General features: G+C 64.3%; 107 protein-coding genes and 2 tRNA genes (1 of these 109 running past the window's edge). 52 read left to right on the forward strand and 57 right to left on the reverse strand.

The genetic code is table 11. The annotated features are described in order from the left end of the window. Positions 1-747 precede the first annotated feature (747 nt). From rpsM to C0V72_RS03575, 7 genes are all read left to right on the forward strand, one after another. On the forward strand, positions 748-1116 hold the full coding sequence (rpsM, locus tag C0V72_RS03545) for a 30S ribosomal protein S13 (RefSeq protein ID WP_101791852.1): 369 nt from the start codon (positions 748-750) through the stop codon (positions 1114-1116). Between the two features lie 60 nt (positions 1117-1176). Continuing rightward, entirely contained in the window at positions 1177-1566 is a 390-nt protein-coding gene (gene rpsK / locus C0V72_RS03550) for a 30S ribosomal protein S11 (RefSeq protein WP_101791853.1), read from the forward strand. Between the two features lie 122 nt (positions 1567-1688). Continuing rightward, positions 1689-2744, forward strand: coding sequence for a DNA-directed RNA polymerase subunit alpha (locus tag C0V72_RS03555; RefSeq protein ID WP_101791854.1), 1056 nt, complete (start codon positions 1689-1691; stop codon positions 2742-2744). Between the two features lie 120 nt (positions 2745-2864). Next, positions 2865-3284 carry a 50S ribosomal protein L17 gene (gene rplQ, locus C0V72_RS03560; RefSeq protein ID WP_101791855.1) on the forward strand — a complete coding sequence of 140 codons (420 nt, stop codon included), beginning with the start codon at positions 2865-2867 and terminating at the stop codon, positions 3282-3284. A gap of 89 nt (positions 3285-3373) precedes the next feature. Further along, positions 3374-4732 (forward strand): serine hydrolase domain-containing protein, encoded by a 1359-nt coding sequence (locus tag C0V72_RS03565; RefSeq protein ID WP_101791856.1) that lies wholly within the window; start codon positions 3374-3376, stop codon positions 4730-4732. 171 nt (positions 4733-4903) lie between these two features. Continuing rightward, the gene (locus C0V72_RS03570) at positions 4904-5422 is read left to right on the forward strand and encodes a hypothetical protein (protein WP_101791967.1); all 519 of its coding nucleotides are present in this window, start codon (positions 4904-4906) and stop codon (positions 5420-5422) included. A 192-nt stretch (positions 5423-5614) separates the two neighbouring features. Further along, positions 5615-6469, forward strand: a complete 855-nt coding sequence (locus C0V72_RS03575; protein WP_143704518.1) for a hypothetical protein — start codon at positions 5615-5617, stop codon at positions 6467-6469. A gap of 45 nt (positions 6470-6514) precedes the next feature. Here the strand turns inward: C0V72_RS03575 and C0V72_RS03580 are convergent, their stop codons facing one another. From C0V72_RS03580 to C0V72_RS03630, 11 genes are all read right to left on the reverse strand, one after another. Further along, the gene (locus C0V72_RS03580) at positions 6515-7162 is read right to left on the reverse strand and encodes a trimeric intracellular cation channel family protein (RefSeq protein ID WP_101791858.1); all 648 of its coding nucleotides are present in this window, start codon (positions 7160-7162) and stop codon (positions 6515-6517) included. 14 nt (positions 7163-7176) lie between these two features. Then, positions 7177-8535 carry an amidase family protein gene (locus tag C0V72_RS03585; protein WP_101791859.1) on the reverse strand — a complete coding sequence of 453 codons (1359 nt, stop codon included), beginning with the start codon at positions 8533-8535 and terminating at the stop codon, positions 7177-7179. A gap of 81 nt (positions 8536-8616) precedes the next feature. Beyond that, positions 8617-10170, reverse strand: coding sequence for a DUF4403 family protein (locus tag C0V72_RS03590; protein WP_101791860.1), 1554 nt, complete (start codon positions 10168-10170; stop codon positions 8617-8619). A gap of 41 nt (positions 10171-10211) precedes the next feature. Continuing rightward, entirely contained in the window at positions 10212-11612 is a 1401-nt protein-coding gene (gene lpdA, locus C0V72_RS03595) for a dihydrolipoyl dehydrogenase (protein WP_101791861.1), read from the reverse strand. Positions 11613-11746: 134 nt separating this feature from the next. Next, the gene (gene odhB, locus C0V72_RS03600; RefSeq protein WP_101791862.1) at positions 11747-12979 is read right to left on the reverse strand and encodes a 2-oxoglutarate dehydrogenase complex dihydrolipoyllysine-residue succinyltransferase; all 1233 of its coding nucleotides are present in this window, start codon (positions 12977-12979) and stop codon (positions 11747-11749) included. A gap of 52 nt (positions 12980-13031) precedes the next feature. Continuing rightward, positions 13032-15827, reverse strand: coding sequence for a 2-oxoglutarate dehydrogenase E1 component (locus tag C0V72_RS03605; protein WP_101791863.1), 2796 nt, complete (start codon positions 15825-15827; stop codon positions 13032-13034). Between the two features lie 67 nt (positions 15828-15894). Beyond that, complete coding sequence (gene sucD / locus C0V72_RS03610) at positions 15895-16785, reverse strand: succinate--CoA ligase subunit alpha (RefSeq protein ID WP_101791864.1); 891 nt, start codon at positions 16783-16785, stop codon at positions 15895-15897. Then, the gene (locus C0V72_RS03615; RefSeq protein ID WP_143704519.1) at positions 16782-17411 is read right to left on the reverse strand and encodes a hypothetical protein; all 630 of its coding nucleotides are present in this window, start codon (positions 17409-17411) and stop codon (positions 16782-16784) included. Before C0V72_RS03615 ends, sucD begins: the two co-directional genes overlap by 4 nt. Before the next feature lie 10 nt (positions 17412-17421). Next, positions 17422-18384, reverse strand: coding sequence for a malate dehydrogenase (gene mdh, locus C0V72_RS03620; RefSeq protein WP_101791866.1), 963 nt, complete (start codon positions 18382-18384; stop codon positions 17422-17424). A gap of 259 nt (positions 18385-18643) precedes the next feature. Continuing rightward, positions 18644-18973 carry a hypothetical protein gene (locus C0V72_RS03625; protein WP_101791867.1) on the reverse strand — a complete coding sequence of 110 codons (330 nt, stop codon included), beginning with the start codon at positions 18971-18973 and terminating at the stop codon, positions 18644-18646. Positions 18974-19103: 130 nt separating this feature from the next. Beyond that, complete coding sequence (locus C0V72_RS03630) at positions 19104-20216, reverse strand: cell wall hydrolase (RefSeq protein ID WP_233999762.1); 1113 nt, start codon at positions 20214-20216, stop codon at positions 19104-19106. A 200-nt stretch (positions 20217-20416) separates the two neighbouring features. On the opposite strand from C0V72_RS03630, the gene C0V72_RS03635 reads away from it, so the two are divergent. The 5 genes from C0V72_RS03635 to C0V72_RS03655 all read left to right on the forward strand — a co-directional run bounded on the left by C0V72_RS03635 (position 20417) and on the right by C0V72_RS03655 (position 28210). Further along, on the forward strand, positions 20417-21280 hold the full coding sequence (locus C0V72_RS03635) for an ABC transporter substrate-binding protein (RefSeq protein WP_233999763.1): 864 nt from the start codon (positions 20417-20419) through the stop codon (positions 21278-21280). Further along, positions 21277-22275 carry a FecCD family ABC transporter permease gene (locus C0V72_RS03640; RefSeq protein WP_101791869.1) on the forward strand — a complete coding sequence of 333 codons (999 nt, stop codon included), beginning with the start codon at positions 21277-21279 and terminating at the stop codon, positions 22273-22275. Before C0V72_RS03635 ends, C0V72_RS03640 begins: the two co-directional genes overlap by 4 nt. Then, a complete protein-coding gene (locus C0V72_RS03645) occupies positions 22272-23015 on the forward strand; it encodes an ABC transporter ATP-binding protein (RefSeq protein ID WP_101791870.1) in 744 nt (247 codons plus the stop codon). Before C0V72_RS03640 ends, C0V72_RS03645 begins: the two co-directional genes overlap by 4 nt. 409 nt (positions 23016-23424) lie before the next feature. Further along, entirely contained in the window at positions 23425-26322 is a 2898-nt protein-coding gene (uvrA, locus tag C0V72_RS03650) for an excinuclease ABC subunit UvrA (protein WP_101791871.1), read from the forward strand. A gap of 391 nt (positions 26323-26713) precedes the next feature. After that, positions 26714-28210: a hypothetical protein gene (locus tag C0V72_RS03655; protein WP_143704520.1), complete on the forward strand. Its 1497-nt coding sequence runs from the start codon at positions 26714-26716 to the stop codon at positions 28208-28210. Here the strand turns inward: C0V72_RS03655 and C0V72_RS03660 are convergent. Next, positions 28207-29583 carry a sodium:solute symporter family transporter gene (locus C0V72_RS03660; protein ID WP_101791873.1) on the reverse strand — a complete coding sequence of 459 codons (1377 nt, stop codon included), beginning with the start codon at positions 29581-29583 and terminating at the stop codon, positions 28207-28209. The two genes, C0V72_RS03655 and C0V72_RS03660, sit on opposite strands and share 4 nt — an antisense overlap. 180 nt (positions 29584-29763) lie before the next feature. Between C0V72_RS03660 and C0V72_RS03665 the strand changes: the two genes are divergently transcribed. Continuing rightward, entirely contained in the window at positions 29764-30153 is a 390-nt protein-coding gene (locus C0V72_RS03665) for a hypothetical protein (RefSeq protein ID WP_143704521.1), read from the forward strand. A 5-nt stretch (positions 30154-30158) separates the two neighbouring features. Here C0V72_RS03665 and C0V72_RS16760 read toward each other — a convergent pair whose 3' ends face one another. The 3 genes from C0V72_RS16760 to C0V72_RS03680 all read right to left on the reverse strand — a co-directional run bounded on the left by C0V72_RS16760 (position 30159) and on the right by C0V72_RS03680 (position 34212). Next, on the reverse strand, positions 30159-30713 hold the full coding sequence (locus tag C0V72_RS16760; RefSeq protein ID WP_324761511.1) for a septal ring lytic transglycosylase RlpA family protein: 555 nt from the start codon (positions 30711-30713) through the stop codon (positions 30159-30161). A 981-nt stretch (positions 30714-31694) separates the two neighbouring features. Beyond that, positions 31695-32915 carry an argininosuccinate synthase gene (locus tag C0V72_RS03675; RefSeq protein WP_101791875.1) on the reverse strand — a complete coding sequence of 407 codons (1221 nt, stop codon included), beginning with the start codon at positions 32913-32915 and terminating at the stop codon, positions 31695-31697. Between the two features lie 73 nt (positions 32916-32988). Next, entirely contained in the window at positions 32989-34212 is a 1224-nt protein-coding gene (locus tag C0V72_RS03680; protein WP_101791970.1) for an SAM-dependent methyltransferase, read from the reverse strand. Between the two features lie 114 nt (positions 34213-34326). Here C0V72_RS03680 and C0V72_RS03685 point away from each other — a divergent pair, with 114 nt between their 5' ends. After that, the gene (locus tag C0V72_RS03685; protein WP_101791876.1) at positions 34327-34746 is read left to right on the forward strand and encodes a DUF1801 domain-containing protein; all 420 of its coding nucleotides are present in this window, start codon (positions 34327-34329) and stop codon (positions 34744-34746) included. On the opposite strand, the gene C0V72_RS03690 is transcribed toward C0V72_RS03685, so the two are convergent. The 11 genes from C0V72_RS03690 to C0V72_RS03740 all read right to left on the reverse strand — a co-directional run bounded on the left by C0V72_RS03690 (position 34743) and on the right by C0V72_RS03740 (position 43753). Further along, a complete protein-coding gene (locus C0V72_RS03690) occupies positions 34743-35492 on the reverse strand; it encodes a molybdopterin-dependent oxidoreductase (protein WP_101791877.1) in 750 nt (249 codons plus the stop codon). The genes C0V72_RS03685 and C0V72_RS03690 overlap by 4 nt on opposite strands. Beyond that, complete coding sequence (locus tag C0V72_RS03695) at positions 35485-36195, reverse strand: cytochrome b/b6 domain-containing protein (protein ID WP_101791878.1); 711 nt, start codon at positions 36193-36195, stop codon at positions 35485-35487. The genes C0V72_RS03690 and C0V72_RS03695 overlap by 8 nt, the downstream gene beginning before the upstream one ends. Next, on the reverse strand, positions 36192-36983 hold the full coding sequence (locus C0V72_RS03700) for an SDR family oxidoreductase (RefSeq protein ID WP_101791879.1): 792 nt from the start codon (positions 36981-36983) through the stop codon (positions 36192-36194). Before C0V72_RS03700 ends, C0V72_RS03695 begins: the two co-directional genes overlap by 4 nt. A 160-nt stretch (positions 36984-37143) precedes the next feature. After that, positions 37144-37581, reverse strand: a complete 438-nt coding sequence (locus C0V72_RS03705) for a glycine zipper 2TM domain-containing protein (protein ID WP_101791880.1) — start codon at positions 37579-37581, stop codon at positions 37144-37146. A 99-nt stretch (positions 37582-37680) separates the two neighbouring features. Further along, entirely contained in the window at positions 37681-38148 is a 468-nt protein-coding gene (locus tag C0V72_RS03710) for a glycine zipper 2TM domain-containing protein (RefSeq protein ID WP_101791881.1), read from the reverse strand. 134 nt (positions 38149-38282) lie between these two features. Continuing rightward, on the reverse strand, positions 38283-38924 hold the full coding sequence (locus C0V72_RS03715; protein WP_101791882.1) for an MOSC domain-containing protein: 642 nt from the start codon (positions 38922-38924) through the stop codon (positions 38283-38285). Next, on the reverse strand, positions 38921-39517 hold the full coding sequence (locus C0V72_RS03720) for a class I SAM-dependent methyltransferase (protein WP_199797766.1): 597 nt from the start codon (positions 39515-39517) through the stop codon (positions 38921-38923). Before C0V72_RS03720 ends, C0V72_RS03715 begins: the two co-directional genes overlap by 4 nt. Next, complete coding sequence (rlmN, locus tag C0V72_RS03725; RefSeq protein ID WP_101791884.1) at positions 39514-40770, reverse strand: 23S rRNA (adenine(2503)-C(2))-methyltransferase RlmN; 1257 nt, start codon at positions 40768-40770, stop codon at positions 39514-39516. Before rlmN ends, C0V72_RS03720 begins: the two co-directional genes overlap by 4 nt. 74 nt (positions 40771-40844) lie before the next feature. Further along, the gene (locus C0V72_RS03730; protein ID WP_101791885.1) at positions 40845-41324 is read right to left on the reverse strand and encodes a hypothetical protein; all 480 of its coding nucleotides are present in this window, start codon (positions 41322-41324) and stop codon (positions 40845-40847) included. After that, on the reverse strand, positions 41317-41796 hold the full coding sequence (gene greB / locus C0V72_RS03735; protein WP_101791886.1) for a transcription elongation factor GreB: 480 nt from the start codon (positions 41794-41796) through the stop codon (positions 41317-41319). The genes C0V72_RS03730 and greB overlap by 8 nt, the downstream gene beginning before the upstream one ends. Positions 41797-41803: 7 nt before the next feature. Beyond that, the gene (locus C0V72_RS03740) at positions 41804-43753 is read right to left on the reverse strand and encodes a lytic transglycosylase domain-containing protein (protein ID WP_233999764.1); all 1950 of its coding nucleotides are present in this window, start codon (positions 43751-43753) and stop codon (positions 41804-41806) included. A 103-nt stretch (positions 43754-43856) separates the two neighbouring features. On the opposite strand from C0V72_RS03740, the gene dapA reads away from it, so the two are divergent. Continuing rightward, positions 43857-44744, forward strand: a complete 888-nt coding sequence (gene dapA, locus C0V72_RS03745; protein ID WP_101791887.1) for a 4-hydroxy-tetrahydrodipicolinate synthase — start codon at positions 43857-43859, stop codon at positions 44742-44744. Here dapA and C0V72_RS03750 read toward each other — a convergent pair. After that, complete coding sequence (locus C0V72_RS03750) at positions 44741-45805, reverse strand: succinylglutamate desuccinylase/aspartoacylase family protein (RefSeq protein WP_101791888.1); 1065 nt, start codon at positions 45803-45805, stop codon at positions 44741-44743. The two genes, dapA and C0V72_RS03750, sit on opposite strands and share 4 nt — an antisense overlap. Before the next feature lie 103 nt (positions 45806-45908). On the opposite strand from C0V72_RS03750, the gene smpB reads away from it, so the two are divergent. From smpB to alaS, 7 genes are all read left to right on the forward strand, one after another. Then, positions 45909-46391 carry an SsrA-binding protein SmpB gene (gene smpB / locus C0V72_RS03755; RefSeq protein WP_101791889.1) on the forward strand — a complete coding sequence of 161 codons (483 nt, stop codon included), beginning with the start codon at positions 45909-45911 and terminating at the stop codon, positions 46389-46391. A gap of 160 nt (positions 46392-46551) precedes the next feature. Then, positions 46552-47160: a DUF2062 domain-containing protein gene (locus C0V72_RS03760; RefSeq protein WP_324761512.1), complete on the forward strand. Its 609-nt coding sequence runs from the start codon at positions 46552-46554 to the stop codon at positions 47158-47160. A gap of 147 nt (positions 47161-47307) precedes the next feature. Beyond that, positions 47308-49725 (forward strand): response regulator, encoded by a 2418-nt coding sequence (locus C0V72_RS03765; protein WP_101791972.1) that lies wholly within the window; start codon positions 47308-47310, stop codon positions 49723-49725. A 91-nt stretch (positions 49726-49816) separates the two neighbouring features. After that, positions 49817-51340 carry a DUF4139 domain-containing protein gene (locus C0V72_RS03770; RefSeq protein ID WP_172438898.1) on the forward strand — a complete coding sequence of 508 codons (1524 nt, stop codon included), beginning with the start codon at positions 49817-49819 and terminating at the stop codon, positions 51338-51340. 11 nt (positions 51341-51351) lie between these two features. Next, on the forward strand, positions 51352-52986 hold the full coding sequence (locus tag C0V72_RS03775; RefSeq protein WP_101791891.1) for a DUF4139 domain-containing protein: 1635 nt from the start codon (positions 51352-51354) through the stop codon (positions 52984-52986). A gap of 131 nt (positions 52987-53117) precedes the next feature. After that, on the forward strand, positions 53118-54185 hold the full coding sequence (gene recA / locus C0V72_RS03780) for a recombinase RecA (RefSeq protein ID WP_101791892.1): 1068 nt from the start codon (positions 53118-53120) through the stop codon (positions 54183-54185). Between the two features lie 251 nt (positions 54186-54436). Further along, positions 54437-57106, forward strand: a complete 2670-nt coding sequence (gene alaS, locus C0V72_RS03785) for an alanine--tRNA ligase (RefSeq protein ID WP_101791893.1) — start codon at positions 54437-54439, stop codon at positions 57104-57106. Positions 57107-57202: 96 nt separating this feature from the next. On the opposite strand, the gene C0V72_RS03790 is transcribed toward alaS, so the two are convergent. From C0V72_RS03790 to cpdR, 5 genes are all read right to left on the reverse strand, one after another. Next, positions 57203-58984, reverse strand: coding sequence for a cation:proton antiporter domain-containing protein (locus tag C0V72_RS03790; RefSeq protein ID WP_101791894.1), 1782 nt, complete (start codon positions 58982-58984; stop codon positions 57203-57205). Between the two features lie 31 nt (positions 58985-59015). Next, on the reverse strand, positions 59016-60656 hold the full coding sequence (locus C0V72_RS03795) for a bifunctional GNAT family N-acetyltransferase/carbon-nitrogen hydrolase family protein (protein WP_101791895.1): 1641 nt from the start codon (positions 60654-60656) through the stop codon (positions 59016-59018). An 18-nt stretch (positions 60657-60674) separates the two neighbouring features. After that, positions 60675-61898, reverse strand: a complete 1224-nt coding sequence (locus C0V72_RS03800) for an NADP-dependent isocitrate dehydrogenase (RefSeq protein WP_101791896.1) — start codon at positions 61896-61898, stop codon at positions 60675-60677. Between the two features lie 221 nt (positions 61899-62119). Next, positions 62120-62194 (reverse strand) — tRNA-Val (locus tag C0V72_RS03805). Between the two features lie 80 nt (positions 62195-62274). Beyond that, on the reverse strand, positions 62275-62664 hold the full coding sequence (gene cpdR, locus C0V72_RS03810) for a cell cycle two-component system response regulator CpdR (RefSeq protein WP_101791897.1): 390 nt from the start codon (positions 62662-62664) through the stop codon (positions 62275-62277). A gap of 239 nt (positions 62665-62903) precedes the next feature. Between cpdR and C0V72_RS03815 the strand changes: the two genes are divergently transcribed. After that, complete coding sequence (locus tag C0V72_RS03815; RefSeq protein ID WP_233999765.1) at positions 62904-63779, forward strand: N-formylglutamate amidohydrolase; 876 nt, start codon at positions 62904-62906, stop codon at positions 63777-63779. A 95-nt stretch (positions 63780-63874) separates the two neighbouring features. On the opposite strand, the gene C0V72_RS03820 is transcribed toward C0V72_RS03815, so the two are convergent. Continuing rightward, a complete protein-coding gene (locus C0V72_RS03820) occupies positions 63875-64669 on the reverse strand; it encodes a SapC family protein (protein ID WP_101791899.1) in 795 nt (264 codons plus the stop codon). A 112-nt stretch (positions 64670-64781) separates the two neighbouring features. Continuing rightward, positions 64782-66251 carry an FAD-binding oxidoreductase gene (locus C0V72_RS03825; RefSeq protein WP_101791900.1) on the reverse strand — a complete coding sequence of 490 codons (1470 nt, stop codon included), beginning with the start codon at positions 66249-66251 and terminating at the stop codon, positions 64782-64784. Positions 66252-66426: 175 nt separating this feature from the next. Here C0V72_RS03825 and C0V72_RS03830 point away from each other — a divergent pair, with 175 nt between their 5' ends. From C0V72_RS03830 to C0V72_RS03840, 3 genes are all read left to right on the forward strand, one after another. Beyond that, positions 66427-66993, forward strand: coding sequence for a hypothetical protein (locus C0V72_RS03830; protein ID WP_101791901.1), 567 nt, complete (start codon positions 66427-66429; stop codon positions 66991-66993). 143 nt (positions 66994-67136) lie between these two features. Continuing rightward, positions 67137-68573, forward strand: a complete 1437-nt coding sequence (locus C0V72_RS03835; RefSeq protein WP_101791902.1) for a DEAD/DEAH box helicase — start codon at positions 67137-67139, stop codon at positions 68571-68573. A gap of 67 nt (positions 68574-68640) precedes the next feature. Further along, entirely contained in the window at positions 68641-69465 is an 825-nt protein-coding gene (locus C0V72_RS03840) for a sterol desaturase family protein (protein WP_101791974.1), read from the forward strand. Positions 69466-69489: 24 nt separating this feature from the next. Here the strand turns inward: C0V72_RS03840 and C0V72_RS03845 are convergent, their stop codons facing one another. Beyond that, complete coding sequence (locus C0V72_RS03845) at positions 69490-71796, reverse strand: ATP-dependent helicase (RefSeq protein WP_101791903.1); 2307 nt, start codon at positions 71794-71796, stop codon at positions 69490-69492. A gap of 269 nt (positions 71797-72065) precedes the next feature. Here C0V72_RS03845 and C0V72_RS03850 point away from each other — a divergent pair, with 269 nt between their 5' ends. After that, a complete protein-coding gene (locus tag C0V72_RS03850) occupies positions 72066-72428 on the forward strand; it encodes a hypothetical protein (RefSeq protein ID WP_101791904.1) in 363 nt (120 codons plus the stop codon). Here the strand turns inward: C0V72_RS03850 and rsmD are convergent. Genes rsmD through C0V72_RS03865 form a run of 3 tightly spaced genes read right to left on the reverse strand, consistent with a single transcriptional unit; the run spans position 72425 to position 75341 of the window. Beyond that, a complete protein-coding gene (gene rsmD / locus C0V72_RS03855) occupies positions 72425-73006 on the reverse strand; it encodes a 16S rRNA (guanine(966)-N(2))-methyltransferase RsmD (protein WP_101791905.1) in 582 nt (193 codons plus the stop codon). The two genes, C0V72_RS03850 and rsmD, sit on opposite strands and share 4 nt — an antisense overlap. Then, positions 73003-74127 carry a pseudouridine synthase gene (locus tag C0V72_RS03860; RefSeq protein WP_101791906.1) on the reverse strand — a complete coding sequence of 375 codons (1125 nt, stop codon included), beginning with the start codon at positions 74125-74127 and terminating at the stop codon, positions 73003-73005. Before C0V72_RS03860 ends, rsmD begins: the two co-directional genes overlap by 4 nt. A 53-nt stretch (positions 74128-74180) precedes the next feature. After that, complete coding sequence (locus tag C0V72_RS03865) at positions 74181-75341, reverse strand: aromatic ring-hydroxylating oxygenase subunit alpha (RefSeq protein WP_101791907.1); 1161 nt, start codon at positions 75339-75341, stop codon at positions 74181-74183. A 70-nt stretch (positions 75342-75411) separates the two neighbouring features. Here C0V72_RS03865 and C0V72_RS03870 point away from each other — a divergent pair, with 70 nt between their 5' ends. Then, on the forward strand, positions 75412-76740 hold the full coding sequence (locus C0V72_RS03870) for an AmpG family muropeptide MFS transporter (RefSeq protein ID WP_101791908.1): 1329 nt from the start codon (positions 75412-75414) through the stop codon (positions 76738-76740). Here the strand turns inward: C0V72_RS03870 and C0V72_RS03875 are convergent. The 12 genes from C0V72_RS03875 to radC all read right to left on the reverse strand — a co-directional run bounded on the left by C0V72_RS03875 (position 76737) and on the right by radC (position 86131). Further along, a complete protein-coding gene (locus C0V72_RS03875; protein WP_101791909.1) occupies positions 76737-78029 on the reverse strand; it encodes a bifunctional folylpolyglutamate synthase/dihydrofolate synthase in 1293 nt (430 codons plus the stop codon). The genes C0V72_RS03870 and C0V72_RS03875 overlap by 4 nt on opposite strands. A gap of 6 nt (positions 78030-78035) precedes the next feature. Beyond that, positions 78036-78890 (reverse strand): acetyl-CoA carboxylase, carboxyltransferase subunit beta, encoded by an 855-nt coding sequence (accD, locus tag C0V72_RS03880; RefSeq protein ID WP_101791910.1) that lies wholly within the window; start codon positions 78888-78890, stop codon positions 78036-78038. Continuing rightward, positions 78887-79684: a tryptophan synthase subunit alpha gene (gene trpA, locus C0V72_RS03885; RefSeq protein WP_233999766.1), complete on the reverse strand. Its 798-nt coding sequence runs from the start codon at positions 79682-79684 to the stop codon at positions 78887-78889. The genes accD and trpA overlap by 4 nt, the downstream gene beginning before the upstream one ends. Continuing rightward, on the reverse strand, positions 79677-80021 hold the full coding sequence (locus C0V72_RS03890; protein WP_143704522.1) for a hypothetical protein: 345 nt from the start codon (positions 80019-80021) through the stop codon (positions 79677-79679). Before C0V72_RS03890 ends, trpA begins: the two co-directional genes overlap by 8 nt. Further along, a complete protein-coding gene (gene trpB / locus C0V72_RS03895; RefSeq protein WP_101791913.1) occupies positions 80008-81222 on the reverse strand; it encodes a tryptophan synthase subunit beta in 1215 nt (404 codons plus the stop codon). The genes C0V72_RS03890 and trpB overlap by 14 nt, the downstream gene beginning before the upstream one ends. Continuing rightward, positions 81219-81851 (reverse strand): phosphoribosylanthranilate isomerase, encoded by a 633-nt coding sequence (locus C0V72_RS03900; RefSeq protein WP_101791914.1) that lies wholly within the window; start codon positions 81849-81851, stop codon positions 81219-81221. The genes trpB and C0V72_RS03900 overlap by 4 nt, the downstream gene beginning before the upstream one ends. Before the next feature lie 9 nt (positions 81852-81860). Next, complete coding sequence (locus tag C0V72_RS03905) at positions 81861-82370, reverse strand: GNAT family N-acetyltransferase (protein ID WP_233999767.1); 510 nt, start codon at positions 82368-82370, stop codon at positions 81861-81863. Positions 82371-82484: 114 nt separating this feature from the next. Next, positions 82485-82847, reverse strand: coding sequence for a bleomycin resistance protein (locus C0V72_RS03910; protein WP_101791916.1), 363 nt, complete (start codon positions 82845-82847; stop codon positions 82485-82487). A gap of 8 nt (positions 82848-82855) precedes the next feature. Next, positions 82856-83530, reverse strand: coding sequence for an orotidine-5'-phosphate decarboxylase (gene pyrF / locus C0V72_RS03915; RefSeq protein ID WP_101791917.1), 675 nt, complete (start codon positions 83528-83530; stop codon positions 82856-82858). Then, positions 83527-83925 carry a DUF1049 domain-containing protein gene (locus C0V72_RS03920; protein WP_101791918.1) on the reverse strand — a complete coding sequence of 133 codons (399 nt, stop codon included), beginning with the start codon at positions 83923-83925 and terminating at the stop codon, positions 83527-83529. The genes pyrF and C0V72_RS03920 overlap by 4 nt, the downstream gene beginning before the upstream one ends. Positions 83926-84001: 76 nt before the next feature. Then, positions 84002-85312, reverse strand: a complete 1311-nt coding sequence (gene purB, locus C0V72_RS03925) for an adenylosuccinate lyase (RefSeq protein ID WP_101791919.1) — start codon at positions 85310-85312, stop codon at positions 84002-84004. Positions 85313-85396: 84 nt separating this feature from the next. Further along, positions 85397-86131: a RadC family protein gene (gene radC, locus C0V72_RS03930; RefSeq protein ID WP_101791920.1), complete on the reverse strand. Its 735-nt coding sequence runs from the start codon at positions 86129-86131 to the stop codon at positions 85397-85399. Positions 86132-86206: 75 nt separating this feature from the next. Between radC and C0V72_RS03935 the strand changes: the two genes are divergently transcribed. From C0V72_RS03935 to C0V72_RS03970, 8 genes are all read left to right on the forward strand, one after another. After that, entirely contained in the window at positions 86207-89386 is a 3180-nt protein-coding gene (locus C0V72_RS03935) for an intermembrane phospholipid transport protein YdbH family protein (protein ID WP_101791921.1), read from the forward strand. Continuing rightward, positions 89383-89661 (forward strand): YnbE family lipoprotein, encoded by a 279-nt coding sequence (locus C0V72_RS16560; protein ID WP_233999768.1) that lies wholly within the window; start codon positions 89383-89385, stop codon positions 89659-89661. The genes C0V72_RS03935 and C0V72_RS16560 overlap by 4 nt, the downstream gene beginning before the upstream one ends. Positions 89662-89687: 26 nt before the next feature. Further along, positions 89688-90074: a YdbL family protein gene (locus tag C0V72_RS03945; protein ID WP_101791976.1), complete on the forward strand. Its 387-nt coding sequence runs from the start codon at positions 89688-89690 to the stop codon at positions 90072-90074. Between the two features lie 126 nt (positions 90075-90200). Further along, complete coding sequence (locus C0V72_RS03950) at positions 90201-90548, forward strand: AtpZ/AtpI family protein (protein WP_101791922.1); 348 nt, start codon at positions 90201-90203, stop codon at positions 90546-90548. A gap of 92 nt (positions 90549-90640) precedes the next feature. Next, entirely contained in the window at positions 90641-91474 is an 834-nt protein-coding gene (locus tag C0V72_RS03955) for a F0F1 ATP synthase subunit A (RefSeq protein ID WP_101791977.1), read from the forward strand. A 64-nt stretch (positions 91475-91538) separates the two neighbouring features. Next, entirely contained in the window at positions 91539-91763 is a 225-nt protein-coding gene (locus tag C0V72_RS03960) for a F0F1 ATP synthase subunit C (protein WP_054118254.1), read from the forward strand. 81 nt (positions 91764-91844) lie between these two features. Next, positions 91845-92339 (forward strand): F0F1 ATP synthase subunit B family protein, encoded by a 495-nt coding sequence (locus C0V72_RS03965; RefSeq protein ID WP_101791923.1) that lies wholly within the window; start codon positions 91845-91847, stop codon positions 92337-92339. Next, positions 92332-92862 (forward strand): F0F1 ATP synthase subunit B family protein, encoded by a 531-nt coding sequence (locus tag C0V72_RS03970; RefSeq protein WP_101791924.1) that lies wholly within the window; start codon positions 92332-92334, stop codon positions 92860-92862. The genes C0V72_RS03965 and C0V72_RS03970 overlap by 8 nt, the downstream gene beginning before the upstream one ends. A gap of 65 nt (positions 92863-92927) precedes the next feature. On the opposite strand, the gene C0V72_RS03975 is transcribed toward C0V72_RS03970, so the two are convergent. From C0V72_RS03975 to aroA, 7 genes are all read right to left on the reverse strand, one after another. Further along, positions 92928-93908 (reverse strand): NADPH:quinone oxidoreductase family protein, encoded by a 981-nt coding sequence (locus tag C0V72_RS03975; protein WP_101791925.1) that lies wholly within the window; start codon positions 93906-93908, stop codon positions 92928-92930. Positions 93909-93912: 4 nt separating this feature from the next. After that, positions 93913-94668 (reverse strand): hydroxyacylglutathione hydrolase, encoded by a 756-nt coding sequence (gloB, locus tag C0V72_RS03980; protein WP_101791926.1) that lies wholly within the window; start codon positions 94666-94668, stop codon positions 93913-93915. Between the two features lie 118 nt (positions 94669-94786). After that, entirely contained in the window at positions 94787-96493 is a 1707-nt protein-coding gene (rpsA, locus tag C0V72_RS03985; protein ID WP_101791927.1) for a 30S ribosomal protein S1, read from the reverse strand. A 226-nt stretch (positions 96494-96719) separates the two neighbouring features. Beyond that, positions 96720-97856, reverse strand: coding sequence for a GNAT family N-acetyltransferase (locus tag C0V72_RS16765; protein WP_324761513.1), 1137 nt, complete (start codon positions 97854-97856; stop codon positions 96720-96722). Beyond that, positions 97853-98869, reverse strand: coding sequence for a proline iminopeptidase-family hydrolase (locus C0V72_RS04000; RefSeq protein ID WP_101791928.1), 1017 nt, complete (start codon positions 98867-98869; stop codon positions 97853-97855). Before C0V72_RS04000 ends, C0V72_RS16765 begins: the two co-directional genes overlap by 4 nt. Next, a complete protein-coding gene (locus C0V72_RS04005) occupies positions 98866-99135 on the reverse strand; it encodes a CBU_0592 family membrane protein (protein WP_442792550.1) in 270 nt (89 codons plus the stop codon). Before C0V72_RS04005 ends, C0V72_RS04000 begins: the two co-directional genes overlap by 4 nt. Beyond that, complete coding sequence (aroA, locus tag C0V72_RS04010; RefSeq protein ID WP_101791979.1) at positions 99132-100451, reverse strand: 3-phosphoshikimate 1-carboxyvinyltransferase; 1320 nt, start codon at positions 100449-100451, stop codon at positions 99132-99134. Before aroA ends, C0V72_RS04005 begins: the two co-directional genes overlap by 4 nt. A 173-nt stretch (positions 100452-100624) precedes the next feature. On the opposite strand from aroA, the gene C0V72_RS04015 reads away from it, so the two are divergent. The 16 genes from C0V72_RS04015 to C0V72_RS04090 all read left to right on the forward strand — a co-directional run. After that, positions 100625-100966: a TIGR02300 family protein gene (locus tag C0V72_RS04015; RefSeq protein ID WP_101791930.1), complete on the forward strand. Its 342-nt coding sequence runs from the start codon at positions 100625-100627 to the stop codon at positions 100964-100966. Positions 100967-101055: 89 nt separating this feature from the next. Continuing rightward, positions 101056-101131: transfer RNA gene (locus C0V72_RS04020), tRNA-Ala, on the forward strand. A gap of 132 nt (positions 101132-101263) precedes the next feature. Further along, positions 101264-102739, forward strand: coding sequence for a signal recognition particle protein (ffh, locus tag C0V72_RS04025; RefSeq protein WP_101791980.1), 1476 nt, complete (start codon positions 101264-101266; stop codon positions 102737-102739). Positions 102740-102795: 56 nt separating this feature from the next. After that, positions 102796-103284: a 30S ribosomal protein S16 gene (gene rpsP, locus C0V72_RS04030; protein ID WP_101791931.1), complete on the forward strand. Its 489-nt coding sequence runs from the start codon at positions 102796-102798 to the stop codon at positions 103282-103284. 6 nt (positions 103285-103290) lie between these two features. Next, a complete protein-coding gene (rimM, locus tag C0V72_RS04035) occupies positions 103291-103791 on the forward strand; it encodes a ribosome maturation factor RimM (protein WP_101791932.1) in 501 nt (166 codons plus the stop codon). A 3-nt stretch (positions 103792-103794) separates the two neighbouring features. Continuing rightward, the gene (locus C0V72_RS04040; RefSeq protein WP_101791933.1) at positions 103795-104340 is read left to right on the forward strand and encodes a glycine-rich domain-containing protein; all 546 of its coding nucleotides are present in this window, start codon (positions 103795-103797) and stop codon (positions 104338-104340) included. Next, entirely contained in the window at positions 104340-105161 is an 822-nt protein-coding gene (locus C0V72_RS04045) for a TIGR04222 domain-containing membrane protein (RefSeq protein ID WP_101791934.1), read from the forward strand. Before C0V72_RS04040 ends, C0V72_RS04045 begins: the two co-directional genes overlap by 1 nt. A gap of 22 nt (positions 105162-105183) precedes the next feature. Next, a complete protein-coding gene (locus tag C0V72_RS04050; protein WP_101791935.1) occupies positions 105184-106170 on the forward strand; it encodes a carbon-nitrogen hydrolase family protein in 987 nt (328 codons plus the stop codon). After that, positions 106161-106661 carry a hypothetical protein gene (locus C0V72_RS04055; protein WP_101791936.1) on the forward strand — a complete coding sequence of 167 codons (501 nt, stop codon included), beginning with the start codon at positions 106161-106163 and terminating at the stop codon, positions 106659-106661. Before C0V72_RS04050 ends, C0V72_RS04055 begins: the two co-directional genes overlap by 10 nt. Then, positions 106658-107545: a tRNA (guanosine(37)-N1)-methyltransferase TrmD gene (trmD, locus tag C0V72_RS04060; protein WP_101791937.1), complete on the forward strand. Its 888-nt coding sequence runs from the start codon at positions 106658-106660 to the stop codon at positions 107543-107545. Before C0V72_RS04055 ends, trmD begins: the two co-directional genes overlap by 4 nt. Continuing rightward, a complete protein-coding gene (gene rplS, locus C0V72_RS04065; RefSeq protein WP_101791938.1) occupies positions 107542-107910 on the forward strand; it encodes a 50S ribosomal protein L19 in 369 nt (122 codons plus the stop codon). The genes trmD and rplS overlap by 4 nt, the downstream gene beginning before the upstream one ends. Before the next feature lie 201 nt (positions 107911-108111). Next, positions 108112-110352 (forward strand): S9 family peptidase, encoded by a 2241-nt coding sequence (locus C0V72_RS04070; RefSeq protein WP_101791939.1) that lies wholly within the window; start codon positions 108112-108114, stop codon positions 110350-110352. 144 nt (positions 110353-110496) lie between these two features. Beyond that, on the forward strand, positions 110497-111522 hold the full coding sequence (locus C0V72_RS04075; RefSeq protein WP_101791940.1) for an aspartate-semialdehyde dehydrogenase: 1026 nt from the start codon (positions 110497-110499) through the stop codon (positions 111520-111522). Between the two features lie 11 nt (positions 111523-111533). Next, a complete protein-coding gene (locus tag C0V72_RS04080) occupies positions 111534-112094 on the forward strand; it encodes an aspartate-semialdehyde dehydrogenase (protein ID WP_233999769.1) in 561 nt (186 codons plus the stop codon). Between the two features lie 7 nt (positions 112095-112101). Then, positions 112102-112863, forward strand: a complete 762-nt coding sequence (locus C0V72_RS04085) for an alpha/beta fold hydrolase (RefSeq protein WP_101791942.1) — start codon at positions 112102-112104, stop codon at positions 112861-112863. A 63-nt stretch (positions 112864-112926) separates the two neighbouring features. After that, on the forward strand, positions 112927-114233 hold the 5' portion of the coding sequence (locus tag C0V72_RS04090; RefSeq protein WP_101791943.1) for a M2 family metallopeptidase. The gene runs 556 nt beyond the window's last position; the window shows 1307 of its 1863 coding nt (coding positions 1-1307); the start codon lies at positions 112927-112929; its stop codon lies off the right edge, out of view.

Genomic DNA, 114233 nt, shown 5'->3' on the forward strand with positions numbered 1-114233 from the left:
CATGCTCCCCGCCCCTGAAATCATCGCACGGTCACAACGAGACACCTCGTAACACTGGGTGTCGCCTTAGCTCGTAACACTGGGTGTCCATTGACAATACAATGTCGGCGGGCCGATGCGTTACGAAGTGCCGGTGATTTCCAAGGCCGTTGATGGGGTCATGGCAGCGCAGATTGCTGCACTGGCAAAGCCGCTGAAGGTTGTGACGGTGCCGGTGCCGGTGCCGCCTGCTGTCCCAGCTGCGCCTCGACAGCCGGCGCCGGCCGCATCTTCGGCAGTCGCTGCGCCGGTGAAATCAACGCCGCCGCCCGCCGCTCGGGGTGCGGCTGCGCAACCCAAGGCCAAGCTGCCACCGCAACCCGCCCCTGAAGCAGGGCCGCCGCCAAAGCCAACCACAGTCAAAGATGCCTTCGGCGATCTGGATGGACCTGCGCCGCGCTGAATGTGCAAAGCACAGGCGACATCCCCATATGGCCGGGCCTTGACCGATGAAGGCCTGACCGGGCACGCAGGGGTCCATCTTCTAGCGGTTGACGCGCAACCCGAATCAGCTTAAGCGCCCCGCTCATTCGACACGTTCGAAGGCAGTTCGGCAGGCATCGCGCATGCGTATGTCGGTCGGGCCTTTTGTTGTTTGCACCTAGGTCATTCGGATTGGGTGTTGCGCGTGAGCGGTCGGATGTTGTGAGCGTTGAGATAGGGGTGGTCCACCGATGGCCGATACTCCTGTGGAGCATGGAGAAATAAGTGGCTCGTATTGCCGGGGTCAATATCCCCACCAACAAGCGCGTAATCATCGCGTTGACCTACATTCATGGTATTGGTCGCACCACCGCCGTCCAGATTGCTGACAAGCTGGGTATCGCGCACAGCGCCCGCGTGCAGGACCTCTCGGACGAGGAAATCCTCCGCGTTCGTGAAACCATCGATGCCGATTTCACCGTGGAAGGCGACCTTCGTCGCAACACCGCGATGAACATCAAGCGCCTGATGGACCTTCGCGCCTATCGCGGCCTGCGTCATCGTAGCGGTCTGCCCGTTCGCGGCCAGCGCACTCACACCAACGCCCGCACCCGCAAGGGTAAGGCCAAGCCCATCGCGGGCAAGAAGAAGTAAGCGAGCGGGGTCACCCCATTGCACGCTTTTTCCTTCTGACGAGTTAGAGGACACAAAACGATGGCACGCGAACCAGGCCGTATTCGGCGTCGTGACAAGAAGAACATCACCAGCGGCGTTGCGCATATCAACGCTAGCTTCAACAATACCATGATCACCATCACCGATGCACAGGGGAATGCGATCAGCTGGTCCAGCGCCGGTGCGATGGGCTTCAAGGGCAGCCGCAAGTCGACGCCGTATGCCGCTCAGGTGGCGGCTGATGATGCGGGCAAGAAGGCCGCCGAACACGGCGTGCGCACGCTCGAAGTCGAGGTCAAGGGTCCGGGTTCGGGCCGTGAAAGCGCGCTGCGGGGTCTTGCAGCTGTTGGTTTCAACATTACCTCGATCCGCGACGTGACCCCGATCCCGCACAACGGGGTCCGTCCTTCCAAGCGTCGCCGCGTCTGATCCGCCGGGTTGGCGGGGGTGCGATGCATCCTCGCCGCCCGATCGGGTCTGATGCCGCGTCGCTTTTGCGCATCCGGCCCGCCCAAGTTTGAACCGCCCACAAGGCGAATTAGGGGAAATCCATGTCCGTCAACACCAAGAACTGGCAGGAACTCAAGAAACCCAACACCCTCGAGATCAAGGACGGCGGCGATCGTCAGCGCAAGGTCACGTTTGTGGCTGAGCCGCTGGAGCGTGGCTTTGGTCTTACGCTCGGCAATGCGCTGCGGCGGGTGCTGCTGTCGAGCCTTCAGGGCGCGGCCATCACCTCGATCAAGATCGAAAACGTGCTGCACGAATTCTCGTCGCTCGCTGGCGTGCGCGAAGATGTCACCGACATCGTCCTGAACGTCAAGCAGATCGCGCTCAAGATGGAAGGCGAAGGCCCCAAGCGCTTGCAGCTTTCGGCCACTGGCCCCGGCGCGGTCAAGGCTGGCGACATTGCTGTCACCGGCGATATCGAGATCATGAACAAGGATCTGGTGATCTGCCAGCTCGATGAAGGCGCGACGCTCAATATGGAGCTGACTGCTGATACGGGCAAGGGCTACTCGCCCGCTGTGCAGAACCGTCCGGCCGATGCGCCGATCGGGCTGATCCCGGTTGACTCGCTCTACTCGCCGGTCCGTCAGGTGAGCTACAAGGTCGAGAACGCCCGCGTCGGTCAGGAGCTTGACTATGACAAGCTCTCGCTGACCGTCGAGACCGATGGCACCGTCACCCCGGAAGACGCCGTGGCCTATGCCGCGCGCATCCTTCAGGACCAGCTGACCCTGTTCGTCCACTTCGAAGATGGCATCCCGCAGCCGGTCGGCCAGATGATCGGTCACGCGGTGCAGCCGGAAGAAAGCGACGCCAACCAGCTCAACCGCTACCTCCTCAAGAAGGTGGACGAGCTGGAACTGTCGGTGCGTTCGGCCAACTGCCTCAAGAACGACAACATCATCTACATCGGCGACTTGGTCCAGAAGACCGAAGCGGAGATGCTGCGGACGCCGAACTTCGGCCGCAAGTCGCTCAACGAGATCAAGGAAGTGCTTTCCAGCATGGGTCTGCGTCTCGGGATGGATATCCCGGGCTGGCCGCCGGAGAACATCGAAGAGATGGCGAAGAAACTCGAACAAGAGCTGCTCGGCTGATGAATTGGCAAGCCCCCGCGGAAAGCGGGGGCTTGCACCCAGGGCGAAGGTGGCGGCCCGCAATGGCCACCGGGATGGAGCTACCTTGCACGGGCTCCCTACGAACGAAGGAAGTATATAATGCGTCATGGTATGTCGGGCCGTAAGCTTGGCCGTAAGACCGGTCACCGCAACGCCCTGTTCCGCAACATGGCTGCCGCGCTGATCAAGCACGAGCAGATCAAGACCACGCTGCCCAAGGCCAAGGAACTGCGCCCCTACCTCGAAAAGCTGATCACGCTGGCCAAGCGCGGCGGCCTGTCGAACCGTCGCCTCGCGATGGCTCGTCTGGGTGACGAAGCGCAGCTCAAGAAGCTTTTCGAAGTGCTGGCTGAGCGTTATTCGGACCGCGAAGGCGGCTACACCCGCGTGCTGCGCGCTGGCGTGCGCGCCGGTGACGCCGTACAGATGGCGATCATCGAGCTGGTTGACCGCGACGAAAGCGCTCGCGGTCAGGATTCTGGCCCGGTGCAGTCGGACGAAGAATTCGAAGAGGCATAAGCCGCCTTTTTATTGAACACGGGCATGGGGCCGGGGCGAGTTCGCTTCCGTCCCTTTCCTTTTGAGCGGGCAGGGCTAGGCTGCGTGTCATGACCCGCACTGTCTTTGTTGCAGCAACTGCGCTGCTTTTCGCCCTTCCTGCCACAGCCCAAAGCCAGCAAGAGCGCCTCGATGCGCGCTACGACCGGGCGCTAGCCGCCGGTTACAAGGCGCTTATGCTGTGTGGCGCCATCGGCAATGCGATGGAAAATGGCACTGAGCGGTCGGCTGAAAGTGTCGAAGGGTTGGAACTCAAGGGTATTGATCCGGTGCTGGCTGCGATCATTCCCGAGCTGGAATACCAGATTGTTCAAGGCAAATACGGAGTGATCGAAGAAGTTCAGGTGTCGGTGACGGACGCTATGGCACCACGCAGGGCGATCTTTCGTCAAGGCAAGGGATGCACCGTGCTGCCGATCGGCACGCCGGTTTCGCCCGAGCGGCTGGACTACCTTCCGCGTCCCAGTGGCATGGCCAATCTGCGCCCGCCGCAGGGCGCCGCGCTTGCACAGGCCATGGCGAGGGGAATGAACGATGGTTATGGATCGGGCACGCGGACGACGGCCATCGTGGTCAGCCGCGCAGGTCAGATTCGGGGCGAGCTGTATCATCCGGGTCTTGGGCAATATACCCCGCAGCGCACCTGGTCGGTGGCGAAAAGCATCGCTGCCACGCTGGTGGGCGCAGCGGTGCAGCGCAACGAGGCCATCGTCACCGCCTCAGCCGGGCTTGGCGAAGACGATAGCGATCCCCGCCGCGCGATCACCATCGACCATCTGCTCCGCATGGCCTCGGGACGCTATTCCGACACGCCCGGTAACCGCACCGATCCGCTCTATTGGGGCGGGGCGACGGTGGAGGAGGTCGCGCTCGATTGGCCGTTGATCGCCGCACCGGGGAGCAGCTATCGTTACGCCAACAACGACACACTTGCCGCCGTTAACGTGCTCAAATCGACCTTTGACGCGCATCCTCCGGCCGCGTTCTTCAAGATGCTCGGAATGCGACACACTGTTGCCGAAACGGATTGGCAAGGAAACTACATCCTGTCCTCACAAGTCTGGAGCACCGCGCGCGACCTGGCAAAGTTCGGCCAGCTCTACCTCAACGATGGCAAGCTAGCCGACGGCACCCGCGTCCTGCCTGAAGGCTGGGTGCAATATGTATCCAGTCCCAGCGGCCCGCAGCCTGAGGGTGCGTTTGGCTATGGCGCAGGGTTCTGGCTGATGAACCGGTCCGAGGGCGTACCGGCCGATACGTTCGCGGCATTTGGCAACCGGGGGCAATATGTGGTGATCGTGCCGTCCCGGCAGGTGGTGATTGTGCGGAGAGGCGAGGATCCGGCGGGGGCCAGTTTCGACATCGCTGCCTTCACCCGCGATGTACTGGCAGCCCTGCCGGCCGAGTAAGTCGATGACATAGGTGGTGAGCGCTTGATTGAATCCACCCGTTCACAAAAAAGCCCCTTCGAATTAACAAAACCTGTCGCCCCAATTCAGCTTCCCCACAGCCCGAATCGTGCAAATCATCCCTGACACCGCAAGCAATCCCGCCCGCGGTGGCACACGAGGATGAATTCGATGAGCACCTTCACCAACCGGCTGGCCTCCGGCAAATCGGCCCGGGTTGTGCTTGGCGCGGTCGCTGCCACTGCGCTGACGCTGGCTTCGGCCACCCCTGCGATGGCGGATGACCGCTATGACCGCGGCGGCATTGGTGCGGGCGAGATTATCGCCGGCGCTGTCGTGATCGGCGGCATTGCGGCGTTGGCTGGCGCCTTTGATGGTGACCGCAATTGGGATCGCGGCAACCGCTGGGATCGCGGCGGCTATGGCTTTGCTGGGGGCCCACGAGCTGCGGTGGATCGCTGTGTGCGCGCTGCTGAAAATCAGGCGCGCCGCTTTGGCGGCTACCGCTATGCCGACGTGATCGATGTGCGCGACATTGATCGCACCCGTGACGGGTTCCGCGTGCGGGGCCGGATCGATGTGGGTGGCGGCTTCAACCGGCGCGGCAATGATCGCGGCAACTTCACCTGCCGCGTCGATGGTCGCGGTGCGCCCTTCGTCGACTTCAGCGGCGTGCGCGGCCTGCGCTGATCGGCTGACTGTTTCGCGCGCCGGTTATGCCTTTTTCCGGAGCGCGTCCTTGCCGCCCCGCTGTCCTTAACCGGATGGCGGGGCGGTTTTGTAAGTGATGGCTCGGTTCAGCCCAGCGCAAGCCTTGCACGGCTAATCGTCGCCTTATCGGAGCGTTGGTGGGCGCTCGCACAAGCAACAGGAGAGAGCGCAATGGCTCTGATGTTTCGCGCCACTATCATGGCAGGCGCGCTTGCTGGCACCACCTTTATCGCTGCGCCCGCGTCGGCGGCTACGCTGCCAGCTGGTCTGGCCCTGGGCGCACCATCAGCAGCGTTTGATGCCAGCCGTTATGATCCGGCAAGCAGCACCGCTGACTGGCGCTGCCGATGGGGCTGCGGCTGGGGACGCGGAGGCTGGGGCCATCGCCGCGGCTGGCGGCGCGGCCGCGTGGATGTTGGCGATGTCCTGATCGGCGCTGCCGTCATCGGCGGCGTTGCAGCCATTCTCAATTCCAACAACCGCCGCCAGCGCGACCGTGATGTGGTGGTGATCGAGCGGGACCGCGACACCCGTTACCGCGATGATCGCCGCGCCGCGCCGCGGGGCACGGGTTCTGCGGGCCTCGACAGCGCAGTGAACCAGTGCCTCGACCGGATTGAGCGCGATGTCCGGGTCGATACGGTTGATAATGTCGATCGGACCGGAGCGGGCTGGCAGGTCAGCGGGGTGTTGTTCAACGGGGCACCGTTCCAGTGCCGGATCGGCAATAACGGCCAGATCGACGGGATTGATTATGGCGGCGGCCTGTCCACCATCGGCTTTGATGGCAGCGCTGCCAGCGCCGATCCTCGGGAGGATGGCCAATGGGACGACCAGCGTTATACCAGCGCGCGCGCAGCGGTGGGCAGCGGACTGCGCCCGGATTTCGCCGCACAAGACGCGTCGGGACCGGTAGGGCAGGCAGCGGCTCCGGTGGCGACCGCAGCGACCGACCGGATGCCGGCCTATCCTGGCGGGCCGATCCCGGGCGAGGACATTCCTGAAACCATTGACGGCGATCTGTAAGGCAGCGGGCCTTTATGGATCATGGCGCAGTGAAGCGGGGCGGCGCTAGTTTTCGCTCCGCTCACGGTCGCCATAGCTTGGCAGGCCCCATTCCCAGCGGATGGCGGCTGCGCGCAAGGCAAAGCCGCAGACAAAAGCAAGGCTCCAAGCCGCAGCCTCCGGCACGCCCAGCCACGGTGCGGCAAGCATCCCCGCGACCGTCAGTGCCGACGTCAGCGCTGCCGGGGTGACGTAGAGTTCCGGGCTCATGATGATCGACGGACGGCCTGCCACCACATCGCGGATGATCCCGCCGACACTGCCGGTAATCACGCCCATCAGCGCGGCCGGAACTGGCGGAATGCCATAGGCAAGCGCCTTGGCACTGCCGAGCAAGGCATAGGCGGCCAGGCCCGCGCCATCGGCATAGGCAAAGCCCTTGCCCTCCCACCAGCGCACCGGCGTAAACCACGCAATCAGCGCCGTGCCAAGGCACACCGGGGCCACCCACGGGTCGTCGATCCAGAACACCGGCGCGCGTATCAGCAGATCGCGCACTGTCCCGCCGCCAACGCCGGTGACCAGTGCGAAGAACGCCATGGTGACGAAGGTCTGCCGCAGCCGCGCCGCCAGCACCGCGCCCGACAGCGCGAACAGCGCAATGCCCGCCAGATCAAGCAGGTCGAGGATCGGGGTGAGAACGGTGGGGTTCATGGCACGGGCAGCAATCAGCCGTGCAGGATTTGGCTGATCGCCTCGGCTGCCGCGATGCAATCGAGGTCGCTCCAGCGGGGGCCGATTACCTGCATACCGCAGGGCAAAGTGCTGCCCAGATAGGTGCCGCTGCCGATCGGTAGTACGGTTGCGGGCAGACCGGGGAAGGTTGCCATCCCGGCCCACACGAGGCCGCTGCCGCCGGGTTCCTCGCGGCCATTGATTGTCAGCGTGCCTCTGAACACGGCTGTGTCATCATGCGGCACGGCCAGCATCGGGGCGGGTGGGGCAAGGATGAAGTCGTAGGTTTGAAACAAGGCACCCCATTGCGCGGCATTGGCAGCCTGCGCGTCAAGCAGATCAAACCAGTCGGTCGCGGTCGCCCGCTTGCCATCGGGTGCCGGCGCACCGCGCGCCATGGCGATGTTCATCATCTTGAGATAGGCCCGGTTCTGCTGCGCTTGATCAGGGATGAGTTCGCTCACACGGTCAATGGTCACGCCTGCGCAGGCGAGGGTTTCCAGCGCCGCTTCGGTCGGTTCCAGCACGCTGGCATCCACGGCCACGCCGGGCAGGGCGGTGATCGCCAGCAGGCGGCATTCCTTCAGCGGCTTGGTGCGGCGGCGTAGCGGGACTTCGGCCCCGACCTCAACCAACGCAGCCAGATCGGGCGCGTTACGGGCCAGCGGCCCGGCGATGGACAGCTCCCCGTCATGTGCGGCGATGAAGCCTTCGGCCCGCGCCATGGCCGGGTGGTCATGGCCGTGTTTGGGCACCAGCCCCCATGTCGTTTTGTGACCCCACACCCCGCAAAAATGCGCGGGCACCCGCACCGACCCGCCAATGTCGGTGCCGTAGTCGCAGGCCACCATACCGCTCGCCACAGCTGCCGCGCTGCCGCCTGACGATCCGCCGGGCGATCGGGCCGGATTATGCGGGTTCACGGTGCGGCCATAGACCGGGTTGAAGCTCTGCCAATCGGTCAGATCGACCGGCACGTTGGTCTTGCCGATGATAATCGCACCGGCGGCCTTCAATCGCTGCACCAGCAGCGCATCGCGCGGCGCGGGCTGATCGCGGAACTGGGGATGGCCCCAGGTGGTGGGCAGACCCGCGACATCGAAGCTTTCCTTGATCGTCATCGGCACGCCGAACAAGGGCTGGCCTGCACCCGGCCCGCGGCTTTGCATCGCGCGGGCTTCGGCATAGGCGGCCTCGAAATTGGGTACGGCCAGCGCGTCGATATCACCATCAAGCTGTTCGATCCGCACAATCGCCGCGTCCACGGCCTCGGCCACGCTGAGCCTGCCGGTGCGGATGGCCTGCGCCGTGGCCAGCGCGCCCGGTTCTTCGGTCAGTTGCGGATAGGCCATGCGTTGCGTCCCCTCGTCTCTCCGAGCGCAGGTGTAACGGGGCGCAGCGCGCGGCAAAAGCCTGCGCGCCAAGTTAACTGTTCAATTCACCCGCCGCAGTTTTGCCGCGATCCGTGCGGTCAGATCGACCGGCAGATAAAGCCCTTCGCCGTGCGCTGTAATGACGCCTGTTTCGACCTTATCGATGGTGATCGCATAATCAGTGAGGCGCCCTTTGCGCGCTGCCAGTGCCTTATCAATTTTGCTGCGCAGATCGTTGAAATCGTTTTCGAAGTTCTGAGCCAGCGCATCGGTGATCGCGGCCTGGAATTCGGGTGCATTCGCGAGCGCGAAGAGGAATTCCTCGCCTGCAATATCAGTGTCCCCGGTGATGGTAACCTCGGCAAAGCGCACGGCGCGTGATCCGGGCTGATTAACCGGGCGGGCGGTCAGCCAGATGGTGCCGGTGGCGGTCTCGATCATCGGGAGGTCGGATTTCGCGCTGAAGGTACCGCCCACCGCGATGCGTCCTTCGCCTGTGCCATAGACCGCAATGTCATCAAACCGCGCAGTGACCGAGCCATAATCCTTCACCACAAACGGCCGCTGCGCGCGTTTGGTCAGGGCCTTGGCGATGACCGGCTGGAGCACAGCATAATCGGCTACCACGGGCACATGCAGCTGCGATGCCACGGCGGTCTTGGCGCGCCGCGCAAGCGGTGGAAGCGCGCCGATTGCCGAGGTTTCAGGCTTCATGCCGACAAAGGTATCAAGCAACGCGTCCAGCCCCAGCCGCAAGGTCAGTTCGCGCCCGGTCACGCCGTAGCCGCCAAAGCGAAAGCGTTGCGGGGTCAGCCGGCCCCACACCGCCGGGTCGCGTTCGTTAAGCGCGAAGACCGCATGGGCCTGACGCCAGCCTTGCGCGGCCGTGGCCTTGACCGGCAGGCGTGCCAGCTCGCGGGCGATGATCCGCTGCACCTCGCGCTTGACGGGCGCCAGCTCGCGGTCAGCCTCGGTGGTGAAGGTGATGCGCTGCCCCATAAACTCGATCCCCGGCGCGCGGGTCCAGCGGTAATCCAGCCGGGTCGTGCCGGTCACCTGCCACTGCGGCGTGAGATCCAGCCGCAGCCCCAGTGTCACTTCGGCCGCGCCGGTGGCGGTTTCGCCCTTGAAGATCCCGGCCACATCGCGCGCGGCGAGGGTTCCGGTGACCGGCAGCGTGACGCGCAACGCCTCACCCTTGCCGCTGAGCCGCAGCTTGCCACGCGTGACCTTCCCCGTGATCCGGCATTCGATCTTGGGTGATTTCACCTTGAAAAGCGCAAGATCGACCTTTTGCGGGGCGATGCACTCGCTGCCGGGCCGGTCAATCTGCCACAATTCGCGCGGCACCTCGCGCTCCAGCGCGCGTTCCAGTTCGGCCAGATCGACGGTCAGATCGACCGCGATGTAGGATGGATCTTTGGGCAGTGTAATGCGGTCGGTCGCACGGGGCGGGGCAATTGTAGCAGGATCAGCCGCAGATCCGCATGCGGCCACAAGCATAAATGCGACCGCTGCCCCTGCAATCGTCAATCGGCGCAGCGTTTCCACCCGCATCTCCCCTTCAGCCTCCACATCAAGGGTTAGCGGATCAATCGGTTGCAAGAAAGGCATTGTCGGCGCAGGCCCCTAATGAGAGCCTGCGCCCCAATGGCTTACATGTGGATAGGCTTGCCCTGCACCGCCATCGCCGCTTCCTTGAAGGCTTCGGCATGGGTGGGGTGGGCATGGCAGGTGTAGGCGATGTCTTCCGACGTGGCGCCGAATTCCATCGCCTGTGCGGCCTGGGCGATCATCGTTCCGGCGAGGGAGTTGATCATCCACACGCCGACCACCCGGTCGGTCGCGGCATCCGCGATCACCTTGACGAAGCCGTCGGTGTCGCGGTTGGCCTTGGCGCGGCTGTTGGCCATCATCGGGAACTTGCCGACCTTGACGGCGAGGCCGCGGTCCTTTGCCTGTTCCTCGGTGATGCCCACGCCCGCGATTTCGGGCGCGGTATAGACGACGCTGGGGATCACGTCGTGGTTCACGATGCCGGTAAGGCCAGCGATGTTCTCGGCGACCGCAATGCCCTCGTCCTCAGCCTTGTGCGCGAGCATCGGGCCGGGAACGACATCGCCGATCGCCCAGATGCCGTCCACGCCGGTGCGGAAATCGTGGTCGATTTCGATCTGGCCGCGGTTGTTGACGCTAAGGCCTGCCTTGTCGAGCGCGAGGCCATCAGTGTTGGCGCGCCGCCCGATGGCAACCAGCACATGGCTGGCGGTCAGGGTTTGCGCCTCGCCGCCCGCTGCCGGTTCGAGCGTCAGGGTAACGGTCTTGCCATCCACCGCGGCGCCCGTCACCTTCTGGCCGAGCATCATGTCCATGCCCTGCTTTTTGAAGATCTTCTGTGCTTCCTTGCGGACTTCGCCGTCCATGCCGGGCAGCAGCTGGTCGAGATATTCGACCACGGTGACCTTCGCGCCCAGACGGCGCCACACCGAGCCCAGTTCGAGGCCGATGACGCCGCCGCCGATCACCACGAGGTGCTCAGGCACTTCCTCAAGGTCGAGCGCGCCGGTGCTGTCGACGATGCGCTTTGCGGCGTTGTCGACGGGGACGCCGGGGAGCGGCATGACCGAGGAGCCGGTGGCGATCACGATATCCTTGGCGGTGTAGGTCGCATCGCCGACCTTCACGGTGTGCGCGTCCTCGAACGCCGCATGGCCCTTGAGCCACGTGACCTTGTTCTTCTTGAACAGGAACTCGATCCCGCCGGTCAACTCGCCCACGGCCTTGGTCTTTTCGGCCATCATCCGGCCGAGATCCAGCGTCGGGGTGGCGGTGATGCCCCAGGTCGCGAAGTGGCCGTTGCGGGCCTCATCAAACAGCTCCGAGCCGTGGAGAAGCGCCTTCGATGGGATGCACCCGACGTTGAGGCAGGTGCCACCGAGCGTCGCGCGCGATTCCACGCAGGCGGTCTTCAACCCGAGCTGCGCCGCACGGATTGCCGCGACATAGCCGCCGGGACCGGCACCGATGATGAGGACGTCGTAATCGTATTCGGCCATTTCCAACTCCGTTCGCCCTGAGCTTGTCGGAACCGGAGGTGGGCGAACGCCCTACGGCTGCACTTCATTTGGGGTCCGTCGCTCCAAAAGAAAGAGCAGGGCTTCGACAGGCTCAGCCCGAACGGAACGAAGCTTTAAAGGTCGATCAGCATCCGGGTCGGATCCTCGATCGCATCCTTGATGATTTTCAATGCTGTCACCGCCTCACGCCCATCGATCAGGCGGTGGTCATAGGACAGGGCGAGATACATCATCGGGCGGATCACGATCTGGCCGTTACGCACAACCGGACGATCCTCGATGCGGTGGAGACCCAGCACCGCCGACTGCGGCGGGTTGATGATCGGGGTGCTCATGAGGCTGCCGAACACGCCGCCGTTCGAGATGGTGAAGGTGCCGCCCTGCATGTCTTCCATCTTGAGCGTGCCGTCCTTGGCGCGCTTTCCGAAATCAGCGATGTCCTGTTCGATCCGGGCAAAACCCTTCTTGTCGGCATCGCGGATGACGGGGACGACGAGACCATTGGGGGCTGAAACCGCCACCGAGATGTCGACGTAGTCGTGATAGATGATCTCATCGCCATCGATATAGGCGTTGGCGGCAGGCACATCCTTCAGTGCAAGGCAGGCGGCCTTGGCGAAGAAGCCCATGAAGCCCAAGCGAATATCGTGCTTCTTGGCGAACAGGTCCTTGTACTTGTCGCGCGCTTCCATGACGGCGGTCATGTCGACATCGTTGAAAGTGGTGAGCAGGGCAGCATTGTCCTGCGCAGCCTTCAGACGCTTGGCGATGGTCTGGCGCATCCGGGTCATCTTGACGCGCTCTTCGCCTCGGACGCCGCCGGATTGGGCGGGGACGGGGGCGGGAGCCGGGGCCGCAGCGGCCGGAGCGGGCGCCGGTGCAGCGCCGCCCTTGGACTTGGCCTCAGCGGCGGCCAGCACATCTTCCTTGGTCAGGCGGCCATCCTTGCCGGTGCCCTTGATCGTGGAAGGGTCGACGCCGTGTTCCAGCACCGCGCGGCGCACGGCTGGCGACATGGTCATGGCAGCGCCAGAGACCTCTTCGGTCGCTGCCGGAGCGGGGATGTCAGCCTTGGCCGCGACTGCGGGAGCGGCGGTGGCAGCAGACGCCCCCGCTTCGATGATCGCAATTACCGCACCGACTTCGACCGTGTCGCCAACCGCCGCGCGGTGTTCGGACATGATGCCTGCAACCGGCGAGGGCACGTCGACTGCAACCTTATCGGTTTCGAGGCTGCAAATCGCCTCGTCAGCGGCAACCGCTTCGCCGGGCTGCTTGAACCATTCGGCAATGGTGCCTTCGGTGACGGATTCGCCAAGGACGGGGACTGTGATTTCGGTGGCCATTGGAATGGGTTCCTGAAACTTGATGCTATGTCGTGTGAAGTATGGCGGGCCGTTAAAGCCCCAGCGCGGCGGCGATCAGCGCTTCCTGCTGGGCCTTGTGACGGCTTGCGAGACCGGTTGCAGGTGATGCCGATGCATCACGCCCGGCATAGACCGGACGCTTGCCCGTGTGTCCGGCGGCGGTGAGCGAATCCTCGATCCGCTCATTCACGAAGAACCAGGCGCCGTTGTTGCGCGGTTCTTCCTGACACCAGACGACGTCCTGCAGGTTGGTCATGCGGCCAAGACGCAGCGCCAGCGGATCGCCGGGGAAGGGGAACAACTGCTCAATCCGCACGATCGAGACGTCCTCCAGCCCGGCCGCATCGCGGGCTTCCATCAGGTCATAGGCGACCTTGCCCGAACACAGCACCAGACGCCGGACCTTTTCATCTGCGATGTCCTTGGTGTCGGACATGATCCGCTTGAACTGCCGGTCACCCAGAAACTCCGCCTTGCTGCTCTTTGCCAGCGGATGGCGCAACAGGGACTTGGGGCTCATGATAATCAGCGGCTTGCGGAACGACCGCAGCATCTGGCGGCGCAGCAGATGGAAATAGTTCGCCGGATTGGTGACATTGCAAACGCACATATTGTCGTCGGCACACAGCTGGAGGAAACGCTCCAGACGCGCCGAGGAGTGTTCCGGACCCTGTCCTTCATAGCCGTGCGGCAGCAGCATCACGAGCCCGTTGGCGCGCAGCCACTTGCTTTCGCCGCTGGCCACGAACTGGTCGATCATGATCTGCGCGCCGTTGGCGAAGTCGCCGAACTGGCCTTCCCACAACACGAGACTGCGCGGATCGGCCATCGCAAAGCCATACTCGAAGCCGAGCACGCCGTATTCCGACAGCGTGGAATCGTGCACTTCAAACTTTCCGTGGGGCAGGGTGCTGAGCGGTATGTATTTTCGTTCCGACTTCTGATCGACCCACACCGCGTGACGTTGCGAGAAGGTGCCGCGGCCGCTGTCCTGCCCGGACAGGCGGACGGAGTAGCCTTCCATGACAAGGCTGCCGAATGCGAGCGCCTCGGCAGTGGCCCAGTCATACCCTTCGCCCGAACTGAACATCTCGCGCTTGGCGGCCAGCACGCGGTCCAGCGTCTTGTGGACTTCAAGATCCGCGGGGACTTCGGTCAGCACGCGGCCCAGCGAATCCAGCATCTTGGGCTCAATCGCGGTCTCAACGCTGCGGCGCGCTGTTTCCGGGTCGGCGGGTTTGTTGAGCCCTGCCCAGCGTCCACCGAACCAGTCCGCCTCGTTGGCCTTGTAGCTCTTGCCCGCTTCGAACTCTTCTTCGAGCAGGGCGACGAATTCGCCCGCCATCCGCTCGCGGGTGCCCGGATCGACCACACCTTCGCGCACCAACCGCGTTTCATAAGCGACGCTGACCTTGGGGTGAGCGCGGATCTTGTCATACATCAGCGGCTGGGTGAACTTGGGCTCGTCGCCTTCGTTGTGGCCGAAGCGGCGATAGCACCACATGTCGATCACGACATCGCGGTGGAAGGTCTGGCGATATTCGACTGCCAGCTTGCAGGCGAAGGTCACGGCTTCGGGATCGTCGCCGTTGACGTGCAGGATCGGCGCCATCACGCCCTTGGCCACATCGCTGGGATAAGGCGAGGACCGCGCGAATTTCGGCGAGGTGGTGAAGCCGATCTGATTGTTGATGATGAAGTGGATGCAGCCGCCGGTGTCGTATCCGGGGACGCCGGACAGCGAGAGGCTTTCCCACACCACGCCTTGCCCTGCGAAAGCCGCATCGCCGTGGATCAGCACCGGAAGCACCTGGCTCTTGGTCTTCAGGTCATCGCGGATCGCCTGCTGCGCGCGCACCTTGCCGAGCACCACGGGGTTGACCGCTTCAAGGTGGCTGGGGTTGGGCACAAGGCTCATGTGCACCGAAATCCCGTCGAACTCGCGGTCGGTCGAGGTGCCGAGGTGATACTTCACATCGCCCGATCCGCCGACGTCATCGGGATTGGCCGAGCCGCCCGAGAATTCGTGGAAGATCACGCGGTAGGGCTTCGCCATCACATTGGCGAGCACGTTGAGCCGCCCGCGGTGGGCCATGCCGTAGATGATCTCGCGCACGCCCGCGCTGCCGCCATGCTTGATCACCGCTTCGAGCGCGGGGATCATGGATTCGCCGCCATCCAGCCCGAACCGCTTGGTGCCGACATATTTCTTGGCGAGGAATTCCTCGTATTGCTCGCCCCTCAGCACGGCGGCGAGGATCGCCTTCTTGCCTTCCGGTGTGAACTGGATCGTCTCGCCCGGCTTCTCGAACTTGTCCTGGAGGAAGCGGCGTTCCTCGGTATCGGCGATGTGCATGTATTCGAGGCCGACCTTGCCGCAATACACTTCGCGCAGGCGTTGGTGGAGCTTGCCCACCGTGGTCCATTCCATGCCGAGCACGCCGCCGACATAGACGTCCTCGTTCTCCTTGCCCGCAAGGCCGTGCCATTCAAGCGTCAGGTCAGCCGGGCCTTCGCGATTATTGAGGCCGAGGGGATCAAGGTCCGCCGCCATGTGCCCACGCACACGGTAGAGCCGCACCAGCGTCATCGCTGCAATCGAGAGGGCAGCAGCCTTTTCAACCGCCTTGGGATCGAGCGCCTTACCTGCATCCTTCGCCGCCGCCTTGACCGCGAGCGTCATCTCGGTCGGGTCCATCGCAGCGGTCAGATCGGAGGCGCTATCGGCCAGCGTATCGAGCCAGCCGCGCTTGGCCCAGGACGGGCCGGGCTGGGGGCCTTCCTGATCGGTGAAGGCGGGAAGGAAGTTTTGCGGTTCGTTGCCCATCGGGGGAACTCCTGGGGAGGAGGAAGGATGGCCCCCCGCTCAGCGCGAGCGAGGGGCCGGTATTCGGTTAGGCGTTTTCTTTCAGCATCGCTGCCAGCGTTTCGCCGAGCAGGCTGGGCGAGGGGCTGACGCGGATGCCCGCATCTTCCATCGCCGCGATCTTGTCTTCCGCGCCGCCCTGACCGCCGCTGACGATCGCGCCAGCGTGGCCCATGCGGCGGCCCGGAGGGGCGGTGCGGCCGGCGATGAAGCCGACCATCGGCTTGGAACGGCCCTTGGCAGCTTCGGCCTTGATGAAGGCGGCGGCTTCCTCTTCGGCAGACCCGCCGATTTCGCCGATCATGATGATGCTCTCGGTTTCCGGATCGTCGAGGAACAGATCGAGCACGTCGATGAAGTTGGTGCCATTGACCGGATCGCCGCCGATGCCGACAGCCGTGGTCTGGCCGAGGCCTGCCATGGTCGTCTGGTGGACGGCTTCATAGGTGAGCGTGCCCGAGCGGCTGACGATGCCAACGCTGCCCTTCTTGAAGATGTTGGCCGGCATGATACCGATCTTGCATTCGTTGGGGGTCAGCACGCCGGGGCAGTTGGGGCCGATCAGGCGCGACTTGGAGCCCGCCAGCGCGCGCTTGGCGCGGACCATGTCGAGCACCGGAATGCCTTCGGTGATGCAGATGATCAGCTCGATCTCGGCATCGATGGCTTCGCAGATCGCGTCGGCAGCGAACGGCGGCGGGACGTAGATGCAGCTCGCGGTCGCGCCGGTCGCGGCCTTGGCTTCGCGCACGGTGTCGAACTGCGGCAGGCCGATATGGGTGGTGCCGCCCTTGCCGGGGGTCACGCCGCCGACCATTTGCGTCCCGTAATCGAGCGCAGCCTGGGTGTGGAAGGTGCCGGTGTTGCCGGTCATCCCCTGGGTGATGACCTTGGTGTCTTTGTTTACGAGGATGCTCATTTGGCTTTGTCCTTTTGTGCAAGGAAACTGAACTGGATACCCGTGTAGCCTGACGCAACCGGGCTGAACGTGGCCACAAAAGCCGGGGTCGAATTGTCCGAAGCGGCCGGAAATTGCCATTCGGGACTGAAGTACTTGTTCGGCTTGCCGTTCTTTTTCAGCCTTTGTCCGTCGTTGTCGGCGGGCCTGGCAAGAAGGGCCGTGAGGGCCTGCTCCACCGCTACAACGTCTGGCTGCTGCGGAAGATAGAAGGTCACGTTACATTGGCGCAGAGGGTTGCTCAAAAACTTGTCGGCCTGCGCTAACACCGCGCCCTGACCTTGGGCGATGATCAGCGGCCAAGCCGGCTGGTTGGAACCGACCGGCATGTCATAGGACTTGTCCGTCAATCCCGCAGCTATCGCCTCAGATTTGGCGACTTCGGCAGCCCCGTTTCCTGCAACACACAGGCGGTTGAACAGATCGGCCATATCCGGTGCTGTCCAAATCTTCGGCGCTGGAGGCGGCGATCCCCCTCCGGCAAAGCCCACGACCATTTGCCGCCCCTTGTCGTCGCGCCAGATAGCACCGTCCTGCGCTGCCGCCGGTGCAGCCGCAAGCGAGGCCACTAATGTGGCCGCGATCAAAGCGACGCCTTTACGCAAGGCTGCTATCCAGCGCCTTGCACGCTTCAAGCAGTTCCTTGACCGCATCGACGCTGACGCCGAGGTTCGCCTTTTCCTCGTCGGTCAGACTGATCTCGATCACCTCTTCCGCGCCGCCTGCACCGATCACCACCGGCACGCCGACATAGAGGCCGTCAACGCCGTACTTGCCGTCAACCTGCACTGCGCAGGGCAGGATGCGCTTCTGGTCGTAGAGGTAGGCTTCGGCCATCGCGATCCCGCTGGTGGCAGGCGCATAGAAGGCCGAGCCGGTCTTGAGAAGCGCAACGATCTCGCCGCCGCCCGAACGGGTGCGCTGGACGATTTCGTCGAGGCGCGCTTCGGAAATGCCCTTGATCTTCGCCATGTCCTTCACGGGGATGCCGTTGATCGTCGAGTAGCTGAGCACCGGCACCATGGTGTCGCCGTGGCCGCCGAGCACGAAGGCGTTCACGTCCTTCACCGAAACGCCGAACTCCCACGCGAGGAAGGTGGCGAAACGCGCCGAGTCCAAGACGCCCGCCATGCCGACGACCTTGTTCGCGGGGAGGCCCGAGAATTCACGCAGCGCCCAGACCATCGCGTCGAGCGGGTTGGTGATGCAGATCACGAAGGCATCGGGGCAGTTGTCGCGGATGCCTTCGCCGACGGCCTTCATCACCTTGAGGTTGATGCCGAGCAGGTCGTCGCGGCTCATGCCGGGCTTGCGCGCGACGCCCGCGGTGACGATCACCACGTCCGCGCCCGCGATATCGGCATAGTCGTTCGAGCCGATAATCGAGGCGTCGTAGCCTTCGACCGGGCCGCACTGCGACAGGTCAAGCGCCTTGCCTTGCGGTACGCCGTCAACGACGTCGAACAGCACAATGTCGCCAAGGCCCTTCAACGCAGCAAGGTGGGCAAGCGTGCCGCCGATATTACCGGCGCCGATGAGGGCGATTTTGTTGCGGGCCATTGTTTGGACGTCCTTCCCTGATCCATCGGGACGACAAAACGCGCATAAACGGCCGTAGCCCATGCTGGCGCCAGCCCCCGTCCCAAGCGGCCTGGCACCCGTTACAAAACGGGCGGTAGGCCGCTGGAAAAGCGATTGCAACCGTCAAAAGGCCGCAAGGGGCAACTATCTTTGCAAACAGTTCGCAATTGCATTAACGAGGCAGGTCGGCGTATCCGGGCAACCCCTTAGCCCGTTCGCCGTAAGGGCAAGGCGTTGTTCAGAACGGAGCAAGCTCGCGGTGCACCGTGACGGCCCGCCGCCGGTCGAACATCCGGGTGATTGCCAGCCAGTGATCGCGGGCATTGGCATCGCCGCGCGCTGTCGCTTCGGCCGCCAGATCTACCGCTGCGTCTGCTGCGGCAAGGCCATGCACCGCGAAATGCCGCAACGCGTGCTGCAACAGCGGGTCGAACCCGGCGTCTTCGCGCGCAGCGTCGCCATTGTCATTGGCGGCCCGCGCCAGGGCAGGCGCGATCAGCCCTCGCCCCGCTGCGCGCCAGCCGAGACGGCGGACGGGGTGATTGGCAGAGGCAAAGCGGACAGACATGAGGTGTGGCAATTCCCGGCTGATGGATCGCGCAAATTCAGGCGATTGATAAGCCGGAAGGAGTAACGCTGCGCCGCTAAGGCTTGGTGTGACAACAGGGTTTCTGCAAGCTTAACCCTGTTATCGCAGCCTAGTTCGTTGCCGCCGAGGCCGCCCCGGGCGGGGCCTTCCACTGGCCGGAGCGGGCATATTCCGGCTTCACGGCGCCGGTATCCGCATAGGGCTGCGCCGGGGCTGACGTGGCCAGCGCTGCCGGCGCTTTCGTCTCGCTCGCCCGTGCGCCTTGCTTGCGCACCGACACCGGACCCAGGTCATAGGCGATCGCCGGATGGCCGGATGGCACAACCTGCGGCACAGCAGCAGGCGGGGGCAGGTCGGCAAGGATGGGCAGCGGGCTGGTCCGCCCGCTTACGACCGGCTCAAGCCCGGCATAGGCGTTACGGAACGCTGCTGCTTGGCCGGCCGCGCCGCGGTTGCGGTAGAAGCGGTGCGCGCCGATCGACCCGATATGGTCGAGGCTGCTCGCCCAATACGGATTGACCCAGAGCGTGTGGTAATGGGTTGCAAGGCCGACAGGGGCATAGACGCTGCCGCTCAAGGCCTCGTCCGCAATCCGCTGCGCGCGCGCCCAGCTTGCGCCCGACGGGCGGCGAGCAAGGCTACCGTCGCAGGTGAAGGTGAACTGGCACCCGGTCGCGCGGTCCGAACCTTGATAGACCACCCCGCACACGCTGGAAGGCCACGCCGGGTGAGCAACGCGGTTGAGCACAACTTGCGCCACCGCACGCTGGCCGGCTTCGCTCTCGCTCGCGGCTTCGTACCACACGGCCTGCGCCAGGCATTCGGCTGCGCGCATGTGGGCGATACCGGCGCCCGGCGAAAAGAACGGCCGTGCCGCCGCGCCCACATCGATCAGCGTGCCCAGTTCGCGCCCGCTCTCCCCTGCGCCCTGGCCCAGCGGATTGTCGGTGGGCAGCGCCACCAGCGCCGATCCGGCAGGGTCAGCCATGTAATAGAAGGCTGAGCCGGGAAAGCTCATCCCCGGGCGTTCAAAGGGCAGAGCGGCTGCCGCGGCTTGACGGGTGGCGAGCGCTGCAGTGCTTTCCACAGCAGGGCCCGGCAAGTCTCCGACACCGCCCGATGCCGCCATCGCCGGGACAGCGATGGCAGTGACCAGCACGGCAAGCCGCTTGCGCCCCGCCCCGCTCAGCCCCATCCACGCCGCGGCAACCGATTTGGGCAAGCCCCACCGCCTTCGGGCGGCAGTGGCTTTGAAAGGAAAGGCGGGGCGGGGCTGGACCATAATCTGGCCCTCGCCTTACGCGCGAGGCTTACGCGGCGCGAGGGCGGCGCTCGCCTGCGTCCCGTTTAAGGACAGCTGCCCGCGTGACCTTAATGCGTTGCGCGGGGCCATGCACCGCCCTATCGCCGTGTCTCAAGGATATGAGCCGTGATCTTACCAGCTTGCACAGCGCGTGGGCGCAGATTCTGGCTCTGATGGCAGGCGCGCTGGTGCTTGCCAGCTGCGCGCCCGGAGCGCCTGCTGCCGCGCCCCGAAGTGGCGGCCGCGGGCCGCTTCCGACCATCGTCAGCCTCAATCCGTGTCTCGACGCAATTCTGGTCGAGCTGGCCGGGCCGGATCAGGTGCTGGCGCTGTCGCATTACAGCCGCGACCCCGGCGGCAGTTCGATCCCCGCCGCCGTCGCCTACCGCTACGGTGTGACCGGCGGCACTGCCGAGGAGGTGATCGCGCTTCAGCCCGATCTCGTGCTGGCTTCGATTTTCCTACCGCAGCCGACCCGCAGCGCGCTGGAACGCGCAGGCCTGAAGGTAGCGACCTTCGGCAGCCCCGCCACCATCGCCGCGAGCGCCGCGCAGATACGCGCGGTCGCCGCGCTGGCGGGACACGAGGCGCAAGGCGAGGCGCTGGCCGCACGCATCGCAGCGCCCGCACGTCAACCCGGTCCGGCGATCAGCGCGCTGTTGTGGCAACCGGGCGAAATCGTCGCGGGCGAGCAGACCCTGATCGCCGAGCTGCTGCGCGAGGCCGGTTTTGCCAGCCACGCCGCCGCGCGCGGGCTGCGACAGGCTGATGCGGTGACGCTGGAACAGGTGCTTGCCGATCCGCCGCAAGTGCTGCTGGTGGCAGGTGATGCACCCGGGCAGCGCCACCCGCTGCTGGCACAAGCATCGCGGAGCATGCACGTTGCTACCTTCGATCCGGCACTGATCTATTGCGGCGGGCCGACCATTACCAAGGCACGGGCACGTTTGCAGGCGATCCGCGCGCAGGTCGAACGCCCGTGAACCGCGCCAGCCTGATCTTTGCCGTGCTGCTGGCGTTGCTGGTGCCTGTGTCGCTGCTGGCGGGACGGGTGTGGATTGCGCCGACTGATTTCGGCCCGGGCAACACGCTGCTGATCCTTGCCGAACTGCGCCTGCCGCGAGCGGTGCTGGCGGTGGTGATTGGCGCTGGGCTGGGCGCGGCGGGGGCAGCGATGCAAGGCTACCTGCGCAATCCGCTGGCTGATCCTGGCCTGTTCGGCATTGCCCCGATGGCGGCGCTGGGCGCTGTCGCCAGCTTCTGGCTTGGCCCGGCCATCCCGCCTGCATGGGCCGGGTGGAGCCTGCCGCTGATGGCGCTGGCAGGCGCCGGGCTGGGCATGGCGTGCCTCGCGTTGATCGCCGGGCGCACATCGAGCGATGCGGCTGGCGGCGCGGGCGGCGGTATGGCGCTGTTCACCCTGGCCGGGCTGATGCTTGCGAGCCTTGCCGGGGCGCTGACAGCCCTGGCGATTACGCTGGCGCCCAATCCCTTTGCGCTGTCGGAAATTGTGCTGTGGCTCAACGGGGCACTGACCGACCGGTCGTGGCGCGAGGTGGCGATTGCCGCCCCGCTGACGCTGGCGGGGATCGCGGTGCTGATGCTCGCCGCCCGCAGTCTCGACGCGCTGACGCTGGGGGAGGAGGCCGCGCGTTCGATGGGGCTGGAGCCGCGGCGGCTGCTGGCGCTGCTGGTGGTGGGTGTGGGACTGACCGTGGGCGCAGGCGTGGCGGTGGCGGGGATCATCGGCTTTGTCGGCCTGATTGTCCCGCATCTGGTGCGCCCCCTGACCAACCGGCTGCCGTCCAGCCTGATCGTGCCCAGCGCGCTGGCGGGCGCCTGTCTGGTGCTGGCAGCCGACAGCATTGTACGGGTGCTGCCGCTGGTGACCGAACTCAGGCTCGGCATTGCGCTCTCGCTGATCGGCGCGCCGTTTTTCGGCTGGCTGCTGCTGCAAATGCGGCGAGGACGGCTATGAGCCTTGTGGCTGACAATCTGACGCTGCGGCGCGGGGGCAGGCCGGTTGTCGCCGGCCTTTCGGCTGCGCTCAATCCGGGTGAGATCACCGCGATCGTCGGCCCCAATGGCGCAGGAAAATCATCGCTATTGCTGGGGCTGGCAGGGCTGCTGGCGCCCACTTCTGGCAGCGTCACTTGGGACGGGCACGACCTTGCCAGCCTCCACCCCCGGGCCCGCGCGCAAGCGATCGGTTACCTGCCGCAAGCTCCCGATGTCGCCTGGGATGTTGCGACAGAGACGCTGGTGGCGCTCGGGCGGTTGCCTTGGCGAGACCGAGGAACAGCCGCCATCGAGTCAGCCGTGACAGCGCTTGATCTGGCAGCGCTGCGCCACCGCCCGGTCAGCCAGCTTTCGGGCGGCGAGCGTGCGCGCGTGCTGCTCGCAAGGGTGTTGGCGGGCGAACCGCGCTGGATTCTCGCGGACGAACCGCTCGCCGCGCTCGATCTTGGACAGCAGCTGAGCCTCGCGGCGCATCTGAAAGCCTGCGCTGCGGCTGGCCAGGGGGTGGTCGTGGTGCTGCATGATCTCGCGCTGGCCATGAACCACGCGGATCGGGTGCTGGTGCTGAAAGATGGCGTCTTGATAGCCGCAGGGCCGCCCGTAGCAGCGCTCGCGCCGCCGGTCATCGCCCAAGGTTGGGGTGTGCAGGCGCGGTGGCTTGGCGAAGCCGGAGCACGGGCACTGGTCACTGGTGGCTGACCGCGAAGGACGGCGGGAGAGCCTACCGATAAAGCTCACCCGCCACAGGTCCGCAATCGTGCAGCGACGAGGCCATTCGGCCAGGTTGCGACCCTGGAAGGACCCGGCCAGTCGCTGCAGAGAGGCCTTTTCAATGGCCGTCCGCGGCAAGCTTGGCGACTTCAGATTTTCTGTAGGGCGCGGTTAGGGCAATGTTAAACCCTGAAATACCAGAGTAAAATTCTTGTGCCTTGGGCGTCAGGGTGGTTTCAGTCCAGGCGCAGGGCATAAGATTGCATCGCTTTTCGGGCACCAACCTGCCTGATGCCCGTTGCATGGCGGGGCAGTCGTCGCCATCTGTGGATGGTCGGTGTGCGCCCCGATGCGCCGCCCTTGACCCATGCGAACATTTCCGGAACACGTCACGCCCATGAGCCTTACAACAATCAGCGTGCGCGGTGCGCGCGAACATAACCTCAAGGGTATCGACATTGATCTGCCGCGCGACGCGCTGATCGTGGTCACGGGCCTGTCGGGCAGCGGCAAGTCGAGCCTCGCCTTCGACACCATCTATGCCGAGGGCCAGCGGCGCTATGTTGAGAGTTTGAGCGCCTATGCGCGCCAGTTCCTTGAAATGATGCAGAAGCCCGATGTGGAGCATATCGACGGGCTGTCGCCCGCGATCAGCATCGAGCAGAAGACGACCAGCCGCAACCCGCGTTCGACCGTGGCGACGGTGACGGAAATCTATGACTACATGCGGCTGCTGTGGGCGCGTGTGGGCACGCCCTATTCGCCCGCAACCGGCCTGCCGATTAGCGCGCAGACCGTCAGCCAGATGGTCGACCGGGTGATGGAGCTGCCGGAAGGCACACGCCTGTTTCTGCTCGCCCCGGTGGTGCGCGGGCGCAAGGGCGAATACCGCAAGGAAATCGCCGAATGGCAACGGCAGGGCTTTACCCGCGTGCGGATTGACGGCGAAATCTACCCGATCGAAGAGGCCCCTGCGCTCGACAAGAAGTTCAAGCACGACATCGAAGTGGTGGTTGACCGGATCGCGGTGAAGGACGGGATCGAGACCCGCCTTGCCGAAAGCTTCGAACAGGCGCTGAAGCTGGCTGAGGGGCTGGCCTATGTCGATCTGGCCGATGGCGTGGTGCCGGGCCGCGAGGACGAAGCGCAAGCGGGCAAGGCGATGAAGGGCGCAGGCCTGCCGCCGAACCGCATCGTGTTCTCGGAAAAGTTCGCCTGTCCGGTCAGCGGCTTCACCATCGAGGAAATCGAACCGCGCCTGTTCTCCTTCAACGCTCCGCAAGGCGCCTGCGCCGCGTGTGACGGGATTGGCGAGAAGATGCTGTTCGACCCGCAGTTGGTGGTCCCCAACGAAGCCTTGACGCTGAAGCAGGGCGCGGTGGTGCCGTGGGCCAAGTCCAATCCGCCGTCGCCCTATTACATGCAGGTGCTCGCCAGCCTCGCCAAAGCTTACGGCTTCACCCTCACCACACCCTGGGCCGAGCTGGAGCCAGACCAGAAGCTCATCATCCTGCACGGCACGGGCGGGATGCCGGTGCCGCTGACCTTTAAGGATGGCCGCCGCGAATACACCGTCAACAAGGCGTTCGAGGGCGTCATCGGCAACCTCAACCGCCGCCTCATGCAGACCGAAAGCGCGTGGATGCAGGAGGAACTGTCCAAGTACCAAACGGCGCAGCCCTGCGAGACCTGCGGCGGCAAGCGGCTCAACGAAAAGGCACTGAGCGTCAAGATTGCCGGGACCGACATCGCCACGCCCGTCGCCATGAGCGTCGCGGATGCCAAGGCGTGGTTCCTTGCTCTTGATGCGCAGCTGACCTCGCAGCAAAGCCAGATTGCCAAGGCGATCCTGAAAGAGATCAACGAGCGGCTGGGCTTCCTCGACAACGTCGGCCTCGACTACCTCAACCTCGACCGCACCTCCGGCACGCTGTCGGGCGGAGAGAGCCAGCGCATCCGGCTGGCGAGCCAGATCGGCTCGGGCCTGTCGGGCGTGCTCTACGTGCTCGACGAACCCAGCATCGGGCTCCACCAGCGCGACAACGACCGCCTTCTCGAAACGCTCAAACGCCTGCGCGATCTCGGGAACACCGTCATCGTCGTCGAGCATGACGAGGACGCGATCCGCACCGCCGACTACATCGTCGACCTCGGCCCTGGGGCCGGCGTCCACGGCGGCGAGATCGTCGCGCAAGGAACCCTGAAGCAGATCCTCAAGGCCAAGGGGTCGCTCACCGCCGATTACCTCACCGGCAAGCGCAAGATCGACGTGCCGGCCAAGCGCCGCAAGGGCAATGGCAAGCACATCGTGGTCAAGAACGCGCGCGCCAACAACCTCAAGGGCGTCACCGCCAAGATCCCGCTGGGCACCTTCACCTGCATCACCGGCGTCTCGGGCTCGGGCAAATCGTCGCTCACCATCGACACGCTGCAGGCCGGCGCCGCGCGCACGCTCAACGGCGCGCGGGTAATCGCCGGCGCGCATGACGCCATCACCGGGCTCGAGCATTGCGACAAGGTGATCGAGATCGACCAGTCCCCCATCGGCCGCACCCCGCGCTCCAACCCCGCCACCTACACCGGCGCCTTCACCCAGATCCGCGACTGGTTCGCGGGCCTCCCCGAAAGCCTCGCGCGCGGGTACAAGCCCGGACGCTTCAGCTTCAACGTCAAGGGCGGCCGCTGCGAGAAGTGCCAAGGCGACGGCCTCATCAAGATCGAGATGCACTTCCTCCCCGACGTCTACGTCACCTGCGAGGAATGCGGCGGCAAACGCTACAACCGCGAAACGCTCGAAGTGAAGTTCAAGGGCCACTCGATCGCCGACGTGCTCGATATGACGATCGAGGACGCCGAGGAATTCTTCAAGGCCGTCCCCCCGATCCGCGAGAAGATGCGGATGCTGAACGAGGTCGGCCTCGGCTACGTCAAGGTCGGCCAGCAGGCGACGACCTTATCGGGCGGCGAGGCGCAGCGGGTGAAGCTCGCCAAGGAACTCGCCCGCCGCTCGACCGGGCAGACGCTCTACATCCTCGACGAGCCGACCACGGGCCTGCACTTCGAGGACGTGCGCAAGCTGCTCGAAGTGCTGCATCGGCTGGTGGAGGGCGGCAACTCGGTCGTGGTGATCGAGCACAACCTTGACGTTATCAAGACTGCCGACTGGATCATCGACCTCGGCCCGGAAGGTGGGGTGAGGGGCGGGGAGATTGTGGCCGAGGGCACGCCGGAGAAGGTGGTGAAGGAGCCGCGCAGCTTTACCGGGCAGTATCTGGCGCCGTTGCTGGTGCGGTGATCCTCCCGTTGTCCCTGCGGGACAGCTGCGCTTCCGGGGGAGGGGGACCACCGAAGGTGATGGAGGGGCGAGCGCTGCCGATCCGAAACGTCACGATGTGCGGATTACGCGAAGACACGAACAGGACAGCGCAATCCCGGACTGCTTCTTCCCCCCTTCCTTGACCCCGCCCTTTGCCGGGGCAGGTACCGAGGCCGGGAGTTGGTGTGCGGCGCCTGAAAAGATCGCAAAGCGTTCGAGGGCACTGAAAGCCGAAAAGACTCTCGTAAAACGGACGGGTCCAGCCTGTTCAAGCTTGGCCCTTGCGCGGGTTGACGCCTGCCGGAGTGAGCGGCACAGCTTGCCCAGCGACGGCAAGGCGGATGGCGGTCGCACAAAGGGGGCAAGCGGCGTGAAAAACTATCCCGGTTTCGTACTGGTCGCCGCAGCGGTGCTCACTTGGGCGTTTATCCACGGCATGGTGCAGCCTGATGATGTGGGCTGGCAGTTCTGGATCGCGCGCCAAATACTCGGCGGATCAAAGCTGTATACCGAGATATGGGATCTCAATCCGCCGCTGTGGTTCTGGTCGGCGATGCCGCTCGAATGGCTGTCGCAGCGCACCGGGATCGCGTGGGGGACGTTGCTGACGGGGGTGGTTGTGTTGCTGGGCACAGTGTGTGCCTGGCTGACGGCGCACCTGCTCAACCCGCGGACCGAGCCCGAGCGTCTAGCGATCATGCTGCTGGTGTTCGCCATGACGGTGATCATGCCCGCCGCTCTGACCGGGCAGCGCGATCAACTGGTTCTTATTGTCAGCCTGCCTTACGCCAGCTTGATTGCGCGGCGCCGGGCGGGGGTGGCGACTGCGCCGATGCTGGCTGTGGGTGTAGCTGTTCTGGCCGCCTATGGCTTTGCTTTGAAACCGCATTTTCTGGCTGCTCCGCTGCTGCTGGAAGGCTGGGTGATGGTCCATCAGCGCGGTCGTTGGCGCCCGTGGCGGCCCGAACTGATCGTGCTGGCGGTGCTGGCACTGGCCTATGCGGTCGCCGTGGCGATGCTTGCGCGCGGGCTGTTCACGGTCATCCTGCCGATGGCTGATGCCGGTTATTTCGCAGTGCAGGCGAGCCTCGTGTTCACCCTGATCAAGCCTTACGTCGTGTTCTGGGCCATCGCCGGCCTGTTTCTGTGGGTTACGCGCAGGGAAGCGCTGCGCGCGGTAAGCCCGGCAACCGAGGCGGCTTTGCCCGCCATGTTGCTGGTGTGGCTTGGCTTTGCCATCAGCTACGTGGTGCAAAAGCAGGGGTGGGATTACCATGCGATCCCGGCCACCGGCGCGATGGCGGTGGCGCTCGGGCTTCGGGTCATGCGGCGGCGTGCGCCGCGCGATCTGGCGCTGGGCGGCGCGTTGCTGGCAGCAGTGGTCGCCCTGATGTTCCCGTACCGCCCGGCGCGCGCGCCCGAAGATCCCTTGCTTGATAAGGTCGCTCCGGGTGAGGGGGTCTTCATCGCCAATTTCGATGCCAGTGCGGTCTTCCGGCGGGGCCGGGAAAACATCGCGTGGGTGTCGCGCAATTATTCGCTGCGGATCGTTTATGCGATTGCCGTGGCCGAAGCGCAGGGGCGCACCAGCCCGGCGCTCAAGCGGCTTGAGGGGCAGTTGCTCGCAGCAATGTCAGAGGATATCCGCTGCAATCCTCCGCAACTGATCGTCATGCAGGCGAGCCCCGGCATTCCGGGACGCGGCGGGGCTTTCAGCTTTGATGAATTCATGCTGCGCGATCCGGTGCTGCGGGCCTTTATTGCCGCGCATTACGCGCCGCCAAGCCGCGAACCGATCGGCACGGTATATTGGCGACGCGGCCCGGTTGCGCGGGTGGAAGGGCTGGCCTGCCGCGAAATCTTCTAGCGAGCGGCGCTGCTGTTGCCCGGTGCGCGCGCTCGGTCCAGCACGGCAAGGCCGATATAGGTCGCTGTCCCGGCCGCGATCATCCACAAAAATGCGCCGGTCATGCCCATGACCCAATCCAGCACGGCGAGCACCAGCATCTGCACCAGCACCGTAGCCACGGCCGCGCGCGGCGATCGCGGTGCGCTGATCAGACCAGCGATGATCGGCACGGCAAGCACGGCCGCAATGGCACCGGCATCCAGCACAAGGTTGCGCAAGGATTCCCCCTGTAACGCCAGCCCTGCTGCCACAGCCGCCGCGGCCACTGTGGATACGCGTGCGGCGCGCAGCATCGCCAACGGCGTTGCATCGGGACGCCATCGGCGAAAGCCGCTTTCCGTCACCACCGCCGAGACCGCAAGCAGAGCGGAATCGACCGAGGAGAGGATGGCGGACACCAGCGCTCCGGTGAAGATGATCAGCAGCCACGGCGGGAACAGGGCTTGGGCAAGGCTGGGCAGATAGGCCTCGTCCGCGCCCAGTTCCACGCCCAGAAGGGGTGCCAGTTGCGGGCCGAACAGACCGAAGCTGACCGGGATCAGGCCTGCGCAAAGGTAGATCGCCGCGGCCAGAAAAGCGCCGCGCCGCGCCACTTCGGGCGTGCGGGCGGCCAGTGTCCGGGACAGCGCTTCCTGGCTTACCATCGTGCCTGCAATCGGGATCAGCCACAGCTCGGCGCGGTCCACCCAGCTTTCTCCCGGTGCGGTAAAGCTCCAGACTGTAGGCGGGGCAGCGGCCCACATGGCGGCCACACCGCCTGAGGCCTGCACCATCAGCACAAACAGGATCACCATGGCCGCAATGATGACGGCGCCCTGCAGGATATCGGTCACCACATCGCCGGCAAGGCCGCCGAACAGCGTGTAGCCCATCACCAGCAGCGTTGCTCCGATCAGGGCGCCGGTGAAGTCGAGGCCGGACGCGCTCGATATGATCGTGGCGAATGCAAAAAGCTGGGCGGCTGACCATGTCGCCGCGCTAAGCGCGATGACTATCGCTGCCAGACTTTCGGTTCCCGCGCCAAACCGGTCACGCAAAAAATCGGCGATGGTAATATAGCCGCCGCGCCGCAGCCGGTGCGCGAAGAACAGCGCGATGGCGAGAATGCCGATAGCATAGGCAAACGGTTCGGCCCTGGCGCCTGCCAGCCCCTGACGCGCGACTTCGCCCGATGTGGCGATCAGGGTTTCGGACGCGAACCAGGTTGCAAACAGGCTCATGCCCACTGCGAACGGGCCAAGGGAGCGGCCGGCCACCAGATAATCGGCATCCGACCTCGCCCCGCGCCCGGCCCACACTGCGAGCGCAATCTGGACAACAACATACAGCACGATCAGCGTGAGTGTGATAGCGCCATTCCCCTGACATCCCTGCGTGACGACCTTAGGGGATAACCGCGTGCAACCAGTGCGCAAGGGGCAGTTGCGCCGCTTTCGTCAGGCCTGTGGATCTCGTTTGCTTTTTGCCGCGTTATATGAAGCCACACGGCAGATAAGCAGGAGTATCCCGCTTTGCGTTTGCAGATCCATCGTTCGGTTTCGGCCATCGCGGCTGCCGTTTTGCTCGTTGGGGCAGGAGCGGCGGTGCGGGCCGGTTCGTTGTCGTCCGATCTGCAAATCGAGGCTGGCCAAACCTTTGAATTGGGCGGCGGGCAAGATGGCGGCTTTGCTGTCACGGGGAGGAACACTGGTAGCGTGGCCGTGCTCGTGCTGAGGAAGGCTGAAGGCGCAGCTGCGGTGGCGAAAGGGGTGATCGCTCCGGGCGACGCGGTCGATGCGCGGTTTGGGCCGGGCGAGATGGCGCTGCTGCGCAATACTTCCAGTACGCAGATGGCCCGGCTGAAACTGGCAATCACCGGCGATACGGCGAGCCTTGGAATGACCTATTCGGACAATCGCTGACGCGGTCAGTCGGCAAGAAGCGCAATGTCGACCGTCGCATGGCCGCGGGCAACCATGCCAAGCTCTTCGGCTGCGGCGCGGCTGACATCGATCATCCGTCCGCGCGTGAAGGGGCCGCGGTCGTTCACCCGTACCACCACACTGCGGCCATTGGCCGGATTGGTAACCCGCAGGCGGCTGCCGAAGGGCAGGGTACGGTGCGCTGCGGTCATCGCGTCATTATCGAACCGTTCGCCGCTTGCCGTACGGCGTCCGTCAAACTTGGCGGCATAATAGGATGCGCTGCCGCTGCCGATGATCGTCTCTTGCGGTGCAGACGGGGCGGGGTCTTGCAGAAAGGCTGGGATCTCCCCGCCTTCAATGGCAGGCTGCACCGGCATCAGTTCGATCATGGCGGCGCTGGTGGCAGGCTCAATCCCGGCGGCGGGAGCACTGGGCGCTGCAGCGGTTGATGCAGCCATCGGTGCAAGGCCGAACATGCTGAACAGCGCCAGCGCCTGCAAGCTCCGCTTGGCGAGGCGGCGGGCATCAAGGCCGGAGATGGAGACTGATGAAAGCATCGCCAGCGCCGATACAGGGCAGCAGTCGCAAAAGGCAAACCAGGTTGGGATTTCGTCGACGCGGTGGTTCCGGTGGGGAACGAACTGCCCCAGAAATGCGACGAAGCGATGAGGAACAATTGGCCGCGAACCCGGTTTTGGGCGCTCGGCAGGGGAGCGAATCGATATGGAAGCTGCCAACCGGATCGGTCGTTTTGGCCGGGCCGCAATGCAAATGGGGCCGGCATCGCTGCCGACCCCACTCTCACCGGCGTGTGGATGACCCTCGCATTGGCGGCGTCCGGCGAACCTTCTGCCTCAATCGCGGCGGGCCATGCTTGGCGCCCGATGTCTAATCCCTGACCGTCCAGTCTTGCGACCGGCTGTACCAGAGCCTCGTCACCGGCGCTCGCGCCGGCATCCGGCTTTTGCGCCTGCGGGCCGTGCGGTCTCCTTTTGACCGAAGTCATCCGGTTCGCGCCGCCTCGCGCATTCGCTTGGCCGAGGCCTCGTTCCTTTATCGGACGGATGTGCTGCGGCTTGGGGCTTGCGCCGTTTCCGCTGTTCGTCAGTCCGACCAGTTGCTTGGCCTGTCCGGTGTCATGCCCTAGCACTCATCATCAGCGAGGCTGCTTGCATTCAGCCGAAGCCTCTTGCATGCCGTCTCTCGATGAGCGCGCTGACGAATGTCACCGCCATCCTTGGGTGTAAAACTACCATAACTTCAAGTCCTTGCGGCTTTATGTTCCGGTTGTTTATTGTCCCGAAGACAAGCTGAAGGTGCGCCTGAATCGGCGGTCCGACAACATTTCGCAGGACTAGTTTTCCACCAGTGGCGATTTGCCCTGTGGACACGAGTGGATAACTCAACAGCTCGGCGTAAATAGCGCGGGAGTGCTTGGGGACCGGGCGCGAAGGCGCGGCAAAGCGCCTTCCGACTTGGGCTATCGGACTTGCCGGACCGCTACAAAAAGCAGTCCGACTCGGTTTTCGAGGGTCCGGTCAGGCGTCGCGGTCGCGGCGCGAGAGCAACCGCAAGCGCAGGCCATTGAGCTTGATGAAGCCTTCCGCGTCTTTCTGGTCATAGGCCCCGGCGTCGTCCTCAAACGTCACATGCGCTTCGGAATAGAGCGAGTAAGGCGATTTGCGGCCCACCACGCTCGCCAGACCCTTGTAGAGCTTCAGCCGCACGGTCCCGGTGACCTTGTCCTGCGAATGGTCGATCGCCGCTTGCAGCATCTCGCGCTCGGGGCTGAACCAGAAGCCGTTGTAGATGAGCTCGGCATATTTCGGCATCAGCTCGTCCTTGAGATGCGCCGCGCCCCGGTCCAGCGTGATCTGCTCGATCCCGCGATGCGCGCGGGCGTAGATCTCGCCGCCCGGCGTCTCGTACATTCCGCGAGACTTCATGCCGACGAAGCGGTTTTCGACCAGATCGAGCCGCCCGATGCCGTGCTTGCGGCCCAGTTCGTTAAGCGCCGTCAGCAGCGTGGCAGGCGACATCGCCTCGCCATTGAGCGCCACGCCGTCACCGCGTTCGAAATCGACCGTGATGTATTCCGGCACGTCGGGCGCGTCTTCCGGATTGACCGTGCGCGAATAGACGTAGTCGGGGGTTTCCTCCCACGGATCTTCCAGCACCTTGCCCTCGGACGAGGTGTGGAGCAGGTTCGCATCGGTCGAGAACGGGCTGTCGCCGCGCTTGTCCTTGGGCACCTGAATCTGGTGCTTTTCCGCCCATGCGATCAGCGAAGTGCGGCTGGTCAGATCCCATTCGCGCCACGGAGCAATGACCTTGATGTCCGGGTCGAGTGCATAGGCGCTAAGTTCAAACCGCACCTGGTCATTGCCCTTGCCGGTCGCGCCGTGGGCGATGAAATCCGCGCCGGTCTGGTGCGCGATTTCGACCAGTCGCTTGGAAATCAGCGGCCGCGCAATCGAGGTGCCGAGGAGGTAGTCGCCTTCATACCGGGCATTGGCGCGCATCATCGGGAAGACGAAATCGCGCACGAATTCCTCGCGCACGTCCTCGATGAAGATGTGATCATCGGGGATGCCCATGGCCCGGGCTTTCGCACGAGCAGGCTCGATTTCTTCGCCTTGGCCGAGATCGGCGGTGAAGGTTACGACCTCCAGCCCGCGCTCCACGCTCAGCCACTTGGCGATCACGCTGGTATCGAGACCGCCGGAATAGGCGAGGACGACTTTCTGGGGCTGGGCCATGAGAGGTTTCCTGATGAGAAGAGGCGGGCCGCGCGGTTGCAGCCAGTCTTGCGCTTGTCAAGCAGACGCGCGTTTAGCCCAGCAGGTAATCGCGCGTGATCGGCAGGGCATGGCGGCTGCGGACGTATTGGATCTGGTAATTGCCCATCCCCCCGTTCTCGAACACCGTCGCCGCCCCTGCGAGATAGAAGGTCCACATCCGGAAGAACCGTTCATCATAAAGGGCGATGATCTTGTCACGGTGTTCCATACAGGCGGCATACCACGCACGGATGGTCTTGGCGTAATGCAGCCGCAGCGTTTCCACGTCAGAGGCGATAAGGCGGAATTTCTCGGATGCGGCCAGCGTCTCGGACAGGGCAGGGATGTAGCCGCCTGGGAAGATGTATTTGCGGGTGAAGGCGTCGGTGGTGCCCGGCCCGCCGAAGCGGCCGATGGTGTGCAGCAGCATCACGCCATCATCCGCCAGCATCGTGGCGCAGGCCTGAAAGAATTGCTCAAATTGCGCGCGGCCCACATGTTCAAACATCCCGACCGACACGATCCGGTCGAACCGGCGGCCCGACGCTGCGGTATCGCGGTAATCTTCGAGCAGGATCGTGACCTTGTCAGCCACGCCGGCTGCGCGCACCCGTTCACGGGCGAGGGCGGCCTGTTCTTCGGACAGGGTAATCCCGGTGACGTGGACATCGTGGTGCTGTGCCAGATGGATTGCCATCCCGCCCCAGCCGCAGCCGATATCAAGCACATGCTGGCCGGCAGTCAGGGCGAGCTTTTTGGCAATATGCGCCAACTTGGCCCCTTGCGCCTGCGCCAGCGAGGTCACGCCTTCCGCCCAGTAGGCGCAGGAATATTGCCAATGCTCATCGTCCAGCATCAGCGCGTACAGATCATTGCCGATATCATAGTGGTGCGCGACGTTCTGTTTGGACCCAACGCGATTGTTGATCTGTTCGGCGGCAAAGGTGACGCGGTTGATAAGCCGTTTGACGGTGCTGGGCGGGCCAATATCGCCGCCTTTGTCCCATGGATTGTTGGCGCGAAACAGGCTGACAAAGCCCATCACGTCGCCCTCTTCAATCACCAGGCGGCCATCGATAAAAGCCTCCGCAGCGCCAAGCCGGGGGTCGAGCAGGATGTCGCGCGGAACCCGGTCGTCGGTCAGCCGCACGACGATATCGGGAAAGCCTGCGGCCGGCGCGCCATAGGTGCTGGCGCTGCCATCGGCGAACACCACGCCGAGCTGGCCCTGCTTGACGGCGCGCGATAAAAACCGGTCGAGGAGGGACTTGCTCATCGCGTTCCTTTCATGGTTCACTGGCGTTTGGTTACCGCATCAGGCTGCTTTCGCAAGCTCGCAGTTGCAGCATCGTGCGGGCAAAAAGGGCAAGCATCAGCGAGGCGCGCGCACATGACCACCGGATCACCCGAAGCCTTCCTTGCCGCCATTGAGCCGCAGGCCCGACGCGATGAGGCCGCTGTGCTGGATGCCCTGTTCCGCCGGGTCACGGGCGAAACACCCAAGCTATGGGGTGCAGGCATCATCGGCTACGGCGAATACCGGACCACTTACGATAGCGGCCGCGATGTCCATTGGATGCGCAGCGGGTTCAGCCCGAAAAAGGCAAAACATTCGCTCTACTTGCAAGCTGCCTATAGCGACGCGGCGGCGGCAGAGGCGCAGGCGCGTTTACTGGCGCAGCTGGGCAAGCATGCAATGGGCAAGAGCTGCCTCTATGTGAACCGGCTGGCCGATATTGATCTGGCAGTGCTGGAAGACATCATCGCCGCAGACTGGCAGGCGATGCTGCGACTGCATCCGAAGGACTAGATCCCGGCGTACCACTGGTATCCGGCAACATCTTCCCAGAACCCGCCCTTGCCCTGGCCGATATCATCAAAGCTGGCGACCGCTTCGATCGCCTTGAGATATTTGGCCTGCTTGTAGCCTAGCTGCCGTTCGATCCGCATCCGCAACGGGGCGCCATTCTTTTCGGGCAGCGGCTCACCGTTCAAGGCATGGGCGATTATCGTTTGCGGATGGTAGGCGTCGACCATGTCGATGCTCTCGTAGTAGTCCCGACCATACAGCACGTCAGCGCAGCGAAAGACGATAAAGTTGGCTTCCGGCCGCACCTTGGCTGCGTCCAGCAGCGTCGCCAGCTGCGGCCCTTGCCATTCGCCAATCGCGCTCCAGCCTTCGACGCAGTCGTGCCGGGTGATCTGAGGGCGCTGCGGCAGGGCGCGGATGTCGGCAAGGCTCAGCTGCAGCGGCCGCTCCACCAGCCCGCGCACCTCCAGCTGCCAGTCGGGAAAACCCTTGCCCAACTGCTCCTGATAAAACGGATCGGCAACCGTGACCGAGCCATTCCCCCGGAACGTGGGGGAGCGCTGCGCGCGGGTGTATTCGGGGGCAAGACCCTGCTTGCCCGCCAGCGCGCGGTGAACGGCGCGGTGACCATCCTCAGCGGCTTTGAACAGACTTTTGGCGGTCTCGCTCTCGTTGATCTTGGCGCACGCACTCGCGCCCAAGGCCGCGATCCCGGCGAGCAGCGAACGGCGCGGCAGATCAACCATGGCTAGGGCTTTCGTCTGAGGGTGATGGCGGCGGGGCAGGGGCAGGCTCTGCCGCATGGCACTTGCCGCCGGTGACCATCGCCAGGATCAGCCGCCAATTGGCCAGCGCCAGCGCGAGATGGATGACGAAAAACCCGAAAATGCCCCAGGCGGCGACGAAATGCAGGGACCGGGCACTCTGCCGCCCGCCGAGCAATTCGAGCAGCCAGGGCGCAGCAGCCTGAAAGCCCGGACTGATGGCAAGGCCGGTAAACACCATCAGCGGCAGCAGCACGCCAAACACCATGCCATAAAGAATGCGCTGCACCGGGTTGTACCCCGGCGCTGCTTCCCCGCCGCCATGCGCCTTGAGCGATGCCATTACCGCGCGCAAGCTCCAGTCGCGCGGGGTGGTGGCAAGGTCGCGGCGGAAGTGTCCGTTGGTCAGCATGGCGATCCAGATGAACAGCAGCCCCGCGCCAAACGGCCACGCTGCAACCGTGTGCCAGTCGCGGGCCAGCGCGAGGTTATAGTGCTGCGGAATCGTCGCCCAGCCGGGAAACCGGATCACGTTCAGCCAGGCGTCCTTGGGATCGAACCCGTAATCGCCCCAGTACAGATAACGGTGCGCATTGGAGATGTTCAGCCCGGTCATGAACAGGACGATGATCGCGATGGCATTGACCCAGTGCCACAGCCGGGTCGAGAGCGCGTGCTGCTTCACAAGCTTGCCCCCCGAGCCTGTGCGAGCGCCTGAGCCTGTTCGCGGGCAAGCCATATGACATCGCGCGGCTGGTCCAGCAGATGCTGGCCGCTGTCGATGAACAGGGTCTGCCCGCTGGCCAGCACGCCGCTGGCCAGGAACAGCGCCGCATCGGCGATCTCGTCAGCGCCGGTCTTGCGCCCGAGCAGATTCAGCCGGTGCGAAATCTCGGTCTCGGCTTCATGCTGGTCATGGCTGGCAAGGATGGCGCCCGGCGCAAGGCCATAGACGCGCACGCCGCTGCCCTGATGGCCTTTTGCCAGCATCCCGATGGTGGCGGCCAAGGCGTGCTTCGACATGGTGTAACTGAAGAAATCGGGATTGGTATTCTCGATCTTCATGTCCGTGACATGGATCACGCAGCGCGCCGCCGGGCTGGCAGAATGAGCAATGAAGGCCTGGGCAAGGCGGGCAGGGGCCAGCGCGTTGATCTGCATCGCTGTCCGGTTGGTCGCCGGATCAAGATCCGCCCCGCCATCGTAATCAAACACCGAAGCGGAGTTTATCAGGCAACGCCAGCCGGGCAGCCGCGCTGCAAGCTGCATCACAGATGCCACTGCCGCCGCATCGTCGGCTAGGTCGAAGGCAATTGTCTCGGCAGACGGCAGAGCAGCGGCCAGCGCTTCGGCTGCGGCGCCGGACGTGCGGTAATGGATGACGACATGCCATCCCGCATCCGCAAACCGGCGCACCATCATCGCACCGATCCGGGTTGCTCCGCCGGTGATGAGCACGGCAGGGCGGGTCATGCGGCAGGTTTTGCTGTTTGGGGCATGACGCGGTGCTAACAGGGCGGGGGCCGCGCTTCAATCGGGGAGCGCAGCGCGGCCGTTTCGCCTGTGAATGCAGACCCGGCAAAAACGCCGCTGGCGGCAGGCCAGCGGCATTCGGCGGATCAAATCAGAAAATTCACCGGCAGCGCAGCTCGCCCCGATCAAGCTCGCGGCCGAGCAGCCCGCCGCCAACCGCGCCGAGCAGTGTGCCCACCGTGCGGTCGCCGCGGGTGTCGACCGTGCGGCCCAGCAGTGCGCCGACACCGGCGCCGATCACAAGACCCGTGGTCCCGTTGTCGCGGCGGCAGTAATAATTGTTTCCGTCGCGCCAGATGCGATCCTTGCGGCCCAGACGGCGCGGTTCGTAATAGCGGCCGCGATCATCATAGATCCGCCCACGCTTGCGCTTGCTGTGATCGGCAATGTCGCTGCCCGGCAGAGAAAGGGCTGCGACCCCGGCGAAGGCCGGCGGGGTGGCAGCGGCCGTGCGCGGCAGTTCGGCTGCGTGGGCCGGCACGGCTGCGACCGGCAGCGTGGCAGCGGCAGCGGCGAGAATGATGGCGAAAGTCTTCATGGCAGGTCCTTTGGGGTTGGCTGCTTCTGAGGGGGGGCAAGTGCAAAGGGGCGGAAACAGTTCCAATGGTGCGGAAACCAGTCCCACCCCTGTTGCAAATTAACGGCAGCGGGCTTCACCGCGGTCGACTTCGCGGCCCAGCAGACCGCCGCCGATGGCGCCGAGCAGCGTGCCGAGCGAGCGGTCACCGCGGGTGTCGACCGCACGGCCCGCGAGGGCCCCGCCGATCGCGCCGACCACCAGGCCGGTGGTGCCGTTGTCACGCTTGCAGTAGTAGCGACCGTCATTGCCGCGCCACACGCGGTCATTGCGGCTCAGGCGGCGTTCGCGCTGCCAATCGCGGCGATCTTCCCGCCATTCGCGGCGGTCGGCGCGGCGATCACGGCGCCAGTCGCGGCGATCATCGCGCCAGTCGTCACCATAGGCAGCGACCGGGGTAAAGTCGGCCGGGGCGACGTTGTAGCCTGCGAACAGGGAGGACGGCGCCGCGGGCAGTTCTGCGGCCTGCGCGGGGGCAGCGAAGAACGCCATCGAACCGGCGGCGGCAAGGAGAGCAAGGTGTTTCATAATCCGTTTCCTAGTGGCGGCTCCCCGATGGAGCGACCCCCTTTTCGTTCAGGTTACGCGAACGCAGGATGAACGGCACTTTCAGGAAACCGCCAGATTTGTTCAGGATATGAGGCTTTGGGATGAACCGTTGCTCAGGTGCGGTGGGCTGCGGCCTTGGCCCGCAGACGCGGCGTAAGCGTGTCGAGCGCGGCCAGTTCAGTCAGTTCCTCCGGCGTCGCCTTGCCGGCGACCAGCGCGCGAAACACCCGCGCTACGCTCCAGTCAGTCGCACCGACAGCCACCCGTTCGAGCGTATCGCCAGCGGTCACCTCACCCGGCTCGATCACGCGGAAATACCAGCCGCATCGGCCCGTTGAGACGATCAGCGCGACCATGCCCTTAGCGCCGAAGCGATGTTCGATCTTCCAGCACGGCTGGCGCGGCTGGCTGATTTCGATCAGCGCGGACCCGCAAGCGAAACGGTCGCCGATATGAACCATGTCTTCGGTAAGACCGAACACGCCGAGGTTCGATCCGAACCCGCCCGGCTCGTCCAGCGCGGCATGATCGCCGATCTGGGCCCGCCACCATGCGTGGTGATCGAGCGGGTAGAGGTGCAGGGCCATTTCCGGGCCGCCGTGAACAGAGCGGTCGGCCTGTTCGTCGGGCGCAAGGCCGTCGGCCAGCATCTGTACGGCTCCTTCGCGCGGACGCTTGGCGATTGCGCTGGTTTCTGCGCCGTTGAAGGGGCGAGCGGTGCCGGTGCAGACGGCTTCGACGGTCCAGCGGGTCATGCTTTCCTCACAATAAGGTCGATCCAGTCACGGGTGATATTGTCGAACCCGCCTGCGGTATACTCCCGGGCTTCGGCATTTTCCCAGCCCGGCAGGGCGGCGTATTGCGCAGCGAGCCATGCGGCAGAGGGGAAGTTGTAAAACCGGCCCAGCGAATCGCGCCCTTCTTCCTCGCCGAGTTTGTAGCTGGCGAAGAACCACCCGCCGGGCACAAGCGCGCGGTGGATGCGGGCGAGGACATCGGGCAGCACGGCGCGGGGGCAATGGAGCAGGCTGGCATGCGCCCAGATGCCGTCATAGGCGGCCTCGGCGTCCAGCTCGTCAAAGCGCATGACGCGCGCGCCGATGTTCCAGCGCTCATTGGCTTTCTTGACCATCGCCGGGGTGCCATCCGTGGCATCGACCGTGAAGCCGCGCACGGCAATTCGTGCGGCATCCTGACCGCCGCCGCAGCCGAGTTCGAGGATTCGTCCGCCGGCAGGCAGGCGGTCAAGGAACGGATCGAGTTGGTAAGAGTGCGCCTGTCCGAACTTCAGCACATAATGCGGCGCGCGCGCCTGATAGAAGGCGATTGTATCGCGATCAGCGCTCACGCGTCCGCCGCTGCCTCGGCTGCCTCGCGGTCGCGCTGGGCGCGGGACTTTTTCTCCGCTGCGGTCTTCAACTGCCCGCATGCCGCATCGATGTCCCGCCCGCGCGGGGTGCGAACAGGGGCGGAGAAGCCGCCTTCAAACACGATGGCGGAAAAGGCACGGATACGTTCGGGCCGAGACGTCTCGTACCCCGCACCCGGCCAGGGATTGAACGGGATGAGGTTCACCTTGGCGGGCAGATTGTATTGCTTGAGCAGCCGCACAAGCTCGCGCGCGTCATCATCGCTGTCGTTCTTGTCCTTGATCATCACATATTCGAAAGTGATGCGCCGGGCGTTCGACGCGCCCGGATAGTCGGCGCAGGCCTGAAGCAGATCGTCGATGCCGTATTTCTTGTTCAGCGGCACCAGCTCGTCGCGCACTTCCTTGCGCACGCCGTGGAGTGAGACCGCGAGGTTCACCCCGATCTCCTCGCCGCAGCGCTCCATCATGGGGATGACGCCGCTGGTGGACAGCGTGATGCGGCGCTTCGACAGGGCAAGGCCATCGCCGTCCATCACCAGTTTCAGCGCATCGCGGACGTGATCGAAATTATACAGTGGCTCGCCCATGCCCATCATCACGATATTCGTCAGCAACCGCCCATCGGCGGTGTAGTGACCCGCCTCGTCATCCTCGTCGATCGCGTCGGCATCGCTGACCATGCTGCCCTTGGGCCATTCGCCCAGCGCGTCGCGGGCGAGCATGACCTGGCCGACGATCTCGCCAGGGGTGAGGTTGCGCACCAGCCGCATCGTGCCGGTGTGGCAGAAGGAACAGGTAAGGGTGCAGCCGACTTGGCTGGAGACGCACAGGGTGCCGCGCGTCTCGTCGGGGATGAACACCATCTCGAAATCATGGCCATCGGCGGTGCGCAGCAGCCACTTTCGCGTGCCGTCGACCGAGTGCTGGGCTTCGACCACATCGGGGCGGCCGATCACGAAGCGTTCCGCCAGCCACGGGCGCATCGGCTTGGCGATGTCGGTCATCGCTTCGAAGTCCGTCACGCCGCGGTGGTAGAGCCAGTGGAACACCTGCTTGGCGCGCAGCTTGGCGGCTTTCGCGTCCAGCCCCGCTTCTTCGAACAGTTCGCGGATGCGAGGGCGGGGCAGGCCGATCAGGTCGACGCGGCCATCGGCACGCGGCGTGATGTCGCGCGTGGCGGGAACCGGGTCAACGAGGCCCGGAATAGACATGAGTGCAGTATCGGCCATGAGTAGCGGGCATATAGTCGCAGAAGTGGTGTTTGGCTATCCCCGCCCCGGATCAAGGTGGACGCGGAGAACGTTCAGCGTCTGGCACACCCCACACTCGCCGCATCGATGGCAGTGGCGGCGCCGGCAAGGGCGTAGCGGTCGGTAAACCCGCCGCCCTTGGCGCTGGTGGCCGACACGCTCATCCGGCTTGCCGAACGTAAGACCGCAAGGATGGCCGCGTCCCCGCGCCCGTCGGCGGCCCACGCGTTACGGCCCTTGGCGACGAGATCGAACCGCTTGTCGCCCACGCTTAGCCGCACACGGGCCTTGGGTGCGACCTCGCGGCTCAACACCAGATGCACCGCGCCGCGCACGCCCTTGTCGGGCCACACCGAGACCGTGGCATAGGCGGGCGCGGCGCTTTTCCCTGCGGCCTTGGCAATGGCATAGCAGCGCGCCGGGGCTGCGTCCTTGAACGCAGCCCAGCTTTCGTAAACGCCCAGACTTTCGCGGGCGGATAGCGGCGCAGCGAGAGCGAGGCTGAGGAGGGCGAAAGCGGCAGGCCTAATCATAGCTGATGGCCATGACTTCCCATTCGCGCGTGCCTGAAGGCAGGGCAACCACCCGCACATCGCCCACGCCTGCACCGCGCAGTGCGCGGGCGAGCGGCGCGTTCCAGCCGATCCGGCCCTGGCCTGCGTCCTGCTCGTCATCGCCCACCAGTTGCACGGTCTGGTGGTTGTCATCCTCGTCCGCGATGGTGACCCGCGCGCCAAAGAACACGCGGCTGCGGTCAATCTGCGCGGCAGGATCGACCACGCGCAAGTTCTTCATGCGTTTGATGAGGTGCGCCAGCTCCCGGTCGATCTCGCGCATTTTCTTGCGGCCATAAAGGTAATCGCCGTTCTCCGAGCGATCACCATTGCCCGCCGCCCAGCTGACAATTTCAACGATCGCCGGGCGTTCGGTGCCAAGCAAAAGGTCATACCGCGCCTTGAGCGCCGCCATCCCCGCTGGCGTGATCGGTGGCCCCGCCGGTTTCATCAAAGCCTCAACGCAGGAAGCTGTCGACCGGGCGCGGCAAGCCTGCCTGATCGGGATACATATGCGAATAGGTCACCGCATTGCCGATGACGCGCATGATGTAATAGCGCGTCTCGAAATTGGCGGGGATCTTTTCCACCCAGGTCACCCAGTCGATTTCGCCGCGGCGCGGGTCGCCGTTCAGCTTCAGCCACTGGTTCACGCGCCCCGGCCCGGCATTGTAAGCGCCCACGGCCAGCGGATAGGCCCCGCCGTAATAGCTCATCATGCGCGCGAAATAGGCATCGCCCAGCGTGATGTTGTATTGCGGCGCGCCGGTCAGATCCGCCGCGAGGTAACTCATGCCCAGCTTGCCCGCCTGCTCGCGCGCGGTGCCCGGCATCAGCTGCATGATCCCGCGGGCGCCGGCATGGCTTTCGCGGGTGCGATCAAATTCGCTTTCTTGTCGGCTGATGGCATGGACCATCACCCAGTCGTTGACGGTCGGGGTAGGGACGGTGGGAAAGCCGATCCGCTCCAACCCCGTGAGCCCGTTTTCGCCCGCTTTCATGCCGAGCACCACGGCCAGTTCGTCCAGCCCGACTTCCTTCGCGAGCATCGCTGCCATCAGCATTTCTGTCGGCGTTTTGGCTTCGTCGCCCAAGGCTTCGAAAAAGCGCCGTTCGGTGCGCCAGTCGCGGCGGCTGACAGCCAGTGCCCGGATCGCCTTGACGACCGGGCGCGCTTCAAATTCGGCGCGCACGCTGGCATCCATGGCCGGTTGCGGCAGGCCTGCAAAGCCGGGCATCGGGCGGCCCAGCGCCGACAGGGCGAGCTGCCCGTAGTAGTAATCGGGCCAGCGGGCGGCCATTTCGAAATAGCGCGCTGCCTCCGCCTGATTGCCCGCCTGGCGAGCGGCGCGTCCCGCCCAGAAATAGCCCTTGGCCTTGGTCAGCGGCGTCTTGGCCGCATCACCGTAACGCTGGAACAGCGGCGCTGCGGTTGTGCCGTCGCCCATATCCCACAAAGCGCGCGTGCCGCCCAGCCACATCAGATCGGTCAGCCGGTCGCGCAAGGTGAAGCTCATGTCCGAAAGTTCACTGCCGGGCGCAAACAGATCGTCGGTGCGCGCCGCGATCATGGCCGCATCGCGCGCGCCGCTGGCTTTCGCGAGGCTCAGCAGCTCTCCCACAAATGCCTCGGGGTCGAGCGCGGGGCGGCTGAAGCCGGGACGGCTGGTGAACACCCGCGCCGCTTCATAAGTCTGTCCGGCGCCGCGCAGATGCTTGACGAGATTGAACATGTAACCGGGTTCAGCCTCCGCCCCGGCGGGGACCATCAGTCCTGCGCTTTCGGGCCGGCTGCCGCGCAGCAAGGCCAATCGCGCCAACGCCAGCGGGCGGTCGGCTTCGGCGAGGTTCATGATCTGGCGGGCGGCGGCATCGGCCTTGCCTTGCCACAACAGCGCATCGATCCGGACGGCGTGGTCGTCCGGTGTGAACTGCGTGCCGTAAAGCCCGGAAATATAAAGCTCAACCGGATCGCTCATCGTGCCGCCGCGCCACGCCTTGCGCGCTGCTTCCAGCGCCTCTGGCCGCTGCACGGCGGCCAGCGCCAGCGCATAGCGGGCCCGCGCGGGATTGGTCAGCGGCGGGTTGGCATCAAAGTAGCGAAGGAGATCAGTCTGCGGCGGCGCTTCGTTGTCGAGCGCCGCTTCGGCCCGCAAGCGCAGGATGTCGCTGCGCGGAAAGCTGGGATAGGCGAGCACAAATCCGGCATAGTCGGCAAACATGTGGGTGCGGCTGGCCTGAAGTACTTCCCACCGCGCAATGGCCGCATCCACGCCCGCAGGCTGGCGCGCCACCAAATTATCGTTGCCGCTCCAATCCTGTGCAGCGGCGGGCAGGGCGGTGCAGCCTGCCAGCATGAGCCCCAAAGCAGCATAAATCCGTGAGGAGAACAAAGAAGTGCGGACCATGCTGGACATTGTGCCAATCGGCTCCTTATCAGGCGGTGAACGAGAGAGCGCGGGGCGAGGCCTGCTGCTTTCACTATCTAGCGATGAAGGCGAGACAAAGGCAATGTTCAGCGGATCGATACCCGCTCTGGTGACTCCTTTCCGGGGTGGAACGTTTGACGAGGCGGGCTTTCGCCGGCTGGTCGACTGGCAGATTGAAAATGGCAGCGCCGCACTGGTGCCCTGCGGCACGACGGGGGAGGCGTCCACGCTCTCCAATGCCGAGCATCACCGGGTCATCGAGGTGTGCATCGAGCAGGCGGCGGGCCGCGTGCCAGTGATTGCGGGCTGCGGGTCGAACGACACGCGCAACGCGCAGCTTCACATGACTTTTGCCAAAAAAGCCGGAGCGGCGGCGGGCCTGTGCGTCGCGCCTTATTACAACCGCCCGAGCCAGCGCGGGCTGATCGCCCATTTCAGCTATCTCGCCGAAAACTGCGACCTGCCGATCGTGCTGTACAACGTGCCTGCGCGCACTGTGACCGACATTCTTGATGATACGGTGGTGGAGCTGGTGAGAAAGTATCCCGACCGCATCATCGCCATCAAGGACGCTTCGGGCGATCTATCCCGGGTGGCCGATCACCGCATGGGGATCGGGCGCGAATTTTGCCAATTGTCGGGCAATGACGAGCTGTGGCTGCCGCACGCGGCGGCGGGCGGGCGCGGGTGCATTTCGGTGACGGCGAATGTCGCGCCCAAGCTATGCGCCGAATTCCACGCGGCGATTGCGGCAAACGAATTGCAGAAAGCGCGCCAGCTGAATGACCGCCTGTTTCCGCTGCATTACGCGATGTTCTCGGACGCCAGCCCTGCACCGGTGAAATATGCGCTTGCCCGCGTGCATGACTGGATCGAACCCGAGGTGCGCCTGCCGCTGGTGGAGTGTTCGGACGAGGCGAAGCGCGCGGTTGATGAAGCGCTGGTGAGCGCGGGTGTGATCGGAGCCTAGACCACCTCGTCCTCGTCCAGCAGCCGCTCGGCATTGCCTTGCGGCTCGCTAGCCAGAATCGCTTCGGTGATCGAATCGATTTGCGCGCCGATCCGTTCGGGATGGTCGATTGCGGCAATGTGAAACAGGGCGTCGCCCTGATGCACCACGGGCAGGGTCGCGTGGCCGATGATGATTCCGTCAATCGGGCTGACCACGTCTTCGGGGTCTTCACCGAACAATCCGGCCACCCGCGCCAGCACTTCGCCTTGCCGCACCGGATCGCCCGAGTAGCGCACCATAGCTGCCACGCCGCCGCGCGGGGACCGGACCCATATCGACCGGTTGGCGCGGGCCGGAATGCCCACGTTACGCAGGCCGTCATCCGCCGCGATCATCCCCAGATGCGCAAGCACCCGCTCGACCCCCTCGACCCCGGTTTCGATCGACAAGCGGTCGAACCGCAGGGCCTCGCCGGCTTCAAGCAGCAGCATGGCAACGCCCTGTTTCTGAGCGAGATCACGCAAGGATCCATCGCGCAGGGGGCTTTCGATGATGACCGGCGCCCCGAACGCCATCGCCAGTTCGGTCAGGCGTTTGTCGCCCGCAGCGATGCGGATTTGCGGGAGGTTGTAGCGATGGATCGCGGCCGAGTGGATATCGATGCCAAGCGTGCAACGCGCCACCACTTCGCGGTAAAAGATATGCGCGATCTGCCCGGCCAGCGATCCGCCTGCGCTGCCGGGGAAGCTGCGGTTCAAGTCGCGCCGGTCCGGCAGGTAACGCGACCGGCTAAGGAAACCGAAAATATTGGCGACCGGTACCAGCAGCACCGTCCCCGCCAGCGCCTCTGGCCGGAGCGATTGTGCCAGCCGCTGGATCACCGCCGTGCCGATGATCTCGTCCCCGTGAATGGCGGCGCTGACAAACACCGCCGGGCCAGCCTGCGCGCCGTGCAGCACGCGCACTGCCAGCGACGATGCCGTGCCGGTTGCCATCGTGGTGATCGGCAAGGCGACATCGCGCATGGTGCCAGGGTCGATACTTTGCCCGGCGATGATGAAGGGTTCAGGATTGTTCATGCGGCCACGCCCCCGTGCTGCGAGCGCCAAGCGATAACCTGCAAGCGCGCAAAGCGCAAAGGGCCTCGCTTTTTGCGTCCCGCACACCTACATCGCGCGTCCCATGGCACGCCCCAAACCCATCACCTTCGACAAGACCAAGATCGTCGCCGAAAACCGCCGTGCGCGGTTCGATTACTTTATCGAAGACACTTTTGAAGCGGGCCTCGCCTTGCAGGGCACCGAAGTGAAGGCGTTGCGCGCGGGCGAGGCCAGCATTGCCGAAAGCTATGCCGAGGTGAAGGACGGGCAGGTCTGGCTCATCAATGCCAATATTCCCGAATACAGCCACGGTAACCGCCTGAACCACGAACCGCGCCGTCCGCGCAAACTGCTTCTGCATGAGCGCGAGATCGAAAAGTTCGTCGGGGCGGTCGAACGCAAGGGCATGACGTTGGTGCCGCTGATGGTCTATTTCAACCGCACCGGCCGGGCGAAGGTCGAACTCGCGCTCGCGAAGGGCAAGCAGACCCACGACAAGCGCGCCACCATCAAGGACCGCGACTGGAAGCGTGACAAGGCACGCATTCTCAGGGACCGATCCTGACGCTTGGCTGCTGCGCTCTGTCAAAAATAGTCACGCAGGGGCCGATTCACCTACTGGTCAGCACTGGCATGCTACCCATATGGACACACACCATGTTCGCCCGTCTGAACTTTCGCGTTTCTGACGCCCCCCTGCCGTGGCAAGGCGCCCGTGCATGAGCATGGCGCCCAAACCTCCTAAGCCGACGATTTCAGCCCGGTCGAAGACCTGGGCGATGGACCTGATCCGCAAAAACACACCCACGCGTGAAGAGATGGCCGAGAACAAATATCTCGCCCCGATCGCTCACCGTTTTCTGTCGCCGGAACTATGGCGGTTTACCCGCCGCTCGGTGCCGCGCGGGGTTGCGCTGGGGCTGTTCGCGGCCTTTATCATCCCCATCGGGCAGATTTTCCTGTCGGCCTTTCTCGCGCTGCCAACCCGCGCCAACGTGCCTTTGGCGGCCTTGATGACGTTTGTCACAAACCCCTTCACGCTGCCCTTCTGGATGGCGATCGCTTACAAGATCGGCGAATTCGCGCTGCGGGTTGATGCCAGCGTCCCGGCGATGGCGGCGACCAAGGTCAATTCCGGAACCTGGGCCTTTTTGACCGATGCCTATGAGGTCGCAGGCGCCACTGTGGTGGGCTATCTGGTGCTGTCATTTGCCACGCCGGTGATCGGATATGTGCTGTCCGGCTGGGTCTGGCGCGCTGTGGTGTCTCGTAAGCGGGCCAGACGGTTGAAGGTGATGGAAGCGCGGCTCGACCAGCGGCTCGGCACGCAGTAGGAGGCATGGCTCGCACTGCTTGCCAATTCTGACTCACAGGAGCCCGCCCGCTTGTCTCGCCGCACTGGCCCCGATCCGAAATTGTCCGGCCTCATCGCCAATGCCGGCCGCGTGGTCGAGGCGCCGCCGGTAAATCTGTTGCTGCTGCTGGGCGGGGCGCTGGTGGCAAGCGCGGCGGTGCTGTTTGTCGCCACGGGAAGCTGGCTGGTGGCGCTGGCTTTTCTGCTGGCAACGGGCGTGCTGCTGGGCGGCATCGTGATGCTCGACCGTACGCGTACCGCGCCGGAAGGGCAGGTGCTGGCCGCACCGGATTGGAGCGTCACAGTCGCCGCGATTGAGCGTGCAGGCGAAGCGATCGCCATCACCGACCGCGCCAATCGCATGGTCTGTGCCAATGTATTTTTCCTCGACAGTTTTGGCGCCGGGGCCGCCCCGCCGGCCCTGCCGCTCGGGCGGGCAGGGCAAGAGGCGGCGGGTTTGCTGGCGCGCAACGCCTGGCGCGACGGGATGGCATCGCTGGATGACATCGAAGCGCTTGATGAAACCCGCTGGCAGGTCTCGGCTACGCGGGCAGGGCGCGGCGACGATCATCTGATCTGGCGCTTGAAGCCGATAGCGCGCGCACGCGGGGATGATCTGAGCGCGCTCGACCTTGCCGGGCCGTTTGGCAAGATGCTGAGCCGGGCGGGGATCGAGACTGCAATCACCACAGCCGATGGCGTGATCCGCGCTGTCAGCGCCGGGTTTGCCGAGCGGGCGGCCGGTGATGAACGCGCGACCTTGATGGGGCAGGATTTTGTAAGCTTCCTGCGCTCTGATGAGCGGGACCGGATTTTCTTTGCCCGCGAGGGGCGCGGCGGGACGCCGCAGACGTTGGTGGATATCCCGCTGGTCGACCCGGAGGAGCGCGTCACGGCCGCTGGACCGGACGAGGCGACATCCTTGATGCTGCTGATAGATTCGGGTGTCGGTATCGGCAGCGGTTTCGACGGTGCAGCGCAAGCGGGTGTGGCGCAACTGGATGCGCTGCTGGCGCAGCTGCCGCTGGGCCTCGCCATGACTGACCGCGACGGGCGCTTCCTGTTCGGCAACGAGGCGTTCCTGCGCAGCGTTGCGCGTGAAGGACGCGGTCTGCCGCAGTTCCCGACCGATCTGGTGGTGCGCGAAGACAAGGCGGCCATGTCCGATGCGGTGCGCCGCCACGGGCGCGGGCCGTCGACCAGCGGCGATGTGACGGTTCGGCTGGTGGGCAGTCCGGAGGAGCCGGTCAGCCTCGGCCTAGCCGGTGTGCGCGGGCTGGGCGAGGCCGCGGTGCTGTTGTCGCTGGCTGATACCTCTCAGGAAAACCAGCTGCGCCGTCAGGTTGCCCAAGCCACCAAGATGCAGGCCGTGGGCCAGCTGGCGGGCGGGGTCGCGCATGATTTCAACAATGTGCTGACCGCGATCATCGGCACCTGCGATCTGATGCTGCTGCGCCATATCCCGGGCGACAGCGATTATGATGACATTCAGCAGATCCGTGCCAATTCCAACCGCGCTGCCTCGCTGACGCGGCAATTGCTCGCCTTTTCGCGCCAGCAGACCCTGCGGCCCGAGATTATCCAGCTGCCTGACGTCATCAGTGAAGTCAGTCCTCTCATTAAGCGGCTGCTGGGCGAGAAAATCACGTATTACGTCCAGCACGACCGCAATCTGGGCGCAGTGCGGGCCGATCCGCAGCAGCTGGAACAGGTCATCATGAACCTGGCCGTCAATGCGCGCGACGCGATCCAGTCACGCGGTAACGGGCAAGGACGCATCTCGCTCTACACGCGCACGTTGCAGGCCAAGCAGGTGATCCAGCTGGGGTCTGAGGTATTGCCAGCAGCCGATTACACCGTGCTGATCGTGCAGGACACCGGCGGCGGCATTCCGCCCCACGTGCTACCGAAGCTGTTCGAACCGTTCTTCACCACCAAGGAGCAGGGCAAGGGCACCGGGCTCGGCCTGTCGACCGCTTACGGGATCGTCAAGCAATCGGGCGGGTTCATCTTTGCCGACAACATCACCGATAAGGCAGGGCACCCTACCGGGGCGCGCTTCACCGTCTATTTCCCCGTCCATCGCGGCGAGGCGCCCAAGAAGCGCGAAGCACCGCCGCTGGTGTCGTCCGACTGGTCGGCGGGGGGCAAGGTGCTGCTGGTCGAGGACGAGGATATGGTGCGCACCGTGGCCGAACGCGCGCTGGTGCGGGCGGGATATGAAGTCACCGCCTGCGCCAATGGTGAAGAAGGCCTCGCGGCGATCACCGAAGGCAAGGCGCAATTCGATATTGTCGTGTCTGACGTGGTGATGCCCGGCATGGATGGCCCGGCGATGGTACGGGCGATTCGCGCCCGGTTACCCGGCATGCCGGTGCTGTTCATGTCGGGCTATGCCGAAGAACAGCTGCGCCGTGACATCGACATTGCCGACATGCACTTCATCGCCAAGCCGTTCAGTGTGGCGTCCATCGGCGACAAGGTCGGCGCGGTGCTGCGCGAGGCGCGGGCGCTCGAAGGTGCGAAGCAAGGCGCCGGAGCCTAGCGCGCCAGCAGCGGGGCAGTGCTCCATTCACCTTGGATAAAGCCGCCAAGTCGTTCATCCTCGGCCCGGAGAAGGTTACGAGGGGAATGGGATGCAACTGCGCGCAATTCGAATCGCTGGCGGAGTATCGGCCGCCGCTGTGCTGGCCGCCAGCGCCGCTGCGCAACCCGCGCCCGAAACGGCATCCCAAACCGCACCTCAAACGGCACAGGGCGAGGTGGCGCTCACGATCTACAACAACAACCTCGCGCTGGTGCAGGATGTCCGCCAGATCGCGATTGCAAACGGCGCTAGCCGGGTGGAGTTTCCCGACGTTTCGGCCCAGATCCAGCCCGAAACGCTCAGCTTTGCAGCGGCCAACACCACGATTGCCGAACAGAACTTTGATTACGATCTGCTTACCCCGTCCAAGCTGATGGAAAAGGCGGTCGGCCAGACTGTGACCTTGCTGCGCACCAATCCTGCCACCGGCACTGAAACGCGCGAGCGAGCGACGGTGCTGTCCACCGCCGGCGGCGTCGTGATCCAGATTGGCGACCGGATCGAGGTGCTGCGCGATGATGGCCTGCCGGTGCGGGTGATCTTTGACCAGGTGCCGCCAAGTCTGCGCGCGCGGCCCACGCTGTCGGTCAATCTCGCCTCCACCCGCGCAGGCACCCGTCCCGTCTCGCTGCGCTATCTCACCAGAGGGCTGGGCTGGAGCGCCGATTACGTCGCACTCTATAACGAGGCTGCCGGCACCATCGACATGCAGGGCTGGGTGACGCTGACCAACACGACCGGCACCACCTTCCACAACGCCGACACTGTGCTGGTCGCTGGCAATCCCGCTGCTGGCCAAAATGGCGGGGGCAACGGCTATGGCTATAACGAGCGCGGCATGACCCGCGCCGGAACCGAAACCGCGGGCCGCGAGCGGCTGGGCGATTTCTACCTCTATCCCATCAGCGGTCGCACCACGGTCGCCAATGCCCAGACCAAGCAGGTCAGCTTTCTCGATGTGCAGGCCGTGCCAGCGCGCAAGGTCTATTCGGCGACCATCGGCTGGGAGCAGAACGACGAGGAACCCCGTAATGCCGAAAGCCGTCTCGCCTTTTCCACCGCGCGCGGATCGAGCCTGGGCGATGCGCTTCCGGCAGGCACGGTGCGGTTCTATCAGCGCGACCGCGAAGGCACGCCGCAGTTCATCGGCGAAAACGGGATCGGCCACACCCCGATGGGCAGCGAGCTTTCGCTGGTGACTGGCGAAGCCTTCGACATCACTATCAAGGCCGAAGTCGAAAAGCGCGAGATGATCACCGCCGCCGAATGGGAACGCAGCGCGCGTTACCGCGTGTTTGAAGGGGGGCGGCAGGTCAGCGAAGTCGAGATTGATCGGCCCAAGACATTCTACCGCACCACCATGCGCTACACGCTCACCAACGCCAAGGCCGCCCCGATCGATGTCGAGCTGGCCCAAACCGGCCTCAGCCGCGGCTGGTGGGGCAATGACACCCGCGTCACCGCCGAAGACATCGTCGGCACGCAGGCCAACGCCGACCGGCGTCAATATGTCGTCCCCGTCCCGGCATCGGGCGAGCGGGTGATCCGCGTCACCTACGAAACCCGGTATTGAGGGGCGGGGCGATGCGCTCCGCAATCGTGGGCCGACCGATCCTTGCGCTTGTCGCCATGCTGGCAGGCGTCGCCGCCCCGCCGCTGGCCGCGCGCGAGGTGGTCGATGCGGCGGCGCCGTCCGACCTGTCGGTTACGATCTACCGCGATCCCGACCGCGCCCCGGACGCGCCGCTGGCCCGTGACAACCCGCAAGGCTTCGCGATGATCAGCGAAACCCGGCGCGTAACCCTGCCGCCTGGCGAGACGACCATCCGCTTTGTCGGGGTGGCTGAAGGTATGATCGGGATCTCCGCCATTGTTACGGGCCTGCCGGGCGGCACGATCGAAAAGAACCGCAATACCCAGCTGCTTTCGCCGGCCGCGCTGGTGGACGGCACGCTGGGCAACCGGGTCACGATCACCCGCACCAACCCGGCCACCGGCGCTGTCACCAGCCAGCAGGCGATCATTCGCACCCGCGCCGATGGCGGACTGATCTTGCAAAGCGATGCGGGGTTCGAAGCTGTGCGCTGTGCCGGTCTGCCCGAAACCCTGTCATTCAGCCGCATCCCTGCCGGCCTGTCGGCCAGTCCGGTGTTCTCAGTCGACACGCGCTCGGATACCGGCGGCACTTATGATGTGACGCTGACCTATCTGGCGTGGGGGTTTGACTGGCAGGCCAATTATGTCGCGCGGCTGGCGCAGCAGGGCGGGGCGGGGGAATTCGGCCTCAGCCTGCTGAGCTGGCTCACCCTCGTCAATGACAACGCGCAGAGCTTTGATGATGCGCGGCTCCAGATTGTTGCGGGCAAGCTGAACGTGACCAGTGATTACGAAGGGCTTGCCGATCCGCCGCGCGCCGATCCCTTGCGGCTGACCTGCTACCCGATTGGCAGCACAGCCGCCGGATCGCCGGTCGGCTATCCGCCTCCGCCGCCTCCCCCGCCGCCACCGCCGATGTATGCGCCAGCGCCGATGATGGCAGCCGAAGCCGTGGTAGTGACCGGCGCACGCATGCGGGCCGAAAGCGCCGTGGTAACCGCTGCGGAAGAAAATCTTGGCGATCTCAAGCTGTTCCGTGTGCCCGGCCGGGTGGATGTGGCGGCCAGCGGGATGAAACAGGTCGCCTTTCTCAATCAGCCTGCGGTCAAGGCGCGGTATCTCTATCAGGCGGGATGCGATCCGGCGGGACGCTTCGATGCCATTGACGCTCAGCCCGTGCCGGCGGGCCTGCTGCTGGTGACCAAAAACGAACAACGGCGCGGTCTTGGCATGGCGCTGCCGCAAGGCACCATGACCCTCTACGAACCGTCACCGCGCGGCGACGTGCTGGCCGCGACGGCCAATTTGCGCGACTATGCCAGCGGGCAGGAAATCGAGCTGGAACTGGGGCAAAGCGCGCAGGTATTTGCGCGCTGCGGCGCGATCAGTGCCGATGGCGCTGCCACGGCCCCGCGCCGATGGACCAAAATGCGCGCGGTGTTCAGCAATGCCAATCCGCATCCTGTGACCATGCGGCTGCGTGTGGGATATGCCGGGCAATCGGACATCCGCTTTCCGGGCCACAAGGTGGTGGTCAAGAACGGCTATCAGACCGCCGAACTGACCCTGCCTGCCAATAGCGAGCGCAGCATCGATTGGCAGCTTCGTCCGGCAGTGCCCTAGGCCATTGGCCCTGCTGTAGGAAATTTTCGTTCCCCACTTGTTCCAATAGAACAAATGCGATACAAGCGTGTCCAAGGGCTTGATTGTCGATACTTCGCAATCGCCCCTAGGCAAGTGAAGGAGCGCATGCGATGGCTACGCAATTGAAGCTGGTGGAAGAGGACAAGAAAGCCGTGGACCGTCAAAAGGCGCTCGAAGCCGCGCTCGCTCAGATCGACCGTGCGTTTGGGAAGGGTTCGGCGATGAAGCTGGGCTCGAAGGAAACGATGCAGGTCGAAGCCATTTCGACCGGGTCGCTGGGTCTGGATATTGCGCTTGGCATCGGCGGCCTGCCGCGCGGCCGGGTGATTGAGGTTTATGGCCCGGAAAGCTCGGGCAAGACCACGCTGGCGCTGCATGTTATTGCCGAAGCGCAAAAGACCGGGGGCACTGCCGCCTTCGTCGATGCAGAACACGCGCTTGATCCGGTCTATGCCAAAAAACTGGGCGTCGATATTGACGAGCTGATCGTGTCGCAGCCCGATACCGGCGAACAGGCGCTGGAGATTGTCGATACGCTGGTGCGTTCAAACGCGATTGATGTGCTGGTGGTCGACTCGGTCGCGGCGCTGGTGCCGCGCGCGGAAATCGAAGGCGAGATGGGCGATTCGCACGTCGGTCTTCAGGCCCGCTTGATGAGCCAGAGCTTGCGCAAGCTGACCGGTTCGATCAGCCGTTCGCGCTGCATGGTGATCTTCATCAACCAGCTGCGCATGAAGATCGGGGTGATGTACGGAAATCCGGAGACCACCACCGGCGGCAATGCGCTGAAGTTCTATGCCAGCGTCCGGCTCGACATCCGCCGCACGGGGCAGATCAAGGACCGCGACGAAATCACCGGCAACGCGACCCGGGTAAAGGTGGTCAAGAACAAGGTCGCCCCGCCGTTCAAGCAGGTGGAATTCGACATCATGTATGGCGAAGGCATCTCCAAGATTGGCGAGATCATCGATCTGGGCGTCAAGGCAGGCCTGGTGGAAAAGTCGGGCAGCTGGTTTTCCTATGATTCGATCCGGATCGGGCAGGGCCGCGAAAATGCCAAGACATACCTGCGCGAACACCCTGAGGTTTGCGACCGGTTGGAAGCTGCGATCCGCAGCCGCACTGACAAGGTCGCCGAGGAAATGATGGTGGGGCCGGACGCGGACTCCGACGACTGATCCTCAAGCGGGCAACAGGGGGCGTTGCGCTCCTTGCCCGGAAAACCGTGAAGCCGGCCACGCTTCCCTCATTCGGGTAGTGGCCGGCTTTTCGCTGCCGGTTTCAAGCTGAAGCGTGCCCCTGCCAAACCGTTCCAGGCCCCGTCGTGACCAGCCTTGCCGTGGTCTTGGCCCCATCCAGCCCCCCGTTTGACGCCGCGATTTTGCGCATTCCATTGCGAAATCCCCGCGCTTTGCCTAACTGCACCGCCATGACATCGACGAACGACATCCGCCGCTCTTTCCTCGACTATTTCAGCAGGAATGGCCACGCCGCCACGCCTTCGGCGCCGCTGGTGCCCTACAATGACCCAACGTTGATGTTCGTCAACGCCGGGATGGTGCCGTTCAAGAACGTGTTCACCGGGCTGGAAACGCCCGCCTCGCCGCGCGCAGCCTCTTCGCAAAAATGCGTTCGGGCAGGCGGTAAGCATAATGACCTCGACAATGTCGGCTACACTGCGCGCCACCACACTTTCTTTGAAATGCTTGGGAATTTTTCCTTCGGCGATTACTTCAAGGAACAGGCGATCGAACATGCCTGGACCCTGTTGACGCGCGAATGGGGGCTACCGGCGGACAAGCTCACCGTCACGGTCTACCACACCGATGACGAAGCCCACGCCCTGTGGCGCAAGATCGCCGGCCTGCCCGACGACCGGATCATCCGCATCGCGACCTCCGATAACTTCTGGTCGATGGGCGATACTGGCCCCTGCGGCCCGTGTTCGGAGATCTTCTACGATCACGGCGATCATATCTTCGGCGGCCCTCCCGGCAGCCCGGACGAGGATGGGGACCGTTTTGTCGAGATCTGGAATCTCGTCTTTATGCAATACGAACAGCAGGTTGATGGCACGCGCAGCGACCTGCCCAAGCCTTCGATCGACACCGGCATGGGGATCGAGCGCGTTGCGGCGGTGCTGCAAGGCGTCCACGACAATTACGACACCGACACCTTCAAGGCCCTGATTTCGGCCTCGGAATCGTTGACGGGGGTGGCCGCACAGGGCGAGACGGCTGCCAGCCACCGCGTCATTGCGGATCACCTGCGTTCGACCAGCTTCCTGATGGCCGATGGCGTCCTCCCCTCCAATGAAGGGCGCGGCTATGTGCTGCGCCGGATCATGCGCCGCGCCATGCGCCATGCCCACCTTCTGGGCGCATCCGAGCCGTTGATGCACCGGCTTGTACCGGCGCTCGTCACCGAAATGGGCCAGGCCTATCCCGAGCTTGTCCGCGGGCAGGCGTTGATTGCCGAAGTGCTAGAACGTGAAGAAACGCAGTTCCGCCGCACGCTCGACAAGGGGCTGAAACTGCTTGATGAAGCCACCGTTGACCTCACCAGCGGCGGCCAGCTTGATGGTGAAATTGCATTCCGTCTCTATGACACTTTCGGCTTCCCCTATGACCTGACCGAAGATGCCTTGCGCGCCCGCGACATCGGGGTTGACCGCGCTGGGTTCGACACGGCGATGGCGCGGCAAAAGGCCGCTGCACGCGCTGCGTGGAAAGGCAGCGGCGATGCGGCATCGGGCGAAGTCTGGTTCGACATTGCCGAGCGCGAAGGCGCCAGCGAGTTTACCGGCTATGCTGCAACAAGCGGTGAAGGCCGGGTGGTCGCTATCGTCAAGGGCGGGGTTGAAGTCGCCAGCGCGCAGGCCGGTGAAGATGTCGTCATCCTCACCAATCAGACGCCGTTCTATGGCGAGAGCGGCGGACAAACCGGTGATGCTGGCACAATGACCAACCCTGCCGGGCTCAAGGCCACCGTTACCGATACGGCCAAGCCGCTCGGCCGCCTGCATGCGCACAATACCCGGATTGAAGGGGGCCAGATTGCGGTTGGCGATACGGTGGAACTGAAGGTCGATACCGATCGCCGTGACCGGATCCGCGCCAACCATTCGGCAACCCACCTCGTCCACGCGGCGCTGCGCAACCGCCTCGGCGGGCATGTCACGCAAAAGGGCAGCATGGTCGCCGAAGAGCGGCTGCGCTTCGATTTCTCGCACCCGGTCGCGCTCACGCCGGATGATATCGCGGCCATCGAGGCCGAAGTGAACGCCGAAATCCGCGCCAATGAGGCTGTCAGCACACGGTTGATGACCCCCGATGATGCGGTGGCGGCAGGCGCATTGGCCCTGTTCGGCGAGAAATACGGCGACGAAGTGCGCGTGCTGGCGATGGGCCGGTCGGGCAAGGAAGGGCGCAGCTACTCGGTCGAACTGTGCGGCGGTACCCATGTGCGGGCGACGGGCGATATCGGGATATTCCGGATCGTGTCGGAAAGCGCGGTGTCTTCGGGCATTCGCCGGATCGAGGCGCTGACCGGTGAAGCCGCTCGCGCATGGCTGGTCGCGCGCGAAGAGGCGTTGAAGTCAGCGGCAAGCGTAATCCGTGCAACCCCGGAAGACGTGCCGGCCCGCCTGGCTGCGCTTCTGGACGAACGCAAGCGGTTGGAAAAGGAGCTGGCCGAGGCGAAGAAGGCGCTGGCACTTGGCGGTGGCGGCGCAGGCGGGTCGGCCGCTTCGGCTGATGAAATTGTGGCTGGTGTCACGTTCAGCGGACAGGTGCTCGAAGGGCTTGATCCCAAGGAACTGCGACCGCTGCTCGATGCAGCCAAGCAGCGGATGGGATCCGGCGTGGCGACGATTATCGCGGTCAATGATGGCAAGGCGAGCATTGCTGCGGCTGTAACGGATGATCTGACTTCGCGGTTCAGCGCGGTCGATCTGGTGCGCGCCGGCGTGGAGGCGCTGGGCGGCAAGGGCGGCGGCGGCCGGGCTGACATGGCGCAGGGCGGCGGGCCAGACGGCGCCAAGGCGGCCGATGCACTGGCGGCGGCGAAAGCAGCGTTGCTCGCACATTCTGCGGCCTAGAGCGCTGGTTAGCGTTCGCTGATCGGAACGCTTTGCCATCGTGTCAGCGGCTTGCAGGAAGCACAGCGGGCATGGCGACTCAGTCGCGGTGACTGGCTAAGTGGCTGTGCGGTCCTGAAGCGACAGCGAGGTGCGCAATTTGGGCTTCTCACTCAACCCCCCATCGCGCTCCAGCTGTTCGCGGAACTCGTCGCGCTTGGCATGGATCGACGCGATCACCGGGCCCATCGCGACGCCGATATCCACCAATACTGCCTCTGAAAGCTGGAGCGAGCTTTCCAGTGTTTCGGGCACCGCATGGCTGGCTCCGGCACGGTACAATGCCGCCGCGTGATCGGTGTCCCGCGCGCGGGCCACGATCAGCAGGTCGGGGTAGGTTTGGCGGAGTTTGGCAACCAGCCGCTGGGCCAACACCGGTTCGTCCATTGTCAGCACGACAGCGGGCGCGGTTTCCACCCCCAGCCGTGTCAGCGCATCACCGCGCGCCGCGTCCCCGAAGGTTGCTCGGTACCCATCGCGCTTGGCTACGGCGATCAGATCAGGGTTGGTGTCGATCATGACATAGGATTTGGCGTGGGTTTGCATCATGTCGGCAACAAGGCGTCCCACGCGGCCGCCACCGACGATGATCGTGCGCGGTTCGTCAGTGTCGCTGGCGGCAGTCGGCTCTGCCACTCCGTCGACCCGCCGCGCCAGGCCAGCGCCGAGCTTGGCGAGCACAGGGGTGATCGTCAGTCCGATAGCGGTCACGGTCTGCCAAAAGCGCGCGGTTTCCGTGTCCAGCACCAGCGCGCTTGTGGCGGCGGCCAGTACGATCAGCGTGGTTTCACTGGGACTTGCCATCAGCACGCCGGTTTCTGCCGCCGTGCCGCGCCGCGCCCCCATCAAGCGCAGCAGGATGCCGGTAACCAGCGCCTTGAACGTCAGCACCCCGACCACTGCCAGCGCGAAGGAGCCCAGATTTGTCAGAATATCGAACAGGTCGATACTCATGCCGACGGTGATGAGAAACACGCCGAGGGCCAGGCCCTTGAACGGCTCCATGATCAGTTCGACCTCGGTATGGTACTCGGTCTCGGCGATCAGCAGGCCGGCGATCAGCGCGCCAACGATGGGCGAGAGACCGACCAGCGCGGTCGCAAGGCTCGCGCCGATCACCACCAGCAAGGATGCGGCCAGGAACAGTTCAGGGCTTTTGGTGCGGGCCGCCTGCGCAAACAGACGGGGCAGGGCCACGCGGCCGGCCACAAGCAGCACGGCGACCACCAACCCGCCTTGCCACAGGGTTTCGATCAGACCTTCCCAGCCTTCACCCTGCGCATTGGGCGCCAGCGCGCCGAGGATGAAGATGATCGGGACGATGATGATGTCTTCGAACAACAGCATCGACAGCGCCGCGCGGCCGACAGGCGTGCGGGTGCCCGAAATCGGCAAAACAATCGCGGTGGACGAGAATGCCAAAGCAAAGCCCAGTGCGAGCGCAGCCGTGAAGTTCAATGGCTCCGCCAGCCCGACAAACAGCGCCAATGCGCTGCCGCTGATCAGCACTTCAAGCGCGCCCAGCCCAAACACCAATTTGCGCATCTGCCACAGACGGTTGAACGAAAGTTCCAGCCCGATCGCAAACAGCAGCAAAACGATGCCAAAATCAGCGAAGGGTGTCAGCGCTTCGGGATTGGTGATCGTTATATGTTCGAGCCACGGAACGCGCGGCACCAGCGAGCCGAGGCCAAACGGGCCGACGGCGACGCCGATCAGGATGAAACCGATGATGGGCGTAATGCGAAAGCGGGCGAAGACCGGAATCACGATTCCCGCTGCGCCAAGGATTACCAGCGCATCGGACAGGAATGGGGTAATGGTCAGTTCGCCAGCCACGCCGGAGACCTAGCGCGCGCAGGCCGGGCTGTCATCCGCCGCCTGCACCATGGGGGCCGATTGGTCGTTTTTGGCCCGTGACGTGCTGCTCGCCCAGTGGGTCTTTGATATTGCCGACCCGCTTGTCCCACTCGATCCGGTAAAGATCAAAGCGGCGGTCGGCGAGGTTCTGCACCGTGCCTTCGGCGCGGGCCCAGCTGAGATCGGCGAGGTTCACATCGCTGATTGTCAGCGTTTCGACATTTTCCGAGGCTTCGGCGGCGATCCCGTCACGCGCAAAGGGGAAATCGCAGGGCGTCAGGATGCAGCTTTGGGCGTATTGGATGTCCATGTTGGCGACATTGGGCAGGTTGCCGACATTGCCGCTCATGACAACAAAGCACTGGTTTTCGATCGCGCGCGCTTGTGAACAATAGCGCACCCGCATGTAGCCCTGCCGGCTATCGGTGCAGAACGGCACGAAGATGATCCGCGCGCCTTCGTCCACCAACCGGCGGGCGAGTTCTGGGAATTCGCTGTCGTAGCAAATCAGCACGCCGATCGGGCCGCAGTCGGTGGGGATGGCGTCGATAGAGTCGCCGCCCTTGATGTTCCACCAATAGGCTTCGTTGGGGGTGGGGTGGATCTTTTCCTGCGCGTGGATCGATCCGTCGCGCAGGCAGACATAGGCGACGTTGTGGATGTCACCATCGGGCATCCGGGTCGGGTGCGATCCGCCGATGATGTTGATGTTGAAGGCAAGCGCCATTTCGGACAGGCGCTGGCGGATGCGCGGGGTGTAATCGCTCAGCGTCTCGATGGCTTCAAGCGGGGTCAGTTCCTTGGGCTCGGCCGAGAGCAGCATGACTGTGAACATTTCGGGAAAGACAATGAAGTCCGCTTCGTAATCGGCGGCAACATCGACGAAATATTCGATTTGCTTCATGAATTCATCGAAGCCGGAGACCGCGCGCGATTGCAGCTGGCAGGTCGCGATCCGCACGCTTTCGACGTCGCGCGGCAGGCGGTGCTTGGGCGGGGAATCGCTGTCGACGTAGGGGTTGCGCCAGATCATCCGCACGGCATTGCCGCGGCTGGCTTTGTCCTCGGGCAGGTATTTGGGCATGATCCCGGCCGCTTCGAACCCATTGGCGAGCTGGAAGCGGAGCACGGGATCGTGAATCTTGCTCTCGATCACAAGGTCGAGATATTGCTCCGGCGTGTCAGCACGGTTGGCCTTGCGGCGCTTGGCGCGGGCATAGCCGGGCATGCGTCCGCCGAACACGATGCCGGTGAGATCGAGCCGTTCGGCCAGCGCGCGGCGTTCTTCGTAAAGCCTGCGCCCCAACCGCGTGCCGCGCACCGCCGGATCGACGCAAAGTTCGTAGCCGTAGAGCCAGTCGCCGGTCGGATCGTGGCGGCTGCCGAAGCCGTTGCCGGTGACTTCGTCCCAGGTGTGGTTTGACAGCGCCACGCGCTCGTCCAGCCGCATCGAGGCGCAGTAACCGACCACTGCGCCATCGAACAGCGCGACAAAGCAGCCTTCGGGGTAGTTGTTGATCTGCCCGCGGATTTCGCCCTGCGTGTAGGCGGGCAGATCATCATAGGCACGGCGCACCAGATCGCCGATCGCCCGCACGTCTTTCAGTTTGGCCTGGCGAATTTCCAGACGTGCGGTGGATCGGCTTGCCATGATGCTCCTTTCGCGAGCTTACGCTGCGCTGGCCATTTCCTTTTCGAGGTTCTGCACGATGGTCTCGAAGAACTGCTCGGTGGTCTGCCATGCCTGACCGGGCCCGATCAGCAGCGCCAGATCCTTGGTCATATAGCCCTTTTCCACGGTCTCGACGCAGACTCGCTCAAGCGTTTCGGCAAACTTGACCACTTCGGGCGTGCCGTCAAACTTGCCGCGATACATCAGGCCGCGGGTCCAGGCGAAGATCGAGGCAATCGGATTGGTCGAGGTCGACTTGCCCTGCTGGTGCTGGCGATAGTGGCGGGTGACGGTGCCGTGCGCGGCCTCGGCTTCCACCGTCTTGCCGTCGGGCGAGAGCAGCACCGAAGTCATCAGGCCGAGCGAGCCGAACCCTTGCGCGACGGTATCCGACTGCACATCGCCGTCATAGTTCTTGCACGCCCACACGAACTTGCCCGACCACTTGAGCGCTGAGGCGACCATGTCGTCGATCAGGCGATGTTCGTAGACCATGCCCTTTTCCTTGAACTTCTCGGCGAAGCCTTCGGTGTCGAACACTTCCTGGAACAGGTCCTTGAAGCGCCCGTCGTAGGCCTTCATGATCGTGTTCTTGGTCGACAGGTACACCGGCCAGCCGAGGTTGAGCCCGTAGTTGAAGCTGGCGCGGGCGAAGTCGCGGATCGAATCGTCCAGGTTGTACATCGCCATCGCCACGCCGGCGCTGGGGAAGTCGAACACGTCGAGATCGATCTTGGCGCCATCATCGCCATCGAACACCAGGCGCAGCTTGCCCGGACCGGGGATGAGGGTGTCAGTCGCCTTGTACTGGTCACCGAAGGCATGGCGGCCGACCACGATGGGGTCAGTCCAGCCCGGTACGAGGCGCGGCACGTTGTCGATCACGATCGGTTCGCGGAAGACGACGCCGCCAAGGATGTTGCGGATCGTGCCGTTGGGGCTCTTCCACATCTTCTTGAGGCCGAATTCCTCGACCCGCTGTTCGTCAGGCGTGATGGTCGCGCACTTCACGCCCACGCCATACTGCTTGATCGCGTTGGCGGAATCGACGGTAACCTGATCGTCGGTCGCATCGCGGTTTTCGATCGAGAGGTCGTAATATTTCAGGTCAATGTCGAGGTAGGGCAGGATCAGCCGTTCGCGGATCCATTGCCAGATGATGCGCGTCATCTCGTCGCCATCGAGTTCGACGACGGGGTTGGCGACTTTGATTTTTTGCATGGCTGTTGCCCTATCCTTCTTGCCCCGTCTGCGCAGGGCTGTGATTGATCGACAGGAAGTTGTTCAGAGCCCGTCCAAAGGCTCACAGATCCCGCCGCGGCTTTAGCAGAGGAGGGCAGGCTTGCAAGCGCCGCACATGCGAATGAAACGCAACAGCCGGTGCAGTCGACGCAGGGCACAAAAAAGCCCGCCGAAGGGGCGGGCTGTCTTGGATCACACGATGGTGGGCGTAGCAAGGATTGAACTTGCGACCCCTACGATGTCAACATAGTGCTCTACCACTGAGCTATACGCCCGCACCATCGGATCGGCCCCAATGCGGGGCGGAGGCGGCCCTTAACGCAAGCCCTGCAAGGGTGCAAGCGATTCGGGCACACTAACCCCTGAGAGCGTCCGCTTCTTCAAAGACGCGTTCCACTTCCAGCACCAGATCGCGCAGGTGGAACGGTTTGGACAAGACCTTGGCGGCAGGCTGTTCGCGGCTGGCGCGCAGCGACACGGCGGCAAAGCCGGTGATGAACATCACCTTCGTGCGCGGGGAGATTTCGGCGCAGCGCTGAGCCAGCTCGATCCCGTCCATTTCGGGCATGACGATATCGGACAACAGCAGATCATAGTCGCCCGTCTCCAGCAGTGGCACGGCCTCGGTACCGCGATCCACCGCGCTGACGAAGTAACCGGCGTTGGTCAGCGCCCGTTCGAGATAGGCGCGCATGGCGTCCTCGTCCTCGGCGAGCAGAATGCGGGGTGTGCGTGTCACTGTCATACAAGGCGGGTTAGCAGACCGGGCTTAAGAAATCTTTGTGCATGCGGCCAATTGCATCCGGTGCGGCGCAGATTGCAGCAGCGGGGGAAGCATGAGGCTTTGACAGGCTGGGGCAAACACGCCAGCAAGCTGGCAGCATGTCATCCTTTTCACGCCCATTCCGGCATGGACCATCCCCCGCGCGCCGCGCTGTGAGTGGTGGCTCGGTCCCGGGGCTTGGCGATGCGCCAGCCTACACCATGACCATGCCGCCGCGACTTCATCTGCCCGTGCTGATCGCTGTGCCGCATGCCGGGCGGGCTTATCCCGCAGCGGTGACGGCACGGATGCGGGAGCCAGCGCACGCGCAGCTCCGGCTTGAAGATCGCCACGCTGATCGCCTGGGCGTGCAAGTCGCGCGCGAGACGGGGGCGGCGCTGCTGGTTGCCCATGCACCGCGCGCCCTGCTCGATCTGAACCGCGCCGAAGATGATGTTGACTGGGACATGATCGAAGGCGGGCGGCCGCATGATGTTATCCCGCCAGAACCCGGCCAGCGCAGCAATGCGCGTGCGCGCAGCGGTCTTGGGCTGGTGCCGCGCCGCTTGCCGGGCTCCGGCGAAATCTGGCGTGGACGGCTCGCCCCTTCAGAGCTGGCCGCCCGGATCGAAGGGATCCACCGCGCCTATCACACCGCTTTGGCGCGAACGCTGGCGCAGATCCGCAAGCAGTGGGGCGCGGCTTTGCTGATCGATTTGCACTCCATGCCGCCCCTGCGCGCGGGCGATGGAGAGGTGCGCGCGCCCGTGGTGGTGCTGGGCGACCGGTTTGGCGCATCGTGCAACAACCTTCTGATTGGCCGCGCGCTCGGGCATCTGGAACAATGCAGAATCCCGGCCGCGCATAATCAGCCCTATTCGGGCGGTTATGTGCTTGACCGCCACGGCGACCCGAATGGCGGAGTGCATGCCATGCAGATCGAGGTGTGCCGCGGCACCTATCTTGATCGCCATTTGGCAGAACCGGGGGCGGGGCTACCCGCTATTGCGGCCATGCTGACCGGGCTGGTGCGTGAACTTGGCGCCGAGGCTGCCTTGCTGGGCGGCGGCGAAGACCAGCGTCAGGCGGCTGAATAGCTGGCGATCAATGCAAAGCGGGCGGGCGGATCACAATCCATCCGCCCGCCAAAGCTTCATGCAGGGCCGGGGCCTCGGGCCCCAGCCAATTCCTCTCAGTTCAGCGCCGCAGCAGGCGCGCCTTCTGCGGTCATCGGCACCTTGCCCTGCGCGAGCTGACGCTCGAACAAGGTGCGCATCAGATTGAGCGAGAACAGGTGCGCATGGATCAGCATCAACAGACCGTTCTTCGACAGGGTCTCGACAGTCGCTGTCGGCAGTTCGCGCAGCTTGTTTTCGTCTACCATGCGGAAACCGCGGTAGATGAACGGCTTGTCGGGCATGTCATTGCGGGTAATCGCAATTTCGCCGTCCATCAGAATATCAAGCTTGGCCAGCTCTTCCATGAACAGCTTGGTGCGCTGGCCCGCTTCTTCAAAGCGGCGACAGAAATCGAGCACACCATTGGTATATTCGGTCGGCTTGCCGTCGGCTTCGAACAGAACAAGGCCTTCGTCCATCTTGCCGAGCAGATTGGCGGTCGGATCGAAGCACAGCGACATATCGTCACTGCCCTGCTGCAACTTGGCAAGGATGAAGGGATAGCGCCGCGCGTAAGCGGGAATGTAGATCGGTTCGTTGATCTTCATGTCATCGCCAACGAAGGTGTTTACCCCTTCGTTCAGCCCGAACAGGGCGATCGGCAGCGGGTTTTCGCCGGCGGTGAACACGATCGGGAAATTGCGCTGCGCATCCACGAATTCGTCTGAGGTCAGCGGGATTGCATGGGTCGCGGCGAGGTAGGCCGCGCTTTCGAGCGAACCGGCTTTCCAATCCGCGTGGTCGCGGCTGTTAAGCGGCAGAAGGTCCTTGTAGAACAGCGGAAGTTGCGGTTGCGGCGCGCTGGCCATGACGAAGTCTCCGAAATAGCGGTAGTGAATGATCCCCTCAGCGGAAGAACCGGGTGCTCCGCCGAAAGCGCGGCCCTTAAGGCCTTGCAGTCGCGCACGCAAGCCGCGCGGGTCAGTGGGGCGGCAAGGCGGGCAGCAGTTTCCCCGGATTGAGCAGGCCTTGCGGATCGAGCGCCTGTTTGACCCGCGCCATCACGTCCAGCGCGACCGGATCGTGCAGGCGGGCGAGTTCATCAACCTTCATCTGGCCAATCCCGTGCTCCGCGCTGATCGATCCGCCCCATTGGGTGACGAGATCATACACCCGCGCGCTGACGATTTTGCCTTCGCTATCTTCCCACTCACCGCGCACCGCACCGGCAGGTGCCAGAACGTGAAAGTGAACATTGCCATCGCCCAGATGTCCGAAAGCAACGGCACAGGTGCCTGGGAAGCTTGCTTCCAGTTCCGGCACCGCAGCCAGAATGAACTCCGGCATCCGCTCGACCGGTACCGAAATGTCATGCTGCATCGCCGGGCCAAGCGCGCGTTCGGCAGCGGAAATACCATCGCGCAAAGCCCAGAAGGCATCGGCCTGCGTATCGTTGGCGGCGACGACCGCATCGGCAATCAGGCCATCGTCCAGCGCTGCCGCAAGCCCGGCTGCCATCAGTTCGGACAAAGCCGCGCTATCAGCGGTGGGCGAGGCACACTCGATCAACGCATTCCATGCATGGCGCTCGCCCAGCGGCGCGCGCGCAGTGGGCTGATGGGCCAGCACGCTGTCGAGGCAGTGAGCGGGCACGACTTCAAAACCTTCCAGCGCATCGCCCAGCGCCCGTTCCAGCTGGCGCAGCAGCGTGCGGGCCTCGATGATGCCGCCAAGCCCCACCCATGCTGTTGCCCGACCTACCGCAGCCGGCAATAGTCGGAGCGTTGCCGCGGTCACGATCCCCAGCGTGCCTTCCGACCCGATTAGCAATTGCTTCAGATCGAACCCGCGATTGTCCTTCTTGAGCGGGGTCATAAGATCGAGCATGCTGCCATCTGCCAGCACTGCCTCCAGCCCCAGAACCTGCGCGCGCATGGTGCCGTGGCGCAGCACCTGCGTGCCGCCGGCATTGGTGGCGATCAGCCCCCCGATGGTCGCCGAACCCTTGCCGCCCAGCGTCAGCGGAAAGCGCAGCTGCGCGCTTTCGGCCGCATCGTGCAGCGTCTGGAGGATCACGCCCGCCTCGCACACCGCCTGACCGGCGCCGGGGTCAAGGTTGCGGATCCGGTCCATGCGGCGCAGCGAGACAATGATTGCAGTGCCGCTGTCATCAGGGGTTGCGCCGCCCGCCATGCCGCTGTTGCCGCCTTGCGGGACAATCGGGATGGCGTGGGCTGCACACAGTCTGACCAGCGCCGCCAGCTCTGCCGTGGACGCGGGCGAGGCGAGGGCCAGTGCCCGCCCGGTGTAACGACCCCGCCAATCGGTCAGCCAAGCGTCCATCCGATCAGGATCGGTGGTCAGCCCGCGGGGGCCAAGCAGGGCTTCGGCTTCAGTCAGAAAATCGGCGTTTGGCAAACCGTATGCGGGGGGCGGGGCAGTGTGTGTCATTGTGGCCTACTTGCCACACTCGGCTATGAAATTGCTACCGCTTTTGCAGCATCATGGGCGCCAGTTAAGGCATGGTTCAATTGCGGCTGCTAGGCCCGCGTGGTGCTTTTCGGGGACGGCATGGTTTGCAGTCCTGCCGATCCCGCCCTGCTCTGAGGAGAGATCACCCGCGTTCATGGACAGCCTGTTCGCCCTTGCAGCGCCTTTGGCACTGTTGCTGCCCCTCGTGGCAGAAGCGGCTGACATGCCGGGCGAGAGTGCGTCTGGCGGGCTGTGCGATGCGGGCCCCATGGCACCTCGCGCGGACAGCCCGGCGCTGGTCAACCCGCTGTCGGCACTGCGCCAATCGGCAATTGTGCATCAGGTGCGGATTGAACAGCGCGTGGTTGTGCGCATCGCTCCGCAGCCGCTGGCCGCGCGCCAAAGCCTGCTGGCAGAATTGCCGCGGCGGGCCGACACCGCCCGGTTCGAGGAACAGGGCAAAGAGAAATGCGTGCCTTTGTCCGGCATCGCCGGCGTGCAGACCGGTAGTGGCAACCGCCTCGTGCTGTTCCTGCGTGATCGGCGGATGATTGCGGTCAATCTCGAAAAATCGTGCCGTGCCCGCGATTTCTATTCGGGCTTTTATGTCGAGAAAAGCAAGGACGGGCGTCTGTGTGTCGACCGCGACCGCCTGCAATCGCGCACGGGGGCTCGCTGCGAAGTCGACACCATGCGCCGGCTGGTCGAAGTGCAGGATTGATCGATTGCGTCGCTCGCCTGCGATTTCTTGACTTTTGTACCCATTTGCAGGAAAGGCCCACCAGCCCGAAGCCGCGCCTGCCGCGAGCGGGGCGATAATCCCGGCAGCAACCCTGCCCGCAATTTTCGGACACCACACACCGCATGACCTTCGCCGATCTCGGCCTTTCGCCCGAATTGCTTAAAGCCGTGGAAGAAGCGGGCTATACGACGCCAACTGCGATCCAGGCCCAGGCGATCCCCACCGTGCTGATGATGCGTGATCTGATCGGCATCGCCCAGACCGGCACCGGCAAGACGGCAAGCTTCGTGCTCCCGATGATCGATGTGATGGCCTCGGGCCGCCGCCGTGCGTTGATGCCGCGCTCGCTGATCCTAGAACCGACCCGCGAACTGGCCGCTCAGGTCGCCGAAAATTTCGAGAAATACGGCAAGAACCACGATCTCAAGATGGCGCTGCTCATTGGCGGCGTGCAGATGGGCGACCAGTTGAAGGCGCTGTCTGACGGCGTCGACGTGCTGATCGCGACGCCGGGCCGGTTGATGGACCTGTTCGAGCGCGGCAAGATCATGCTCAACGGCTGCGAGCTGCTGGTGATCGACGAGGCCGACCGGATGCTCGACATGGGCTTCATCCCCGACATCGAATTCATCTGCTCCAAACTGCCCGAAACCCGCCAGACCATGCTGTTTTCGGCCACAATGCCGCCGCCGATCGAGAAGCTGTCGAAGAAATTCCTGACCAACCCCAAGCGGATCGAAGTCAGCCGGGCGGCGTCCACCAATGCCGACATCACGGCTTTCAAGGTGCCGGTAAAGTCGCGCGCGAAGAAGGACACCCTGCGCTGGTTCCTCGAAAATGATCTGGTTGAAACCGCGATCATTTTTGCCAACCGCAAGACGACTGTGCGCGAACTCAACCAGACTTTGACCCGCTCTGGTTTCCGCTCGTCGGAGATCCACGGGGACATGGACCAGTCGAGCCGGATCAAGGAACTTGACCGCTTCAAGGCCGGTGAAGTCAATATTCTGGTCGCCTCGGACGTTGCCGCGCGCGGGCTGGATATCAAGGGCGTCAGCCATGTGTTCAACTACGATACGCCGTGGCACCCCGATGATTACGTCCACCGGATCGGCCGTACAGGCCGCGCCGGGGCCAAGGGCCGGGCCTTCACTTTCGTCTCGGAAGAAGACGCCGAAGCGATCAGCAATGTCGAAAAGCTGACCGGCAGCGCCATCAAGGTGTTCGGCAAGGACGACGTTCGCGTTGACCTGACTGAAGTTATCGCGAGGGCGGAAGCGGCCAAGGCCGAAGCGCCGCGCGAAGATGACCACGCAGAACGCCCGGAGCGCAAACCCCGCCGCGCCCGCGAAGAGCGCGAGCCCCGTGACGCACAGGAACCGCGCGCCGAGCGCAAACCGCGCCGCGATACTGAAGACCGCAGCGAACCGCGCGCTGCCCGGCACGAGCGCAAACCCGACGCCAAGCCCCGCCGCCGGTTTGCCGAAGACGACGAGCCCGTGCCAGCGGGCGAATGGAACGGGCCGCGTCCGAGCTTCCTCGATATCGGCTTTGGTTGAAATCACGAAGGTACGTATTTAGCCGGGTTTAACGCTTTTTTCGCAGGTCTGCCTCTAGGCCTTGCGGGTGTTTGTTACCGCTCTTGACGCCTTGCGCACCGAATTTGCCGAGCTTCTGCCGATTGCCTTGCTGTTTGCCGCCGTCGCGGCCGTGACCAAGCGTGATGCGCTGCTTGCCGGACTGAAACGGGCCCGGCCAGAGATAGCGACCAATCTTGCGTTGCTCATCGTCAACACAGTCGTGCTTGTGCCGCTGGTGGCAGTGCCGGTGGTGGCGGCGACCGAGCTAATTCCGCGGTCCGGTGCTTTGGTGGCTTTTTGGGAGAGTATGCCGGCAGCGCTCGCTGTGCTGGCTGCGATCCTGCTGATCGACCTTGTCGCCTATTGGCGTCACCGTTTCGAACATGCGCGTGCCTTGTGGCCAATCCATGCCACCCATCACGCCGATGAGGCGATGAACTGGCTCAGCCTGCGCCGCAAGCATCCACTGGGCGAGGCGCTCAGCATCATCTTTGATGGTTTGCTCGTCATTGCCATCGGCTTGCCGTTCTGGGCGATCATGGCAGCTTTTGTGCTGCGGTCGTGGTGGGGCTATTTTGTCCACGCCGATGTGCCTTGGACGCTGGGTCCGGTTGGGAGGGTGTTGATCTCGCCCGCCGCGCACCGGCTGCACCACATCCGCGATGAGCGATTGATGGGTTATAACTTCGGCAACACCGTGACGCTGTGGGACAAGCTGTTCGGCACCTATCGTGACCCGGCGCCCTATCTCAATTGCGAAACCGGCATTGCCGAAGGCACGCGTGACTTGCTGGGCGAATTGGCTCGCCCGTTTGAAGCGCGCTACCGGCGGGCGCCGGATGCGGAAGTGGCCGAACAGCCGGCCAGCTGACACACGCTGCAAAACGGCGCCGCGTCAGCCTACCACGGTCACAAAGCTGTCCAGCACGCGCTTTTCGCCCGCGTCTTCGAACATGATGGTCAGCTTGTTGCCTTCCTGATCGATCACGCAGCCCGTGCCGAACTTGGCGTGCGTGACCATTGCGCCAATCGCCACGTCGCTGCGCGCAGGGGCGGCGAAACTGGCAGGTGAGCGCGTGGCTTCGCGCAGCCGCGCCGGCTTGGTGTCATAGCCCGATGTGAGCGCGCGCTGCCAACCCGGGCCGCGCTGCTGCGCCTTGTCCGGATAATCACGTGCAACATGGGCAAAGGGGTCTTCCTGCTCGCTCCAATTGGCGCGCCACAGCGACGCGCCCCCGGTCAGCGTTGTCTCTTGCTCGATATGCTCTTCGGGCAGGTCTTCGATGAAGCGGCTTGGGATCGAACTGACCCATTGACCATAGATGCGCCGGTTGGCGGCGTGCAGGATGGTGCAATGCCGCCGCGCACGGGTGATCGCGACATAGGCAAGGCGGCGTTCTTCTTCCAGCGATGCCAGACCGCCCTCGTCGATGGCGCGTTGCGATGGAAAGACGCCTTCTTCCCAGCCGACGCAGAACACATTGTCGAATTCCAGCCCCTTGGCAGCGTGGATTGTCATGATCGTGACGGTTTCCTCACTGTCCGAACGGTCATTGTCCATGACGAGGCTGACATGTTCCAGAAAATCGCCGAGCGTTTCGTATTCCTCCATCGCGCGGGCGAGTTCCGACAGGTTTTCGGCCCGGCCTGCGCTTTCAGGGGTGCGATCGGCGGCAAGCATGGCGTTGTAGCCCGATTCCTCCAGCACCAACCGAAGAAGGTCGGACGGCGTCACCGTTTCTGCCGTCTGGCGCCAGTGCAGGAACTGCCGCATCAACCCGCCGATGGTGGTCGCAGCGCGCTTGGGCAATTCGTCGCTGTCGGCCAATTGCAGCGCGGCGGCGGCCAATGGCAGCCCGGTGCGGCGCGCATGGCTGTGCATCTGTTCTAGCGCCTTGGCACCAAGCCCGCGTTTGGGCTGGTTATGAATGCGCTCAAACGCCAGATCGTCCTGCGGCTGCGCGATCAGGCGCAAATAGGCGAGCGCATCGCGGATTTCGGCACGCTCGTAGAACCGGAAACCGCCGATGATGCGATAATTGATCCCGATCTGGATGAAGCGGTCTTCAAATTCGCGGGTCTGATACTGGGCGCGCACCAGAATGGCGACCTGATTGAGCGCCGCGCCCTCCCGCTCTAGCCGCTCGATCGCTTCGCCCACCCGGCGCGCTTCTTCGGGCGCGTCCCACACACCGATGACCTTGACCTTGTCGCCGCCGTTCACCTCGGTCCACAAGGTCTTGTCGTGGCGCTGGCTGTTCGCGCGGATCAGCCCCGATGCGGCGCCAAGAATATGCGGTGTGGAGCGGTAGTTCTGTTCCAGCCGGATCACTTCAGCGCCCGGGAAATCCTTTTCAAACCGCAGGATATTGGCGACTTCTGCGCCGCGCCATGAATAGATCGACTGATCATCATCGCCCACCACGCAGATGTTCTTGTGCCCCTGCGCCAGCAGTCGCAGCCACAGGTATTGGACCGCGTTGGTGTCCTGATATTCGTCCACCATGATGTAGCGGAACCGCCGCTGATAATCGGCCAGGATATCGTGATGCTGCTTGAGGATATTCAGCATGTGCAGCATCAGATCGCCGAAATCGCAGGCATTCAATGCGCGCAAACGTTCCTGATAGCGGGTGTAAAGCGCTGTGCCTTTGCCATTGGCGTAAGCCTCGTTTTCGGCGGCATCGAGATCGGCAGGGCCAAGCCCGCGGTTCTTCCAGCGGTCGATCAGTCCGGCCAATTGGCGCGCGGGCCAGCGCTTTTCATCGAGGTCGGCCTCGGCAATCAGCGCCTTCAGCAAGCGCAACTGATCGTCGGTGTCGATGATGGTGTAGTTCGATTGCAAGCCGACCAGTTCCGCGTGGCGACGCAGCATCTTGGCGCAGATCGAGTGAAACGTGCCAAGCCACGGGATGCCTTCGGCCCCCTGGCCCAAATGATGCGCGACGCGTTCGCGCATTTCGCGCGCGGCCTTGTTGGTGAAGGTGACACACAGGATTTGCGAGGGATAGGCGCGCCGGGTCGCCACCAGATGCGCCAGCCGGGCGGTCAGAGCAGCCGTCTTCCCCGTGCCGGCGCCTGCCAGCATCAGCACCGGCCCTTCGGTCGCAAGCACGGCGGCGCGCTGCGGCGGGTTGAGCCGTGCGGCATAGGCAGGGACCGAATCATGGTGTGCAGCGGAAGAAGGCAGGGTGTTGCTCATGGTTGCCGCGAACAGGTAGGGAACAATTCATCGAGGAGCAAGCTGGCAGGCCGCGCGATCACTGCTCGCCGGATCACCATATCTTCGGCTTGCCGCTTTTCAGCCACATTTACCGATGGAATGAGGCCATGGCGGGATATCCGGCCTGCCGTGTTGTTGCCCTTTTTGGCGTGAGAACCATTATCACGTGTGTCCGGCCAACAGGGACTGAGCCGCTGGACGAGAATTAGTGTTCGTCGTGTTTGGGACAATCATAGATGGAGTTACCCATGCACAAGTATCTGAATAAGTTCGCTCTTGCTGGTGCCGCCATGACTGTGGCCCTGACCCCTGCGATGGCTGCGGCACAGGATCAGGCCATGCCCGAAGCCACCACCGAAGCGGCGGCCCCCGCTGCTGAAGCCACTGCTGAAGACCCGCGGCTCGCAAGCCTTCCGGCCGACAAGCAGGATGCCTTCAAGGCATGGCCGGCCGAAACTCAGGCCTATTACTGGTCGCTGACTGAAGAGCGCCAGCAGATGTTCTGGTCGCTGTCGGACAGCGACAAGGTGACCCTGAGCCAGATGCCCGAAGAGCAGCGCGAATCGACCTGGGCGCAGATCGAATCGTCTGCTGCGCCCTCGCAGGGCTAAGCGATCCCTTCGGGGGGAGCCGGGTCGGCATCATCGGCAGCCAGCCGCAACAAGCTGAGCTTGCCTTTGCCGACCCGGCGTTCCGCTTCGCGTTCAAGGCCTTTGATAGCCACGTCTTCCTTGAAGCTGGTCTCGACCGCAATCCACGTCTCCGGGCCGATCCACCCCAACCGCAACAAGCGGTCCAATGCGACCTCGCCAGCGCCTGACAGATAGGGCGGATCGGCGAGGATCAGATCGAGCGGGCGCGGTGCCGCCCGCAGTTGCATGACCGAACCGACCTCGACCCGCGAGCGGGCCTGTGCGCCAAGTGTTGCGACATTGGCGCGGATCACATCCACCGCCGCCCGGTCCTGCTCGACAAACAGGCAGTGCGCCGCGCCGCGCGACAGGGCTTCGAGCCCGAGCGCGCCTGATCCGGCGAACAGATCAGCGACCTGCAAACCTTCAAAATCACCGAGCCGGCTGGTGAGCATGGCAAACAGCGTCTCGCGGGCACGGTCCGCGGTGGGCCGCGTGCCTTCGCCCTTGGGCGCGGCAAGCCTGCGGCCGCGCCATTCGCCTGCGATGATCCTCATTTGCGGGGGCCTCGCGATGGGTTGTTGCGGGTCGGGGCGGGGCGCTTGCGCGTGCCTGCACCGGACCGCGGCGGGCGGGGACCGTCATGCCCCTTGCGCGGGGCGTTGGTCAGGGTTTCGGCGCCTTTGCGCGGGGCAGGCCCAAGCGCAGGCCCAGCGGCCGGGCTGCGGCGCTGACCGCTTTTTGCAGGGTCCGCATTCTTGCGCGGGAAGGTTTCGGCATTGGCGTCCTTGCGCGGAGCAGGCCGCGAGGACGGGCCTTTACGGGCCGGAGGACGCGGCGGGCGCGGTGCCTTAGCAGGGGCTTCGATCACCACCTTGTCTGCCTTTTTCACGCCGCCGCGCGGGATCGGGGTGCCGGTCATTTCCGACAGGAAATGCGCCACCGGCTTGCCGGTCAGCTCGACCGCCTGGCCCCGCGGGAGATCGCCAAGGTTGAACGGCCCATAACCGGTGCGGATCAGGCGGTTGACCTGAAGACCCAGATATTCGAGCACATTGCGCACTTCGCGGTTCTTGCCTTCGGTGATCGTCATTTCGATCCACAGGTTGCGCCCGGCAGAGCGTTCGAGATTGGCGTCGATCGATCCATACCGCACGCCTTCGATCTCGACCCCGTCCATCAGATCTTCCAGCTGGCCTTGCGTCACCGCGCCAAAGGCCCGGGCGCGGTAAGTGCGCGGTATCTTGGTCGCGGGCAGTTCGAGCGTGCGCTTCAACCCGCCGTCATTGGTAAGCAGCAGAAGGCCTTCGGTGTTCAAATCCAGCCGCCCGACCGGCATCAGCCGCGGCGTATCCTTGGGCAGGGCATTGCGCAGCGCGGTGTAGATCGTCGGGCGGCCCGCCGGGTCGCGTTCAGCGGTGATCAGCCCCGTGGGCTTGTGAAAGGCGAACAACCGGGTGGCCTCGGCAGCGGCGACGGGGTTGCCGTCCACCGTCACGCCCTTGAGGCTGGAGAGGATGGTCGCCGGTGTATCGAGCACCGTGCCATCCAACGCCACACGCCTTTCGGCAATCATCCGCTCGATCTCGCGGCGGCTGGCAACGCCCGCGCGGGCGAGCAGTTTGGCGATACGGTCGCCCTCGGGGCGGGTTTCGGAGCGGGGGGGCAGGGTCGGCATGGGCGCTGCGCCTAGAGCATTTCTTCAGCAAATGCGACCGGCGATAATGCGCCTCACACAGCTGCCTGCAAGGCCTCCGCCACGATCTGGTCGAACCGCGCGATTCCGCCTTCCAGTGTCCCGAGCGTGATGTGGCTAACCGCTCCGGAGGAAAGCCCCTGCTGGCCCAACTCCGCGGCGCGGAAATCCTCGCCAGCAAAGACCCCGCCATCCAGCAGGTTCCAGCTCTTTTCCCAATGCGCGAGCGCTTTGTCGGTCGCGGGCGCCTCGGGGATCAGCATGAAGTCTTCTACCAGCGTGCAGTCAGCGGCTTGCGGCATGAGCACCATCACGTTCACGTAATCGGGGCTGGGGACGATGATCGTCGCCGGGAGCAGCTGATAGGCAAAGGTCACCACCCGTCGCAGCTGCGCCATGTCGGTGAGGTCGATGGTTTCCATCTCTTCCAGCCGCCCCACGGCTGATCGCTGGTGCGGCCCGATCTGGTCGCCGGCCGTGATCCCGTCCTTGAAGAATGGCCCGATGGTGGCAGCATGCAGGCGGGTGACATGATAGCTTTCAAGGAAAGCATCCATAATCAGCTTCCAGTTGCCCGCTACCCGGTGCGTCCTGCGCCGGAACAGGTGCGAGCCTGCCAGACCGAAGGCGTCGAGATCGTCGCCCAAGACCCGCGCATCGCTGAAATCGGCACCGTCAATCGGCGCAAACCAGATGAGCCCGCCCGCTTCAATGCTGGGCAATTCCACCAGGCCGTAATCCGCCTTGTCGAGGCCGGGGAAGGTTTCGGGCCGGGGCAGGGCGAGCAACCCGCCATCCAGCCGGTAGGTCCAGGCATGATAGGGGCACACCAGCCGCTTGGCGCAGACCGCCTCGCCGCCTTCGACCAGCCGCGTGCCCCGGTGCCGGCAGACGTTGAGGAACACGTGCACCGCGCCGTCGTTGTCGCGGGTGATCAGCAAGGGGCGACCCGTGACGTCATGAGGCACCGCCATGCCGGGCTCCGGCAACAGCGCGGAAGGCGCGATCACCTGCGGCAAGCGGTCAAACAGCGCCGCTTTTTCCGCCGCGAAGTGATCGGCACAGGTGTAATTGCTCGCGGGCACAGTCTGGATCCCGCCCGCCACCTTGCCAACCCCGCTGCGGATCGCTTCGGCCAGCGCCAATTGGCCCGCCGTTGGGCGCAAAGTGCGCATATCTGTTGTTGCGGCGTTCATCGCTCTTTTCTCATCCTCTCGTCCGTGCTGAGTGTGCCAGACATTGGGATTGAGCAAAAGGACTGCTTGCATGAACGAGATCGGGGCCACCACGAAGCGCGATTGGGCGGGCGCGCTCAAGCCCTATCTTGAAAAGGAATCGCTGGCGGCCTTCTTCCTCGGCGTTTCCTCGGGCTTTCCCTATGCGCTGATCGGCGCGACGCTGACCAGCCGATTGGCGCAGGACGGGATCGACAAGAAGACCGTCACCGCCTTCACGCTGGTGTTTCTCGCCTATAACCTCAAGTTCCTGTGGGCCTGGATGATCGACGGCGTGCGCCTGCCGGTGATCGGGCGGCTGGGGCAGCGCGTTTCCTGGATGCTGTTCGTTGGCGTGCTGGTGATTGCTGCCGTGGTCAATCTGGCCGCTGTCGATCCGGCGGCGAATATCGGCTGGGTGGCGACTTCGGCAATCCTTGTCGGCATTGCGGGCGCGACCTTCGACATTGTGATCGACGCCTACCGGATCGAGACGCTCAAGCCTGAACAGCTGGGCGTCGGATCGGGGATGACCCAATATGGCTGGCGGATTGGATCGGCCGCGGCGGGCGCGTTGGCGCTGGTGCTGGCAGCGCGGGTTGGCTGGGAGCTGGCCTACATCGCCTGCGCCAGCTTCGCGCTTCCCGCGATGCTGACGGCGCTGGTATTGGGAGAGCCTGCGCGGCGCCGCATCCCGGAACGCGCCAAAGGCATCGGTGAGGCATTGCGCGCGGTCTACGGTCCTTTCACCGAGTTCTTTATGCGCAAGGGCGCGCTGCTGGTGCTGCTGTTCATTCTGCTGCACAAGATTGGCGACACGCTGGCGAACCTCACTGTCCGCCTCTTGCTCGACGACAAGGGTTACACCAATGACGAGATCGCGCTTTACGATGTCGGCGTTGGCTTCTGGGCTTTCCTGATCGGGATCTTTGTTGGCGGGGTGCTGTATTCGCGGCTGGGCATGAAACGGTCGGTGCTGCTGAGCCTGGTGCTGATGGGCGTGTCGAACTTCAGCTTTGCGCTGCTGGCAGCGGTGGACAAGACCAACGCTGGCCTCGCCGCTACCTTCCTGTTCGAGAACATCGCCAGCGGCATTGGCGGCGTGACGGTGGTGGCATACTTCGCCGCGCTCACGGACCTACGCTTCACCGCCTCGCAATATGCGCTGATCTCGGCGGCGGCGAGCATTGTCGGACGGGTGCTGACGGGGACGACCGCGGGCGCGCTGGTCGAGAGCTTCGGCTATGTGAACTTCTATCTGTTCACCACCGCCGCCGCGCTGCCAGGGATCGTGCTGTTCTGGCTGATGATGCGCGCGGGGCTGATCGATGCGTCGATCGGGACAGCGGGGACGGCGCGGGGTGAGGGTGAGGGCGGTTAGTCCGGCAGCTCGCCGTTCAACCGCAAGACCTCGCCTGCGAGGTAGAGCGAGCCTGCGATCAGGATGGGTAAGCCATCGTCAGGGATCATCGCCATCGCTGCGGTCACATCGGGAGCGGGGCGGGCGTTCGGGCCGAAGGCTTCTGCGGGATACCAGTCATGCCCCGGCACCGGCACGGCGGTGATGCTGGCGAGCATCGGGGCGAGCGGATTGGTCAGCGAGGCTGGATCTTTGCCCTCGATCATCCCGATGACCAGATGCAGGCGCTGGCCCGCGAAATGCGCCCCGAGCATGCCCCCCGCCTGAGGGTTGTGCCCGCCATCGAGCCACACTGTGCGTGTCCCCGTCAGCGGGCCCGGTGACAGTTGCTGCATTCGCGCTGGCCACCGCGCATCCATCAACCCTTGCGCCATCGCTTCAGGACTGACTTCAATCTGCGTCTGATGCCGCAGCATAGCCAGCGCGAGCCCGGCGTTGTCGGCTTGATGTGCCCCGGCCAGCGCCGGGGGCGGGAGCGAAAAAGTGCCCGCGGCGTCACGATAGGTCAGCATCGGCCCCGGGCGACAATCCCACACATCACCCCGCATGATCAGGGTCGCGCCTGCGCGGGTCGCCGCGGCGATCACTTCGCGGTTAGATTCGGGGCGATAGGTCAACGTCACCAGCGGCACGCCGCCTTTGGCGATCCCCGCCTTCTCGAACGCGATGCGCGCCATCGGCTCTTGCGGCACGCCGTCCTCTGGTGCGAGCAGAAACCGTTCGTGATCGAGGCCCAGCGCCGCAATTCCGCACGCCGCTAGCGCCTCGGGCTCCAGCACATTGGTCGCATCGAAGCGCCCGCCCATGCCGACTTCCACCACGCAGGCATCGGCTGGCGTGCGCGCGAAGGCGAGGAACGCGGCGGCGATGGTGACTTCGAAGAAGCTGGGGCCGAGGTCTTCGCCTGCATCCAGCACTTCGGCCAGCACCTCGGCAAGCGCCGTGTCGGAAATCAACTCACCCGCCAGCCGGATGCGCTCGTTATAGCGCACCAGATGCGGACTGGTGGTGACGTGAACCTTGTAGCCCTCTGCCTCCAGCATGGCGCGCAGGAAGGCGCAGGTCGATCCCTTGCCGTTGGTCCCTGCGACATGAAAGACGGGCGGCAGCTTGCGATGCGGATTGCCCAGCCGCTCCATCAGTGCGCTGATCGTCTCCAGCCCCAGCCGCCCCTGCGGCAGGCTCAGCGCGGCGAGGCGATCAAGCTGGGCCTGAACGCGCGGGTCGTCGGACCGACCGAAGTCGCGCATGAGGCGTTACGCCGCCTTCACCGGAGTGAGATAATCCAGCACCTGACCCAGCGTCGCCTTGAGATCGCGGCGGGGCACGACCATGTCGACCATGCCGTGCTTGTGGAGGTATTCGGCGCGCTGGAAGCCTTCGGGCAGCTGTTCGCGGATCGTGTCCTGAATAACGCGCTGGCCCGCAAAGCCGATCAGCGCGCCGGGTTCGGCAATGTGGATATCGCCGAGCATTGCGTAACTCGCGGTCACGCCGCCCGTGGTAGGATCGGACAGCACCACGATATAGGGCAGTCCGGCCTGCTTCAGCCGCCGGGTCATCACCGTCGCACGCGGCATCTGCATCAGGGACAAGATCCCCTCCTGCATCCGTGCGCCGCCCGCTGCCGTGACGACGACATAGGCGCAGCCGCGATCCAGCGCCTTCTGCGCACCTTCGCAAAAGGCCTGCCCCACGGCCATGCCCATCGAGCCGCCCATGAAGCTGAAATCCTGCACGCCGACCACAGCGGGGCGCGTTTCGATAAAGCCGGAGCCGACCACGAAAGCATCCTCATGCGGATTGGCAGCGCGCGCGGCCTTCAGCCGGTCGGTGTATTTCTTGGTGTCCTTGAAGCTCAGCGGGTCTTCGGTCACGCGTGGCAACGGCAGCACGTCAAAGCCCGGATCGAGCAGCAGGGCGAGGCGCGCATCGGCGCCAATCCGGCCATGGTGTTCGCATTTCGGGCAGACGCTGAGGTTGGCCTCATACTCCTGCACGAACAGCATTTCCTGGCACGAAGGGCACTTGATCCACAGGTCCTTTTCGGTTGTGGTCTTCTGCGCTGACGAGAAACCCAGCGAATTGCGGACGCGGTTGAACCAGTTCATGCAGGCTGCTCCTGACGGGCGGTGTGGACCGCGTGGGCGAGGGCGGAAGTCAATTCCCTTAGCTTGGTCGGAGCCGCAGCGCCATATTCGCCGCAGATTTCCACCAGCGCCGAGCCGACGACGACGCCATCTGCGACCTTGGCGATGGCGGCGGCCTGCCCGGGGGTGCGCACGCCAAAGCCGACGGCGATGGGCAGATCGGTCGATTGCTTGAGCCGGGCCACGGCTTCCTCGATGCTGGCCTGCACGGCCTGCTGCTTGCCGGTGATCCCGGCCACCGAGACGTAGTAGAGGAACCCTTCCGACCCGGCGAGCACCTGCGGCAGGCGCGCGGCGTCGGTGGTGGGGGTAGCGAGGCGGATCGGGGCGATGCCCTTGGCGCGCAAGGCCGGGCCGAGCGCATCGTCTTCCTCGGGCGGAATGTCGACGCAGATGACACCGTCAACGCCAGCGGCGGCGGCGGCCTCGGCAAACCACTCGGGACCACGCCGCACCATCGGGTTGGCATAGCCCATCAGCACCAGCGGCACATTGGGGTGGCGGGCGCGGAAGTCGGTCGCGTAGCGCAGCACGTCCGCCGTAGTCGTGCCAGCGCCCAGCGAGCGCAGATTGGCGCTCTGGATCGCGGGGCCATCGGCCATCGGATCGGTGAAGGGCATGCCCAATTCGATCACATCCGCCCCGGCTTCCACCAGCGCATCGAGATTGGCCGCAGTGTCGCCATCGCCTGCGGTGATGAAGCAGACGAGCGCGGGGCGGGGGGCTGAGAATGTGGCTGAGAGGCGATCAGTCAAAGTTGAATTCCGGCACATGTTTGGAAAAGAACGCGATGACCGAAGTCAGCGTCGATGCCCCTGCAACAAATGAGGCACCTTCGGCAAGCGATACCGGCCATTCGAAGACGTGCGTGTAGAGGACGACGCAGGTGTAAATCGGGGTGCTGATCACGAATGCGATCTTCGCCCTGTCCAGGCTCCAACCGCGCACAAACCGGGCAAGGTTGCGGACGAAGAAGCCTTCTTCATGTCCCGCCATCGGCAGGATCTTCTGCCGTTGGCCGGAGCGGCGCCTCAACGCTTCGACCCGGCGCCCGGGAAAACGGGGAGCAGTGTGGGCCTCAAAGCTCCACACCAAGCTTCTCAGCGACGGTGAAGATGTCCTTGTCGCCGCGCCCGCACAGATTCATCAGTACGATGCTGTCCTTGGGCATGGTCGGCGCGACCTTAGCCACGGCGGCGATGGCGTGTGAAGGCTCCAGCGCGGGAATGATCCCCTCGGAGCGGCAGAGCAGCTGGAAGCCTTCCAGCGCCTCGTCATCGGTGACGGCGGTGTAATCGACGCGGCCTGATTCCTTCAGCCACGCGTGCTCCGGCCCGATGCCGGGGTAATCGAGGCCCGCGCTGATCGAATGGCCCTCGGTGATTTGGCCGTCCTCGTCCTGTAACAGATAGGTGCGGTTGCCGTGGAGCACGCCGGGGGTGCCGCCAAGCAGGCTTGCAGCGTGCTCGTCGCCATCCAGACCATGCCCCGCCGCTTCGACGCCGAGCATCTTGACGCTCGGATCATCGAGGAACGGATGGAACAGCCCCAGCGCGTTCGACCCGCCGCCGATGCAGGCGACCAGCAGATCGGGCAGGCGGCCCGTGCGGCTGAGCATCTGCGCGCGGGCTTCCTTGCCGATCACGCTCTGGAAGTTGCGCACCATCTCAGGATAGGGGTGCGGCCCGGCCGCGGTGCCGATGATGTAGAAAGTGTCGTGGACATTGGCGACCCAGTCGCGCAGGCCCTCGTTCATCGCGTCCTTCAGCGTCGCGCCGCCGCTGGTGACGGGGATGACCTCGGCGCCCAGCAGCTTCATGCGGAAGACGTTGGGTGCCTGCCGCTTCACGTCCTCGGCGCCCATGTAGATCACGCAAGGCAGGCCGAAACGCGCGCAGACTGTGGCGGTCGCGACCCCGTGCTGGCCCGCGCCGGTTTCGGCGATGATGCGGGTCTTGCCCATGCGCATCGCGAGCAGGATCTGGCCGATGCAATTGTTGATCTTGTGCGCGCCAGTGTGATTGAGTTCGTCGCGTTTGAACCACACCTGCGCGCCGCCAAGCTCTTCCGTGATGCGCGGGGCGAAATAGAGCGGGCTGGGACGGCCGACGTAATGCTCCAACAGGTCGTCGAATTCCGCCTGGAATGCCGGATCGGCCTGCGCCTTGCGGTATTCGCGCTCAAGATCGAGCACCAGCGGCATCAGCGTTTCAGCGACATAGCGCCCGCCAAACTGGCCGAAATGGCCGCGATCATCGGGCTGGGTGCGGAAGGAGTTGAGGTGCGTGTTCATAGCCTTGCCGCTTTGCAGAAGGCGGCGATTTTGTCCACGTCCTTGATCCCCGGTGCGCTTTCAACGCCCGAGGACGTGTCAACCAGCGGCGCGCCGGTCAGCCTGATCGCCTCGGCGACATTGGCAGAGGTTAGACCGCCCGCGAGGCCCCAGGGGGTTGGCGCCTTGTAAGCCTTCAGCAAATCCCAATCAAAGCGCGTACCATTGCCGCCGGGCAACCCGCTGGCGGGGGCATCGAACAGCAGGCGGTCTGCCGCGCCATGGAAACGGGCGGCGTCCGCGAGCGAATCTGCGCCCCGCACGCCCAGCGCCCGCCATGCTGCGATCCGGGCTGCGGCGCGGAAGCGGGCAAGGGTTTCGGGCGTTTCGGCCCCGTGGAATTGCACCACATCGGGCCGCACTTCACGCACTGCCTCGGCGAGCATCGCGGGCGAAAGGTTGACCACCAGCAGCACGACCTTGACTTGCGGCGGCACCAGGCCGCGCAGCCGCGCCGCCTCGGCCAGTGACAAGTGGCGCGGGCTCTTCTCGAAATGGACGAGGCCGATATAATCCGCCCCCGCCTGCACCGCGGCGGCGAGGGTTTCAGGGGTGGAAAGCCCGCAGATTTTGACAAGAGCGCTCGGCATCGCGCGCCCTTACGCCGGGCCGAGCGGCTTTTCCAGCACCACGAAGGTCACCGGCGGATCGCGCGGGACGGGGAAGGGGCGGGTCTCACCGGTGCGGAGGTATCCGCGCCGTTCGTACCACGCGATCAGACTGTCACGGCTGTCGATCACCGTCATCTCCATCGCCGCCATCCCTTCGGTGCGGGCGAGGTCTTCGGCGGCGTCGAGCAGCTTGCGGCCAAGCCCGGAGGATTGCAACGTTGGCAGCACGCACAGCATCCCGAGATAGGCAAGGCTGGCGTCCTTGCGGGTCACGGCAACGCAGCCGATCAGTCGCTCGCCGTCCCGCGCGGTCAGGATCGTCACCGCCGGATCAGCCAGCATCGCCTCCAGCTCGCCCGGCGCGATGCGTTCATCATCGAGGATATCCGCCTCATGGTTCCACCCCTGCCGCGCCGAATCGCCGCGATAGGCGGCTTCGAGCAGGGCCTTGAGCGCAGGCGCGTCTGCGGGGGCGGTGGTGATGGTTATCTCGTTCACAAGTCCATTTTCGTCATGCTGAACGCGTTTCAGCATCCATCGTGCCGGAACGAGCTGTTCGCGCGTAAGCAGAAATGGACCCTGAAACAAGTTCAGGGTGACGAGGGGAAAGGTTCAGTCGTTCTGGATCAGGCGCAGCAAGGTGCCATCGGGGTCGATCAGATAGCCGATCGTCAGTCCGCTCGGATCCGGCGCGGCCGGGTGATAACGCGGGATGCCGACGCGTGCATCCGGGACGCTGCTGGCCTCTACCTGCCGCATCATCGCGTCCAGATCATCGAGGCGGATGCAGCAGCTGAAGGATGACGTGTAAGGGTCAAGGTCAGGATAGGGAAAGAACTCCAGCGTCACATCCCCGCGCGAAAGGATCATCCACCCGTCCGAGCGGAAGTCCTCGCGGAAGCCGAGCGCCGCATAGAATGCCGCCGATGCCGCGAAATTACGCGAGGGGAGGTTGGGGGTGGCTGTGTCCGCCACAAGAGCGCCTAAAGCGTCGCCTCAATCGCCCGCGCGGCGGCTGCCGGATCTTCGGCACGGCTGATGGGGCGGCCGATAACCAGGACGCTCGCACCGTTATCGCGCGCCTGACGCGGCGTTACCACGCGCTTCTGATCGCCAGTGCCGCCGCCTGCCGGGCGCAGGCCGGGAACCACAAAATAGCCGTCCTTCCACGCCTTGCGCACCATGCCGACCTCCTGCCCGGAGCACACGATGCCATCCAATCCTGCCGCATGGGCCAGTTCGGCAAGGCGCATGACCTGCGTTTCGGCGCTGCCATAGACTCCGGTGGCGGTGAGATCGCCCGCGTCCATGCTGGTGAGCATGGTGACCGCCACGACCTTGCAGCCATCGGCGGCGGCCGCCTTGGCATCCTCCATCATCGCGCGTCCGCCGCTGGCGTGGACGGTCACGATGGCTGGCTCATAAACATGGATGGCCTGCATCGCCGAGGCGACGGTGTTGGGAATGTCGTGGAACTTCAGATCAAGGAAGATCGGCAGGCCCAGATGGGCGATTTCATGCACGCCGTGCGCGCCGTGGGCGCAGAAGAATTCCAGGCCGAGTTTCACACCGCCAATATGCGCGCGGACCTTGCTGACCAGCGCCTTGGCAGGTTCAAGGCTGGGCACATCAAGCGCGAGATAGACCGGATTGCTCACTTGCCGCTGCCTCCATCCATTCCGCCATCTGTCGGCCCCAGCGGATCGGCGGCTTCGCTTCCGCTTTTGCCGGACTTGTCCACAGGCTTTTCCCCTGCTGCCGGATCGGCGGTCATCACGGGCCGCTCCGCCTCGCGTTCCCGCGAAAGCGCCGCGCTCTTAAGCGAGTTTTCCAGTGTCCGGATACGGCGGCTCATGCTCCAGATGACACTGCGGTGCAGCGCCCACATCGGCAAAAAGCCCGCCGCAAAGGCCGCCACTGCCAGCACCGGCACCTTGGTTTCCAACACCAGATTTTGCCAGAGCATCAGTTCGACCGGCTGCCAGTTATAGATCGCAAAGATCAAGAAGCCGAAGGCCAAAAGAACCCAGAGAATAGTGCGCAGGATTTTCACCAGCAGTGCCTCGTTCGTTGCCCTGTTACGCTTGCGAACCTAAGCCAATCACGCCCCAAGTCCAGCGTCGCTGCGGTCAGCCAAACACCCGCGCGAAGATCGTGTCGACGTGCTTGAGGTGGTATCCGAGATCGAACAGCTGATCGAGCTGGTCTTCCGAAAGCCGCGCCGTCACATCGGCATCGGCTTTAAGCAGATCGAGCAGATTGAGCGCCCCGTCGGCCTCCCACACCTTCATCGCATTGCGTTGGACAAGGCGATAGGAATCATCGCGCGTCAGGCCGGCCTGCGTCAGCGCCAGCAACACCCGCTGCGAGTGGATCAGCCCGCCCATGCGGTTCATGTTCTTGGCCATGCGTTCGGGATAGACCAACAGCTTGTCGACCACGCCCGTCAGCCGGGCGAGCGCGAAATCGAGGGTGATGGTCGCATCCGGCCCGATGAAGCGTTCAACCGAAGAATGCGAGATATCGCGTTCATGCCACAGCGCGACATTTTCCAGCGCCGGGGTGACAGCAGACCGCACCAGCCGCGCAAGGCCGGTCAGGTTTTCCGTCAGGATCGGGTTGCGCTTGTGCGGCATCGCGCTCGATCCCTTCTGGCCGGGGGAGAAATACTCCTCAGCCTCCAGCACTTCGGTGCGTTGCAGGTGGCGGATTTCGGTGGCGAGGCGCTCAATGCTGCTGGCGATCACGCCGAGCGTGGCGAAATACATGGCGTGGCGATCGCGCGGGATGACCTGGGTGGAAACCGGCTCCACCGCCAGACCCAGCTGCTGGGCGACATAGTCTTCCACAGCCGGATCGACATTGGCAAAGGTGCCCACCGCGCCGCTGATCGCGCAGGTCGCGATTTCCGCCCGTGCTGCCACCAGCCGCGTGCGGCAGCGGTCAAATTCCGCATAGGCCTGCGCCAGCTTGAGGCCGAACGTCACCGGCTCGGCATGGATGCCGTGGCTGCGGCCAATCGTCGGGGTGTATTTGTGTTCTTCGGCGCGGGTCTTGATGGCGGTGAGCAGCGCATCCAGATCGGCGAGCAGAATGTCGCTCGCCTGCGCCAGCTGCACCGACAGCGTCGTGTCGAGCACGTCAGAGCTGGTCATGCCCTGATGCATGAAGCGCGCTTCCTCGCCCACTTGCTGCGCCACCCAGTCAAGAAAGGCGATCACATCATGCTTGGTGACGGCTTCGATCGCGTCGATGGCGGCAACATCGATGGCCGGGTTGGTCGCCCACCAGTCCCACAGCGCCTTCGCCGCCGACTGCGGCACTACGCCCAGATCAGCCAGTTTCTGCGTAGCGTGCGCCTCGATTTCAAACCAGATGCGATATTTCGCCTCCGGCTCCCACAGGGCGGTCATGGCGGGGCGGGCATAGCGGGGGACCATCGGGCGGCTCCAGCGAGAGTGTGGGGGAATGAAGGGTCAATATGCGGCGCGGGCTAGGCGGCGCGGGCGCGGATGGCAAGAGTGCTAGATAAGTCCCTTGGCGCGCAGCGATGTATGACCCTCGCGTCCGATGATGACATGATCGTGGACGGTCACCCCCATGTGGCGGCCTGCTTCGGCGATGCGCTGCGTAATCTGGATGTCGGCGCGGCTGGGTTCGGGCGAGCCTGAGGGGTGGTTGTGGACAAGGATCATGGCGCTGGCGCCCACGTCCATCGCCCGGCGGATCACCTCGCGCGGGTGGATCGCGGCTTCATCTATCGAACCGTCGCCGACGTGATGATCGTCGATCAGCCGGTTCTTGGTATCAAGGTACAGCACCCGCACGCGCTCCACCGTCAGGTGCGCCATATCCGTGGTGAGGTAGTCGATCAGCGCCTGCCAGCTGCCCAGTACGGGCTTGCCGATGATCTCGGCCCGCGCCATTCTGCGGGCGGCGAGGGCGACCGCCTTTAATGACGCAGCGCTGTTTTCGCCCACGCCCTTGACCCGCTGCAAGGCCTTGGGATCGGCATTGAGCACGCCTGCAAGGCTGCCGAACTGGGCCAGCAGCGCTTTGGCAATCGGCTTGGTATTGCCGCGCGGGATCGCGGCGAACAGGAGATATTCCAGCACCTCGTAATCGGCCAGCGCTTCGGCCCCGCCGGTCAGCAGCCGCTGGCGCAGGCGCGCACGGTGCCCGTCGCCCGCTGCTTTGCCCGCGTCGAAATCGGGCACGGCTCCATCGAGAAAATCGAAACTGTCTTCAGCTTCCGGCAATGCGACCCTCCGGAGAAGCGGTGCTTCTGTTGCCTCATTGCCTTTGGACGATGATGCGCGCAAGGGGCAGGAACAATGCCGGTGCCGGACGAGCAGGATAGACTAGGGCCGCAGCAGGGCCGCAAGCGGCAGCTTTGGCCGCGGCGCTGGCGCACCCGTATCGCGCTCGGGCTGAGCGCGGCTGCGCTGCTGGGTGGTTCGGTCGCATGGGTCAGCCGTGAGCGAATCGCGGGTGATGTGATTGACGGCTACCTTGCCGAAGCGGGCGTCGCGGCCACTTACGATATTTCCGCGCTGACGCCCCAGGTGCAGGTCATCGAAAATCTCGTCATCGGCGATCCTGCGCGGCCTGATCTGACGGTCAGGCGCATCGTGATCGAAATGGGTGTGGGCTGGGCGGGGCCTGAAGTGCGCCGCATCGAGGTGGAAGGCGCAAGGCTGTTTGCAGCTGTTCGCGGCGGCACCTTCAGCCTAGGCGCACTGGATCCGCTGGTTTTCACCGGTTCTGACGAGCCGCCCGCGCTGCCTGCGCTCAACGTGGCGCTGCGTGATGCGCGTGCGCTGATTATCACCGATTATGGGCGGGTGGGCGTCAAGCTCGACGGGGCCGGGCGCTTGGATGATGGCTTTGCCGGAACGCTGGCGGCCACGGCGCCCGGCATCGGGACACCGGGCTGCCGCGCTGACACGGCGACCCTTTACGGCCAGCTGACCAGCCGGAACGGCGCGCCGGAATTGGCCGGTCCGCTGCGGCTGACCGATCTTGTCTGCGGCACAGCGCGCCTTGCCCGGGCCGACATTGGCACGCAGATCAGTGTGGCGCCCGATTTTGCCGCCGCCGATGCCGATGTCAGGCTGGCAGGCGAGCGCGCCAGCTTTGCCAACCTGTCAGGCGCCGCAGTATCGGGGACTGCCCGGATCGGCTGGTCGCCGGGCCGCCTTGCGCTGAACCATGACCTTACCGTGGCCGATGTTGCCGTGCCGCAGGCCCGGTTTGCCAGGCTCACTGCCGAAGGCAGCTGGAGCGGTGCGGCCGATGTCAGCAGCGGCCAGTGGGACGGCACCCTGCGCGCCGCCGGATTGGCCCCCGCGGCCGGTTTCACCGCCAGCCTTGGCACAGGCGTCCGCGGGCTGGAGGGCACGCTGCTCGCCCCGCTGCTGAGCAAGGCGCGCATCAGCTTTGATCGCGCCTTGATGGGCGCCAGCCTGCGCGCCGATGCGACTGTGCGCCACAAGGGCAGCGCAGCTTCGCTCAACATGCCCGAAGCCAGCCTTGCCACCCGCTCTGGCACACGGGTGTTGGCGCTGTCGCGGATCAGTGCCCGGTTCAGCGATGCAGGGCTTGCGGGGCTTGGCGGCAATCTGCTGGCGGGCGGGGCGGGCTTGCCCAGCATCAACGGGCGGATCGAACAGGCTGCGGGCGGCGGCTGGACGCTGCGAGCTGCCATGGCGGATTATGCGGCGGGCGCCAACCGGCTGGCGATCCCGCGTCTGGTCTTGCGCGGTTTGCCGACAGGCGCTTTTGCCTTTGACGGGCTTGTCACTGCCAGCGGCGATCTGCCCGGCGGCAATGTGAGTGATCTTACCGTGCCGCTGGAGGGCACGTGGTCGCAGACGCGCGGCCTTGCCGCGGGTACCCGCTGCACGGCGATCGGCTTTGCCAAACTGGCGCTATCAGGCCTGGCGCTGGAGGGGCGCTCGGTCAATCTGTGCCCGGACGGGCAAGCCCCCCTCCTGGCCTATCGCGACAATCTGACGTTTGCCGCGCGCACCGGGCCGCTCGATCTGACGGGCCGAATCGGTGAGAACCCGGCCCAACTATCAGCCAGCAGTGTGGTGCTGCGCTACCCGCAGCCCTTTGCGATCCAGAACCTCGCCGCGCGGATCGGCAGCGGCAGCAGCGAAGTGCGCCTTGCCGCAGCCAACCTCACCGGGACGCTGGGCGGCGCGGTGGCAGGCGCGTTTGCGGGCGGTTCGGCGCGATTGGCAGCGGTTCCGCTCGATCTTGATGGCGTGACCGGTAGCTGGGCCTTTACCGATGGCGCCCTGCGGCTCGATGGCGGCACGTTCGTTCTGTCAGACCGTCCGGCACAAGGCACGGCGCGGTTCGTCCCGCTCGTCGCGCAAGGTGCCAGTTTGATACTGGCCGACAACCGGATCACAGCCGACGCCACGCTGCGTCATCAGCCATCGGGCCGCGCGGTCGCTGCGGTCACGATCAGGCACGATCTCGATACCGCCGCAGGGTCTGCCCGGCTGAGCGTACCCGGACTGCTCTTCGACAAGGCGTTGCAGCCCGATGAACTGACCCCGCTGGCCAAGGGCGTCATCGCCTTTGCCGATGGCACTATCACGGGGGAAGGGCGCGTGGACTGGCGCGGCGACAGCGTCACCAGTGGCGGCACCTTCGGTTCTGACCGTTTTGATTTTGCCGCCGCTTTTGGCCCGGTGCGCGGGCTTGCCGGCAAGGTGGTCTTTACCGATCTCATCAATCTGACCACTGCGCCCGATCAGACGCTCAACATCGCTGCGATCAATCCCGGGGTCGAGGTCTTGGCGGGCACGGTAAGGTTTGACCTGAAGGATGCGGTGCGCCTCAGCCTGAAGGACGCGCGTTTCCCGTTTATGGGCGGAACGCTGGTGATGCGCCCGCTGGTAATGGATTTCAGCCAGCCCGAAGAACGCCGCTACATCTTTGATATCAACGGGCTGGATGCCGCGCAGTTCGTCGCCCAGATGGAATTGACCAACCTCAGCGCCACCGGGGTGTTTGATGGCACCGTGCCGATCGTTTTCGATGCCAGCGGGCGCGGGCGGATTGCAGGCGGCGTCCTGACCGCGCGCGAAGGCGGCGGCAATGTCGCCTATATCGGCGAGCTGACTTACGAAGATCTGGGCACGATGGGCAACTATGCCTTCGAAGCGCTACGCTCGCTCGATTACCGCCAGATGCGTGTGGGGCTGGGCGGGCAGCTGGATGGCGAGATCATCACCAGCTTCGATTTTGACGGGGTGCGGCAGGGCGCCGGCACCAGTCAGAACTTCGTCACCCGGCGGCTGGCCAAACTGCCGATCCGCTTCAAGGTGAATGTCCGGTCCGAAAACTTTTTCGAACTGGCAACCATGGTGCGATCCTTTTGGAACGCCGACTTTATCCGCAACCCGCAGGACGTGGGGCTGTTCCGCCAAGAGAACGGCCGTCTGGTGCCGGGCGGCAAACCTGTTCAACCTTCCGAAAGCGACGATCAGCCATGACGCACCAGAAATTGACCGCGCTGCAGCGCGCTGCCACATCCGGTCAGGATAACGGGGAAAGGGCAGCACCGATGGGGCGGGACAATAATGGCATGCGCCGGGCATTGATGGCCGGAGCTGCGATCCTGTCGGCAGGGCTGGGCGGTTGTATCAACATCGCCGCGCCCGAAGACCCGATCGTGATCGAGCTCAACATCAATATCCGGCAGGAAGTAATCTACCGGCTGGCGGAGGACGCGGCCAACACCATCGACGAGAACGCGGACATTTTCTGATCCGCGTTGTCCGTCAAGGAGGAATGATGATGCGCGATTCCCTTTATGCCGGCCTTGCCGCACTGGCGATGCTCGGCGCTCTGGCGGCCCCTGCGCTGGCGCAGCAGCGCGACCCTGCCTATGCCAAGGCCCGTGCCGAAGGCCAGGTGGGCGAGCAGGCTGACGGATACCTCGGCATCGTCGGCGCTGGGAACGGTGCGCTTCAGGATCTGGTCAACGACATCAATATCAAACGCCGTGCGATCTATGCCGACAAGGCCAAGGAAAACAACGCCACCCTTGAAGCCTATGCGCTGACCGCCGGGTGCCAGGCCATTGCCCGCACGACACCGGGCGAAAAATATCGCGCGCCCGATGGCAGCTGGCAAACCCGCACCAGCGCCGCCCCGCAACGCGATCCGCGCTGTCCGTGATTTGTGCAGTTGCACAAAACTCGTATGGCTCGATGTTGACACTGATAAGCCCCCCTTCTAAGGGGGCGGCGCCCACGGCGGGTGCCTTATCACGCGTGCCTTGATGTTCGTTTGCAGGACCACGGTATGAGCGACGAGAAACCCGCCCGAGCGCCTATTCAAGAGGATGCGCGGATTGACGCGCTCGAAGCGCGGCTCAGGGCTGCACGCGAGCGTGAAGACCAGCGTAACCGGCCACAGGTTAAAGGTTCCGATGCGAATTACCGCAGCGGCGACCGGGCCTTGGCCAGCCTTTTGGGTGGGGTGATCGGCGGCCTGGTGATCGGATTTGCGGTTGACGCATTGTTTGACATCGCGCCCTGGGGTCTGTTGGCAGGGCTGTTCCTTGGAACAGTGTCGGCTTTCAGGAAGCTTATTCTTGCGGCGAATACGCGTCCCGCAGAGCCGGATCAGAGGCAAGACAGCGAGGGTTAGACCCCGGCTTGACCCCTGCGAGGCCCGGCTTGGGGCGCGTTTCATGTGAAACATTTAGGGATCTTTTGATCGTGGCAGCCGAAGAAGGCATCATGGCAGCGGAAGCCAGCGCGGCCCAAGCTGTGCAAAACTTGGAAGCAGCCGAGGCCGGCAAGGTCGATCCGATGAAGCAGTTCACGATCGAGCCCTTGCTTGGGTCCGATTGGCAGCTGGCCGACGGGTTGAGCATCGCCTTTACCAATTCAGCGTTATGGATGGCGTTGACCGCCGTGCTCGTCTGGGTGTTTGTCGCCGGCGGCATGAAGCGCGCACTGGTGCCGGGGCGCTGGCAGATGGCGGTCGAAACGATGACCGGCTTCATCGATGATCTGCTGGAAGCCAATGTTGGCAAGGCTGGTCGCAAGTACGTGCCTTATATCTTCACGCTTTTCATGTTCATCCTGTTCGGGAACCTGCTCGGCCTGGTGCCGGTCGGTCTGATCCCCGGGGTGCATGCCTTCACGTTCACCAGTCACTTCACCGTAACCGGCGTGCTGGCGATCATGAGCTTTTCGATCGTCTTGGTCGTCGGCTTCTGGAAGCATGGCTTGCATTTCTTTTCGCTGTTCTGGCCGTCGAACACGCCGGCATTTCTGGCGCTGCCGATCAGCCTGATTGAACTTGTGTCGTTCATGGTGCGACCGTTCAGCCTCGCATTGCGGTTGTTTGTGGCGATGATGGCAGGGCACGTTTTGCTCAAGGTTCTGGCCAGCTTTGTCATTGCCGGTGGCAGCGGCGGGATCGGGACGGGCATTCTTGTCGGCGTGCCCAGCTTTGTCCTGATGGTTGCGATCAGTGCGCTCGAAATTCTGGTGGCCGGTATTCAGGCCTATGTCTTTGCACTGCTGACCTCGCTCTACATCAACGACGCGGAAAACCTTCACTGAGGGCTGAGACGCTCTCTTCACAACCCTCAATAACAACCAGATTTTTCTCAAGGAGTTTACAATCATGGACGCTACTGCTGCAGCTCTCCTCGGTGCCGGTCTCGCGGCGATCGGTGCGGGCCTCGCCGCCCTCGGCGTGGGCAACGTCTTCGCTTCGTTCCTCGAAGGCGCGCTGCGCAATCCGGGTGCTGCTGATGGCCAGCAGGGCCGCCTGTTCATCGGCTTCGCGGCCGCCGAACTTCTCGGTCTGCTCGCCTTCGTCATCGCCGTTCTGTTGATCTTCCGCTAAGATCCGTGCGCGCCGGACGTGGTGGGGCATCGCCTCGCTGCGCCCGGCGCGCTCCTGAACTGCCGGTAACAAAGGCCCGTCATGCCTCAGATCGAACAAATTGCTGCAACGCTGTCCAGTCAGGTGTTCTGGCTGCTGGTGTTCTTCGGCCTCACTTTCGTGGTCGTGGGCCTCGGCATGGTGCCCAAGATCATGGGTACGGTGGAATTGCGTGACAATCAGATCGCTGGCGATCTGGCCGCAGCACAGGCAGCCCGTGATATCGCGACGGCTGAGGAAGAAGCGTGGCGCAAGCGTGAAAACGCCAATCGTGTCGCCGCCCAAAGCGTGATTGGCGAAGCCAAGGCGAAAGCCGCCGCTGCCAGCAGCGCAAAGCTTGCCGAGGCGCAGACCCGGCTCGACAGCCGCCTCGCCGAAGCCGAGGGCGCGATCGATGCGGCACGCATCAGCGCCATGGCTGAAATCGAAACGGTTGCTGCCGATGCCGCGCGCGACATCGTCGCCCGCGTTGCCGGAGCCGAGGTGGACCCTGCCGCTGCACAAGCCGCGGTCAAGGAGGTAATGGCCCATGGGTGACATGCTGATACTGCTTGCCAGCGGGGCTGATGGTCACGCCGAACCCGGCGTACTTGGTCTGGATTCGTACCAATGGGTCGCACTGGCAATGGCAGTGCTGATCGCAGTGTTTATCTGGAAGAAGGTCCCCGGGATTATCACAGGCGGGCTGGATGCCAAGATTGCAGCCATCCGCACGGCGCTTGACGAAGCCAAGACCTTGCGCGCCGAGGCGGAAGCCTTGCGTGCGGAATATGCAGCCAAAATCGCCGCGTCAGAAAAAGATGCCGCAGCCATGCTGGCCGGCGCTCGTGAAGAGGCTGATGCCATTCTGGCGCGGGCTGAAGCGGACAGTCAGGTGATGGTTGCCCGCCGTACAGCGATGGCGGAAGACAAGATCGCCGCTGCGGAACGTGCGGCGATTGCTGAGGTCAAGACCAAGGCCGTGACCGCTGCTGCGGCGGCCTCCAAGCTGCTTATCGCCAAAGCCCACGATGGTGAGGCCGACAAGAAGCTTGCTGATGTGGTGATCGCGTCCCTCTGACGGGCGCGCGTTCTGATACGATAGAAAAGGGCGGTCCGGTTGGGCCGCCCTTTTTCGTTGCCGCATTACATCCCCGGAACGAACACCACCTTGCCCACCAATTGGCGCTGCGCCATCGCGTCAAAGCCCTCCCGCCAGCGGGACAGTGGCAAAGTGCGGTCGATCGCGGGAACGATGGCGCCCGCTTCGGCAAGCTTGCGGATCGCCTGATTGATCGCGGCCCCGCGTTCCGGAAAACGCCGGGCATATTCTCCGGCACGCAGACCGACGATGCTGAAGCCCTTGATGAGCGGAATATTGGTCGAAACCTCGGCAATTCGCCCCGCTGTAAACCCGACCACGATCAGCTTGCCGCCGAAGGCGACACAGCGGGTCGATTCGTCAAAAACGTCGCCGCCGACGGGATCGAACACGATATCGGCCAGCACGCCGCCGGTTAGTTCGGCGATGGTTTCACGGAACCGGCCAGCGGTGCCAATCACCGCGTCAGGGCGAACCAAGGCCGCAATACGATCCGCCTTGGCCGGGCTGCCGGTTGTAGCGATCACCCGCGCGCCCATCGCGCGGGCAAGGTCGCAAGCAGCAAGGCCGACACCGCCGCTGGCGCCGTGCACCAGCACCCACTGCCCTTCGTCAAGAGCGCCAAGTTCCACCAGCCCGGTAAAGGCGGTTGAATAGGCCGCGCCCATCGCTGCGGCGGAAGGGAAATCCATTCCCTGCGGCATCAGGGCAAGTTTGTCCGCCGGCACGCTGGCGATCTCGGCGAAGGCCCCGGTTTTGTTGCCGCCCATGACTCTATCGCCCGGCGCAAAGCCGCTCGCCGGGTCGGCCTCCAGCACCTCGCCAGCCAATTCGAGACCCGCAGTGAAGGGAGGCTCCGGCTTGAACTGGTATTCGCCGCGGGTCATCAGCAGATCGGGAAAGTTGAGCGAGGCGGCCCGAACGCGCACCAGCACCTCCCCTGATACGCGGGTCGGGGCTGGCACATTGACGAGCTGGACGCCGGACAGATCGTCCGTCAGCCGATCGACCCTGAGGGCCTGCATCGGTTTAGAAACTGTCCTTGGCCGCCCGCAAGGCCGCGAAAGTATCCTGCGGCGTGCTTCCGCCCCAGCGGGCCATCATCGCCGGATCATCCGCACGCAGAAACGGATTGGTTGCCAGTTCACGCCGCAGCGTCGTGGGCACTGTCCATTCGTTCTTGGCACGCTTGTCCGCGATTTCGGCGGCGTAATCCTGCAAGGCGACATTGTCGGGATCGGCGTGCAGCGCGAACTTTGCGTTGGACGCGGTATATTCATGCGCGCAGTACAGCAGGGTTTCAGGCGGCAGCGTCTTGATGCGGCTGAGGCTTTCCCAGAACTGCTGCGGCTGTCCTTCGAACATGCGCCCGCAACCCAGGGCGAACACCGAATCGCCTACGAATGCGATGCCCGCCGACGGCAAGTGGAGCGCGATGTGGCCGTTGGTATGGCCCGACACATCGATGACCTGCGCTTGCGTTTCGCCCAGTTTCACGGTGTCACCATGGGCAATGATCCGGTCGACCGGGAACTTGCCCTCGATCTCCGCCGGGCCGCTGATGGTGCAGCCGGTGGCTTCCTGGATCGCGGCATTGCCGCCCGCGTGATCGGGATGCCAGTGGGTGTTCCAGATCTGCGTGATCGTCCAGCCCTTCATTTCGGCTTCAAGCAGATAGGCCTTCGCGTCAGGCGTATCGATTGCCACCGTTTCATGGCTGTCGGTGTCGTGGATGAGATAGCCGTAGTTGTCACTAAGGCACGGGAACTGGTGAACATGGATCATGCCTGCGACCTTACGCTGCGATGCACGATGTGAAAAGGCCCGCCTGCTCTGGTGAGCGGGCGGGCCTCTCAGACTGCCGTAATGGCTCGTCCGCAAAGGGGCGAGCGTATCGGTGTCGTTAGTCCTGGCTCTTCTTCAGCGCGGCGCCAAGGATGTCGCCGAGCGATGCGCCCGAATCCGACGAACCAAACTGCGCGACGGCTTCCTTTTCCTCGGAAATCTGACGCGCCTTGATCGAGAAGTTCGGCTTCTTCGAACGGTCGAAACCGATCACCATCGCATCGATCTTGCTGCCGACCTGGAAGCGGTCGGGGCGCTGTTCGTCGCGGTCACGGCCAAGGTCGCTGCGCTTGATGAAGCCGGTTGCACCGTCTTCGCCAACCTGCACTTCCAGCCCGCCGTCACGCACTTCGAGAACGGTCACGGTGACGGTCTGGTTCTTGCGCAGGGCACCGCCGCTGGTGGCGCCTTCAGCCGAAGGTGCACCCTTTTCGAGCTGCTTCATGCCGAGGCTGATGCGCTCCTTGTCGACATCGACATCGAGCACGATGGCCTTGACCATTTCGCCCTTGCGGTGAAGCGCCAGCGCGTCCTCGCCCGAGATGCCCCAGGCGATGTCCGACATGTGGACCATGCCGTCGACGTCGCCGTCCAGACCGATGAACAGGCCGAATTCGGTGGCGTTCTTGACTTCGCCTTCGACTTCGGTGCCGACCGGGTGCTTTTCAGCGAATTCGTCCCAGGGATTGCGCTGGGCCTGCTTGAGGCCGAGGCTGATGCGGCGCTTGTCGCTGTCGACTTCGAGCACCATCACATCGACTTCCTGCGAGGTCGAGACGATCTTGCCCGGGTGGACGTTCTTCTTGGTCCAGCTCATTTCGCTGACGTGGACGAGGCCTTCGATGCCCGCTTCCAGCTCAACGAAGGCGCCGTATTCGGTGATGTTGGTCACCTGACCCGACAGCTTCATGCCGACCGGATACTTGGCGGCAACGCCATCCCACGGATCGCTTTCCAGCTGCTTCATGCCAAGGCTGATGCGCTGGGTTTCGGCGTTGATGCGCACGATCTGCACCTTCACGGTGTCGCCGATGGCGATCACTTCGCTGGGGTGGTTGACGCGCTTGTAGCTCATGTCAGTGACATGCAGCAGGCCGTCGATGCCGCCGAGATCCACGAACGCACCGTAATCGGTGATGTTTTTGACCACGCCGTCGATGATCTGGCCTTCGACCAGGTCATTGATGAGTTCGCTGCGCTGTTCGGCGCGGGTTTCTTCGAGCACTGCACGACGCGAGACGACGATGTTGCCGCGGCGACGGTCCATCTTGAGGATCTGGAACGGCTGCGGAATATCCATCAGCGGGGTGACATCGCGCACGGGGCGGATATCGACCTGCGAGCCGGGCAGGAACGCCACGGCGCCATCGAGATCGACGGTGAAACCGCCCTTGACGCGGCCGAAGATGCGGCCTTCGACGCGCTTGCCTTCGCCAAACTCGTTTTCGAGCTTGTCCCAGGCGGCTTCGCGGCGGGCGCGGTCACGCGACAGCATGGCTTCGCCGTCAGCGTTCTCGACGCGGTCCACGAACACTTCGACTTCGCCGCCGACGGTCAGGCCGTGGTCGTCTTCGCCGCGCGAAAATTCCTTGAGGGAGATGCGGCCTTCGCTCTTGAGGCCGACGTCGATCACGGCAAAGCCGTTTTCGATCGCAGTGACGGTTCCCTTGACGACGCGGCCTTCGAAGCCATCATCACCGGCACCGCCGAGTTGTTCATTAAGCATCGCCTCGAAATCGGCGCGCGTGGGCATCTGAGTTGCCATAGTCAGGTAAAGTCCTGTGTTCGTTATGCTACCGGCCACCGGTTTTTCCGGGGTCTTAAACTGCTTCCGTCGCACCATTGCGCCGGCTGGCAGGGCAAGAGGCCGTTCGTCTCCGTGCCGCCGAATGCGAATGCACGAAGGTTCGGCAATCCCTGTAAGATTGCCAGAACGGCCGCGCGCCTAGGCGAGAGCGCGCCAAAATGCAAGGATAATGGGGCAGGCCCGCCTAGGCCGGAGGGCGGGTGCCGGGCGGGTGATAGCGCATGGCCACATCGCAGCGCTGATAGCGTGCCCCATGTTCAGCCATGATCGCTGCATCATGTTCGAAGCCCAGCTTGCGATACAGGTGGATGGCGGCGGCGCATTTGTGGTTGGTCAGCAGGTAAAGCTTCTCTGCGCCAAGGACTTGGGCCCGCGCGATGACGGCTTCCAGCAGGCGTTCCCCGGCCTTCATCCCGCGCGCCGCCTCGCGCACGCCCATCTTGGTCAGTTCAAAGCTACCGGGCCCGGTGCGTTGCAGGGCGCAGGTGCCGATGATGCCGAGATCGGGGGCTTCGATGAACAGGATATCGCCGCCCGGCGCGATGATGCGTTCGCGCGGGTTTTCCAGCACATCGAGGTCTGTGGGTTCCAGTGCAAACATTGCCGCAATCCACTCGGCATTGATATCGCGGAAATCTGGCGCGAGGCTGTCGTCATAGGGCCTGATGCGCAATGTCTGTGCTGCGGGCTGCGCCCCCGATCCGCCCGTTGCCGTGAGCACGGCCTCGATGGCGGCCTCAATCGCCGCATCGCGGTTGAAATGCGTGGTGTCGAGGATCAGCGCATCGGAGGCTGCCAGCAGTGGGGCGTCGGCGCGGCTCATGTCGCGCGCGTCGCGGGCGGCAATGTCACGCTCGATTTCGGCGAGGGGGACGTCGATCCCGCGGGCCGTCATCTCCAGCCAGCGGCGCCGTGCGCGTTCGGCCACGCTGGCGGTGACAAACAGCTTCACTTCCGCCTCGGGCGCGATCACCGTGCCAATATCACGCCCGTCGAGCACGGCGCCGCTCGCTTGCGTCGCAAAAGTGCGCTGGCGTTCATACAGCGCGCGGCGAACGGCGGGATGAACCGACACGCGGCTTGCAAAGCCGCCCACGTCCTCGGACCGCAAGATATCCTCGGCCAGCAAGCTATCGGGAAATTCGCAGGCCGCCAGCGCGTCGTGCGGATCGTCGGGATTGCCGCCGTTGACCTGCACCTGCCGCCCCACCGCACGGTATAACAGGCCGGTATCCAGATGCGGCAGGCCAAAGCGCGCGGCGAGCGCTTTGGCGATGGTGCCTTTGCCCGATGCGGTCGGGCCATCGACAGCGATGATCATTCGGTTTGTCCTCGCGCATCGATGCGGGCCATCCAGTCGCGGTAGATCGCTTCGGAGACGTCCGGGCGTTCGCTGATGAAGGCATGACTGCCGCCCGGCACCACCGCCAGTTCCGCGCCCGGCGTCAGTGCGAGGAAATCCTGCACGGTATCAATCCGTGCTTCGTCATACTGGCCGACCACGAACAGGATCCGGTTGCCGTCCACCCGGTGCAGCAATTCTGTGGCATCATAGCTGGCCAGCGAGCCCGAGGCGCGGAATTCGGTTGGTCCCCACATGGTGAGGTAAACCGTCTCGTTGAACCCCTTGCCGCCATAGCGTGCCCGATATGCGAGCGCTTGCGGCGACGGGGCGGGGCGATCGGCGCGGCCATTATAGGCGGCGTAGAAGGCCGCGGTGGCAGGTTCGCATACCGCGGGCTCAGGCGAATTCCGGCCTTCGCAGGCGCGGATCGTGGCGGCGATATCATCGGGCAGCTCCCGGATCAGCAGGTTGGTGCCGGTGATCCAGTGCGACGTCGACAGGTAAGTGCCGCTCAGCACGGCAGAGGCGGTATGCTCGGGGTAGGAGGCGGCATATTCCAGCGCGAGCGCCGATCCCCAGCTATGGCCGATCACATGCCAGCGCTCTACGCCCAATGCGCGGCGGATCGCCTCCAGTTCTGCAACAAAACGTTCAGGCCGCCAGTTGGCAGGGTTCTCGGGCCGGTCGGACATGCCGCTGTCGAGCTGGTCATAGAGGATAACCGGCCGCGTGTCGGCGAGGCTAAGCAGGCCGCCGAAGTTCACATGCGTGCCGCCCGGGCCGCCGTGGATGATGATGACAGGGGCCGCCCCTTGGCCGATGGTGCCATTGACCCGCACCCACACCTTGCCGCCTTCGACAGCCACGCGGTGTTCCGAGGTTGCCACCGACCAGTCAGCGGCGGGATCGGTGGGGAGGGCGACGTCCTGCGCCTGTGCGGCAGCAGGAAGTGCGGCCAATGCAGCGGCGGCCAGCAGTTTGAATATCATCCCACGTCTCCCCGCAAGGCCCGGGCGCGCCAGGCACGAACCAGCCCGAAGATGGCGATCAACGCCCAGAAACCTTCGAGCACAAGGCTTGCCCAGTTGGTGTGGTAGATCAAGGACACAGTCAGCAAAGCTGCACCCATCAGGTTGGTGCCGTGGAGCAGGAAGGGGTTGGTCGCGCGCGCCAGCGTCAGATAGGCATAGGCGCCGATGATGCAGGCCGTGCCGGCCAGACCGACCATGCTGGCCCAGTCGAAAGGTGCGTTCACGCCGCTGCCTCTTGCAACAGACCCATGAAGGTGGGGAAGCTGGTGTTGATCGGCGTGGTATCGTCAACGCTCACGCCGCCGCCGCTGACAAGGCCGGCCACCGCCATGCTCATCGCGATGCGGTGATCGAGCCGGGTGGCGACATGCGCGCTTGCCGGCGTCCCGCGCAGCGGTTCGCCGCCAGTGCCGTGGATCGTGAGGCCATCTTCGTGCTCCTCTACCCGCGCGCCTGCCATTTGTAGCGCGGCGGCCATCGCGGCGAGGCGGTCACTTTCCTTGACGCGAAGTTCCTCAAGCCCCGTGGTTCGGGTGGTGCCCTTGGCCAGCGCGGCGGCAACGAACAGCACCGGAAACTCGTCGATCATGGCAGGTGCAATGGCCGGATCGACGTCGATGCCGGTCAGCGCCGCATAACGAACGCGCAGGTCTGCCACGGGTTCGCCGCCGACTTCGCGGGGGTTCACCTCTTCGATATCCGCGCCCATCTGGCGCAGCACTGCCAGCAATCCGGCGCGGGTCGGGTTGAGGCCGACGTTGAGGATCGTGAGATCGCTTCCCGGTACAATGCTGGCCGCAACCATGAAAAACGCGGCAGAGGAGGGATCACCGGGCACCACCACGTCCATGGGGCGCAGGTCCGCCTCTCCGTGGATCGCGATCACGGTTTCGCCGTTCTCCTCGCCCACCTCCAGCTTGGCGCCAAAGCCGGTCAGCATCCGCTCGGTATGATCGCGGGTGGGGACGGGCTCGATGACGCGGGTGATGCCTGGGGTATTGAGGCCGGCCAGCAACACCGCGCTTTTGACCTGCGCGCTGGCCACCGGCAGCCGATACGTGATCGGCACCGCAGGGCTTGCGCCGCGCAGCATCAGGGGGAGGGTGCCGCCGGCAGACGCCTCGAACGAAGCGCCCATCATGGCCAGCGGATCGATCACGCGTTTCATCGGGCGGCCTGACAGGCTGGCATCGCCAGTAAAGGTCGCCGTGATGGCATGGCTGGCAACAAGGCCCATCAACAGCCTGGTCGAGGTGCCGGAATTGCCCATGTCGAGCGCCTGGCGCGGCTCCAGCAGGCTGCCGACCCCGGCGCCATCGACCGTCCAGATGCCATCGGCCCCGCGCGCGACCTGCGCTCCGAAGGCCCGCATGGCGGCGGCCGTGGCCAGCACGTCCTCGCCTTCCAGCAAGCCGGTGATGTGGCTGCGGCCCACAGCGAGCCCGGCAAACATCAGCGCCCGGTGGCTGATGGACTTGTCGCCCGGCACGCGGATTGTGCCGGACAGCGGGCCTGACGGTGCAAAGGTATGGCTGGTCATAACGCGGCGGTCTTTGACAGCGCCCCGCGCTTCTGGCAAGGCGCGCCGCGCGACGCCGCCGAGCCCTTGATAAAGAGCTTGCCGGAACCCACTTTTCTGACCAATCCACCCACGATTTTTGCAGCTGTGCGGGCCGCCACTGGTAAAGGCCCCACCTGATTTGAGGAATAAAGATGGCGAAGCCCGAATGGGGTACCAAGCGTACCTGCCCCAATTGCGCAACCCGGTTCTACGATCTGGGCAAGGAAGACCCGGTGACTTGCATCGAGTGCGGCAATACCTGGTCGCCTGAGCCGGTGCTCAAATCGAAGCAGCCGATCCCGTTTGAAGAAGTCCAGAAGAAGGTCGATGTCGATGCCGATGCCGATCTGGGCGGCGATGACGACATCGACGATCTGGAAGACATCGAGGACATCGACGAGGACGGCGATTCGCCCGACAATGACGTTGACCTTGGCGGCGACGACGACCTCGGCGTTGCGACCTCGGGCGATGACAACGACGACGAATCCTGATTTTTTTCGCTTGCAAGCCGGGGGCGGCCCTACTAATGGCCGCATCCCGCAAGCAGGGTGCAACGCCTTGCTAGCATGATGACTGGTTCGGGGCCTTAGCTCAGCTGGGAGAGCGCAACACTGGCAGTGTTGAGGTCAGCGGTTCGATCCCGCTAGGCTCCACCAGTCATCCTGATCAAAGTCGAAAGGTACGCATCCCTCAGGGAGCACCTTCCGCAACGCTGGCCGACGAGGTTTCGTCCGCCGGCGTTTTTCGCATTTTTCGGGCACTGCGGTGTCCGGGTGGAGAAGTTGGCGATGTTCGACACGCTGTCCGACCGTCTTGGCGGGGTCTTTGACAAGCTCAAGGGCCGCGGCGCGCTGCGTGAGCAGGACGTGCGCGATGCGATGCGTGAAGTCCGGGTCGCGCTGCTCGAAGCCGACGTTGCGCTTCCGGTTGCCCGCCGCTTCATCGACGCTGTTACTGAGAAGGCGATCGGTCAGGATGTCCTGAAGTCGGTCACGCCCGGCCAGATGGTCATCAAGATCGTCCATGACGAGCTGGTGGAAACGCTGGGCGGGATGGAGGTTGAAGGCCTCCGCTTTGATGCCAGGCCGCCGGTTGTGATCATGATGGTCGGCCTGCAAGGCTCGGGCAAGACGACCACCACCGCCAAACTCGCCAAACTGATCCGCGAACGTCACGGCAAGAAGGCGCTGATGGCGTCGCTCGACGTTAACCGTCCGGCAGCGCAGGAGCAGCTGGCGGTACTCGGGCAGCAGGTCGACGTGGCAACGCTGCCGATCGTTGCGGGCCAGCAGCCGGTCGATATTGCGCGGCGCGCGATGGAAGCGGCGCGCTTGCAGAATTTTGACGTGCTGTTGCTCGACACCGCCGGCCGTCTGCATGTCGACGACGCGCTGATGGCCGAAATGAAGGCTGTCGCTAGCGTGTCGGCCCCCACCGAAGTGCTGCTCGTGGTCGACAGCCTGACCGGGCAAGACGCGGTCAACGTCGCGCAGAACTTCAGCAATGAAGTGCCGCTGACCGGCGTGGTGCTGACCCGCATGGATGGCGATGCCCGCGGCGGCGCCGCGCTTTCGATGCGCGCGGTCACCGGCAAGCCGATCAAGTTTGCCGGCACCGGCGAAAAGCTCGACGCGATCGAGCCGTTCCGCCCCGGCAGCGTAGCTGACCGCATCCTCGGCATGGGCGATGTCGTCAGCCTCGTCGAAAAGGCGGCGGCGACGATCAAGGAAGAGGATGCGGAAAAGCTCGCCCGCAACCTCGAAAAGGGCAAGTTCGATCTCGACGATCTGGCCATGCAATTGAAGCAGATGCGCAATATGGGCGGCCTCGGGATGCTGGCGGGCATGATGCCGGGCATGAAGAAGGCCAAGGCCGCGATGGCCAATTCGGGCATGGACGACAAAGTGCTCGTCCACATGGAGGCGATCATCTCCTCGATGACGGCGAAGGAACGCGCCAACCCCGATCTGATGAACGCCAAGCGCAAGAAGCGCGTCGCAGCAGGCAGCGGGACCGATGTGCAGACGGTCAACAAGGTGCTCAAGATGCACCAGGAAATGGCCCGCGCGATGAAGCAGATCAAGAAGATGGGCGGCCTCAAGGGGCTGGCGGCCATGTTCGGCGGCGGCGGTGCTGGCGGCCCGATGGGCGGAATGCCCGGGATGGGCGGCGCCGGTGGCTTCCCCGGACTTGGCGGTTCAGGAGGCATGGGCGGTATGGGCAGTTTGCCCGGCCTCGGCGGCCCTCCGCGCGGCAAGAAATAATTTCAGTTCAATCATTTCAATTCAATAATTCACATTCAATCGAAAGGTAGCATTCCATGTCCATTTCCATCCGGCTTTCGCGCGGCGGCGCCAAGAAGCGTCCCTATTACCGCATCGTCGTTGCCAACAGCCGCAGCCCGCGCGACGGCAAGTATCTTGAGCAGATCGGCACCTATAACCCGCTGCTCGCCAAGGATTCGGCCGAGCGCGTGAAGATCACCGAAGACCGTGCCCGCTACTGGCTCGGCGTCGGCGCGCAGCCGACCGACCGCGTCGCCCGCTTCCTCGATGCCGCCGGTATCAAGGAGCGTGCGGCACGCGTGAACCCCAAGAAGGGTGAGCCGGGCGAAAAGGCCAAGGAGCGTGCTGAAGAGCGTGCCGCCAAGATCGCCGAAGCCGAGGAAGCCGCGCGCGCTGCTGAAGAAGAGGCCAAGGCTGCTGCGGCTGCCCCGGTCGCCGAAGAAGCGCCCGCCGCTGAAGAAGCTGCCGCTGAAGAAGCTCCGGCCGCTGACGAAGCTGCCGGCGAAGAACAGGCCGAAGGCTAAGCTGATATGACCAAACCCGTCACCCTTGCCGCCATCATCGGCGCGCACGGGGTGGCGGGCGAGGTGCGCCTGAAGCTGTTTGGCGAGGGCGTAGCGATGCTGGCCAAGCACAAAAGCTTCAATGATGGCGCGTTGACGCTCGTCAAATTGCGCGATGATGGCAAGGGCGGCGCGATTGCACGGCTTGCTGAAAGCTCCAGCCGCGGCGATGCCGAACGCTTGCGCGGCACAGCGCTCACCGTTCCGCGTGAGGCCTTGCCCCCTCTGGCTGAAGGTGAGTTCTATCACGCCGATTTGCTGGGTCTGCCCGTTGTCACCGATGCGGGTGAGTCGGTCGGCACAGTGCTCGCCATCGAGAATTTTGGCGCGACCGATATCATCGAAATCACGCGCGTGCCTGTGCCCGAAAAGGGCCCCAAGACCTTTATGGTCCCGATGATCCCCACAGCCGTGATCGAATGGGATGAACTTCGGCTTGTGATCGCGGCGGGTTTCGCCGAAGATTAGGGCGTGAGCCCAGCCCACCGCGAACTCTGGCACCGCCTTGCGGCCCATGACATCGGGCCGCCTGATGCAACCCTGACTTTTGCTGCCCGGCTCGCCCGCGAGAATCGCTGGAGCCTCGCCCATGCCGAAGCGGTAATCGGCGAGTATAAACGCTTCTGCTACCTCGCCATCACGGCGGGCCACGAGATGACCCCATCCGATGCGGTCGATCAGGCGTGGCACCTGCATCTCACCTATAGCAGCGATTATTGGCAGAGCTTTTGCCCGCACGTGCTGCGTGCCGACTTGCACCATGGTCCGACCAAAGGCGGCGCGGCCGAACGCGACCGGTTCTACCATCAATACGCGGCCACTCTGGCCGCCTACGAGGCCGCTTTTGGCCGCGCGCCCCCTATCACCATCTGGCCGGATGCGCATCGCCGCTTTTACCTCGACCCCAAAGCAGTGCGTGTTAACTTTTCCGATGGTATCTTCCTCACACGCCGGGTCGCGCTGGCGCTGGGCCTGACCGTCTTCATGATAGGCTGGCTTGCGGGAAGGATTGTGTGATGGAGCTGTTCTCGTCCTGGACGGGCAGCGATTTCTTGCAGTTTTACATCATGCTGCTGGTGCTGAGTGCCGTGGCAGGGTGGTGGATACCTGCGCAGCTTCGCCCTGCTGGCCGCACCAGCCAATCGCTTGATGCCGAGGATCTGGCGATGCTGGGCGGCGGACGCGAGCGGCTTGCCGATTCGCTACTGGCTGATCTGTTTGTGCGCGGGGGATTGGCAGCAGTGGGCGCAGGCAGGCTTGAAGTGGTGCGGCCCGGTCTTCCGGCCAGCCCGGCGGGCAAGGCACTGCTGGCGTCCGGCGCGCCAATCTCGGCGGGCGCGGCCAGCCGGGCGGTGGGCCTCCATGCAGAGCGGGTGACCGCAAGGTTGCGTCGTAGCGGGCTGTTGCTGCGTCCTGATGAATACGCCCAATTGCGCTGGCTATCGATTGCGCCGTTTTGTGTGCTGCTGCTGATCGGCCTCTACCGCCAGCGGATGGGCAGCGCTTTGGGCGAGGCCACCGGTTTTCTGGTGATCCTGATGGTGTTGACCGCGGTGCTGGCATTGCTGCGCTTCCTGAAGGTGGATCGCCGCACGCGTGAGGGGATCGCGGCTGTTCAGGGCTTGAGGGCGCGGGCCGCACGTCTTTCGGCCGCCCCGCGCCCTGAAGAGGTGGCAACCGCTGTGGCGCTGTTTGGCACCGGTGTGCTCGTCGGCACGCCTTGGGAGCCGGTCCACGCACTGCGCCGGCAAAGCGGGGGCGGCGACGGCGGCAGCGCCGAAAGCAGCGACGGTGATGGCGGGGGCGATGGTGGCGGCTGCGGCGGTTGCGGAGGCTGACGTCCCGGCGTAAGCGGCGGGGATGTCGAAGCTAACCGTCGCTGTTGTCCAAGCTGCCCCGATCCCGCTCGATTTTCAGGCGGGGATCGACAAGGCCTTTCGCCTCGCACGGACTGCTGTGGAGAGCGGCGCGCGGGTGGTGGCCTTTGGCGAGACCTTTCTGGGCGGCTATCCCTTGTGGCTGGATGAGGCGCCCGGCGCTGCGCTGTGGGACCACCCCGGCACGCGGGCGCTCCATGCAATCATGCTCGAACAGGCCGTGGTCGCCAATGATAAGCGGCTGCTGCCCTTGCAGGAATTGGCCGACGCGAGCGGGGCGATCATTTCCATCGGCGCGCATGAACGGGTGCGGCGCAGCCTCGTCAACAACCAGCTGACCTTCCGGCCCGGCCTGCCGGTGCTCGATCACCGCAAGCTGGTGCCGACGCACGGCGAGCGCCTGATCTGGGCGCGCGGCGATGGCTCGACGCTGGGCGTGCATCAGGCCGAGTGGGGCCGGCTCGGCACGCTGATCTGCTGGGAGCACTGGATGCCGCTCGCCCGCGCGGCGATGCACAACCTCGGCGAGGACGTTCATATCGCCGCCTGGCCGACGGTGCGCGAGAGCCACGCGATCGCCTCGCGCCACTATGCGATGGAGGGACGTTGCTTCGTGCTGGCGGCAGGGCTGGTACAGACGCGCGACGACCTGTTCGATGGGCTGGAGCGGGTTGGCCGCGTTCAAGTAGCCGAAGGCGGTAGCGCAACAAGGACTCTCGGCGCGGCGCGCGAATTGCTGGAGGCGATTTCCGGCGAGGTGCTTAATCGCGGCGGGTCCCTGATCGCCGCGCCAGACACCCGCGTAATCGCGCAGGCGGGCGAGGGGGAGGAGAATTTGCTCGCGGAACTCGACCTTGCTGAAGTGGCCGAGGGGCTGGCTAACCTCGACACCGACGGCCATTATGCGCGTCCCGATGTGTTTGCGCTGACGGTGGATACAAGCGCCAAGGAGGGCGTCCGATGGAACTGAGGATAAGCAAACCGCGCGAAAAATGGTTTGTCCTGGTCGCGCTGCCGCTGGCCGTTGCGGTCGAATGGTCCGTTGCCCGGACTCTCGACTGGGCCGCATATCCCCGCAGTGAGTGGGTGGCGCTGTTTGATCTGTGCATCTTCATGCCGCTGCTTTATCTGACTGCATTCAGCAGCGAACTTACCCGCAAGGCGCGGATGCTGCGCTGCCTCGGGATCGCCGGGATTGGCCTGTTCGTTTCAAGCTTTATCGTCCCTGAGCCCAATCAATTCATCATCGGCGAGCTTTCGGCGGTGCGGAAGGTTGCGATGGTTGGCATCATGGCATTCGAGGGATGGATCATGTGGAAGGTGATCGGCGCGGTCTATCGCCACAATGCCGACGCCAAGACGCTTGAACGCGAGTTTGCGATGCCGGAATGGATTGCGAAGCTGATGGTGCTCGAAGCGAAGTTCTGGAAAGCCGTCTGGTCGTTCCTGCGCCGCCAATGACCTTCGCCGCCACCATCCTCACGCTCTACCCGGAGATGTTCCCCGGGCCGCTCGGGCACTCGATCGCGGGGCGCGCGCTGGCCGAGGCCAAGTGGGCCTGCGAGACGGTGCAGATCCGCGACTTTGCCACCGACAAGCACCGCACGGTCGATGACACGCCTGCGGGCGGCGGGGCGGGGATGGTCTTGAAGTGCGATGTGCTGGCGCGGGCGCTTGATAGCGTAATCCTCCCCGGAACGGGGAGGGGGACCAGCGCAGCTGGTGGAGGGGCGAGCCTCCGCGATCCGATGGACAACAGCTCGGATCGCGGTGGCTCGCCCCTCCACCATCCTGCGGCCAAGGCCTTGAATGGTCCCCCTCCCCTTGCAGGGGAGGATCGGCGCCCCATTCTCGCCATGACTCCGCGCGGGAAACCCATCACCCAGGCCCGCATCCGCGAACTCGCGCAGGGCCCCGGCGTCATCATCCTGTGCGGACGGTTCGAGGGGTTCGACGAACGCCTGTTCGAGGCCCGGCCTGAGATTGAACAGGTCAGTCTCGCCGATATCGTCTTGTCCGGCGGCGAGATGGCCGCGCTCACCATCCTAGACGCTTGCATTCGGCTACTTCCCGGCGTAATGGGCGCGACTTCCAGCGGGGAGGAGGAGTCGTACGAAAACGGCCTCCTTGAATACCCGCACTATACCCGACCTCAGGAATGGGAAGGGCGCACGATCCCCGAAGTGCTGCGATCGGGGGATCATGCGAAAATCGCTGCTTGGCGCAAGGCAAGGAGCGAGGAAGACACTCGGTCACGCAGGCCGGACTTGTGGGAGCGCCATGAGGGCGCTCGGGTCCAGCCTGCCTCTGGCGCGCGGCGAAAAGACAAGGAACCGGACCAGTGAACCTGATCCAGCAGATTGAAGCCGAAGAAATCGCCAAGTCCGGCAAGGACATTCCCGAATTCCGCGCAGGCGACACCGTCCGCGTCGGCGTGAAGGTGAAGGAAGGTAACCGCGAGCGTATTCAGGCCTATGAAGGCGTTGTGATCGCCCGCTCGAACCGCGGTATGGGTTCGAACTTCACCGTGCGCAAGATGAGCTTTGGCGAAGGCGTCGAGCGCGTTTTCCCGCTCTACTCGCCGATCGTCGAGAGCATCACCGTGGTCCGCCGCGGCGTGGTGCGCCGCGCCAAGCTCTATTACCTGCGCGGCCGCACCGGCAAGAGCGCACGTATCGTCGAGCGCAAGATGAGCGCCCCCAAGGCGTAAGGCTTTCCAGCCACCGAAATTGCGAAGGGCGGCTCCACGGGGCCGCCCTTTTGCGTTGGGGCACTTGCCATTCTCCCTCGTCATTGCGAGGAGCGTCAACGATGGACGCGAAGCAGGCCGAAGGCCAACCAATCCAGCGTCCGGATTCGATGGATTGCCGCGCCGCCTTGTGGCGGCTCGCAATGACGAGGTGAGCTTTGGATGCGTTCGGTTCTTGCTGCGGTTGCCTTGAGTGTTTCGACCTGCCTTACCACGCCGCTGTTAGCGCAGGACGCGGCGATGCCTGAGGCCGCCTCCACGCTCACCTTCGAACGCGTCTTCGCCAGCCCCAGCCTTGATGGCCCCGCGCCGCGTCAGGTGAAGTTGTCGCCCGATGGCCGCTACCTCACCTTGCTGCGTAACCGTGCCGACGACCGCGAGCGGTATGACCTGTGGGGTTATGACATCGACACCCGCGAATGGCGGATGCTGGTGGATTCGGAGAAGCTGGGCAGCGGGCGTGTCCTGTCCGAAGACGAGAAGATGCAGCGCGAACGCGCGCGGGTGGCGGGCCTGAAAGGGATCATCGCCTACCAATGGGCCAGCGATGGCAGCGGCGTGCTGGTGCCGCTGGATGGCGATCTGTTCCTCGCCAAGCTCGATGGCACAGTCACCCGGCTGACCGACACGGAGGGCACGGAACTCAACCCCAAACTGTCGAGCAAGGGCAGTTTTGTCAGCTTTGTTCGTGATCGGCGGCTGTGGGTCGGCCCGGTTGGCGGGGAAGCGCAGCCTGTGACGCCCGCCCGCGAGGCGGATACGATCCGCTGGGGTGAGGCTGAATTTGTCGCGCAGGAGGAAATGGCGCGGCTTCAGGGCTATTGGTGGTCGCCCGACGACAGCCGCATCGTCGTCCAGCGCACTGACGAGGCGAGCGTCGGTGTTGTCACCCGCGCGGCCATCGGTGCGAAGGGCACCAAGGTGTTCGATCAGCGCTACCCGGCAGCGGGCACCGATAATGCGGTGGTCGAGCTCTTCGTGATGAACCCCGATGGCACCGGAAGTGTGAAGGTCGATCTCGGCTTTGATCTCGATATCTATGTCGCCCGCGTCGATTGGGCGCCCGATGGCAGCGCGATCTATGTCCAGCGGCAGGACCGCGCGCAGACCAAGATTGATATGCTCGTGGTCGATCCCGCCACGGGTGCCTCGCGTATTGTGTTCACCGAAACGGCTGCGCGGCCCGATTACTGGGTGAACCTTTCGGATAACTACCGCTTCCTCAAGGATGGCGGCTTACTGTGGTGGTCGGAGCGGGACGGCTACGGCCACTTTTACCTTTATGCCAAAGGACAGTGGCAACAGCTCACCCGCGGCACGTCGCCCACGACCACACTGGTCGGGGTGGACGAGGCCGCAGGCACCTTCACCTATCAGGCCACAGCAGATGTGCTCACCCAGCAGATCTACCGCGCCCGGCTGGACGGGACAGGGGAGCCTGAGTTGCTGACCGATCCCGCCTTTACCAACGGGGCCAGCATGGATGGGGCAGGCAAGTTGCTTTACGTGACGCGCTCGTCCCCCAGCCAGCCGCCACAGTCATACCTTGCCACACCCGATGGCAAGCAGGTCGCCTGGATCGAGGAAAACGCGATAGCGGGCGATCACCCCTATGCGCCGTTCCTTGGAAGCCACACCGCGCCCGAATTCGGCACCATTGCCGCCGAGGACGGCACGCCGCTGCACTGGATGATGCTCAAGCCCAAGATGGAGCCGGGCAAGCGCTATCCTGTGTTCTTCAGTCACTATGGCGGACCGGGTCCGCAGATGGTGACCAAGGGCTGGGGCGGCGCACTGGCGCAGGCGATTGTCGACAAGGGCTATATCTACTTCGTGCTCGACAATCGCGGCTCGGCCAACCGGGGCGTAGATTTTGAGCAACCGCTCTACCGTGCGATGGGCGGGGCCGAGGTGCGCGACCAGAAGGCGGGCGCACAGTTCCTCAAAAGCCTCGATTTCGTCGATCCCGCCAAGATCGCGACCTATGGCTGGTCCTATGGCGGATACATGACGCTGAAGCAGCTTGAGGCGGACCCCGGCCTTTATGCAGCCGGTATCTCCGGCGCGCCGGTGACGCGGTGGGAGCTTTACGACACCCACTACACCGAACGCTACATGGGCGACCCGCGCGAGGTGCCGGAGGCTTATGAAAAGGCCAGCGCCATTCCCGAGGCGACGAAGATCGCTGATCCCCTGCTGCTGATCCACGGCATGGCCGACGACAATGTGGTGTTCGAAAACTCGTCGGAACTCATCAGTGTGCTCCAGGAAAGCAACACGCCGTTCGAGATGATGCTCTACCCCGGCTACACCCACCGCGTGTCGGGCGAAAAGATCGGGCCGCATGTTTGGAACAGCATCATGCGCTTCCTTGCGGCCCACGGGGTGACACCGCCGGAGTAGGTTGCACGCAAAACATAGCTATTCGTCATGCTGAACTTGTTTCAGCATCCATCCCGCACCATAGAGCGTCCGCACGAGAGGCGCGATGGACCCTGAAACAAGTTCAGGGTGACGGGAAGGCCGAGTTGATCGTCAGGAGTTTGTATGGGTTACCGGGTGGCAGTGGTCGGCGCGACCGGCAATGTCGGGCGCGAGATGATGCAGGTTCTCGCCGAGCGCGAGTTTCCGTGTGACGAGGTGGCTGCGGTCGCTTCCAGCCGCTCGGTCGGCACCGAGGTCGAATTTGGCGATACCGGCAAGATGCTCAAGTGCAAGAATATCGAACATTTCGATTGGGCCGGATGGGACATCGCGCTGTTCGCGGCAGGCTCCGGCCCGGCCAAGGAATATGCCCCCAAGGCGGCAGCGGCTGGTTGCATCGTTATCGACAACTCGTCGCTCTATCGTATGGACCCCGATGTGCCGCTGATCGTGCCGGAGGTGAACCCGGATGCGATTGACGGCTACACCGCGCGCAACATCATCGCCAACCCCAACTGCTCGACCGCGCAGCTGGTGGTGGCGCTGAAGCCCCTGCATGATTTTGCCACGATCAAGCGCGTGGTCGTGTCGACCTACCAGTCGGTTTCCGGCGCGGGCAAGGCGGGCATGGACGAGCTGTTCCAGCAGAGCCGCGCGATCTTCGTCGGTGATCCGGTCGAACCGTCGAAGTTCACCAAGCAGATCGCCTTCAACGTGATCCCGCACATCGATAGCTTCCTTGATGATGGTTCGACCAAGGAAGAATGGAAGATGGTGGTCGAGACCAAGAAGATCCTCGATCCCAAGATCAAACTGAACGCCACCTGCGTGCGCGTGCCGGTGTTCGTGGGCCATTCCGAAGCGGTGAACATCGAGTTCGAGAACGAAATCTCGGCCGAGCAAGCTATGGATATCCTACGCGAAGCCCCCGGCGTCATGCTGATCGATAAGCGCGAAGACGGCGGATATATCACGCCCGTCGAATGCGTGGGCGATGCTGCAACCTTCGTCAGCCGCGTGCGCGAAGATCCGACGGTCGAGAACGGCATCACCTTGTGGTGCGTCTCGGACAATCTGCGCAAGGGTGCGGCGTTGAACGCGGTGCAGATTGCAGAACTGCTCGGACGGCGGCATCTGAAGAAGGGGTAAGACACATGCGGATGGCCTATCTTGCAATCGCAGGCGCCGTGGCTTTGGCGGGATGTGACAGCGGCGAAGTGCCGAGCCCTGCCGAGCGGCAGCAAGGTGAGGCGGCGCAAAGCACGGTTGCGGCCAACACCGTTGAACTGCGCGGCGATGGTCTGTCTGCCGGTGCCGAATCGTTTTATTATGCAGCCGGGCAGGCCGAGGTCGAAGCCGCGCTGGCCAAGGCGCTGGGGGCTTCGCTCCGCTCGGGCGAAAATCCCGAATGCGGCGCCGGACGGATCACCTTTACTGATTTTGCCGGCGGGCTGACCGTGCATTTCCAGCAGAATCGTCTGGTCGGCTGGAACTGGCACGGCGTGCAAGATGGCGATGCGGCGCCCACCGGCACCGTGAAGCTGCCGGGCGAGGTGCAGGTCGGATCGGCCCGCGGGGTCGCCGAGGCCGCAACCGGGTTCGCCAAGGTCGAAGGCAGCACGCTGGGTGAGGAATTTGCGCTGGGCGACAAGATCGGCGGGTTCATCACCGGTGACAAGGTCGAGATGCTTTACGCGGGGACGCAGTGCTTCTTCCGTTGAACCGGTCATGACCAGTCAGACTGAATATTTCTCCAGCTTTGATGGCGCCCGGCTGGCCTATCATGTCGAGGGCGAAGGACCGCCGGTGCTGCTGTTGCACGGGTTGTTTTCCTCCGCGCAAATGAACTGGATCAAGTGGGGTCATGGCGCCCGGCTGGCGGCGGCCGGCTTTCAGGCGGTCATGCTCGACTTCCGGGTGCATGGGCAAAGCGACGCCCCGCATGGCGCCGCCGCCTATCCTGCTGGCGTGCTGGTGCGCGATGTGGCGGCGCTCGCCGACCATTTGGCACTGGAGCCCGGTGCGTTCGATCTGGTGGGCTTTTCACTGGGCGCGCGCACGGCGATCCACGCGGTTGCTCACGCCATTCTTGCGCCGCGCCGTCTGGCGATCTGCGGGATGGGTGTGGCCGGGCTTGCCGGATGGGCGCGGCGCGCGGACCACTTCAAGCGCGTGATCGACGAATTCGACACGATCAAGCCGGGCGATCCGGCTTACACCGCGCGCACCTTTCTGAAATCGCAAGGCGTCGACCGTGTCGCTGCTCGCCTGCTGCTTGATGCGATGGACGATTTCGATCTTGCCGCGCTCGCCAACATTACAATGTCCACAGCCCTGATCTGCGGCGATGAGGACCATGATAATGGCTCGGCAGAGGAACTTGCCGCGCTGCTTCCCGATGCGCGTTACATCGCAGTGCCAGGTACCCATATGAACAGCGTCACCAAGCCAGAGCTTGGCATCGCGATCACGGATTTCCTGACGGCTTGATTCCCGCGTCCGGGGCGTCCACACCCTGTGGCATTGTCACACGACTGACGGGAACCTTGACGCATGAAACTTGCCGCCCCCTTGCTGCGCCCTTTCCTGAAAAGCGCAGCCGCTGCGATTGCCATTGCCGCTGCTGCGCCGCTTGCCGCGCAGGATGCCGCTGCGCCGGCCACCGCTGATGCCGCATTGACGCCTGAGGACGCGCGCGCCTGGATCGCCAAGGTTGAAGCCGATTTTGCGGCCTTCGGGGTGGAATATGCCCATGTCTCGTGGATCAATGCGACTTACATCAATCACGATACCGATACGCTCGCGGCCAAATATGGCGCGGAATTGACGGTGAAGCAGGTTGGCTACGCAACCGAAGCTGCGCGCTATGCCCGCATCGCGGGGCTGGACGATGAGACCAAGCGCAAGCTCGATATGCTGCGCAACGGCATATCGCTGCCCGCGCCCTCGCGTCCCGGTGCGGCGCAGGAACTCAACGACATCGCCACGCGGCTTGGTTCTGCCTACGGGCGCGGCAAGGGCACGCTGAACGGCCAGCCGATCAACGGCAGCGACATCGAAGCCGAGATGGGCAATCTCGAACGCACGCCTGACGAATACAAGGAGATGTGGGCGAGCTGGCACGACAATGTCGGCGCGCCGATGCGGGAGGATTACACCCGCATGACCGCGCTCGCCAATGAAGGCGCCAAGGAATTGGGCTTTGCCGATTTCGGCGCAATGTGGCGTTCGGGCTATGACATGCCGCCCGAACAATTCGCCGCCGAAACGGAGCGGATGTGGCAGGAGGTGAAGCCGCTGTATGTGGCGCTCCACACCTATGTCCGGGGCAAGCTGAACGACAAATATGGCGACGCCGTCCAGCCGCGCACCGGCCCGATCCGCGCCGATCTGCTCGGCAATATGTGGGCGCAGGAATGGGGCAATATCTATCCGCTGGTCGCGCCTGCGGGCGCGGGCGACATCGGCTATGACCTGACCGATCTGATCGCCAAGAAAGGTCTCGACGCGGTCGGCATGACCAAGGTGGGCGAACAGTTTTTCTCCTCGCTGGGCTTTGATCCGCTGCCCGCAACCTTCTGGGAGCGTAGCCAGTTCACCAAACCCGCTGACCGCGAAGTGGTGTGCCATGCCTCTGCCTGGAACCTCGACAATGTCGATGATCTGCGCATCAAGATGTGCATCAAGGAGAACGCCGATGATTTCGTGGTGATCCACCACGAGCTTGGCCACAACTACTACCAGCGCGCCTATAACAAGCAGGATCTGCTCCATCTGAACGGCGCGAATGACGGTTTCCACGAGGCTATCGGGGATATGATCGCGCTGTCGATCACGCCCGAATACCTCGTGCAGATCGA

Origin of the sequence: Porphyrobacter sp. TH134, assembly GCF_002855495.1 — a bacterium.
Lineage (GTDB): Bacteria > Pseudomonadota > Alphaproteobacteria > Sphingomonadales > Sphingomonadaceae > Erythrobacter.

Bases quoted from the DNA above. Each gene is read 5' to 3' on its own strand.
- rpsK (WP_101791853.1), top strand. From the start codon at position 1,177: ATGGCACGCGAACCAGGCCGTATTCGGCGTCGTGACAAGAAGAACATC.
- C0V72_RS03555 (WP_101791854.1), top strand. From the start codon at position 1,689: ATGTCCGTCAACACCAAGAACTGGCAGGAACTCAAGAAACCCAACACC.
- rplQ (WP_101791855.1), top strand. From the start codon at position 2,865: ATGCGTCATGGTATGTCGGGCCGTAAGCTTGGCCGTAAGACCGGTCAC.
- C0V72_RS03565 (WP_101791856.1), top strand. From the start codon at position 3,374: ATGACCCGCACTGTCTTTGTTGCAGCAACTGCGCTGCTTTTCGCCCTT.
- C0V72_RS03570 (WP_101791967.1), top strand. From the start codon at position 4,904: ATGAGCACCTTCACCAACCGGCTGGCCTCCGGCAAATCGGCCCGGGTT.
- C0V72_RS03575 (WP_143704518.1), top strand. From the start codon at position 5,615: ATGGCTCTGATGTTTCGCGCCACTATCATGGCAGGCGCGCTTGCTGGC.
- C0V72_RS03580 (WP_101791858.1), bottom strand. From the start codon at position 7,162: ATGAACCCCACCGTTCTCACCCCGATCCTCGACCTGCTTGATCTGGCG.
- C0V72_RS03585 (WP_101791859.1), bottom strand. From the start codon at position 8,535: ATGGCCTATCCGCAACTGACCGAAGAACCGGGCGCGCTGGCCACGGCG.
- C0V72_RS03590 (WP_101791860.1), bottom strand. From the start codon at position 10,170: ATGCCTTTCTTGCAACCGATTGATCCGCTAACCCTTGATGTGGAGGCT.
- lpdA (WP_101791861.1), bottom strand. From the start codon at position 11,612: ATGGCCGAATACGATTACGACGTCCTCATCATCGGTGCCGGTCCCGGC.
- odhB (WP_101791862.1), bottom strand. From the start codon at position 12,979: ATGGCCACCGAAATCACAGTCCCCGTCCTTGGCGAATCCGTCACCGAA.
- C0V72_RS03605 (WP_101791863.1), bottom strand. From the start codon at position 15,827: ATGGGCAACGAACCGCAAAACTTCCTTCCCGCCTTCACCGATCAGGAA.
- sucD (WP_101791864.1), bottom strand. From the start codon at position 16,785: ATGAGCATCCTCGTAAACAAAGACACCAAGGTCATCACCCAGGGGATG.
- mdh (WP_101791866.1), bottom strand. From the start codon at position 18,384: ATGGCCCGCAACAAAATCGCCCTCATCGGCGCCGGTAATATCGGCGGC.
- C0V72_RS03625 (WP_101791867.1), bottom strand. From the start codon at position 18,973: ATGTCTGTCCGCTTTGCCTCTGCCAATCACCCCGTCCGCCGTCTCGGC.
- C0V72_RS03635 (WP_233999763.1), top strand. From the start codon at position 20,417: ATGAGCCGTGATCTTACCAGCTTGCACAGCGCGTGGGCGCAGATTCTG.
- C0V72_RS03645 (WP_101791870.1), top strand. From the start codon at position 22,272: ATGAGCCTTGTGGCTGACAATCTGACGCTGCGGCGCGGGGGCAGGCCG.
- uvrA (WP_101791871.1), top strand. From the start codon at position 23,425: ATGAGCCTTACAACAATCAGCGTGCGCGGTGCGCGCGAACATAACCTC.
- C0V72_RS16760 (WP_324761511.1), bottom strand. From the start codon at position 30,713: ATGCTTTCATCAGTCTCCATCTCCGGCCTTGATGCCCGCCGCCTCGCC.
- C0V72_RS03675 (WP_101791875.1), bottom strand. From the start codon at position 32,915: ATGGCCCAGCCCCAGAAAGTCGTCCTCGCCTATTCCGGCGGTCTCGAT.
- C0V72_RS03680 (WP_101791970.1), bottom strand. From the start codon at position 34,212: ATGAGCAAGTCCCTCCTCGACCGGTTTTTATCGCGCGCCGTCAAGCAG.
- C0V72_RS03685 (WP_101791876.1), top strand. From the start codon at position 34,327: ATGACCACCGGATCACCCGAAGCCTTCCTTGCCGCCATTGAGCCGCAG.
- C0V72_RS03690 (WP_101791877.1), bottom strand. From the start codon at position 35,492: ATGGTTGATCTGCCGCGCCGTTCGCTGCTCGCCGGGATCGCGGCCTTG.
- C0V72_RS03700 (WP_101791879.1), bottom strand. From the start codon at position 36,983: ATGACCCGCCCTGCCGTGCTCATCACCGGCGGAGCAACCCGGATCGGT.
- C0V72_RS03705 (WP_101791880.1), bottom strand. From the start codon at position 37,581: ATGAAGACTTTCGCCATCATTCTCGCCGCTGCCGCTGCCACGCTGCCG.
- C0V72_RS03710 (WP_101791881.1), bottom strand. From the start codon at position 38,148: ATGAAACACCTTGCTCTCCTTGCCGCCGCCGGTTCGATGGCGTTCTTC.
- C0V72_RS03715 (WP_101791882.1), bottom strand. From the start codon at position 38,924: ATGACCCGCTGGACCGTCGAAGCCGTCTGCACCGGCACCGCTCGCCCC.
- rlmN (WP_101791884.1), bottom strand. From the start codon at position 40,770: ATGGCCGATACTGCACTCATGTCTATTCCGGGCCTCGTTGACCCGGTT.
- C0V72_RS03730 (WP_101791885.1), bottom strand. From the start codon at position 41,324: ATGATTAGGCCTGCCGCTTTCGCCCTCCTCAGCCTCGCTCTCGCTGCG.
- greB (WP_101791886.1), bottom strand. From the start codon at position 41,796: ATGAAACCGGCGGGGCCACCGATCACGCCAGCGGGGATGGCGGCGCTC.
- C0V72_RS03740 (WP_233999764.1), bottom strand. From the start codon at position 43,753: ATGGTCCGCACTTCTTTGTTCTCCTCACGGATTTATGCTGCTTTGGGG.
- dapA (WP_101791887.1), top strand. From the start codon at position 43,857: ATGTTCAGCGGATCGATACCCGCTCTGGTGACTCCTTTCCGGGGTGGA.
- C0V72_RS03750 (WP_101791888.1), bottom strand. From the start codon at position 45,805: ATGAACAATCCTGAACCCTTCATCATCGCCGGGCAAAGTATCGACCCT.
- smpB (WP_101791889.1), top strand. From the start codon at position 45,909: ATGGCACGCCCCAAACCCATCACCTTCGACAAGACCAAGATCGTCGCC.
- C0V72_RS03760 (WP_324761512.1), top strand. From the start codon at position 46,552: ATGGCGCCCAAACCTCCTAAGCCGACGATTTCAGCCCGGTCGAAGACC.
- C0V72_RS03770 (WP_172438898.1), top strand. From the start codon at position 49,817: ATGCAACTGCGCGCAATTCGAATCGCTGGCGGAGTATCGGCCGCCGCT.
- C0V72_RS03775 (WP_101791891.1), top strand. From the start codon at position 51,352: ATGCGCTCCGCAATCGTGGGCCGACCGATCCTTGCGCTTGTCGCCATG.
- recA (WP_101791892.1), top strand. From the start codon at position 53,118: ATGGCTACGCAATTGAAGCTGGTGGAAGAGGACAAGAAAGCCGTGGAC.
- alaS (WP_101791893.1), top strand. From the start codon at position 54,437: ATGACATCGACGAACGACATCCGCCGCTCTTTCCTCGACTATTTCAGC.
- C0V72_RS03795 (WP_101791895.1), bottom strand. From the start codon at position 60,656: ATGGCAAGCCGATCCACCGCACGTCTGGAAATTCGCCAGGCCAAACTG.
- C0V72_RS03800 (WP_101791896.1), bottom strand. From the start codon at position 61,898: ATGCAAAAAATCAAAGTCGCCAACCCCGTCGTCGAACTCGATGGCGAC.
- cpdR (WP_101791897.1), bottom strand. From the start codon at position 62,664: ATGACAGTGACACGCACACCCCGCATTCTGCTCGCCGAGGACGAGGAC.
- C0V72_RS03815 (WP_233999765.1), top strand. From the start codon at position 62,904: ATGACCATGCCGCCGCGACTTCATCTGCCCGTGCTGATCGCTGTGCCG.
- C0V72_RS03820 (WP_101791899.1), bottom strand. From the start codon at position 64,669: ATGGCCAGCGCGCCGCAACCGCAACTTCCGCTGTTCTACAAGGACCTT.
- C0V72_RS03825 (WP_101791900.1), bottom strand. From the start codon at position 66,251: ATGACACACACTGCCCCGCCCCCCGCATACGGTTTGCCAAACGCCGAT.
- C0V72_RS03830 (WP_101791901.1), top strand. From the start codon at position 66,427: ATGGACAGCCTGTTCGCCCTTGCAGCGCCTTTGGCACTGTTGCTGCCC.
- C0V72_RS03835 (WP_101791902.1), top strand. From the start codon at position 67,137: ATGACCTTCGCCGATCTCGGCCTTTCGCCCGAATTGCTTAAAGCCGTG.
- C0V72_RS03845 (WP_101791903.1), bottom strand. From the start codon at position 71,796: ATGAGCAACACCCTGCCTTCTTCCGCTGCACACCATGATTCGGTCCCT.
- C0V72_RS03850 (WP_101791904.1), top strand. From the start codon at position 72,066: ATGCACAAGTATCTGAATAAGTTCGCTCTTGCTGGTGCCGCCATGACT.
- rsmD (WP_101791905.1), bottom strand. From the start codon at position 73,006: ATGAGGATCATCGCAGGCGAATGGCGCGGCCGCAGGCTTGCCGCGCCC.
- C0V72_RS03860 (WP_101791906.1), bottom strand. From the start codon at position 74,127: ATGCCGACCCTGCCCCCCCGCTCCGAAACCCGCCCCGAGGGCGACCGT.
- C0V72_RS03865 (WP_101791907.1), bottom strand. From the start codon at position 75,341: ATGAACGCCGCAACAACAGATATGCGCACTTTGCGCCCAACGGCGGGC.
- C0V72_RS03870 (WP_101791908.1), top strand. From the start codon at position 75,412: ATGAACGAGATCGGGGCCACCACGAAGCGCGATTGGGCGGGCGCGCTC.
- C0V72_RS03875 (WP_101791909.1), bottom strand. From the start codon at position 78,029: ATGCGCGACTTCGGTCGGTCCGACGACCCGCGCGTTCAGGCCCAGCTT.
- accD (WP_101791910.1), bottom strand. From the start codon at position 78,890: ATGAACTGGTTCAACCGCGTCCGCAATTCGCTGGGTTTCTCGTCAGCG.
- trpB (WP_101791913.1), bottom strand. From the start codon at position 81,222: ATGAACACGCACCTCAACTCCTTCCGCACCCAGCCCGATGATCGCGGC.
- C0V72_RS03900 (WP_101791914.1), bottom strand. From the start codon at position 81,851: ATGCCGAGCGCTCTTGTCAAAATCTGCGGGCTTTCCACCCCTGAAACC.
- purB (WP_101791919.1), bottom strand. From the start codon at position 85,312: ATGGTCCCCCGCTATGCCCGCCCCGCCATGACCGCCCTGTGGGAGCCG.
- C0V72_RS03935 (WP_101791921.1), top strand. From the start codon at position 86,207: ATGCCGGTGCCGGACGAGCAGGATAGACTAGGGCCGCAGCAGGGCCGC.
- C0V72_RS16560 (WP_233999768.1), top strand. From the start codon at position 89,383: ATGACGCACCAGAAATTGACCGCGCTGCAGCGCGCTGCCACATCCGGT.
- C0V72_RS03945 (WP_101791976.1), top strand. From the start codon at position 89,688: ATGATGCGCGATTCCCTTTATGCCGGCCTTGCCGCACTGGCGATGCTC.
- C0V72_RS03950 (WP_101791922.1), top strand. From the start codon at position 90,201: ATGAGCGACGAGAAACCCGCCCGAGCGCCTATTCAAGAGGATGCGCGG.
- C0V72_RS03955 (WP_101791977.1), top strand. From the start codon at position 90,641: ATGGCAGCGGAAGCCAGCGCGGCCCAAGCTGTGCAAAACTTGGAAGCA.
- C0V72_RS03960 (WP_054118254.1), top strand. From the start codon at position 91,539: ATGGACGCTACTGCTGCAGCTCTCCTCGGTGCCGGTCTCGCGGCGATC.
- C0V72_RS03965 (WP_101791923.1), top strand. From the start codon at position 91,845: ATGCCTCAGATCGAACAAATTGCTGCAACGCTGTCCAGTCAGGTGTTC.
- C0V72_RS03970 (WP_101791924.1), top strand. From the start codon at position 92,332: ATGGGTGACATGCTGATACTGCTTGCCAGCGGGGCTGATGGTCACGCC.
- C0V72_RS03975 (WP_101791925.1), bottom strand. From the start codon at position 93,908: ATGCAGGCCCTCAGGGTCGATCGGCTGACGGACGATCTGTCCGGCGTC.
- gloB (WP_101791926.1), bottom strand. From the start codon at position 94,668: ATGATCCATGTTCACCAGTTCCCGTGCCTTAGTGACAACTACGGCTAT.
- rpsA (WP_101791927.1), bottom strand. From the start codon at position 96,493: ATGGCAACTCAGATGCCCACGCGCGCCGATTTCGAGGCGATGCTTAAT.
- C0V72_RS16765 (WP_324761513.1), bottom strand. From the start codon at position 97,856: ATGATCATCGCTGTCGATGGCCCGACCGCATCGGGCAAAGGCACCATC.
- C0V72_RS04000 (WP_101791928.1), bottom strand. From the start codon at position 98,869: ATGATATTCAAACTGCTGGCCGCCGCTGCATTGGCCGCACTTCCTGCT.
- aroA (WP_101791979.1), bottom strand. From the start codon at position 100,451: ATGACCAGCCATACCTTTGCACCGTCAGGCCCGCTGTCCGGCACAATC.
- C0V72_RS04015 (WP_101791930.1), top strand. From the start codon at position 100,625: ATGGCGAAGCCCGAATGGGGTACCAAGCGTACCTGCCCCAATTGCGCA.
- ffh (WP_101791980.1), top strand. From the start codon at position 101,264: ATGTTCGACACGCTGTCCGACCGTCTTGGCGGGGTCTTTGACAAGCTC.
- rpsP (WP_101791931.1), top strand. From the start codon at position 102,796: ATGTCCATTTCCATCCGGCTTTCGCGCGGCGGCGCCAAGAAGCGTCCC.
- rimM (WP_101791932.1), top strand. From the start codon at position 103,291: ATGACCAAACCCGTCACCCTTGCCGCCATCATCGGCGCGCACGGGGTG.
- C0V72_RS04045 (WP_101791934.1), top strand. From the start codon at position 104,340: ATGGAGCTGTTCTCGTCCTGGACGGGCAGCGATTTCTTGCAGTTTTAC.
- C0V72_RS04050 (WP_101791935.1), top strand. From the start codon at position 105,184: ATGTCGAAGCTAACCGTCGCTGTTGTCCAAGCTGCCCCGATCCCGCTC.
- C0V72_RS04055 (WP_101791936.1), top strand. From the start codon at position 106,161: ATGGAACTGAGGATAAGCAAACCGCGCGAAAAATGGTTTGTCCTGGTC.
- trmD (WP_101791937.1), top strand. From the start codon at position 106,658: ATGACCTTCGCCGCCACCATCCTCACGCTCTACCCGGAGATGTTCCCC.
- C0V72_RS04070 (WP_101791939.1), top strand. From the start codon at position 108,112: ATGCGTTCGGTTCTTGCTGCGGTTGCCTTGAGTGTTTCGACCTGCCTT.
- C0V72_RS04075 (WP_101791940.1), top strand. From the start codon at position 110,497: ATGGGTTACCGGGTGGCAGTGGTCGGCGCGACCGGCAATGTCGGGCGC.
- C0V72_RS04080 (WP_233999769.1), top strand. From the start codon at position 111,534: ATGGCCTATCTTGCAATCGCAGGCGCCGTGGCTTTGGCGGGATGTGAC.
- C0V72_RS04085 (WP_101791942.1), top strand. From the start codon at position 112,102: ATGACCAGTCAGACTGAATATTTCTCCAGCTTTGATGGCGCCCGGCTG.